This is a genomic window from Streptomyces fructofermentans, from assembly GCF_014651055.1.
GTDB lineage: Bacteria > Actinomycetota > Actinomycetes > Streptomycetales > Streptomycetaceae > Streptomyces > Streptomyces fructofermentans.
The window spans coordinates 56,996-172,338 of record NZ_BMWD01000014.1; the positions used below are offsets into that span (position 1 = coordinate 56,996).

The following is a 115,343-nucleotide window of genomic DNA, read 5'->3' on the forward strand; positions in this document are numbered from 1 at the left end:
GCAGCTTCATCCTGCGCGGCAATGTGGTCGACCTGGCCGTCGGTATCGTCATCGGGGCAGCCTTCACCGCCGTGGTGAACGGTTTCGTCGGCGCCTTCCTGACACCACTGGTCGGGCTGGCGACGGGCGCCACCGGAAACATGAACCGCAAGACCTTCACCGTGGGCGCCACGGAGTTCCCCTACGGCCCCTTCATCAACGCGGCGATCAGCTTCCTCCTCGTCGCCGGCGCCCTGTACTTCCTGGTCGTCCTGCCGATCAACAAGCTGCACGAGCGCCTGGCTCCCCACAACGACGTCCAGGCGCCGAAGCGGGACTGCCCCGAGTGCCTCAGTCCCGTCCCCGACCAGGCCCGACGCTGCGCCTCCTGCACCGTCGCCCTGCCCCCCGTACCCGCCCAGGCCGAAGAGACCACCCAGCGCACCGGGTGAACGACCGTCCACCCCTTTCAACTGGCGGCGTTTGCGCAGACGTTGCCCCTACTGTTCGATCATGCCTTTGACGTGCTCCCTGGCTTAAAGGGCAGGGATTCCGGTTTGGGTCGGTTGACCCTTCCGGGGGCTTCCTGTTTCACCGCGCTGTGCCGGGACTTTCGTCCTGGTCTTACCGGCGCTCCACGAGGCGTTTTGCGTCTCCGCCCGTCCGGCGGCGACGATTCGGCGTCCTTCAAAGAGGACGTTGCGTGCTGCGTTGTGGTCACGGTCGTGCACGGTGCCGCACGCGCTGCATGTCCACTGGCGGACGTGCAGGGGCTTGGGACCGTCCCGGAATCCGCAGGCCGAGCAGACCTGCGAGGACGGGAAAGCGCGGTCCACCTTGGTGAAGGTGCGGCCGTGGAGGGCCGCCTTGTATTCCAGCATGCCGACGAACGCCGACCATCCCGCGTCGTGCACGGACTTGGCCAGCCGGGTACGGCCGAGACCGGACACCGCGAGGTCTTCCACATACACCGCTTGGCTGTCGCGAATGATCTGTGTGGAAGCCTTGTGGTGGAAGTCCCGGCGCCGGTCCGCCACACGCGCGTGCTGGCGTGCGACCTTGATACGGGCCTTGGCCCGGTTCTTCGATCCCTTGGCCTTGCGGGACAGCTCCCGCTGAAGGCGCTTGAGTTTCTTCTCCGCCCTGCGCAGGAAGCGGGGGCTGCCGATCTTCCGTCCGTCGGACAGGACAGCGAAGGCGGACAGGCCGAGGTCGATACCGGTGTCGATGTCCACCTCGGGCAGGAGGTCCGGCTCGGTGTCCACGACGCAGCTGAGGAAGTACCGGCCACAGCTGTCCTTGGTGACGGTCAGGGACGTGGGCGCGGCCGGAAGCCGACGGGACCACGTGACCTTGAGGTTGCCGACCTTGGCCACATACACCGTGCCGTCGCCCTGGAGGCAGAAGGCATTGGTGTTGAGGCGGATCGACTGCCGGGTGTCCTTCTTCGACTTGTAGCGGGGAGGGCCGACCTTGCGGCCCTGCCGTTTGCCCTTGAGCGAGTCGAAGAAGTTCTTGTAGGCGGTGTCCAGGTCCCGCAGGGACTGTTGCAGGACGACCGCCGACACGTCGGCGAGCCAGGCGCGTTCCTCGGTGCGCTTGGCCTGGGTGATGCGAAGCCGGGACAGCTCGGCCGACTTCACGTACGGCAGTCCTGCCGCGTGTGCTTCCTTGCGGTCGCGCAGGCAGTCGTTCCACACCACGCGGGCGCACCCGAACGCACGTGTCAGCGCACGGCGCTGGGAGGCGTCCGGGTAGGCCCGGTAGTTGTAGCGGAGCTGCACACCCACGATCCTAGGACAATTGGTCTCATGGATGGGCAGAACGACTACAGGCGTGGCAGGCATGTTGTTTCGGCGATGCATGTGCACTTGGTCCTTGTGACCATGTCGAGCGGTCGCGTTCCCTCGACGAAGCGCCGACGGGGCCGCTGGTCGTGGTCGAGGCCGAGCGAATCGTGTATACCGAGCACTGGCTGCGCCGCGACGGATTCGCGCCACGTCAGTTCTGGACCCGAGCGGACACCTAGCAGGAAACTCTCGACCGGCCGCCGGGGCGCTCAGCGGGACTTGGCGGACTCCTCGGCTCGGGCCCGGCTGCCGGCGAGGCAGTGGGCGGGGGCGCCGGCGCGTTCCATTCTGTCGTCGTTCCGATCCGCAGCCGGTTGCCCGTCGAGGTCGCGCAGCTCGATCTCACGCGCCCATCGTCGCAGAGCGCCCGGGGCGGACCTTGCCCGATACGGCGCCGCCGGGGACGGTGGCGCCCGGCAGTGCGGACGGGCGGCGCCGCTCGGGCCGTCGGATGTCGTCGACCTTCGAACGGCTGCGTACCCGCACGCGCCGGGCCGGGCCCCGGGGACGGCACGCCACACGGTTGCCGGGACGCGGACGGCCTCCACTCGGCGCGGCCCATGGCGACGTGCACGGGGTGTGCGCGGGCCGTCGCGCCGAGGCGGCCCCCGGGTGAGCCGTGTCTCACCGGGGCGGCGCCGCTTGTCTATGCAACGAGTTGCATAGAAAGCTGTGGGGCATGGCGCTCGAACACGCGATCCTCGTCTCCCTGCTGGAGAAGCCCGGCTCCGGCTATGAGCTGGCCCGGCGGTTCGACCGGTCCATCGGCCGCTTCTGGACCGCCACGCACCAGCAGATCTACCGCGTTCTCAACCGCATGGAGCGCGAGGGCCTTCTCGCCGTCCGCGAGGTGCCGCAGCAGGGCCGCCCGGACAAGAAGGAGTACTCAGTCGCCGACCCCGGACGCGCGGCTCTCTCACGATGGCTCCACGAGCCGATCGAACCGGAGAGCCTTCGCCACGATCTCGCGGTGAAGATCCGCGGCACCGCCTTCGACGACCCGGCGGCACTCATCGGCGAGGTCGAGCGGCACCGGGCGGCCCACTGCGACCGGCTTGCGCACTACCTCGCCGGGGAACTGCGCGACTTCACCGGGCCCGACGCCCCGGCCCCCCTGGACGCGGGTCAGGAACTGCAGCACGTCGTGCTGCGCGGCGGCATCGCGTACGAGCGGATGACGATCGCCTGGCTCGACGACGTCCTCGCCACGCTCCACACCCTGGGCACGAAAGCCAGTGACGTGGCCGCCCCGCAGGGCAGCACGCCGGCCCCCTCGGCCTGAGCGGCCCACTTCCCCCGTCCCCGTACAGCACTCTCCGACCCCTCCTCCGGAAGGCGACCATCCATGGCCAGTTCCTTGCTGTTCAACCCGCACACCTACGACCCGACGCACTTCGACCCCGAGACGCGCAGGCTGCTGCGCGCCACCATCGACTGGTTCGAGGACCGCGGCAAGCGCCGCCTGATCGAGGACTATCGCTCCCGCGCCTGGCTCGGCGACTTCCTCGCCTTCGCCGCCAAGGAGCGCCTGTTCGCCACGTTCCTCACCCCGGCCTCGGCCGCCGCGGACGAGGACCAGCGCTGGGACACCGCGCGGATCGCCGCCCTGAACGAGATCTTCGGCTTCTACGGTCTCGACTACTGGTACGCCTGGCAGGTGACCGTCCTCGGTCTCGGCCCGGTGTGGCAGAGCGACAACACCGCGGCGCGCAGCCGCGCAGCGGACCTCCTGTCGCAGGGTGAGGTCTTCGCGTTCGGCCTGTCCGAGAAGACCCACGGCGCCGACATCTACTCCACCGACATGCTGCTGGAGCCCGACGGCGACGGCGGCTTCCGGGCCACCGGCTCCAAGTACTACATCGGCAACGGCAACGCGGCAGGCCTCGTCTCCGTGTTCGGCCGTCGTACCGACATCGACGGCCCGGACGGATACGTCTTCTTCGCGGCCGACAGCCGCCACCCGGCGTACCACCTGGTGACGAACGTCGTCGACTCGTCCAAGTTCGTCAGCGAGTTCCGCCTGGAGGAGTATCCGGTCGCGCCCGAGGACGTCCTGCACACCGGCCGCGCCGCCTTCGACGCGGCCCTCAACACCGTCAACGTCGGCAAGTTCAACCTCTGCACCGCCTCGATCGGCATCTGCGAGCACGCGATGTACGAGGCCGTCACCCATGCGCACAACCGCATCCTCTACGGCCGCCCCGTCACCGCGTTCCCGCATGTGCGCCGTGAGTTGGCCGAGGCGTACGTGCGTCTCGTGGGCATGAAGCTGTTCAGCGACCGCGCCGTCGACTACTTCCGCTCGGCCGGTCCGGAGGACCGCCGCTACCTGCTCTTCAACCCGATGACGAAGATGAAGGTGACCACGGAGGGCGAGAAGGTCGTCGACCTGATGTGGGACGTCATCGCCGCCAAGGGCTTCGAGAAGGACAACTACTTCTCCCAGGCGGCGATCGAGATCCGTGGCCTGCCCAAGCTCGAAGGCACGGTCCACGTCAACCTCGCGCTGATCCTCAAGTTCATGCGCAACCACCTGCTGGACCCGATCGACGTGCCCGCCGTGCCGACCCGGCTCGACGCGGCCGACGACGCCTTCCTCTTCCGGCAGGGACCGGCCCGCGGCCTCGGGTCGGTGCGCTTCCACGACTGGCGCCCCGCCTACGACGCGTACGCCGCGGTGGCGAACGTCGCCCGTTTCCGGGAGCAGGCCGACGCCCTGTGCGAGTTCGTCTCCACCGTCGCCCCCGACGAGGAGCAGAGCCGCGACCTCGACTTCCTCCTGTCCGTGGGGCAGTTGTTCGCGCTGGTGGTGCACGGGCAGCTGATCCTGGAGCAGGCGCGCCTGACGGACCTGGACGAGTCCGTGCTGGACGAGCTGTTCTCCGTGCTCGTCCGTGACTTCTCCGGGCACTGCGTCGAGCTGCACGGCAAGGACTCCGCCACCGAGCGGCAGCAGCAGTGGGCACTTGACGCGATCCGGCGCCCTGTCGTGGACGAGGCGCGTTCCGCGCAGGTGTGGCAGCGCGTGGAAGCGCTGTCGGGGACGTACGAGATGGCGCTCTAGCCGGCCGGCCCCACCGCGGGAAGTCCTTCCAACACCTGCCGGGGGCCTACTTCATCAACTCGTCCGGTCCGGCGTCCTGTTGCTCGCGGGGCGGCCGGGCCGGACGAGTGGTGGAGGCTGTTCCGACGTGACGGTGGTCCGTCGGGCGGGCCTGCCATGGGCGCAGCCGCGGCCACCAGCCCGGTACCGCCCGGCGGTAGGTCTCGTACTCCGCGCCGAACGTGCGACGCAGCCGCGGCTCCTCGTGCCACCGCGCGAACGCCCACATCACCATTGCGGCGAGCAGCCCGTACGCGAGCAGGATCGGGCGGCCGAGGAGCAGTGCCTGTCCGACGGTCGCCGCCGTGACCGCGACGTACATGGGGTTGCGCACATGGCGGTACAGCCCGCCCACCACCAGGTGCTCGGTGGGGGCGATCGGCGCGGGAGTCCCCAGCCCCTCCACGACGAACCGCGTGAAGGCGTGCACCAGCACCGCCGCCCCCGCCAACAGGACGACGCCGCCGAGCAGTCGGACGGGCAGCCACCAGTCTCCGGCCTGCCACCCCGTCACCCACCACGGCACGACCCCGGCCACCGTGCCCGGCACCAGCGCCATGAACACCGAACTCCCCACGGCCGCCCTCGATCTGCGCATGCGGTCAGGATGACCCCCGCGCCCCGCGCAGTAAACGGGACTGCCAACCTCCGGTCTGCGACGCCGAGTACGGGCAGGTCCTCGGTGAACACCCGGTTCGCCCGGCCGGGCGCGGGGCACAATCGTCTTCCGGTACGTGCCGGGGGGCGGGGGGAGCTGATGAGGCACGCCATGCGCTGGGTGTTGGTGGTGGCGCTCAACGTGGCAGCGTTCGCGGCGGTGTTCCTCCTCTTCTACGCCGTCGACATCGCGGCGTTCCAGAGGGTGCCAAGGACGGCTTGCGGGGTGTTCAGCGGCACCGCTGCTGCGCCGCCTTCCGGCTTGTCCGGCTGCGGTTTGCAGCAAGGTCGGAGCACCACCCCACCTCAGGCCCCAAAGGACAGCGGCGGCCCAGACGATCGCGTGTGTTGTGGCGACGGCAAGAGCTGCGGTGGCGAGAGTGAACAGCACTGCGCCGGTGACCACCAGAGCCCGTAGCCAGCGGTCGACATTGCGTCCGACGTGCCAAATGCTCACCAGGCATGCGACACCGAAACCTAGGAGAACCGCGTCGGTCGCTGCCCGAGCCCGGCGCGCTGTAGGTAGGCAGCGCTGTAGGCCTAGATGATCGTATGCCCGAGAACGAACGTCGTGACCGTGACCATGATCGCCGCGACACCCGGCACCACCAGGGTCTGCCTCAGGGGCGACTTCGCTGACTCTGGTGCGGGGCCCGAAGGCTTGGCGTCAGCCTGTTCAATGGCGGGTTGCCCCACACCGGTGACGGACACGCTGATCCAGCCGATGACGGCAAGAGCGACCAGGGAGACAGCGCCAAACGCCACCCGCCATCCCACCTGTTCACCGATCAGCGTGCCAGCCAGAACCCCCAAGGACAACGCCACAAGCGCGGCACAGTGCAAACCTTCGAGCAGGAGCAGTCTCCCAAGGCCCCGGTGCAGGGGCATGCGGTGTCGTGCGTCTCCCGCCTGCCAGCCTGATGCTCGAGAGGAAGCGTCCGGCGCAGTGACGTACTCCGTCCTGTGGGCGGGCGAGCACGGGCAGCGGTCTCCACCTCGGCGTGAACGACTTCAACCGGTTGCACCAGAGGCCACTACCCTATGGCCTGATACAAGATGCTTTCATCCGATTTGTGACATAACGTCGATCAATGACAGAGCGCTGCGCTCTGTCATCACCCGGCCCGCAGCGTCCCCAAGTGGTTAGCCAGAACGGTTGCCCGCGGACGGTGCAAGCCTCGATCGACTACAGCGGGGAGCCGTCCATGCCTGCCACCTCACAGAATGCCGAGATTCGCCCGTTCACCTTTGATTTCCCCGACGCGGATCTACAGGAAATGCGTCGGCGCATCAAGGCCACGCGCTGGCCCGAGCGGGAAACCGTCGCGGACAAATCCCAGGGCGTGCCGCTCGCCACGATGCAGGAGCTCGCGCGCTACTGGGCCGAAGACTACGACTGGCGCAAGTGCGAGGCGAGGCTCAAGAGCCTGCCGAACTTCATCACCGAGATTGACGGGCTGGATATCCACTTCATTCACGTCCGCTCCAAGCACGAGAATGCTTTGCCGCTGATCGTGACGCACGGATGGCCCGGCTCGCCCATCGAACAGCTGAAGATCATCGAGCCCCTGACCAACCCCACAGCCTACGGAGGGAAGGCTTCCGACGCCTTCGACGTGGTGATTCCGGCGATGCCCGGCTACGGCTTCTCGGGCAAGCCGACCACGAACGGCTGGGGTCCGCCGCGTATCGCCAGCGCCTGGGCAGAGCTCATGAAGCGCCTCGGCTACACGAAGTACGTCGCACAGGGCGGGGACTGGGGTGCCGTCGTCACGGATTTCATGGGTGCACAAGCCCCTGAAGGGCTGGCTGGCATCCACACCAACATGGCTGGTGTGGTTCCGGACGCCATCGACGCGGCGCTCGCAACCCACAACCCGGTGCCGACGTCCGATCTCACGGACGAGGAGAAGCGCACTGTCGAGCAACTGCAGTTCTCCTGGAACTACGTTGCCTACGCGCTCATTATGGGCTCACGCCCACAGACGCTGTACGGGCTCGCCGATTCGCCCGTCGCACTGGCAGCATTCATGCTCGACCACGACCCGAGGAGCCTGGACCTGATCGCCCGTGCCTTCGCGGGAGAAGACGAAGGCCTGACAAGGGACGACGTCCTCGACAACGTCACGCTGTTCTGGCTGACGAACTCGGGAATCTCCGCAGGACGCCTCTACTGGGAGGACCTGACAGCCGGCATTTCATTCTTCGGCGTCAAGGGTGTCTCACTCCCGGTCGCGGTGAGCGTCTTCCCCGACGAGCTCTACGCGCCTCCGCGGAGTTGGGCCGAGAGGGCGTACCCCAACCTCATCCACTACAACAAGCTCCCCAAGGGCGGCCACTTTGCGGCATGGGAGCAGCCGGAGTACTTCGTGGATGAGCTTCGTACGGGATTCCGGTCCCTGCGCTGAACGCCGTACGAGCAGCCGTCTCGCGGCATCGTCGGTGGAGCGTGGGCCAGACCTTCACGTTCAAGGGCGATTTCCCCGTCATGGAAAATGCCGTGTCGGGCACGGTTCAGATGAATGCGAACGAAGCGGAGGCGCGCAAGTTCGGCGTCGGACTCGGCTGGCCATGACGGAGCAGGGCATCGGTCTACGACCGGTGCCCTGCTCCTGCGCACGCTGCCGAAGTCGCTCCGGCCGGTTGGGTGATTCGCCGTCGTCCTGCGCGGTGAACGCATGCAGCTTGTACCGGCAATCACCGCGTTGGTGAAGCACCATTTGACAGCGAGATCAGCGGCGAAGTCTCCTAGCCAGTTCGGAATTCCTTCGAGTTCAGCGATTGGGCTCTCTGCTGGGACCAGGGCTGATCGGGGTGGGACCGGCAGCGTCGCGCCCGCCGTCTCCGCCTGGGTGGCACAGCCTGATGGGCACTCAGTCAGCCGCTCGCCGGTACAAGCAGCTGGCGGGGCGGGATCTCGGAGCCTGGCCCAGGATCACGGCTCGAAGGCGGCCTGGGCGTCCTGCACGCGCGCTGAGCATTCCCAACGTGTCTTCTTCGCCCGCCAGAGGGTCCTGCAGCTCAGGGGACGGCGGAAGGTCACCGGGGGCCTGCTCCAAAAGCGTCTACCCGAACGCAACCTCCCTCAGCACGGGTGGTCGGGTCCGGCCGGGGCACACAGGGCAGCTCGGGTCACATTGTCGGGGCCTTCTCCGGCTCGGCGAACGGCACGTCGAAGATCGCGGCGAGGAAGCGTTCGGCGTCGAGTACGGCCATGCAGCCGCTTCCGGCGGCGGTGACGGCCTGCCGGTAGGTGTGGTCCACGACGTCACCGGCGCCGAGACTCCCTTCACATTGATGCGCGTCAACGACATCACGACTTTGAGGCAGCGCTCTTCGTCGAGGTCGAACTGCCCGGCGAAGAGCTCCGTACGGGAATCGTGGCCGATGACGATGAACAGGCCCGTGACAAGGAGTTTGGACGTCTGTTCCGTCTTGAGGCTGTGCAGAGTAAGGCCGGGAGAGCTTCTGGTCGCCGCGGACAACGACCGCCGTGCTGTCCCGGGCGAAGGTGATTCTGGGGTCGGCGAAGGTGCGTTCCTCCACGACCATCGAGGCGCGCAGGCAGCCACGCCGGTGGACGACGGTGACCGACCAGTCGAACCGGGCGAGGAGGCTCGCTTCTTCCACGGCCGTGTCGCCGCCGCCAGTCGATGGTCTGGTCTTGAAAACAAAGCCGTAGCAGATGGCACACCAGGAACCGGCCGGTCCGGCGAGCGGGTCCTCGTTGGGGAGGCCGAGCTCGCCGTGCTGGGATCCTGCCGCCCCGATGACCGCTGTGGCGCGGTGCTCCGCGCCGGTCGCGCTCGTGATCGTTTTGGTGTCCCCGTAGAGGTCGGCGGCGACCAGGTGGTCAGGGATGAGTTCGTCGCCGAAGCCCTCTGCCTGGGAACGCATGTTGGCCGTGAGGTCGGGGTCCTGGATTCCGCTCTGAAACCTCGGGCAGTTCTTCACGTCGATGGTGTTGATCAGCGCGCCGCCAGCGGTAACGAACCGTCGAACACCTGCGGTTCCAGCGAAGCGCGTGCGGAATGCAGGACGGCGCCGTATCCGGCCAGCCCCGGAACCGATGGTGATCAAGTCGTCGAATTCACCCATGGGTTCCCTCGCAGACCGCCCTCTCGAGAACGGGAAGATTCCGCCATCTGCTCCGCCCCGGTGTTCCCTGCCGCCTCCTGCCCACGGGCAGCCGGGGCCCGCACCGTGCGACTCACTGCTGCTGGGCGTCGAGGAGGGCCAGACCAAGCGGAGTGGGACTGTGCAGCACGGAGTTCCGGTGGCGCAGCGAGGTGATCAGTCCGGCTTCGCGCAGTGTGGAGGCGTGCTCGCTGGCGCTGGCCGGGGCGATACCCGCTCGAGCGGCCAGTTCCTTTGTGGAGCAGTTGTGGTGCTCTGCGACGGCGGCAAGGACCGCGGTGCGGGTGCGGCCCAGCAGCGCCGACAGGCCGGCGGACCGCGCCGGGCCCGCAGCGGGAGCCGTGAGCTCGCGGCGCTGGTCGGGGCATGCCGGATAACTCACGCCGACCTGCCGGCCTTCGGTGACTACAGCGCGGGTGCAGAGCATCGACGGAATCAGCAGGAGGCCTTGTCCGTCCAGGTGGAGGTCCCGGGCGGCACCGCTCATCATGCGGATTTCCAGAACGGGTGGGTTCCACCGCATCCACTGGGGGTTGGCCTGGGTCAGCAGTTGCTCGACGCCGCCGGTGAGCAGCTGCTGCAGGCGCAGCGTGCGATCAATGGACAGGTGTTCCGTGAACTGGGCCCAGTACGGACCGAGCAGACACGCGTGGAGGTGGCTGAGCCCTGTGCAGACTTCGGCGAACAGGGAGGCGTCGTCGGCCAAGCGGCGGGCCCATGCGGGAAATGAAGGCCGGCGCCGCTCCGTTTCCATCAGGTTCGCCCTGACGCGGGCGCGGGGTGTGCCACGCACGTGGTCCACGAGGTCTTCGATGGCGCCCGTTCTGATGGGGCTGAGGAAGCCCGGCGAATGCCCCACGGCTGGCATGAGAGCCAGAGCCATGCGGGCCGGGGCGGTGAGCTGGGCGCGGGCGCGGCGGCGCCAGGCGTCGAGCCGGACGGGCTGGCTGCGGCTCTGCAGGGTGCGTGCGGCAAGTTCCAGCTCGTGCAGTGGCATCGGCGCTTCGGCCACGCGGGTACGGGCCAGGTCCTGGAGCGTGAAATGTATGCGGTAGGCCATGGCAGCCTGCGGCGGTCCTTCCGGAATGTCGTTCTTCGGGCCAGGCCGAATCACATCGAGATCGTTTTGATCAAGGGAGAAGCTGGGCCCGTCAGTCAGCCGATGTGACCCGGGGCGGACTCGTACGACGGGACGTGTGACTACGCAGGCCGGTCGCGCCCCGTGCGCACTCCCCACGGGCTGCCGTTGCGAGGGGGGTTGTTGCAGGCATGCCCAAACGCTTCATCACCTGCCGGAACGGTAGCGGTCACTGACTGGCTGCGCCTCACTCCGCCCGCCCCGCCATGTCGCCGGACGCGGTCCCCCGTACCCCCTCCCGAAGCGCCTGCGCGCAGCCGGCGGGAGCGGGCGATCGGCTCGCGGCGCAGGGCTGCCCGCGAAGCAGCGGTGGCGGCTGTCGGGCGGCCGGCCCATCACCAGCCAACAGGTCTGCCGTCGCTCGGAGTTGACGAGATGCGTTCACCTTCGATCGACGGCCTTTCAAGGAGGAACAGTGCAGCAACCCGCTGCTCGAAGAACGGGCGTGATGGCTCTGGGCATCACGGTCGCGATGCTGGGCGGTGCTCTTGCGCCCAGCGCGCTGGCGCTGCCCGCCGCCCGGCCCGCTGCCGGCAAGGCGACACCCGGCCAGGCGGCACCCGGAAAGGGCGTCCCGCCTGCCCGGACCGTCACCCTGATCACCGGCGACAAGGTGACCATAACCCCCGGCGTGAAGGGAACGCCTGCCACGGTGAGCGTGCAGCGCCGCCCGGGCGCCACCGGATCGGTGGAGACCCTCACCGATGACACCGGTACGTATGTGTTCCCCGACGACGCTGCGGCCTTTGTCGCCGACGGCCTCATCGACCGGCGGCTCTTCAACGTCACCGCCCTCGTCGCCCAGGGATACGACGACCGGCGCGCCGCCGCGCTGCCTCTGATCATCACCCGTGACACGGGCGCATCGCGGCTGAGCGCGGAGGACTTGCCGGGCGTCACCGTCAAGCGGCAACTGGCATCCGTCCGCGCCGAAGCGGTCACGGCGAAGCGCAGCAAGGCAGCAAGTCTGTGGGCCGCTCTCGTCGCGGCGCCGCACACCACGGCCCGTCGCGCGTCCGCCGGCTCACCGTCCCTGCCGGGCGGCGTCGACAGGATCTGGCTGGACGGCAAGGTCAAGGCGGCCCTTGCGGACAGCACGTCCCAGATCGGGGCGCCCAAGGTCTGGGACGAGGGCTTCACGGGCACGGGCGTCAAGGTGGCCGTACTCGATACGGGAGTCGACGTCGACCATCCCGACCTGGCCGAACGCATTGTCAGCAGCCGCAGCTTCGTGCCCGGTGAGGACATCACCGACCGGCGAGGACACGGCACCCACGTCGCCTCGATCATCGCCGGCACAGGCGACGCCTCCGAGGGCAAGGAGAAGGGCGTCGCTCCGGCCGCCGACCTGGCGATAGGCAAGGTCCTGTCCGACGGCGGCACCGGAACCGAATCCGGGATCATCGCCGGTATGGAGTGGGCCGCCAGGACCGAGCACGCCAAGATCATCAGCATGAGTCTGGGCAGCTCCACCGCCCACACCCAGACCGACCCCATGAGCAGCAGCGTCAACGCCCTCAGCAAGGAGACGGGCGCTCTGTTCGTCATCGCCGCAGGCAACTCCGGGCCCGGCCGGTACACCGTCAACTCGCCCGGAACGGCGGCGGCCGCGCTGACCGTGGGCGCGGTGGACTCCGCCGACCAGATCGCCGCGTTCTCCAGCAGCGGTCCGCGGGAAGGGGACGACGGCCTCAAGCCCGACGTGACCGCGCCCGGGGTGAATGTGCTGGCGGCCCGCTCGCAGTACGTGAGCGGAGCCGGCTTCTACACCACCAAGAGCGGCACGTCGATGGCCACGCCCCACGTCGCCGGCGCGGCCGCGCTCCTCGCGCACCAGCACCCCGAGTGGACGGGGCAGCAGCTCAAGGACGCTTTGATGAGCACCAGCACTGCGACCCCGACGCTCTCCGCCTACCGCGGCGGCTCCGGAAGGGCGGACGTCCTTGCCGCCTTCCGCGCCCAGGTCGTCGCGTCCGGTTCGGTCGACACCGGCCTGATCAAGTGGTCGCGCGACCCGCAGCCGGTCGAACGCCGCATCACCTACACCAACAGCGGCAGCAGCGCGGTGACCCTGCAGCTTTCAGTGGACCACCAGGAGAGTCCCGAGACGCTGTTCACCCTGGACGCCGACCAGGTCACCGTGCCCGCGCAGGGCAGCGCATCGGTCGGCCTCGTCGTGGACCCGCGTGGTGTGCCCGCCGCCGGCCACAGCGGGCAGGTCCTCGCACGGGACGACGCGGGCGCGGTGGCCGCACACACGGTGCTGAGCGCCACCACCGAACCCGAGCGCCACGACCTGACGCTCGTGGCGAAGGACCGCGAGGGCCGCCCCATGGCCGGCACCGCCACGCTCCGGGCCGCGCAGGGCCCCGACTTCCAGTTCTACAACGTGCCGGAGACCGGGCTGACCCTGCACCTGCCGCGCGACACCTACTCCCTGACGATGTTCAAGGATGTGCGCGGGGCCCATGGAGCGCATTCCACGGGCATGGCCCTGCTGGGCGACCCGGAGGTCGAACTGACGCAGGCCAGGACCGTCGCCTTCGACGCCTCACAGGCCCAGCAGGTGCGGGCTCTCACTCCCAGGCCGAGCATGCCGACGAACACCAGGGTCGACTACTGGCGCTCGTTCACATCCGCGCAGCCGCTGCCCGGAACCATCGGGGACTGGATCGGGAGCCGGATGATCGGCCCCGACTACGACAGCGTCTGGGCGCAGCCCACCCCCGGCAAGGTGACCCACGGAGGCTTCGCCTTCACCACACGCTGGCGATCCCCGCAGACTCCGCTCACCGTCTCCCACGGCGGACACGACCTGGATGTGCTTCCCCAGAACGGCGCCAGGCGCCTACCGGACGGCGCGACCCGTGCGGACGCTGTCTTCGCAGGCAACGGCACGCCCTCCGAGTACGCCTCCCTGCCCGCCAGGGGCAAGGCGGCCGTCGTGCGCCGCAGCACCGCCGTGAGCCCCTCTGAGCAGGCCCAGGCCGCCCAGGCCGCGGGAGTGAAACTGCTCCTCGTCGTCAACGACCGGCAGGGTCGGCAGAACAGTTGGTACGGCGACGCCGACTACGAGTCCCCCGGGCCGGTGGCGGTCGCCTCGGTGACCCGTGACGAGGGCGAGGAACTGATCACCAAGCTCTCCGCCTCACGCGGCGGTCATGTGCGCCTGAAGGTGACGGCTCATCCCGTTCCCTCGTACCTGTACGACCTGACCAGTTCCCACACCGGCGGCATACCCGAGAACCTGACTCACCGGGCCGACGCTCGGAACCTGGCTCGGGTGAACCTCAACTTCGGGCAGAACGAGAAGACCCCCGCCGCGGAGATGCGAATGGACTATCCCGCCTATGTCTTCGGCGGCGGCTGGAACTTCCTTCCCGAGCCCGTGGCACGCGGACCCCGTACCGACTGGGTCTCCACCGGCGATGGCACCAATTGGCAGCAAAAGGTGACTGTCCCCAACACCCTTACCGAGACAGCCGAACCGGTGAAATACCCCGTGGCCGGCACCCACCAGGACCAATGGCTCAGTCCCGTACTGCGCCCCCGCATGATCAGGGAGGACCTCCCGGTCCGGCAGGACGGCACCTCGCTGGCCTTCAGGGCACGCGCCTGGGGCGACAGCGGAACGGCACACGCCGGCGAGGGCTACGGCGGCGGCCTGTCGCAGCGGACCTCGCTCTACCAGGGCGACACGCTGCTCGCCGAGTCTGACGTCGACAGCGGACACGCCTGGGACCTGTCCCCTGACCGGCTGCCGTACCGGCTCGTGGTCGACGCAACCAACGACAACTCCTCGTTCAGCCCCTACTCCACCACCACACACACCGAGTGGGCCTTCACCTCCGCGGCCGCGGAGAACGACACCATCGCACTGGTTCAGCTCGACTACGCAGCCGAGTTGAACGACGAGGGCAAAGCCCGCCGAACCGCGGGCCTCGCCGTCACGCCCTCGGTCCTGGGTGCCCCGCACACCGGCATCGCCTCCGTGCGGGTGGAGGTCTCCTACGACGACGGAGGCACCTGGCACCGGCAGAACACCCTGCATCGCGACAACACCTGGAACACTCACCTGGCCGCGCCCGAATCCGCATCGTTCGTGTCGCTGCGGACCACCGCCAAGGACACGACGGGACGCTCCATCACCCAGACCGTCATCCGCGCCTACGGCCTGAAGTGACCCACGGACCGGTGCCGCCGCCGCGGCACCGGTCCTGACGCTCCACCCGACGAGGACGCGGAGGCCGCGGTGAGCACTGCACGATCCCGATGAGCGACCTCCACCACGACAGCAGCCGCGATGTCGCCGTTCCTCGACTTCCGCTCTGAACTTCGCACTCCGACGGCCGGGCGGGCAAGGCACCGGCCAGGCTGCTCTGCATGGATCCGAAGACAAAGCGAACCTTGCCTGGACTTCCGGACAATGCTGGTCGCCCTCGGATCCGGAGCCGCAGCGACTCTTGGCCTGTACTACACGCACAAGAACCACAACAGACCGAGGCACTGTTCGAGCACACCCGGGAGAAGGGCCGCGAACAGGCGGAGCTGACCCGCGAAGGACAGGTCACCGAGCGGTACGTCGAGGCGATCAAGCTTCTCGCGTCGGGCAACCTCACCGAGCGGCTCGGCGGCATCCACGCTTTCGAGCGCATCATGTGGGACTCCGAGAAGGACGACGCGACAGCCGTCGAGGTGCTCGCCGCGTTCGTCCGACGGCACAGTCCACGGAGCCCGCGACCACTTGGACCGGGCGTGGATGCTCTTCACCTCAGTCGACGGCACGAATCTGAGCGATGCCTCTCTCCAGGGTGCGTACCTGCGCAAGATCGATCTGCGCACAGCCCTCCTGAAGGCGGAGCAGCTGCTGAAATCCGAGATCTTCGGCATCACGAATCTGCCGTCAGAGATCGAGGGCGACCCGCGGATCCAGGCCCGCATCGACAGGTGCGAAGCAGCGCTCGCCGCTCGCAACGGCTTGATCCGTCCCGTGACGTGAACACACCATTCGATTCGGGCGTGGCAGCGGCCACCCCCGCCCCACCCCGTGCACCCGCCAGGCAGCAGTAGCCGCGTCAGGTGACTTAGAAGGCCCGCCACCGCTCCTCAGGAATCTAGGTCACATCGCAGATGTCCAGGTCAGATCCAGAACCCATCATGAAATGGCACCGGGGACACAGCAGCGGTCACTCACCGCGATGTCAGCCCGAGGAGGGCACACCTGCCCCCTTCACCAGGACGACACCTGCTGGACCGGTGCAGGACTTCCATTTCAGCGCTTCACAGTTCACGTATCAAGGAGACCAGCATGTCCGCAACGCCCGAGATCCGCCCGTTCACGTTCGAGGTCACTGACGCCCAGCTCGAGGACCTGCGCTCTCGTATTCAGGCAACGCGCTGGTCCGAGAAGGAGACGGTCACCGACCAGTCCCAGGGTCCGCAGCTGGCCACGGTCCAGGAGCTCGCACGCTACTGGGCGTCGGAATACGACTGGCGCAAGATCGAGGCCAAGCTGAAGTCCCTGCCGCACTTCATCACGGAGATCGACGGCCTGGACATCCACTTCATCCACGTCCGTTCCAAGCACGAGAACGCTCTGCCGCTGATCGTGACGCACGGATGGCCCGGCTCGATCATCGAGCAGCTGAAGATCATCGAGCCGCTCACCAACCCCACGGCCCACGGCGGCAGCGCGTCGGACGCCTTCGACGTCGTGATCCCCTCGATGCCCGGCTACGGGTTCTCGGGCAAGCCGACCACCACTGGCTGGGACCCGCAGCGCATCGCCCGTGCCTGGGGTGAGCTGATGAAGCGCCTGGGCTACACCAAGTACACGGCGCAGGGCGGTGACTGGGGCGCGATCGTCACGGACTTCATGGGCGCTCAGGAGCCCGAGGGCCTGGTCGGCATCCACACCAACTTCGCCGGGATCGTTCCCCCCGCGATCGACGCCGCGCTGGCCAATTTCCAGCCGCTTCCGGCCGGCACGGAGCTCAGCGAGGAAGAGCAGGCCACGGTCGACGAGCTGAGGTTCGCCTACTCGCACGTCTACTACGCGTACCTGATGGGATCCCGCCCGCAGACTCTGACCGGCTTCGCGGACTCCCCCGTCGCCCTGGCGTCCTACATGATCGACCACGATGCGGCCAGCCTGGACCTGATCACCAGGGCCTTCGCAGGCGAGGACACCGGCCTGACGCGTGACGACGTCCTCGACAACATCACGCTCTTCTGGCTGACGAACACGGGCGTATCCGCGGCCCGCCTCTACTGGGAGAACAAGAGCGCGTTCTTCGGCGTCAAGGGTGTCAAGCTGCCCGTCGCCGTCAGCGTCTTCCCCGACGAGATGTACACGGCGCCCAAGAGCTGGTCCGAGCAGGCGTACCCCAACCTGCTCCACTACAACCGGGTCGCCAAGGGCGGTCACTTCGCGGCGTGGGAGCAGCCGGAGAGCCTCGTCGACGAGATCCGCACCGGCCTTCGCTGGATGCGCTAGACGACGGTCTCCGTCCCTTCGCAACAGGCTCCGCGTCAGCTCGTGGCGGCCAAGTGGTCTGGCGACAGACCTGCTTGCCCGCCCGGGCTGAGCGGCGCCGGCGGGCACCGCATCCGAGGATGCGCCGAGCTCGTGCGGTGAAGCGGCGGGTCCTTGTGCCGTGCCCGGATGTTCCGCTCGGCAGCGTCGGGCCGGGCCCAGCGGGGTGCTGGTCGCCGGGACGAGGCGGCAGCACCGATCCAGAGGAACGGCCTGGTGATCCGTGGCTGAGTCCTTCGGCGGTCTGGTCGTGGGCCGCGATGGCGGTGTCGTTCGGCCACGGGCCCGCCGGCGGACCTTGACGTCAGGGCACACCGATGTCGTGCTGCGGCGGTGCCCGCAGCACTTCGTCCCGCACATGACGGTGCCGAAGGCCCGGCTCAACAGCCCTGGAGCCGGCCCGACCGGCCGCCGTGTCTGTGACATGCCTCCCGCGCGCCGAAGCGGCAAGGACAGACAGCTCCCCATCCGAGCCGAAAGTGACAAGTCATGACAATCAACAAGGAAAAAGCCGTGCTGGCAGGCGGCTGCTTCTGGGGCATGCAGGAACTGCTCCGGACCCTCCCGGGTGTGGTGAGCACGCGGGTCGGTTACAGCGGCGGGCACCAGATCCACGCGACGTACGAGAACCACGGGGGGCAGGCCGAGTCGATCGAGATCACATTCGACCGCGCTGTCACCGACTACCGCACCATCCTGGAGTACTTCTTCCAGATCCACGATCCGACCACGAGGAACCGGCAGGGTGGCGACGTCGGGCTCAGCTATCGCTCCGTCATCTTCTACCTCAACGAGAATCAGCGACGTGTCGCCAAGGACACCATCGCCGATGTGGACAGCTCGGGGCTGTGGCCAGGAAGGGTGGTGACCGAGGTGCTGCCGGTCGGCCCGTTCTGGGAGGCCGAACCGGAACATCAGAACTACCTCCGCCAGTACCCCACCGGCTACACCTGCCACTTCCCGCGGCCGAACTGGCGGCTGCCGAAGCGTAAGGAGTCCTGATGCGACTACTTCAAGGCCGGCATCTGATCCAGGAGGGCTCCCGGCATGCCGCGATGAGCGACCCGCCTCGCACGGTTGCCCTCGGCGCCGAGCCCGTCATCGTGGCAGTCGCGACCCCGCCCAGGGGTATTGCACCCGCCGTCGCCATGTCCGGCGTCCTGAGCGCGAAGCCCGCTGTCCGCGGGCGGCATCGGCGGCCTCGCAAGTCGGCACCGCTGAGGCTGCTTTCACTGTGCCGCCCAAGGCATCGACGACCTGCGGCACGGCTCACCACCCGGGGGCAGGACGTCGCGGGTGCCAAGCATCGCGGTCAACGGTCGCAACGTCCGCCCAAGAGCCTTGCCGTGTTCCGGGCAGGGGCACTCGGCGCACCCGGGAAGGCGTGACGTGAAACAGCAGCAACCCGGTCTTCCCTCGCAGGGGTTGCGGTTTCGGCCGCGTCGACCCGGCCGGGAAGCCACTGGCTCGCCGAGCCTCCGAGAACGCCGAATGCGCCAGTTCCTCTAACCCCTACGCGGAGAACGCTGAACTCACCGAAGCGGATCCGCACGTTCTCCGTGATGACGATCGACGATCACTGATCGCATGCAAGAAGCGCTGGATCCGCGGAACCCGGCGGTTCTACGGCTTCACGGCTGCTGCGGGCGCAGGATTCGTGCTGCTCATGATGGCGGATCTCCTGTTCAGCGCGTTCGGCGCCGGAGACGGCCTCGGAGTCAGCAGCGGTGGCCTCGGCCTCGTCTTCGGTGTTCTCGGCATCGTTCTCGGCGCCTGCTTCCTTGCTCTGGACACCGAGCAGGTGGAGGGCGGGATCGTCTGCGGTGCTCCGCGCAAGGAGTCATGGCGGGCATTACGGTTCGAACTGGCCCCATTTGCGGTTCCAGATGGCCCCATGTGGTCGTGCAGAGAGTCAGTGTTGCGGCTTGAGGCGGCCCCGGGTCCCGGTCTCGTGTGGCCCAGTCGACCCTGGTCAACCGAGAATCAGGAGTCGGCCTCTGAATCGCGCGCCCATTCCTCGCGTGGCCGTAGCTTCGCCAGGATCTGTCGGGCTTCGTTGCGGACCCCGGCGTCTGGGTCTGTCGCCAGCTCTCGGTACTGCTTGATCAGCCGGTCCGCACCTTGGGTCGTCATCCATTCGGGGTTGCAGTCCAGGGCATCACCGAGTTGGTCCACGGTGTCGTAGGTGCCCGCCTGGCTGTAAGCCAGCAGGACATGGCGCAGGCCGATGGTGTCCTTGCGTTCGAGCAATGCCTCGGCCGTTTCCTGGATGACCCATGTGTCCTGGGCGTCCAGGAGGAGGCGGTGGATGACGTCCGCCACATCCTCGATCTCGTCCGAACCCGCGAGCTGCCGCCCAGCCGCCCCGCGAACGGACCAGGCCAGCGACTCGGCATTCTGGATCGCGGTGTTCAGTTCTTGATCGTCGAGGGGTGCCATGCCCTCAGCCTGCCAGGAACCCCGGCGATCTCCGGATGATTTTCGCCGGCCTCGCTGCTGTCTGGCCCTGGTCCGGGAGGTGTCCCACCGCGTACCGTGCGAAGCACCCGGCTCGCCAACCTGGTGAACACCCTCGACCCCAAGCTCGTCGCCGCAGCCCTCGACATGGACACCGAAGGCGTCATGATCTACCTCGCCGACCACGTCGACGTCGGTCGGCTTTCCAAAGCCTTGAACAGTCCCAGACTCCACCCGCAGAAGCCTCGATGACGCGGACAACATTCATCTGGACCCCTGGCTGGGCCGGTTCTGCCGATTGCACCATCAACGATGGCCGGTCAGAAGGCAGGGCCCACGCCTCCTACATCAGCAACGCGCCCGAAGACCTGCTCAACGCGGTGACCAGAGTCGTCCTCGGTGCCCGCATGGTCAAGGCGCAATTCGAAGGCGAGCCGGGCGCTCACCGTTGGGTCTTCCACCGCTACGGCGACTTCGTGGACATCGACCTGTTGCTTCTGGAGGACGGGCGACGTCCCGACAGCGAGGGACAGGTCATCTGGGAGTCACGCCGCCAGGGAGTGGATGCGATAGCCAGGGCGGTGATCGACGGCTTCGACCGCGTCGCCCAGGACCTGGGTGAGGAGGCCTACCGCATGAGATGGCTGTCACCGTTTCCACGCACCGACCTGGAAGATCTGCGGACCGCATGGCGTGACACGTGTCCTCTCGCTGACGCCCCGCCCGCCGACGACAGTCTTGACGCACCAGTAACCCGTGAGACTTGGGCGACGTAGTCCCACACGGTCGAGTAGGCGATCTCCGCCCCGAACTCCTGCTGAAGCCTGACCAGGATCCGCTGCACGGTATGCCGCTGCTTCGGCGGAGACTCCAGGTCGTCCAGCGCGGCCACTGACCGATGGTCTTCTTGAACGGCCTCCAGCCTCGGGGCACACCGCAGTGGTGTTCGCCGTGGGAGCGGGACCGTCGAGTACAGGGCCTCTCGCACCAGCCGCCGGTGGACGCCGTACTTCCGCGCGAGCGCGCGGACCGACAGGCCCTCCCGCCACGAGTCCCGGCGGATCAGCAGGAACGGCTCTCCCTTCGAGGACACCACCCGGCATCGCCCCCTCAAGGAGACCTACGCCGAGCGTCCCAGCCCCAGGCCATGGGTGGGGCCAACTCAAGCCGGAACAACGCCCGAACGCTCCCACGCGCCCCGCCGCTGGGGCCGACTCGGGCCGAAAGAGTGGAGCCGAGTCGGACCGCAAATGCCACCCTGGCGGGCGGCGTTCGGCCTCACGTCGACGCTTGTTGGATCCACTTCGAGGCACTGCGTGTGCTTTCGATCCAGCGAAGCGAGGAGTGACGTTCGGCGTCGAGTCGCGAGACCGCGGTCGCTCTGCCCGCCGGATCCCGCGCAAAGCGGAGGCGGGTAGGGCGACATGAAGTCGGTCAGGGTCACGATGCCCGCGAGACGTTCCCTCTCGTCGCTGCCGACTGCCGACTGCTGACTGCTGACTGCTGACTGCTGACTGCTGACTGCTGACTGCCGGCGAAACGCGGTAGCGGCGCGGAACGTCGATGGCGTCCGCGGGTGTCCTACCAAGCCCGCCGAAGTGCGGCGATGGCTTCAGCCGTTGCTGCACGCGCCGCGGGCGTGGACGCCAGGGCGTTCAGCAAGACGAAGTCATGCGTGGTCGCGCTGTACCGAGTCGCGGTGACCGGCACTCCCGCGGCGCGGAGTTTCGCCGCGTACGCTTCACCCTCGTCACGCAGAACGTCCGCTTCCGCCGTGATGACGAGCGCCGGGGGCAGACCCGTGAGCTGCTCCGTGGTGGCCCTGAGCGGGCTCGCAGTAATCTCGGCACGTTGCGCCTCGTCGGCCGTGTACTGATCCCAGAACCATTGCATGGTGTCGCGTCGCGGCGGTTCGCCCTCGGCGAATTGGCGATAGGAAGGAGTGTCGAAGTTCGCGTCGGTGATGGGGCAGAACAGCACCTGCTGGACGAACGAGACGTCCCCGCGTTCCTTGGCCAGCAGAGTAAGGGCTGCGGCCATGTTGCCGCCCGCCGAGTCACCGACAAGAGCGAGTCGCGCGGGGTCGATGCCATGGTCGGCCCCCTTGTTGGCCAGCCATCGGGCCACCGCATAGCACTCCTCCAACGCGATGGGATATCGCGCTTCCGGTGCCGTCGTGTACTCCGGGAACACCAGGGCGGTTTGCGCGCCGACCGCCAGCTCACGTACCAGCCGGTCGTGTGTGTCGGCACTGCCGAAAACCCATCCAGTGCCGTGGAGGTACAGAGTGGCGGGCAGAGGGCCGGCAACTCCCCGGGGGCGCACGATGCGCACCGCGACGCTGTGTCTCGGTCCTGCGGAGACCGCGACCCAGCGGTCGTCGATCGCCGGCCGGTCCAGCGCTTCCGACTGCGCCTCCTCCAGCGCGGCACGGCCCCGTACGGGGTCTGGAACGAAGGGAGGGGATTCGGACACGGACGCCTCGAGGCCCTCGCGAACAGTCTGTTCCGGGACCGGGCCCCTCGGAGGTGAGGTGTAGTCAGGCATCGCATTCCTTGGCTGGTGTCGATCCCGCGCCCAGAGCGCGAAACTACCGCAGGTAGAGGCCCATTGCTCGACAAGGGGCCGGCCGCAACCGTGTAGTGCGGGACTTCGGTCCATGGAACTCTCCCAGCACCGGTCTGCGCATCGGTCATGTGACTGCGGGGCACCGAGTCCGGCCCACCGCGCCCGATGCGCAAGCAACACGGCCCTCGAGAAACACCGGGCAACGCATCAGAGGAGCCTGGAGCAGCGGCGTCTGCCCCCGACAACGAGACGCATTGCTGGTCGATGTTCGCACTGACAGTCGGCTGACAGATGCTGAGGACGGCACCCAGGAGTCACCGTGGGCGAAACTCCCGCATCTGGAAGGGGCGCCGCTCTGTGCCACTCGAAAATCCGAACTGCCCGGCCCGCGACCGGTCCGGTGGCAGCGACATCCGCGCTCTGCGCCTGCGTCTCGACCGGGTTGACCGGCTGTCGAATCGGTTTCCGCTCGGCGCCACGTTTCGCTACGCCAAGGCGGACCCTCTCGTCGTACTGATGGAACTGCAGCCGCCGGACGGTGGTCGGATCACCTGGGCAGTCTCACGTGACCTGCTCTTCGACGGCATGGAGGACGCAAGCGGGATGGGGGACATCCGGGTGTGGCCGTCAGTCGCCATGGGACGCCGCGTGGTGTGCATGAGGCTGGAGGCATACGGCCAGTCCTGCCTTCTCGAGATCGACCGGGACCGGCTGGAGAAATGGCTGCTGGAGACCTTCGATCTGGTTCACCCTGGCACGGAGTTCTGCCAGGTGGACTGGCAGGACAGTACAGCTGCCCTCTTCGAGGGGAAGCGGAGTCAGCCTTGACCGGGGCGCAGGCAGGCGCGGGAATCGCCTGCCTGCGCTGCTGTGTGCCGGTGGGTCGATGCCGTCAGCTGCGAGCTGATCGCCCCTTCGTCAGCCGAAGCGGCCGCTGGGATGTCTGCGGATCGCCGCGCAGACGGCGTCGGCCAGGGCGGGCACCTCGTCCAGGGTGAGGGGCGAGATGGTGATCCGGATGCCGGGGGGCGAGGCGAGCCGGAAGCGTGCGCCGGGTGCGACCGCCCAGCCGGCCTGCATGAGCCGGGTCACCGCTCCGGTCTCGTCGGGAACCTGCAACCAGACGTTCATGCTGCTGCGGCCGTAGGCTTTGACGCCACGGTCGGCCAGTTCTCGTACCAAGCCGTCTCGGCGTGCGGCGTAGGCGGCGGACACCGCCGGGATGTCCACTGCGCCGGTGCGCCAAAGGTGAGCCACGGTGTGCTGGAGCAGATGGCTGACCCAGCCGGGGCCGAGGCGATAGCGGCCCTGGACCCGGTCGACGGTGACGGGGTCACCGGTGAGAACCGCGAGGCGCAGATCGGGACCGTAGGCCTTGGCTGTCGAGCGGACGAGCATCCAGCGCCGCGTACTGCCGGTGAGCGGATGAAGTGGCAGTTCGGTCAGTCCGTGCACATGGTCGTCGTCGACAACGAGGACCTGCGGATTGTCCGAGAGGAGGGCACGCAGATCCCGGGCACGGTCGGCCGAGATCGCGGCGCCTGTGGGGTTCTGGCCGCGGTCGGTGACGATCAGCGCCCGTGCGCCCTGCCGCAGGGCCGCGGAGACGGACTGCGGCAGGGGCCCGTCGTCGTCCAGAGCGACCGGGACAAGCCTCAGTCCGAGGGCGGGGACGAGGTCGAAGACACTGCCCCAGCCGGGGTCCTCGACCGCGACCGCGTCACCGGGTCGCAGGTATGCGAGGAGCGCGCGCTCCATGGCGTCGAGAGATCCGGAGGTGAGGCCGATCGGGCCGTCGGGAACGCCGTCGGCATCGAACACGGCGCGGGCGAGGCGGCCCAGCTCGTCGTCGACGGGGGCGTGGCCGTAGAGCATGGGTTGCCGGGCGTTCCAGGCGGCAGCCTGAGCCATGGCCTCGCCGAGTGACGGCAGCAGCGCGATGTCCGGGTTGCCTGCGGAGAGATCCCGCACACCTGGTGGCACCTCCAGGCCGATCTCGTCGTGCACGGTGGTGGCGGGGCGCGACCGGACACGGCTGCCGCGACGGCCCGCGGTCTCGATGACGCCGCGGTCGCGCAGCAGGCGGTAGGCGGCAGCGACCGTGTTGGGGTTGACCCCAAGCTCGGTGGCGAGTTCCCGCAAGGGGGGCAGGGCGGCGCCTGGCGCAAGCGCGCCTTCCCCGATCGCACGCTCGACGCTCGCTGCGATCTCCGCCGCACCTCGGCCCGTAAACGTGTAGTCTCCTAGCACAAAGACATAGTATGTACTAGTTCAAAAGGATCGGCGCTATAACCTCCTTGCCCTCCTTCGGCGATGCGTCGGCAGGAACCGCACTCTCCCGACCCGCGTCGGCAGGCACGCTTCGTGCAATCGCCGGTTTGTGCCCGCGATCTTCCACGCGAAACACGTGTCCCGCCTCAGGTCGCCCCCGCGACGGCGTGCCAGGCCTGCCGCCGGCCCTTTCCACCCCGTGGGGAGCGGCTCTCTGCGCATGGTTCCCGCCTCCGGCCGCCGCACGGCGCCGGTGAGGACACCGGGCCCGCAGTCCGCCTGACCGTCACGCGAGAGGGTTCGCGCCGGCTCGTCACCGCCACTCGATCAGCCGTTGCTTCATCCCTGATCGATCACCCGGTGTCCTGCCGGCGTGCGGCCGCCAAGGTGCCGCCGCAGCCCGCAGCCTCCACGAGGTCGACAGCCGGCGCGGACCGGCAACACCGTGACGATCCCGGAGCCTTCGCCTTCCCCACAGAGCGGACGAGGTTACGCAGAGCCCGTCCTGCTCACCGCCCGGATCCGCCCTGCCCGCGGTCCCGGCAACCTTCTGGGACACAAAAGGGACCCGCGCACCCAACCGTCCTCCGTCCGTCGTCCGTCGCTGTGGTGAACAGCAACGCAAGGCTTCGACCATCTCCCGCCCCGGCCCTCTGGCCACGAACAGCAATGAGAGTTTGCAATGATCGGCAGTCACTCCCCTCCACGTGACACGGCCGGCCGCCTGATCGGTCGGGACCACGACCTTCAGCAGATCCGTGATCTGCTCAGCATCGGATCGGGAGGTGGAGCCCTCCTGCTCTCAGGAGAGGCCGGCGTCGGCAAGACGGCAGTACTGGACGCCCTGACCGAGACGGCACAAGCCGAAGGAGCCCAGGTACTGCGCGCTGCGGGTGTGGAGTTCGAGGCGAACTGCAGCTACTCAGGCCTCAATCAGGTCCTCTTCCCATTCCAGGAAGCTCTCGGCAAGCTGGAGACACCCTTCCGCGACGCTCTGCGCGTCGCGATGGGATTCGAAAGCGGACCTCCGCCGGAGCGGCTCATGGTCTCCAACGCAGTCCTGCTCCTGCTGAGCGCGGTCGCAGCCGGTGAACCCCTTCTCCTCGCTGTCGACGACCTGCCATGGCTCGATCAGGCAAGCGCGGCTGTACTGGGTTTCGTCGCACGACGGGCATCCAGCATCCGCATGAGCTTCATCGCCACCTCGCGTTCCGGTTCACAGGGCCTGCGCGACAGCGGTGTCCTGCCCGAATTCTGGCTGCAGCCACTGGACGAAGCATCAGCGGACCACTTGGTCAGTACGACATACCCGGATCTGGTCCCCAGTGCCCGTCAGCGCCTGCTGACCGTGGCACACGGCAACCCGCTGGCCCTGCTCGAGCTGCCGTACGCGCTGTCCTCAGCGCAGAGCCCGGCCGGCGGTGACGTCCCCGCCGTGCTACCGCTCAGCAAGCGACTGAAGGCGGTGTTCGGCTCACGGATTACGAGCTTGCCGCAGTCCTCCCAACGCCTCCTGCTCCTGGCCGCGCTGGAAGGCGACGGCGACCTCGGGGTACTGCAGGCGGCCTCACGGCAGGCAAATGACGGCTACGACCTCGACGACCTGGCGCCGGCCGAGCGTGACCAGCTGGTCCACATCGACGAGGGCGCACGACGACTGAGATTCCGTCACCCCCTCATCCGCGCGACGCTGGTGGAGAACTCCCTCAGCGGCGAACGCCGTGCAGTGCACGCGGCACTCGCCCACGTCCTGGTGGACCAGCCCGAACGACGGGCTTGGCATCTCGGGGAGGCAACCCTGGAGCCCGACGAGAACGTGGCCACCCTGCTGGAGGAGGCGGCCAGGATCGCCTTGCGGCGCGGTGACGCCGTGGGCGGCATGCAGACATTCATCCGCTCGGCAGATCTCAGCCCGCAGGGCCCGGACCGCACCCGCCGACGTGCGGAGGCCGCCTATGTCGGCGCCGAATCCGCAGGGGCGCTGCCCAGCGCTCAAAGGCTGCTGGACGACGCCAGGCACACCGCCCGGAACCCGGAAAGCTCTCTGCACTCGGCAGCGGCGACTGCGCTCCTCCTCCTGAACGGCGACGGTGATGTCGACACGGCCCACAGTCTCCTCGTGAACGCCGTTGAAGCAGGACCCCATACGTACGACGCCGACGACAAAACGCTCGTGGACGCTCTTCACACGCTGGCGCTCATCTGCTTCTTCGGGGCGCGCCCCGAACTGTGGCAGCCCTACGACCGAGCGCTGAAGAAGGTGACGCCCAAGGTGCCCGTGATCTTGTCGGCGCTGGGCAAGACATTCTCGGATCCGGCGCGTACCGGCGCCGCGGGGTCGCAGGACCTCGACGATCTTGTGGCAGGACTGTCCACTGTCACCGACCCCGTCCAACTCACCCGGGTCGGCACGGCAGCCCTCTATCTCGACCGCCTCGGAGATGTCCGCGAGACGTCATGGCGCGTGGTGCGCATGGGACGCGACGGCGGGCCCGCGCGCAGGTACCTGTCCGGTCTGATCCACCTCTGCCTGGACGACTATCTCACCGGGATGTGGGACGAGGCGGCGCAGCTGGCCGACGAGGGAATCCAGCTGTGCGACACCCACGGCTACACCGCCTTCGCCTGGTACTTCCTGTATGTACAGGCCATCGTCAACGCTGCGCGCGGGCTGTCGGACCAGGCAGACGCGACCGCCCAGCAGATCATCCACTGGGCGACGCGCCAGAAGGCGTACTGCGCCACGCACTACGCCCATCACGCGGCGGCCGTGGCGGCGCTGGGGCGCGCCGATTTCGCCGGAGCGTACGAGCACGCCACTGCCGTCAGTCCGATAGGGAGCCTCGCCTCACACGCGCCGCACGCCCTGTGGGTGACGATGGACCTGGTGGAGGCCGCCGTGCGAACCAACCGACAGCCGGAGGCAGCCGCCCATGTGCGAGCGATGCGGGAAGCCGACGTAGCGGCCATCTCCTCACGCCATGCCCTGCTGACGGAGGCGTGCGCCGCCCTGGCCACCCCGGACGACGAGGAGGCCCTCGCACTGTTCACGAAGGCATTGGCGGTCCAGGGCGCTGAGCGATGGCGGTTCGACTTCGCCCGCGTCCAGCTCGCGTACGGCGAGCGGTTGCGACGCATCAGGGCAACCGTGGAGTCCAGGGGGCCACTGAGCGCCGCGCTGTCCACGTTCGAACACCTTGGAGCAAGGCCCTGGGCGGAACGCGCCGAGACGGAACTGCGCGCCGCCGGCTCCGGCAAGCGCCGATCCGGGCCGTCCAAGGCGCAGGTACTGACCCCCCAGGAGCTCGAGATAGCCCGGCTGGCCGCTTCCGGACTGACCAACAAGCAGGTGGCGGAGCGTCTCTACCTCTCGCACAGGACTGTCGGCGCCCACCTCTATCAGATCTACCCGAAACTGGGCATCACGTCCCGCGCGATGCTGCGCGACGCCCTGGTTTCGTCCGTCGGAGAGTGAGTGGCGGACGAAGACCTCCGCTGCCGCCAATCCGCTTCCCCCAATTCCCTCGTTCCCCGGTCCCGTTTTCCCGGGGTTTCCCCTGGGGCGACACACACAACCGCGCCCCATGCTGTGAAGGTCACCGGTGGGGCACGCCCCTACCGGCGCGAACAGGGAGTTCTCGCACGGAGATCACTCGGTTCACGCACCGGGAGGAGCTCCGGTTCGCCCACGAGGGAGCGGGAGCCTCAAGCGCCGTAAGGGCATCGGTTCCGCTGCCTCGAACAGTGCGAGCACACGACGGCCACGGACCAGGACAACGGCCAGGCTATTGAGGACCGCTATGTCATACGCGGACAGCAGGACGCTGAAGAGCTCGAACCCTGTGCTGAAGCAGTGGGCGAGGAGGAATCCTGCTCCTGTGGTCACCGCGGTGCCGATCGCGGGACGTCCACCCGCGGGCAACGCGCCGGATGCGCCCGTGCTGAGCCTGCGCAAGGACGCGGTGCCGCAGACCGCCGGCACCGCGATGACCCTCGACGACGTCGTGATCCGAACGGCCCTCGCTCTGGGCGTGGCGGTCCTGGCAGCCGTCCTGTCGTGGGCACTGCTGCCCGTCGATTCGCAGAGCATGGGCAGGTCGTACGGAATCGCGTTCGGGGCCGCGCTGGTGGCCCTGGTCCTCGCCCTGGTCCAGTCGTTCAAACGCAAGCCGGTGCCCTCGCTGATCCTTGCGTACGCGGCGTTCGAGGGCATCTTCCTCGGCGTGATATCCAGCGCCACCTCCAACTACTTCTCCTACGGCGTGGTCGTGCAGGCGGTCGCGGGAACGATGGCTGTCTTCGCCGGTGTCCTGATCGCCTACAAGCTCCGCTGGATCCGCGTGACTCGCCGCTTCTACGGCTTCGTGCTGGCCGCGACGGTCGGCTTCCTGATCCTGCTGGCCGGCAACCTGCTCTTCTCCCTCTTCGACGACGGCGACGGCCTCGGCCTCCGCAGCGGAGGCCTCGGCATCCTGTTCGGAGTCATCGGCATCGCCCTCGGCGCCTGCTTCCTCGCCCTGAATTTCAAGGAGGTCGAGGACGGCGTGGCCAACGGCGCCCCCCGCGAGGAATCCTGGCTGGCCGCATTCGGCCTCGTCCTCACCCTCGTATGGATCTACATCGAAATGCTGAACCTGTTCACACTCATCGGCGACTGGGACCCGTAGCGGCTGGAGAATGAATTCCAGGCCCCAGTACGGAAGCGCTAGGACCACCCCTCGAAAAATCCGAACCGGGCGCGCAGAATTACAAGCGTCCCGCGAGAAATATGGAAGCGGGTTGACACAGATCATGGCCATCAATGAGGAAAGGGCCCTCCTGGCGGGCGGTTGCTTCTGGGGGATGCAGGACCTTCTCCGCAAGGTGCCGGGCGTCCTGAACACCCGCGTCGGCTACAGCGGCGGAAGTATCCCCAACGCCACATATGGTGACCACAGAGGCCACGCCGAGTCGATCGAGATCATCTTCGATCCGGCCAGAACGAGTTATCGCGAAATCCTGGAGTTCTTCTTCCAGATTCACGATCCGACCACGCGGAACCGGCAAGGAGGAGACGTCGGCTCCAGTTACCGCTCAGCCATATTCTATCTCGACGAAACACAGCGGGCCGTGGCCGAGGACGCCATCGCGGATGTCAACGCATCCGGCCTGTGGCCGGGGAAGGTGGTGACCGAGGTCGTACCTGCCGGCGCGTTCTGGGAAGCCGAACCGGAGCATCAGGACTACCTGCAGAATTTCCCTGATGGCTACACCTGCCACTTTCCTCGACCGAACTGGCGGCTACCGAAGCGTGCCGCAGCGTAGATCGTGAATTGCCGCATTTCCCCCTCTCCACAACGGCGCCGATACACGTGCCGAAATTGGGTTACTCCTGTCACGAAGGGCTGAGTCTCATGTCGTACGACATCGAGAAGCCGGATGAGCAATGGCGCGCGGAGCTGACTCCTGTCGAGTACAGGGTTCTGCGCAAGGCGGCCACGGAACCGGCGTTCACGGGTGAATACACCGACACCAAGACGAAGGGGGTCTACTCCTGCCGTGCCTGCGGCGCCGAGCTCTTCACCTCGTCGGAGAAGTTCGACTCCCGCTCCGGTTGGCCCTCCTTCTTCGACCCGAAGGACTCCGACGCGGTCGAGCTGGTCCCGGACCGGTCATTCGGCGTCATGCAGACCGAGGTCCGGTGCGCCCGGTGCGGATCGCACCTCGGCCACGTGTTCAAAGGAGAAGGGTTCCCGACCCCGACCGACGAGCGGTACTGCATCAACAGCATCTCGATGCAGCTGACACCGGACGAGAGCTGACGCAGGGGCCGCCCGTACGCTCCGCGTTCCACGAGGGCGCCAGGACGGCTCCGGGAACTAGACGGGCTCATGCGGCCGGCCGTCACCACGGTTCGCGAGGTAGCTGACGATCGTGTTGGCCACCGCCACCAAGGGCACTGCGACAACGGCCCCGCCAATGCCCGCCAGCAGACCACCGGCGGTCACCGCGAGGATGACCCCGAGCGGGTGGACTCGCACGGCCCGGCTCAGGATGAGCGGTTCAAGGATCTGCCCCTCGAGTTGTTGCACACCCAACACGATGAGGAACGCCAGCAGCGCGGTGAACACCCCCTCTGCGATGAAGGCGACGAGGACGGCCAACGCTCCGGAGACGAGCGCGCCGACCAGGGGAACGAACGCAGCGACAAAGATGACCACTGCCAGCGGTAGCGCGAGCGGAACGCCGAGGATGTGGATGCCCACGCCGATGGCGACGGCATCGATGAGGGCGATGATGACCGTGCCGTGGACGTACGCGGTGAGCGTGTGCCAGGCAAGGGGACCTGCGCCCTGGAGCGCCGGGCGGGTGGCGGCCGGGGCAAACTTGAGGCTCCATTTCCAGATGCGCGCTCCGTCGTAGAGCAGGAACAGCGTCGAGAACACCGTCAGCAGGACACCGGTCAGGAACTCCAGGATGACAGTCACACCTTGGATGCCGGCCGAGGTGAGCTCGTCGCTCATGGAACGGATGCCGTCGCTCAGCTTTTCGGTGAGGTTGTCGATCTGAGCTTCCGTGATGTGGAAGGGACTGTCGAGCAGCCAGCGCTTGAGTTCCTCAACGCCCTCCTGGAGGCGGTCGGAGAGGCTTTCCAGATTCGACATGACCTGCCAGACGATGAACCATCCGACCAGCCCGATGAGAACGAATCCGCAGAGCGCGGTCAGCAAGGTCGCGAGCCACTGGGGTACTCCATGCCGATTCAACCGGGCGACCGTGGGTTGAAGCAGCGCAGCAACGAGAATCGCGGCCGCCAAGGAGAGCACGAGCAGGCGCACGGCGCTGACAGCCTGTACCAACACCCATGCTGTGGCCGCGATGACGAGCAGGCGCCATCCGGCCTCCGCGGCAACGCGAACGCCCCACGGGACTGCCGCAGCGGGAGCGGGCCTGTCCGACGGCGCCCGTTTCACGGGTGGGGAGTCCGATTCCTTCGGCTCGTCATCTGCGGGCGTTCCCGACCCCCGCCCTTCAGCGTCCTCCTCGTCGGCACCGGGGCGCTTCGACCATTTTCGAGACCGCACGACCGCACCTGCGTTTCTCGGAAGGAGGCGCCATGGTCACAGGTGCACCACCACCTCAAGTGGGCAATGACAGATTTATACGACAATCATAAGAATGAATTGATTGCAGTACGTATCCGACACGCCTGTCCTGGAACGGCCCCTGACGGTTGGCCACCGCACCACGCATCACGGCCCCGGAGGACCCGGTCGGCGGCGGACGACGGTGAGCCTCTCATCCCGGATGAAGCCGAAGGATCACTCGCCCCGGTCCGACACCTCATCCAGAACGCGCTCCGGAGTGATCAGGCGCCGTACGAGCTGGTCGGCGACATCAGTCGGCCTCAAGTGGGTTCGTGCAGCCTGAACACGGGTGGCGATGCCATCCGGGCGGAGCGGTGCTCGATCCCAGGTGAGGACGGCAGTGATCGCCACATCCGCCAGAGCACGCAGGAGACGGGGCTCCATGCCGCTGAGGGCCGAAGGACGGCAGCTGAAAAGGTTGAGGGCGCCCAGCGCCTGGCCCCGGACGTGAAGGGGCAGGGCGTGCGCACCTTCGTACCCTGCCGCCAGCGCCAGGGGGACGAAGACAGGCCAGCGTTCCTGGTGATCTCGCAGCCCGACGGCATGGACCTGACGGCCCCTGGTGTAGGCGTCGATGCAGGGACCCTGGCGGATCTGTGCCTGCATCACCTCGGTCAGGGTGGCGCGGGCGTCCGTGGAGACGGCCGGCCGGAGTTGGCCGCGGGCATTCGCGAGCATGACACCGGCAGCATCGACGCTGGTGCGGTCGACGCAGTAGCGGGCCAACCGGTCCAGAAGCAGGACCAGGGAATCCAGACAGGCCGGAATCACTCCCAGGACACGGCCGAGGCGCTGCCGGCAGTCGGCCTCGGACACCAGGCAGCCGTCCGGACAGAGCGTGAGAATTGCGAGAGATCCCAGAAATTGCACCTGGGCCGTGTAGGGCATCATCGTGGTCTTCCCCTGATTCGGGGCGGCAGCCCTGGAAAGCGAGGCCTTGTGGGGCCACGGGGTCCGGCGCACGGCGAGTGCCGTGAACATGTCCGGCGTTCAAAGCCGCGACGACACCACAACATGCCGGGGCCCACCAGAATGGGGGCGGGGAAGACCTCAAGCGACGGAACCAGGCTGGTCCATCACTTTCACCATCTCACAGAACGCAAGGCATGAGGCGGTACGACCCAGAAAAGGCCAGAATGCGACCGTGGGGTGCGCCGGCTCGAGGGCACGCTTTCTCACTGGAGCTCCAAGGGCGGCAACGCCGCGTGGAGGTGCCTGCGAGAACTGACGCCGAGCTTGGCGAAGATGTTGCCGAGGTGCCACTCCACGGTGCGCGGACTGATGAAGAGCTGATTGGCGATCTCTGCGTTGGTGTGGCCCTTCTCGGCCTGCCTGGCGATCTGGGATTCCTGCTTCGTGAGTTCGAGGTCAGCACCGACCGTGCGCTTTCGAACGGTATCGCCCGTTACCGAGAGTTCCCTTCGAGCACGCTCGGCAAAGCAGTCGGCTCCTGCTTGGTCGAATACCTCACAGGCGGAGCGCAGGTGCGTGCGGCTCTCCTGCCGGCGGCTCTCGCGCCGGAGCCATTCGCCGTACAGCAGGCGGGCTCGGGCCAGTGGCATGACCATCCGGCAACTCCCGAGCGCTTCGATCGCCTCCTGATAGAGCGATTGAGCGGCCGGCCCATCGCTGAGCAAGGCCTGTGCGCACGCTTCCGTGCCCCGGGCCCAAGCGGTGCCACTGGCGCTGGTGCGTTCGGTGAGTTCTGCCAGCGCTCCCGCGGCGGTGGTCGGCTCCCCAGTGCGGGAGGCCGCCTCGATCAGCTCGACCAGAGCCCATCCGTATGTCCCGAGGTCCTCGTACCGGCACGCGCTCGTCGCGGCGGCCAGTGCGGCGTCGTAGCGACCGAGACCGTTGTACTGCACCGCGGCCGCGTAGTCGGCCAGGCCGAGAACCCGTCCCTCGCCCCGGGAGCCCGCTTCCTTGATGGTCGCTTCCCTGCGGTCGAGGTTCTGGACTTGCTGGGCCTTCCAACCGCCGAGCACGAGGGCAGCGTTGATCACGTCCGGGGCACCCGTGACGGCCGAGATCGCTGACACCTCGGCGATCTCCGCGGCTGCCGCATCGAACTCGCCGGAGAACACGTGGAAGCAGGCCCGGCCGTCCAGTGCCAGAGGAAGGACGGCGAGCGCGCCCTCCGCGCGGGCCTGATGGACGGCACCCGCCGTCAGGTCCTCCCACGCTTCGTCGTCCCAGACCTCCAGCGCGAGGGATTGGGCGATCGGAGCATGCGCCAACCGCAAACGGGACCCGCCCTCGAGCGCGGTCAGTGTCTGTTCCTCCCGCACGGTCCGCACGGCGTGCTTGATGGTCTGCACACTTGCGGAAGAGCCGTCGACCGTCAGACCGACCACGCTGTCCAGGAGGTCGTCGACCGTTCCGCGCTTCTGCGGCAGAGGTCCGGCACGGGCCGCGGCAGCCACCTGCTCCCGTACGGTCCCTTCGTTCAACCGTCCGGCGAAGACCAGCGCTCCGGCGGCTTCCAGAAGAGTGTCGCGTGCGGAGGCGGGGGCGAGCGGTGTCAGGCGGTTCGCCGACTCGAGCAACCGCAGGGGTGCCGCGCCGCCACGTGCCTCGGAGAACATCAGGCTGGCTCGCAGCCAGTCGAGTTGGGCGTGCTGAAGACTGTCGAGCGGGCCGGCCTCCGCGGTCGCCAGCAGGCCGTACGCGTCGTCCACCGCGCCCGCATCGACTTCGACCTGGGCGGCTGCCAGCGCGCGGGCCACGTGGCGCTCGCGGTCAGGCGTCAGTTCCGCCGAGCGATGCAGGAAGGAGGCCGACGCGGCGATGCCTCCTCGTAGTCGCGCTCGGCCCGCCGAGTCCTCCAGGTCACGGGCGACACTCTCGTCGGGCTGCGTCACGGTGTGGGCCCGGTGCCACGCTCTGCGATCGGGGGCGGTTTCGGGGTCGGTGGCTTCTGCAAGTGCTTGGTGCACCGCCTGCCGGTCGGGGACGGACATCCTGCGGTAGACGGCCGAGCGAACCATGGGGTGCTGGAAGCACACCCCGGTGTCGAACTGGATCAGTCCGGAGGATACGGCCGGCGCCGCGGCCGCCGCCGCTATGCCCTGTGATCCCGCTGCCCGGAACAGCAGGTCGACGTCCCCGGTCGGCTCAGCGGCGGCGATTTGGAGAAGCCGCCGGCTGTCCGGCGGGAGCAGCCGGAATCGCCGGTGGAAGGCGCTCTCGAGATAGCTCGTCAAGGAATGGCTGTCGGGAAGCCAGAAGCCGCCCGCAAGTTCAGTGGGCGCGAGGGTGGACGGCAGCTCCAGCAGGGCCGTCGGGTTGCCGTGTGCCTCGGCGACGATTCGGTCCCGCACCAGGGGGTCGAGCGGAACGCACACCACCGAATCGAGCAGGGCCCGGGCGTCGGGGATGCTGAGACCCTCCACAGTCAGGTCCGGCAGACCAGCCGTCCGGTCCTCCCGCAGTTCCTGCAGAGCGAAGATCAAGGCCACTGAGGTGTGTGCGAGGTGCTTGGCGACGAACGTCAGAACCTGCATCGACGTCTCATCGAGCCACTGCGCGTCATCGACGATGCAGACGAGGGGCTGGTCCTCGGTAGCCGTGGCCATCAGGCCGAGGACTGCCATGCCCACGAGGAGGCGGTTGGCCGCCTCTCCCTCTGCGAGGCCGAAAGCGATCGAGAGAGCCTCGCGCTGGGGAGCCGTGAGGTCGTGGAGTCGACTCATCATGGGCGCGCACAGCTGCTGGAGACTCGCGTACGGCAGCACCATCTCGGCCTCGATGCCCGAGACGCCCACCGTGCGGAACCCAATGGCGTGCGCCTCGACGTGGCGCAGCAGAGCGGTCTTGCCTATGCCTGCCTCACCGCGGAGGACAAGAACCGTGCCGCTTCCTGCCCGCGCCGTGTTCAGCGCCTGCTCAAGTGCGACCAATTGCTCGGACCGGCCCCGCAACGTGTTCGCTGTTCCTGCGGCGAGCTTGCCCATGGGCGATCATCCGGTCCGCTGATAAGGAAGTTCCATGATTCGGAGTCCAGGTCGTAAAACAGTCAACTGGCCAGACGTATTCCAGCCGTCGACTTAGAAAGGCTAGCCCTGGCGGATCGCCACTGCCAGATCGACGCTGACAGCAGCGACTGCGGCACGCCGTGTGACCAGGAGCCGCGCATCTCACCGGATCGCATGATTCCGAGCAGGCCACCCACGGGGTTTCCCCTGGGGCGAGCACATCCCTCTGGCACGAACCTTGATACGTCACACAAAGGCAGCAGTAACTCGCAGCAAGGAGAACCCGAATGTCTGTCATGGAAGAGACGACTTTCCAGCCGTTCACCGTTGACTTCTCCGACGAGGACATCGCCGACCTGCGTCGGCGTATCGCTGCGACGCGGTTCTCCGAAAAAGAGACAACCACGGACGTCGAGCAAGGTACACCTCTGGCGACCGCGAAGGCGGTCATGGAGTACTGGGGCAACGACTACGACTTCGGCAGGGTCCAGAGGAACGTCAACGCCTACCCGAACTTCGTGACCGAAATCGATGGCCTGGACATCCACTTCATCCACGCACGTTCGCCGCACGAGGACGCACTCCCCATCATCATCACCCACGGCTGGCCCGGCTCGGTCGTCGAGCAGCTGAAGCTCATCGACCCGCTCACCAACCCCACGAAGTACGGGGGCTCGGCATCGGACGCGTTCCATGTCGTGGTCCCGTCGATGCCCGGCTACGGCTTCTCCGGCAAGCCTGCCGAGGCCGGCTGGTCGACCGAGCGGATCGCCAAGGCCTGGGGTGTTCTGATGGAGCAACTCGGCTACTCGCGCTACGTGGCTTCGGGAGGCGACTGGGGTGCAGTCGTCACCGAACTCATGGGGGTCCAGGAGCCTCCGGGACTGGTAGGCATCCACACGAACATGGCCGGCGCGATTCCTCCTGCGATCGACGGCGCCCTCGGAACGGGCCAGCCCCTTCCGGCTGACACCCCTCCGCTCTCGGAGGAGGAGCAGAAGACGGTCGACCAACTGAAGTACGTGTACGCGCACGTCGCCTACGCACTCATGATGGCGGGCCGACCGCAGTCGCTGTCGGGCCTGGCAGACTCGCCCGTCGCCCTGGCGTCGTTCCTGCTCGACCATGACCGCGACAGCCTGATTCTGATCGGCCGGATCTTCGTCGAGGGCGCGCAGGAAGGCCTGTCGCGGGACGATATCTGCGACAACCTGACTCTGTTCTGGCTGACGAACACGGGTGTTTCCTCCGGTCGTCTCTACCGGGAGAACAAGGTCGGGTTCTTCAACACCAAGGGAGTCACCCTCCCGGCAGCCGTGAGCGTCTTCCCCGACGAGCTCTACTCCGTCCCCAGGAGCTGGGCGGAGCAGGCATTCCCGAACCTCATCCACTACAACAAGCTGCCGAAGGGCGGTCACTTCGCCGCCTGGGAGCAGCCGGAGTCCCTCGTGAGTGAGCTGCGCACGGGATTCCAGTCCCTGCGGTGAAAGGACCCGATCCCTCACGATAGGCGGGCACGGCGGCCGAGTCCTCGACGAACTCGGCCGCCTTCGGCTGCGCTACGCGTGGTCCGCGTCCGGCGGCGGGCACGTCCCCGCACCGAGCCGGGCGGAGCCGGTCCGATCCGGCGGGACAGGTGACGCAGCGTTCCGGCAGGCGTACTCCCGGACTGATGAGAACGGGTTTCCCATGGAGGGATTGACGCTGGTGGCATTGGTGGCGGGCAGCGCCACCGTGGCCGCGTTGGCGGCCCGCACGCGGATTCCGGCGCCACTTCTGCTCGTCGCTGCCGGGCTGGCTGCCGCGTACGTCCCGGGTGTTCCGACGTTCGTCCTCGACCCGCACATCGTGCTGCCGTTGGTGCTCCCACCCCTGATATATACGGCTGCTGCGGAGAGTTCCTACCTGGACCTGCGGACAAACATACGATCAATCGCCTTGCTGTCGGTCGGTTACGTACTTTTCGCGACCCTTGCTGTCGGGTACGTGGCGTACCGCCTGGTGCCCGGCCTGTCTCTGCCGGTGGCGCTGATGCTGGGTGCGATGGTCGCCCCACGCGATGCGGTGGCAGCCACAGCGATCGCTCGCAGACTCGGGCTGCCGAACCGCATCACGACCATCCTCCAGGGCGAATCCCTGGGAAACGAGGCGACCGCCATCACGGCCTACATGGTGGCGGTGATGACGGCTGTGGGTGCCAGTACCGGCTGGACGGGCGGACTGGTTCAGTTCCTGCTCGCCTCGGTGGCCGGGGTGGGGGTGGGCCTGCTGCTGATGGTGCCGATCCAACACCTGCGCAAGCGCCTGAAGGCCCCCCTCCTGCTGAACACACTCTCGTTGCTGATCCCGTTCGTCGCCTATGCGGCTGCCGAGCGGGTGCACGGATCAGGCGTGCTGGCCGTCGTGGTGGTGGCTCTGTACATCGGGCACCGCAATTGGGAGGTCGACTTCGCGACTCGGCTCCAGGAGGCCGCGGTGTGGAAGGTCGTCTCCTTCATCCTGGAGTCGGTGATCTTCGCACTGATCGGACTGCAACTTCCGGTGGTCGTCGAAGGGTTGGGTGACTACGCCGGCTCGGACGCCGCCTGGTACGCGGGCGCCGTCTTCCTGACGGTGGTCCTCTCGCGGTTCCTGTGGGTGTTCCCGGCGACCTATCTGCCGAAGCTGTCCGAACGCATCCGGAAACGGGAGGCGGACGCCGATTGGAAAGGGGCGCTGGTGGTGAGTTGGGCTGGCATGCGGGGTGTGGTCTCCCTGGCCATCGCCTTCTCCGTGCCGATATCCGTCCCTCATCGGAACCTGCTTCTCTTTCTGACCTTCACCACGGTCATCGGCACCCTGGTGGTGCAGGGCATGACGCTGCCCGCCCTGATCCGGGTTCTGAAGCTTCCGCCGAGGGATCTACGGGCTGAGACTCTTGCCGAGGCTCAGGCGCAGAGCGAGGCCTCGCACGCGGCCGAGGAGCGGCTGCGGGGCCTGCTTGAGGACTCAGCCAACAGCACCCTGCCGCTGCCGCTGGCCGACCGGCTGCGGACGGTACTGGAACAGCGCCGCAACGGGGTGTGGGAACGCCTCGGTGAGGTCAGCGAGAAGACGGGCGAATCCGTCGACGCCATCTACCGGCGCTTGGCGCGGGAGATGATCGCCACGGAGCGCAAGACCTTCGTGGGGCTGCGTGATCAGCGCCGGATCGACGACGAGATGCTGCGGACGCTCTTGCGTCGTTTGGACCAGGAGGAAGCGGCGGCCTATCGGGAGGAGTCGGCTTGATCCGCTCGGGTTCACCGCGGTCTCGTCATCGAGGTACTGGCGAGAGGCCGGGGCCACCGTCGGCATGCGGGCCGCGCTGGTCTGCCGTGCCTGATCCTGCTGGATCCATGGCCGTTGGGCGATCTCGGTCAGCGCGCCCGCCCGAGTGGCCGGCCGGTCTTGGTTGGTGGGGGCGGCCCCGGATCACCGAACGACCGTCGGTGTCTCGGGTGCCAGTTCCGCCCAGACGCTCTTGCCGTGTGTCTGGTGGCGAGTGCCCCACTGTTCGGCCAGGCTCGCAATGATGAACAGGCCTCTGCCGGTCTCATCAACAGTACGGGCGTGCCTCACCCGCGGCGTGCTGGTCGCACCGTCACTGACCTCGCAGGTCAGCAATCGCCCGTTGATGAGGCGAAGCTTCAAGGGAGGAGCACCGTAGCGGACCGCGTTGCCGACCAACTCGCTGGCGATCAGTTCCGTGTTGTAGGCCGTCTCGTCGTCCGTGCCCCAGACACGAAGCTGGTCTCGAACTGCCGCTCGGGCCACCGGCGCGGCTTCGGGGCCGGCGGGCAGGTCGCGGGTCAGTACGCGTTCCACGGGGAGCGGCTTGGTATGGGCGAGCAAGAGGAGGGCTTCGCCGCCTGCGAGCTCGTTCGCGATGTCTGCGCACACATCGGCCTGCGACCGCTTGCCGAGGCTGCCGAGAAGCGGCCGTAGCCGACCGGACGGCGCCAGAACCTCATCGGCGAGCGCGGCGGTGCCCATCACCAGTGTGCTTCCCGAGGGAAGGTCGGTGGTGGTCGCGGGGAACGGGGCGTTGCTCGTTTCGGCGAGAAACGGACCGAGAGGAACGGACAGGCTGTCTGAAGTGCCGTCAGGGAGGATGAGAACGGGCTCGGGCAGACCGGCGCGCGCGATGGTGCACGTGAGGTCGACCGGGTCGTAGATCACGATGGCGCAGGCAGCCGTGATCGGTTCGAGGTGCGGAAGATCTGCGGGTGGCATGGCGGCGTAGGCGGCCGCAAGGCGGGTCGTGGTGTCACTGAGACGGGCCAGCAGCTCGTCGGCCTGCAGATCGAGGGCTGCGAGGGTATGGATGGCGGTCCGCAGCAGCCCCATCGTGATGGCTGCGGTGATGCCCCGGCCTGTGACTTCGCCGACGATCAGCGCGGTCCGTGCGCCCGGCAGGTCGATGACGTCGTACCAGGCGCCCCCGCCTTCCGGGTCGGGAACGTGAAGGTGGGTGACATCCAAGCTGGCCTGCTTTGCCGGGTGCTCCGGAAGCAGCCTGTGCTGGACGGTCAGAGCGACGACCCACTCACGCATGTAGCGACTGGCGTTGTCTATGCAGAGGGCGGCATGTGCGCACACAGCAGACGCAACCGCCAAATCCTCCTCGTCGAAGGAATCCTGTCGCCGGTCGCGGTAGAAGGTGACGACTCCCAAGGCGCGGCCGTGCAACGACAGCGGTGCGACGATCAAGGAATTGGCACCGGACCGGTTGATGAGATCGGCCCGGGCCGCGTCGGCGGCCAGCCACGAACTGTCCTCATCCAGGCGGATGAGGCGCGGCTGAAGGTCCGACAGAACGCCTGAGAAGGGGGTTCCGGAAGGCAGGGGCCGCACGTCCCCCACCGGGATCGGTGAGACGGCCCCCTGGAAGGCTGCGTGGCGCAGCGGAGTGTCCTGCTGGGCAGGAATGAGCGGCGGCTCTTCTCCGCGGACTATGGCCTCGACCACGTCGACGACAGCCGCGCCGGCGAACGCGGGCACGATCGCGTCCACGACATCCCGGCACACCGTGCCGACTGTCGGCTGGGGCCCCACCTGCGTGCGGATCTTGTCCAAAATGGCCCGGCGCTCTTCCGACTTCTCATGCTCGGTGACGTCGGCGGTGGCCATGAGAAGGCCGATCGCCCTTCCTGCCGGGTCCTCCAATCGGAAGTAGGAAACCGAGAAGATGCGACGCCGGCACCGTCCTGGCCGGTGGGCACCTCGGACGATCCGCTTCACCACCGGTTCCCCGTGCTCCAGGACCCGTCGGGCCGTGACGCCCTCTTCCAGGGGATCCGCAAAGCTGTACACCTCGGTGAAGTGTTTGCCCACCAGGTGTTCCGCCGGCTCGTAGCAGCAACTGCTCGACATCGCGCTCCCCCGGACCACACGCAGTCGCTCGTCGAGTACGTGGAGTCCCACTGGGAACTGCGCGAAGAGAGCACTCAGAATCGCCTCGCCCCGCCGGGACGGACTGTCTGCCGCGGCAAGGACCTGCCAGAGGACCGAGTTGTCGCGCAGCACCGGTCTGACCAGCACCGAGGTGCCGTCCTGGGAGCCCTCTCGTCCCCACGGGCCCTCAGCCGCGAGTTCGGACATGAGGGTCGTCACGGGACGGCCGATGGCGTCCTCGGCGGCCCTGCCGAACAGTTCCTCGGCCGGACGCCCCCACTCGATCACGCGGCCGCTCTCATCGATCAGCGCGAAAAGGTCCATGCTGGGCATCTGAGGTCTCGTTCCTGCCGTCGGCCGGTGCACTACGCGGCCTTCTGACCTCTCTCTGCGGGGCATGGCCACGGGCAGCAGAGGTCATCGTGATCTCGGGCGAGTGCGGCGTCGAAATGGTCGCGGGGGCACCTTTCGCATGAGGGAGCCGGCCGGCCCGTGCTCGCGGCATCGGAGCAGGACCTTGTGTGACGAAGCACCGGCGCCAGGGCCCGGCGGCGCGTGGGAGGAGATGAGACGTCATTCGGGGCTGCGCCAGAGGTTGTCGAACGCGGCCCCTTCGACACTTCGCCGTCGGCGCTCGGCATCGAGTTCCAAGAGCGCGCCGTTGACAGCGGCGAGCACCGTCTCCACTGCGTAGTCCGCGATCTCCGGGGCGTCTCCATCCTGGTTGCTGTGGATACCGAGGCTCTCGGCAAGAGCGACGAGGACGGGCTCGGCGGACGCCCAGCGTTCCGCTGCCTGGCGGCGAGGAAGGGAATCGACCAGAACGGCCTGCCCGTCCCGGAGGCGGAAGCGTTTCCGGCCCTGCTGGACGACGAGCCCCTCCGCCTCGAAGGCGGCCACGTAGGTCTCGGCCAGGGAATCGCCTCTGCGCCACAGCCAGTCGCCGACCGACTCGTACGGCTCGGTCATGACGAGTGCGGCCGCAGCTTCCAGCAGCAAGCGATCCGCCGGTGTCGGCAAGTGGCCCGGCACTATGCGGCCGGCGTCCAAGCGGATGGTCGGGCTCTTCAGGAAGTCGATCACCTCGGCCCCTGCGAGCGCCAGCGACACCTCTCCCATCTGCACGGGGTGGCCGGCCTCGGCTTCGAGGGCGACGAACAGCAGGTCTCGGGGCGTGGTCATGAGGAACCTCACGTCCAATGCGTCGACAACGACGCGATGCTGAGGGACACGAAAGCAGCGGCCGGCACGGGTGCTTGGCCGCCGGCGCAACGGGCGCCCCCCACGAACCTGAGCGAGTGTCCGTATTCGAGTCTACGCAGCGTGCACGGTGCCGGCATCCTGCATGTCAGCGCAAGGCCGCCGCCGGACAGGCGAAGACCACAACCCGCGAAGCGCAGGTCGGGACAGCACCCGGGCTGACACAGCGCCCGTCCAGGACGGGGAGGATGTCAGTCTCCGGTGTCGAGTGGCGGGGCGGGGAAGGCGCCCTCCAGGTGGCGACGGGACTTGACGCCCAACTTGGCGAAGACGTTGCCGAGGTGCCACTCCACCGTCCGCGGGCTGATGAACAACTGGGCCGCGATCTCTCCGTTGGTATGGCCGTCCGCAGCCAGCCTGGCGATCTGGGCTTCCTGGCTGGTGAGGTTCCCGTCGATGCCGACGGCACGCTTGCCCGCGATCGCACCGGTGGCCGTGAGCTCCCTCAGCGCGCGCTCGGCAAAGCTGGTCGCTCCCATCACCCTGAACGCCTCGTAGGCAGAACTCAGATGAGTACGGCTCTCCTGGCGCCGGCTCTCTCGCCGCAACCACTCGCCGTAGAGCAGGCGGGCCCGGGCGAGGTACACAGCGATCCGGCATCGTTCGAGATGATCGATCGACGTCCGGTAGAGGGCTTCGGCCTCCGGCCCCTCGCTCAGAAGTGCCCGGCAGTAGGCCTCTGTGCCCAGGGCCCATGGGGTACCGCCGGCCTTCGTCCGTTCGGTGAGTTTGCCCAGCGCGGCCGCAGCGATGTCCGGGTGGCCGCTCCGGGAGGCCGCCTCGACCAGTTCGACCAGAGCCAGTCCGAAGAAGCCGAGGTCCTCGTACTGGCACGCGCACGTCGCGGCCGCCAGGGCTTCCTCAGTGCGGCCGAGGCCGTTGTAGAGCAGTGCGGTCGCGTACTCGGCCAGCCCGAGGGTGCGTCCTTCACCGCGTTCGCTGCCCTGCTTGACACTGGTCTGGATGATCTCCAATGCCTGCGGTTCCTTCTCGGTCCAGGCACCCAGCAGCAGCGCTGTCTGGCTCACGGGAAGGCTGCCCGTGGCCTCCGAGATCGCGTTTGCTTCGTCGATGAGATGGGCTGCTGTGGCGAAGTCGCCGGCGTAGGTGTGGAAGCACGCCTGGTAGTTCAGTGCCATGGGGAGGACGGCGAGCGCCCCCGCTTCCCGGGCGATCCTGACAGCGCCGATCCCCAACTCGTGCCACGCCTCGTCATCCCACAGTTCCGGTGCGAGAGGGCCGGGCGCCACCGGGCACGCCAGCCAGAGCCAGCGTTCGTCCTCTGTCGGACCGGACTTCTGTTGCTCCCGGACAGCGTCCAGTGCGTATTTGAGCAGATCTGCGCTGGCGGCGAAGCCATCGATGATCAACGAGGCGATGCCGTCCAGGAGCACATCGACGGTACGCACCATTTTCGGCGGACGCCCTGTTCGGGCGGCCTCGGCGACCTTTCGCTGCACGGGGCCTTCCGCGAGGCGGCCGGCGAAGACGACGGCGCCGAGGGCTTCCAGCAGGGTGTCACGGGCAAGGTCGGTGTCCAGGGGGACCAGCCGTTGCGCTGCTTCAAGCAGGAGGCCAGGTGCGTCGGCCCCTCGAACCCGGGCGAACACGAGGCGGGCACGCAATCGCTCGAGCCGAGCGCGTTGCAGTGGATCGAGAGGGCAGGATTCCGCGGCGGCCAGCATGTTGTGGGCCTGGTCGGATCCGCCTGCCTCAATCTCGATCTGAGCGGCGGCCAGCGCGCGCGGGGCACGGAGTACGGGATCGGGCGTCAGCTGGGCTGCCCGCTGCAGGAAGGAGGATGCTGCCGCCATGCCTCCCCTGCTTCGTACGCGGTCGGCGGAGCGTTCCAGGTCGGAGGCGACATCCTCATCGGGTTGAGCGGTGGCATGGGCGCGATGCCAGGCTCTTCGATCCGGGTCCAGGTTGGAGTCCGTGGCCTCTGCCAGCGCCCGGTGCGCCGCCCGCCGGTCGGGCTCGGATGCCTTTCGGTAGATGGCGGATCGAACCAGGGGGTGGTGGAACCGTACTTTGATGCCGAACTCGACAAGTCCTGCGGTTTCGGCCGGGGCTGCGGCGTCCCTGGGGATGCTCTGCAGAGCAGCCGCGCGCCACAACAGTCCGATGTCCGCGGTCGGTTCGGCTGCGGCAGTCAGTACAAGCTGCTTGCTGTACTGCGGAAGTGCCCGGAACTGCTGGTGGAAGGCGTCCTCGATGTAGCTCTCCAGGGGGTGGCCCGCGGAAAGCCAGAAACCACCGGCCAGCTCCGCGGGTGTCAGTGCGTTCGGCAGATGCAGGAGAGCCATCGGGTTGCCGCGGGCTTCAGCGACGATGCGATCCCTGACAACCGGGTCGAACGGGACGCGGACGGCCGATGCCAGCAGGGCGCGCGCGTCAGGTTCACTGAGCCCTTCGACGACCAGCCCCGGCAGGCCGGTCAACTGACGTCCTTCCGGCTCTCTCAGGGCAAAGAGAAGGGCAACGGGTTCGGCCATCAGTCGCCTGGCGACAAACGCCAGCACCTGCATGGAATCGTCATCGAGCCACTGGGCGTCGTCCACGCGACACAGCAGGGGATGGTCCCCCGCAGTACCGGCCAGCAGGCCCAGCACCGCCAGGCCGACCAGGAACCGGTTGGGGGCCTTGCCCTCCTTCAGCCCGAACGCGACGGACAGCGCGTCATGCTGCGGTGCGGGAAGGTCCTGGATCCGGTCCAGCAACGGTGCGCAGAACTGGTGGAGGCTGGCGAACGGCAGCCTCATCTCCGACTCGACGCCTGCGACGCCCGTGGTGCGGAATCCAACGGCCCGGACGCCTACGGCATCGAGCAGTGCGGTCTTGCCGATGCCGGCCTCGCCGCGAAGGACGAGAACACCGCTCTTGCCGGCCCTCGCTCCGTTCAATACGTCGTCCAGCAGGGCCAGCTGATCCCTTCGCCCCAGTAGCTGGGGCAGTGGTCTGACCGCGAAGTCGCCCATGACCCAATCTTCCCTGCCTGCGGTGTCAGAGGCGCGCCGACCAGGTGAGGACATCACGCGTGCCTCTCTCTTGGCCTCCGCCTCAGGAGGTGTTCGCCAGGCACAGGAACCAGCGCATCTCCAGAAAAGTGACCAAAGTTGCACATTATCATGATTTAGGATTTTTCGACCTTCATCCCACATGAAGGGTTGCCAACCGAATGACGCGCGTAGTTTGACTGCAGCCCGCACCGGGAGCCGGATCCCGTACCTGCACCCCGGTGGATTCCCCTGGGGCGACGCACACACCGCCTGAAGCAACCTGGACTGGTTGCCGACGCGGTCCCCAGCGGCGGCAGTAGGGAGATCCGCCTATGCCTGCGAAATCCGAAAGCTGAGCCACCGACCGTTCACGGTCAAGTCTTCCGAGGCGGGCGTCGCCAATCGGCGCAGGGGCATCGAGGCGGCACTGCCCAGTACAGCGGAACTTCACCGAAAGACGGCACCGCCCCGCACTCCGCACCACACGCGTTGATCGTACGAGCTGTCGAAGTACGCGATTTTCTCGGTGTGCCGGATGGCGGGGCACGTCACGGCCCATGGTGTGGAGCCGTCGTCGGAGCTCGCCCTGGGCGGAGACCGGCCGCGCGCAGGTCGTACGTCCCCAGGGTCGGCCGGGTCCCGAGCGCCCCCGGGGGTTTCCCGGGGGCGACATGGATCGGAGTGACCCATCGTGGACGGGGCAGCACCATGTCGCCGACAAAGGGGACGCGTGAAATGAATGTGCTTGAGCGTGCACACATGCCCTCGCTCGACGGGGCGACCCAGTGGTTCAACTCCGAGCCGCTTCATTCCCGCGAGTTGCGCGGGCATCCCGTGCTCGTACATTTCTGGACGCTGACCTGCATCAACTGGTTGCGCACCCAGCCCTACCTCCGCGCATGGTCGCAGGCCTACCGGGATGACGGGCTGATCATCATCGGAGTCCACACACCGGAGTTCTCGTTCGAGCACGGCATCGACCACGTGGAGCGGGCGCTCGCGGCCCGGGGCATCACCTACCCCGTCGCCGTGGACAACGACTACAAGATCTGGCAGGCCTTCGGCAACCAGTACTGGCCGGCGCTCTACTTGATCGACGCCGACGGCAAGGTCCGCGACCACCAGTTCGGCGAGGGGCACTACCCCGAATCCGAGCGCGTCATCCAGCAACTGCTGGGCATCGAACGCCGGCTCGTCCCGGCCGAGGGACGCGGGGTGGAGGCCGAGGCCGACTGGGCCCACCTCCGGACGCCGGAGACCTACCTCGGCTTCATCCGCACGGAGAACTTCGAAGCACCCGGCGGCTTCGTTCTCAACACCCCGCGCGCCTACGAAATGCCTGAGCACCTGAATCCGAACCACTGGGCTCTCGCCGGCACGTGGACAATCAGGAGGGAGCATGTCCTGCTCGACCAGGCCGACGGCGGCATCGCCTGCCGTTTCCAGGCCCGGGACGCTCACCTCGTGCTGGCCAGGGAGGCCTCCGAGCCCATCAAGTTCCGCGTGACCCTCAACGGCAAAGCGCCCGGCCGATCACATGGCACAGACGTCGACGCGGACGGTGAGGGCCTGCTTGACGAGAGCCGCCTCTACCAGTTGGTCCGCACCCACGGCAGGGTGCAGGCTCAAACGCTCCAGGTCACGTTCGACGAACCTGGCGCCCAGGCATACGCCTTCACCTTCGGCTAGTTCGAACGGCGAAGTGGTCGCAGTCCCGTACGGACCTCTTCGACGAACAGCTCCGGCTGTTCCCAAGCCGGGAAGTGCCCACCCGCGGGAAGCCTGTTGTAGTGCATGAGGTTGGGGTACGCCTTCTCCGCCCAACTCTTCGGCGGCTCGTAGAGCTCACGGGGAAAGACACTCACTGCGACCGGCAGGGTGACGCCTTTGGCCCCGAAGAACGACGTGGTGTTCTCCGCATAGAGACGGGCGGCGGAAATCACCGTGTTCGTCATCCAGAAAAACGTGATGTTGTCGAGTACATCGTCTCGTGTCAGACGGTCTCCATCTCCGCCGAACGCCCGAGGTATCAGTTCCAGACCGGGCTCGAGCATGAAGGAAGCCAGGCCGACAGGAGAATCCGCGAGAGCCGTCAGTGATTGAGGCAGTGATGCCATCAGGTACGCGTAGTGGACGTGTGCGTACATGGAGGTGAGTTGTTCGACGGCCCGCTGCTCCTCCTCCGTGAAATCGCTGCCGGCAGGTACCGGCCTGCCCGTGGCGAGCGCCTGGTCGATCTCGGGCGGAACCGCTCCGGCCATGTTCGTGTGGAACCCGGCCAGGCCCGGAGGCGCCTCCACTCCCATCAACTCCGTGATGATCGCTCCCCAGTCGCCGCCCTGGGCCGCGTAGCGCGTGTATCCGAGGCGCTCCATCAGTCGGGCCCAGGCACGCGCGATGCGCTCTGGTCCCCAGCCGGTGGTGGTCGGCTTGCCCGAGAAGCCGAAGCCGGGCAGGGACGGCATTACGACGTCGAAGGCGTCCGCGGCGTCCGCGCCGTATGCCGTGGGGTTGGTCAGAGGATCGATGATCGCCAGCTGCTGGATGATCGAGCCGGGCCAGCCGTGGGTCATGATGAGCGGCAGGGCATTCTCATGCTTCGAGCGGACGTGGATGAAGTGGATGTCAAGTCCGTCGATCTCGGTGATGAAGTGCGGCTGAGCGCGCAGTTTGGCTTCGGCCCTGCGCCAGTCGTAGTCCGCCCCCCAGTAGCGGGCAAGCTCCTGAATCGTGGCGAGCTGCGTACCCTGCGACGGATCGTCCACCGTCTCCTTGTCGGGCCAGCGAGTCCCTTGAATACGTGCACGCAGGTCATCGATTTCCTCTTCTGGAAAGGAGAACGAGAACGGACGTATTTCTGTCTTCTGGCGGTTTGCAGGCATGTGGGATTCTCCCATTGGCTCCGGGGTCGCACGGCTTTCTTCCTCACCGTGACACGAAGTCGCCTGCCTTGGCCCCGTAGTTCCCCCCGGCACGCGTACGGCCAGGGGTGGGGCCCGCCCTGGCGGCCAGTGGGCCGACGTACCTGCGGCGGCCCACTCAACGGATCACCCACGAGCAGCAGAAGACGGTCCGCGAGCGTACGCTTGAAACCGCGTTTCGCAGACCCGGCACCGACCACTCGCGTTGAGCAGCCGACGTGACATGCCATCCCTGGATTTCTGTCCTGCTGGTTGCCGGGGGCCAAATGCCACGCATCCGATGAGATTCGGCACAGGAGGCCGCTATGGGTATCGCAGCCCTCAACGGAACAGAGGAATCAGACGAAGCGGCAGCCATGGACATGAATCTGGAGGTCGTCACGATACCGGTGACCGACGTCGACCGTGCGTTTCGCTTCTATCAGAGTCTGGGATGGCGGCTTGACGCGGACTATGAGGCAAAACCGGGCGGATACCGGATCGTTCAATTCACGCCTCCTGGCTCGGGGTGCTCAATCCAATTCGGTCGCGAGGTAACACCCGCAGCAGCTGGATCTGCCCAGAACACCTACTTGGTTGTGCGCGACATAGCCACAACCCGGGCTTGGCTGACGAGCAAAGGTGTCGAGGTGAGCGAGATCTTCCACCGCGTCTACGACACCGGCGACCAAGTGCAGGTGGAAGGCCCCGACCCGCACAGTCCCAGCTACCACTCGTTCGCGACGTTCAGCGACCCGGACGGAAACGGCTGGCTGCTCCAACAGGTGCAAGTACGCGAAACCGGACGGTGATCGAACCCGCAGGAACCACTCCGCACGACCATGGACGGCGCGCACGCATCAATCCTGAGAGAGCACGGGACGTGCGCCGGGTGTGGCGCCGCGACCAGTGCACGGCTACGTAATCGAAAACGGATCTCCTTGGTAGGAGGATCGCGCATGAGCAGCGTGATGCGACCGCTCCTCAATGGAGCCGCTGCCGGGGCTGTGGGCACGACAGCGCTCAACATTGCAGGCTATACAGACATTGTGCTCAGGGGTCGGCCCGTCAGCACAACACCAGAGGTGACAGCACGCACGATTGCCGAGAAGCTGCATGTCCGCATTCCCGGTCACGGCGAGATTCTGGAAAACCGGATCGCCGGACTCGGACCCCTGACAGGATTCGCCGTCGGACTGGGAATGGGTGTGGCACTGTCGGCGGCTCAGGCGGCCGGTTGGCACCCGTCCACGACATCCCGCTATGTCACCGCTTCCGTCGGCGCACTCATCGCGACAAACGCACCGATTGCGCTCCTCGGCATCTCGGATCCACGAACGTGGTCCGTCGCGGACTGGATCTCCGACATCGTCCCGCATGTCCTCTACGCGGCGGTCACCGTCAGCGTCCTGGACAAGCTGAACGCGGCCGACACGAGGTGAGGTGCCCCGGGCCTGCCTCTCATGGGAAAGCTGCGGCCGGCTCAGGACAGTGTGACCGCGTCCGCGGAGCGGCCGGACTCCTCAGGTCCGGCCGCCCAGGGCTCGTGGGTCAGACCAGTTGCTCGTGGGTCAGACCAGTCGCTTGCGGGTCCAGATGAAGATGAACCCGGCGACAGCGGCAGTCATCCCGAGAAGGATCGACGACCCGAGCCACTGCATGCCGCTCATCTGCGACATCGGCAGGTAGTCGACCGACCACCCCACGATGTCGGCCTTCTCCAGGCAGACCGCACGGGCCTCCTTCGAAGCCGCATGCACGCAGGTACTCGTACCGAGCGTGTCCCCCGCGCCGGTGACGTAGGACTGATCGAGCTGCAACGACCCGGACGGCACCTTCGGGAAGGACGAGCCGTCCACGCCCTTGTCCGTCGTCCGCGTGACGACCTGGCCGAGGTTCAACCGGTTCATGGCCCAGACCACTTGGACGACCACGCCGAACACGAAGGTGACCACCATGGCGAGGAGTGTGCGGCGCAGCACCATACCGATCGCGACACCCCCCACGACGGTGAACAGCGTGAGTGCGACCGGCACCAAGCCGGTGTTGTCGAACGCGGCACCGGCGGTCCAGTCCAGAATGTTGTTCTCGTCCTTGACCGGGGCCCACCACCAGCCGAAGACGAGGGAGATCGCGGTCATGCATACGACGACAACCACTGTGCTGATGCCGAGCTTCGCGGCCAGCCACTTGTTGGGGCTGACGGTCTGCGAGGTGACCAGTTTGGCCGTACCGCTCTCGAGATCGCCGGCGAGCAGCGGAGCACCGAGGAAGACGCCGAGTACAAGGGGTATGAAGCCGAGGCCCAGGCCGACCTTGTTGAACATGGCGCTGTAAGTGCCCGCTCCCTGCACCCAGTCGGCGGACAACTCACCGGGCCAGCCATGGATGGTGAGGAAGTCGATGAGGTCGGCCCGCTGGATGGTCATCCACAACACCGAGAAGGCGGCGCCGGCCAGGATGGTCCAGTAGGCGGCGCGATGCTGTCGCCAGGTGAGCCAGACAACGCCCGTGAGCCGCGGGCCCCGGGAACGCTTGGGGGCCGTTGCGGGTGCAGCGGTCCGGTTCATGTCGATCGGTGTACTCGTCACGTTGCTCATGCCGCTTCCGTCTCGGAGCCGTGGAGACGGCCAGGGACCTGGGCTCCGGGACTGATCAGCGCCGGCGCGTCGGGGCAGCGCAGGTAGGACAGAAGAAGCTCCTCCAAGTGCGGCGTGTGACTCTGCCACCGGTCACTCACCGGACCGTCGGGGCGGATGAGGGCGCTGGCCTGGCGACCGCTGGTGCGGTACTCGATGACGGTATGACGGGCGAGGTCCGCCGGGACCTCCGGAGATGGGTTCCGGCCCTGCCCAGGGGCGTTGTCCACACCTTGCAGCAGCATGTGGGCGCTGAGTATCTCGTCCACGTCACCGGCCATGCGCAGTCCGCCCGTGGAGATGACCAGGAGGAAGTCGCAGACGTCGCCCAGCTCGCTGAGCATGTGGGACGACATCAGCACGGTGGTGCCGCGCTCGGCGGCCGCGGCCAGCAAGGTACCCATGAGTTCGTGCCGCACCAGCGGATCCAGGTCCGACATCGGTTCGTCGAGCATGAGCAGGTCGGGGCGCTTGCCGAAGGCGAGGGCGAAAGCGACACGAGTCCGCTGCCCTCCTGAAAGCGTGCCGATCTTCGCGTGCATCGGTACGTCCCCCGCACGGACGATGCTCTCGGCGGCCTGCTGGTCCCAGCCGGGGTTCAGTTCGCGGCCCAACCGCAGGGTCTCGGCCACCGTGAAGCGGCGGAACAGCGGCTTCTCCTGGGCAAGGAAGGCCGTGCGCCTGCCGGCCTCCGCGGACTCCGGTGCTGCGCCGAACACCTTCAAGGAGCCGTTCGTCGGCTCCAGCAAGTTGGCGGCCATCGCCATGAGCGTGGTCTTTCCCGCCCCATTGGGTCCCACCAGCCCGCAGATCCTGCCCGCCGGCAGACGGAAGGAGCACTCCCGCAAGGCCCAGCCCCGGCGGTACCTCTTGCTGACGCCGTAGGCCTCGATGGCCGACTCCTCGGGTGGTCCCCCGAGGTCCATGGCGTTCCTGGCGTCACTCACTGATGCTCCTTGGTTCCTGACTGTTCACAATTCCCACGGCCCCGGCAGCGGCGTACTGCTTCTCCAGGACCGACGCGACCAGCGCGCTCACGTCGTCCCGTTCCAGGCCCGCTTCGCGCGCCCGTGCCATCCACCCCTCGAGCTCGCCACGCAACTGGGAGTCGGCACCCGCCTGAGGGCGCGCCAGTGACCTGCGCACGAAAGTCCCCAGGCCGGCTCTCAGCTCGACCAGGCCTTCGCGTTCCAGCTCCCGGTAGGCCTTGAACGTGGTGTTCGGGTTGATCGCGCAGGCCTCGGCCACTTCCTTGGCGGTTGGCAACCGGTCTCCGGGCGTGAGGACGCCCAGCCGCAGAGCCTGCTTGGTCTGCTGGACGATCTGCTGGTACGCGGCGATCCCGTTCCGTCTGTCGATGCGGAACTCCACGGCCTCAAACCCTTTCATCACTTCACTAGCAGAATGACGATGATGATGAAGGGCGGACCGCGACCTGTCAAACGAGCCCACCTGCAGTTTCCGCGCAAATGCGCACAAAATAAGCAATCGCCGACAGGCCCGGGAACTTGCCTGCGGGCGGCCCGTCCGGGCCGACTGCGCCACCAGGGCGACGGCGGCCAGGGCGACGGCTTCCTCCGGCGGGTCCGCCGCCCCGACCATCCTGGAACCGGACGGTCCGACGACGAGGTGGCACCCACGGGGGAGATACCCGGTGAACGGGACATCACGGGGCCGACCGCCGGTGCGGCTCGGCATGCGCGGCACGCACCGGCCTGGTGTCCACGTCCTGGCGATGGAACAGCCGAGGGGCCGACGGCCCCGGCGGAGTCCGCGGGGCCGAACCCACCGACGGCGCAACCGACTTCATCCCCCGCACGCTCGGTGACTCCGTCGACGACGACGACCGGCCTCGGGTCGCCGCCTCAGCAGCAACCCTTCTCCGCCGCCGCTTCCACTCCCCCCACGGCTTCCAGGCGGCAGAAGCAGGACGCCTCGATCGGTACGTCGGCCAGCGCGGTGGCGATCTTCAGTTGCTGGGCCACGATCTGTGCCTCCCCCGTCCTGCCCAGCCGGACGAGGCACTCGTGGAACCCGTGCAGGGCCCAGACGTTGCCGGGATGCTGCGAGGGGCGGGGCAGCGTGTCGTCGAGTCCCAGGTCGGCCCGGTAGACCGCTTCCGCCTCGGTGACCCGCCCTTGTTCGAGGAGCAGGGCCCCGTAGGCGTGCCGGGTGGGCTGCATCCAGCCCCAGGGTTCGTCGTAGGGAAGGCTGTCGTCGAGCTCGATCGACCGCTCCAGTGCGGCGAACGCGGCGTCGAAGTCGCCCTTGCGGTAGTCCAGTTCGCCGTCGAGCATGGCCGACGCGATGGCGAGAATGTCGGCGCACGTGTTGTTGAACAGCATCCGCGTCTCCGGGACCCTGCTCACCGCCCGGCGGAACAGCTCGCGTTCGGCCTCCGCCTCGGTGATCCGACCGGTGGCCGAGAGGGCGACACCGCGCGCGTAGTGGACCATCGCGGTCGTCACGCAGTACAGCACCGGGTCTGCGGGCAGCGGCAGTTCGAGGATGTCGGCCCAGCGCCCGAACCGGATCAGCACATGGACGCGCATGGCGAGGAAGCCCTCCAGCCAGTCCGCCATGGGCGGGCTCTGCACGCGCAGCAGTTCCTCCGGGACGGACGCCTCCAGGTCCGCGGCGGCGTCGAGGGCGGTCCGCGCCTGGCCGAGGAACATCGCGCCGTAGATCTTGAAGTGGTGGTTGTGCGAGCGGTACAGGGTGTAGAAGTTCATCGCGCCGTCCCGCGCGCGGACCTTCTCGTCGGCGGCGATCGCCGTGCTGTTGTCCGACACCACCCGCCGGTAGTCCCCGCACAGCACGTCCAGGTGCGTGGGCATGTGCTGGAGGTGTCCCGCGTCCGGGACCAGGCCGCGCAGCCGGTCCGCGACGGGCAGGGCCTCCTCCGGTGCCGGGGACATCTCCATCAGGTGGATGTACAGGTGCAGGACGCCCGGGTGAGCGTTCCCGCCCTCGGTGGCCAGCGCCCGGTCCAGCACGGCCCGGGCCTCGACGGTGCGCGCTCCCTCGGCGGGCTCGCCGGTACGCAGGTCCCACAGCTGCCAGGGCGTGAGGTTCATCAGCGCGTCCGCGTACAGGGTGGCCACGTCCAGGTCGTCGGGCGCGAGTTCGTGGACGGTTCGCATGCTGTCGGCGTAGGGCGCGTTCCACACCGCGCAGTCCTCCACGGCCTCCCCCTGCGGGTACCGGGCCCGCAGCGCGCCGATCAGGGCCTGCTCGACGGGCGTGGCCCCGCCGGCCTTCTCGTGCGCCCTCTCCACCGCGGCGTGGGTGCGCTCGACAGTCCGCGTCAGTTCCTCACCGTCGAAGAACTCCCACGGCTTGTTGTAGTTGGGGCCGAGCGCGTAGGCGATGCCCCAGTGGGCCATGGCGCAGTCGGGGTCCGCCTCGGCGGCGGCCTCGAAGCACCTCACGGCCTCCTCGTGGTGGAAGGCGTAGGACCAGACCAGCCCGCGGTCGAACCAGGTCTGGGCCTCCGCGGACGACGTCGTCACGGTACGGCGGTGGGTGCCGAGGTCGTAGTGGTACATCCGTGTCTCCCGCGTCCGCGGCCGACCGGACGGCAAGCGCGGACCGGTGCGCCCGGGCGGCCGGTTCCTCGCGCCGTCCCCGGCACGTGCTGGCCCCGCCGCGGCCCGCGCCCCGGGGGGATTCGTACGGTCGAGGCTAGAGGTGTTCGCGCACGCCGAGTAGCACGCCCCGGGTCCGCCGCCGCGTGTCGGACCCCGGCCGGAAGGCACCTGCGGACACGACGTCCGCGGGCCGCAGCCGAGAGCGCGGGGAGGTCCGCCGGCAGCCTCGCGACGGGCCCCGGACGGCGGACGCGCGGCGGATGGCGCCGGGCGGCCGGTCACCGGGGGCTTGCGGCACAAGGCGGCGAGTGGCGAACGGAACGCCCGCCCCGGCCTGGGTCGGCGGGGCGGGCGTCACGTCGGGCGTCAGGTCACGGAGTGATGCGCCACTGCTGGATGTAGCCCACGTCGATCGCCGCGAGGTCCCGCACCCGCAGCTTCCACGTGCCGTCGACGGGCTGCGCGGAGGCGTCCACGGTGAAGGTCTGGTCGACGTTGTCGGCGGAGCCGCCGCTGCGGTTCAGCAGCGAGTAGACGGTGCCGTCGGGGCCCACCAGGTCGACGGTCAGATCACCCCGGTAGGTGTGGACGATGTTGACGTACACCTCGGTGGTCGCCGAGGCGTTGCCCGGCCGGCCCGTGATGGTGACGGGCGACTCGACGGCGGCACCGACGTCGGGGATGTCGACGCGTGTCGAGTTGGCGTAGACGTACGCCACCCGCCAGTCGAAGGTCTCCGAGGCGGTGACGCCCGTGCTGTCGGTCACCGTGACGGTCACCTCGCCGGTGCCCGTGGTGGTCGGGACACCGGTGACGCGTCCGCTGTCGCTGATCGAGAGGCCCTCGGGCAGGCCGGTGGCCTCGTAGGTCAGGGTCGCGTCCGCGTTGGTGGTGTACGCGTCGACCTGGAGGGACACCTCCTGGCCCACGCCGGAGGTCTGGTCGGCTATCGGGGCGATGTTGACGCCCAGCGCGATGCGGTCGCCGACGTTGACGCCCGCCCAGGCGGCTGCGACGGCGAGGTAGGTCTCGCTGTACGCGCCGAAGAGGTCGGACGCGGCCTGGAGGGTCGCGACCCTGGCACCGGCGTAGTTGGTGGACGACGTCATGTACGTCGTCAGCGCCCGGTACCAGATGGCGCCCGCGTTCTCGATCCCGATGCCCGCGACCGGCACGCCGTCGTGGGTGGGGCTGTCGTAGTCCACGCCGTTGACGGTCTTCGCCCCGCTGCCCTCGGAGAGCAGGTAGAAGAAGTGGTTCGCGGGACCCGAGGAGTAGTGGACGTCGATGCCGCCCAGGGAGGCGTCCCAGTAGTCGCGGGAGGCGCCGTCCTTGGAGGGCTTGTCCATGTACCGCAGCGGAGTTCCGTTGCCGCGGATGTCGATCTTCTCGCCGACGAGGTAGTCGGGCACGTCGGCGGAGAGCCCGGAGTGGAACTCCACGGCGGCCGCGAAGATGTCGGACGTCGCCTCGTTGAGGCCTCCCGACTCTCCGGCGTACGTGAGGTTCGCGGTGGCGCTGGTGACGCCGTGGGTCATCTCGTGGGCCGCCACGTCCAGCGACGTCAGCGGCTTGTTGTTGCCGGCGCCGTCGCCGTACGTCATGCAGAAGCAGGAGTCCTGCCAGAAGGCGTTGACGTACGCGTTGCCGTAGTGGGCCCGGCTGTAGGCGGCCACGCCGTCGTTGCGGATGCCGTTGCGTCCGTAGACGTCCTTGTAGTAGTCCCAGGTGGCCGCGGCGCCGAAGGCGACGTCCACTCCGGCGGTCTGCCGGTTGCCGGGAGTTCCGTCACCCCAGACATCGTTGTCATCCGTGAACAGTGTGCCGGTGCCGGAGCTGCCCTGGTTCAGGTCGAAGGTGCGGTGCCCCGCACGGTCGCCGTCGACGAGCTGGTACGAGGAGCCGGACGCCGTGCTGCCGACGTCGACCGTGCCGCTGTACTGGCCGTGGCCCGTTCCCGTGTGCACGCGCTCGTATTGTGTGGCGACCTTGCCGGAGGCCGCGTCGGTGATGACGTGCAGTTCGCTGGGGGTGCCGTCCTCCTGCAACCCCTCCACGACGGACTCCCACGCCAGGACGGGCCTGGGACCTGCCGCCCAGACGACGAGCCGCGGCGCGCCCTCGACCTCGGTGCGCTCCACGTCGGCCGCCCTGCCCACCGCGAGGGCCTTGGCGGCCGCACGGTCAGCGGTGATCTTCGGCGTGGTGGTGGGGACCTCGATCGTCGCGCGGGTGGCCTTGGACACGGTGGTCCGGCCGTTCTTCACATGGACGACGAGGTCGCCGCCGAAGACGGGAAGTCCCGCGTAGGTGCGCTCGTACCGGGTGTGCCTGGTGCCGTCGGCGTCCTTGACCACGTCCTTGGCGACGAGCTTCTCCCGTGCGCCGAGGTCGAGTTGCTTCGCCGTGGAGCCTGCCGCGGCGGTGGCGCTCTTGAGGAGCGCGACGCGCTGGGCGGGCGACAGCGCGGGCTGGGCGGCACCTGCGCGCGGCGTGGCGACGATCTTCGAGGGGCCGGGCTCGACGGGTGCGGCGGACGCCGGTCCCGCCGTCACTCCGAGGGCGAGCAGTGAGCTCGCGGTCGTGAGCGCCAGGGCCGCGGCGCGTCTGCGCCGGCCGGCTGAGCGAGAGTGCACGGACAAGGGCTTCTCCTTCTGCGGCAGCCGGCCGTGGTGGGGCCGGCGACGAGCGGACCGGCGGGGTGCGGCCGGTCCGGAGCGGGAGCGGGCACGGAGGTGCGCGGCACGGGGCGGCGCACGGAGGAGCCCGCGATATCGGCGGCGCGTGAGACATGAGGGCGCGGTGACGCGCGAGTGGGGGGTGGGGGTACTGGGGGGTGTGAACGAACAGTGAATGTTCGACAGCAGAGTGACATCAGACTCATGGGCTTGTCATGGAAGTGACAACACAACGGCTTGAATTGACCATTGCATGCTGGGAGTTCGTCGCCGTCTGCACATCATTTCGGCCGCCTTCCGCGGCGGGCCCGCCGCCCTCCCGCGTCGGACACCGCACCGGCCCCTTCGTCCCCACCCGCCGCGGAACCCGGCCCTCCGGCCTCCGTGGCCCACCACGGAGGCCGGTACGCCCTCTCCCGGGCCGTCGTCCCCTCCGTCTCGCCGGTCTCCGGTCTCGGGCCTCGGTTCTCCGTCCACCGCCGGCGCGGGAAAGGACGACTGAAGGTCTTCCGCGCGATGCCGGACAGGGGTCGCGCGAAAACCGCCGCTCCCGGGCCCGGCCGCAACCTCGCCCCCCCTCGCGCCCTCCTCGAGGGCGACCGGACCAGGACGTTCCACCGGCCCGCCGACCCGAACCGCAGGCGCCCCAACTCACCCTCCGGACCCGCCCTTCACGCCGATCACAGCGACAACGCTCCTGGTCAGCGCCGCGTACAGGGTCCGACCAGGCACTTGAGGGGAAAGCCCTCGCGCGCTCGGCCCGCCGAATAGCGTGCGAAGGGCCGAGCCGCTCCCCCCACCTCCGCGCGGTCCATGTTCGTCGGGCCCGAACCCCGCCAGGAGACCCGGAATGTCCTACGACGACTCCGTCGCGTACCCAGTTCACCCCCACCACGGACGCCACTGTTCACCGGACCGCTCCCTCCTCGACCCGGCGCTCCCCGGCGAACGATTACCGGCTGCGGATCGGCCCCCCTCGTGGACCGGGCGCCACCGCGATCTGCGCATCCTGCGCCGGGCGTACCGCCGTCAGCGCCGCTGGACCACACTGATCCCGCTCAGCTACTTCTCCGCGTTCCTCGCCCTCTCGGCCGTCGGCCCCGGGTTCATGACGGAACCCCTCGTCGGCGGCCTGTCGACGGGCCTCGTGCTCGCCCTCTCCCAACTCCCCGCCGCATGGCTCGCCGTGGCCCTCTACGAGCGCACCGCGTACCGCCATGTCGATCCCCTGGCACGCCGCGTGAACCGGCACTCCCCGTGGACCGGCGGCGCGCGGGAGCGGGAGCGATGACGGAGTTCAGCGGCTCCACGCAGACCTGGTCCCTCGTCGCCTTCTCCATCGCCGTCACGATCACCCTGCTGCTGTGCGTCCTGACCGGACCCGGCTCGGACGACCTCGACGACTTCTACACCGGCTACCGGTCGCTGTCCCCGGTGCGCAACGGCCTCGCCATCGCGGGCGACTACATCTCCGCCGCGACCGTACTCACCATCGGCGGCGTCATCGCACTGTGCGGCTACGACGGCCTCGTCCTCGCGGTCAGCACCCTGCTGTCCCTGCTCCTCCTGATGTTCCTGCTGGCCGAACCGCTGCGTAACACCGGCAGGTTCACCATGGCCGACGCCCTGGCCCGGCGCATGCCCGGACGGGCGGTGCGGATCACCGCGTGCGTGGTGACCATCGCCGCGCTGGTCCCGATGATGCTCGTACAACTCGCCAGCACCGGGCAGTTGCTGGCCTTCATCCTCGGGTTCTCCGACCCCTCCATGAAAACGGGCTGCATCGGCGCGGTGGGCGCCCTGATGATCACGTACGCGGCCATCGGCGGGATGAAGGGGACCGCGCTGATCCAGATCCTGAAGATGGTCGTGCTCCTCGGCTCGGGAGCGGTCGTGTCCGTACTCATCCTCCGGACCTTCGACTGGAACCTGGGGACCCTGTTCAATACGGCCGCGAGGCGCAGCGGCGCGGGGCCGGACTTCCTGCACGGCGGGCTGCAGTTCGCGGGGGGACCGCATCCCGAGATCGACATGGTCAGCACGCAGTTCGCGATCGTGCTGGGGGGCGCCTGCCTTCCGCACGTGACCATGCGGATGTTCACCGCGAGCAGCGCGCGCCAGGTGCGGCGTTCGATGTCCTGGGCGGTGTCGTCGGTGGCGCTGTTCGTACTGGTGGCCACCGTCATCGCGATCGGCGCCACGGCACTGGTCGGCCGTGAGGGGATCACCGCCGCCGACCCCCGCGGGCACACCGCCTACCTGCTGGGGTCCCGGGCCGCGTTCGGGATGGACATCTCACGGGCGGAGACGTTGATCTTCACCACCGTGACCGCCGCCATCTTCCTCACACTGCTGGCCTCGGTGGCCGGAATGACACTCGCCTGCGCCAACTCGCTGGCGCACGACGTGTTCGCCAGCCGGGCCAAAGGGCTGTCACCGGTGCGCGAGACAGCGCTGGCCCGGGTCTGCGCCCTGCTCGTCGGCGGCCCGGTGGTCCTGCTCGCCGCCCTCATCCAGCACCGCAGCCTGCAGCCGCTGGCCACCATGTCCTTCTGCGTCGGCGCATCGGCCCTCGCCCCGGCTCTGGTGTACAGCCTCTTCTGGCGCCGCTTCACCCGCGCCGGGCTGCTGAGCACCCTGATCGGCGGGTCCCTGGCGGTCCTGCTGCTGATGCCCGGCACCAGTCTGGTCTCCGGGTCCCCGACGGCCGCGTTCCCGGAGGCCGACTTCAACTGGTTCCCGTTCACGACGACCGGCCTCGTGTCGATCCCCTTCGGCTTCGCCTGCGGCTGGCTCGGCACCATGCTCTCGGGCCGGCGCAGGGCCGAGCGCGCGCGCAGCCGGTACGAGGCGATCGAGAGCCTGATCCTGGCGGGGCCGCGGCAAAGGGGCAGATGACCCTCGGGGCCGACGGCGGCCCGTGTGTCGGACGGACGACGGGCCGGCCGCTCCGACGGGTCGACTGGGTCGGCCGGGCGGCGGGCGGTTGGCTGCGCCGGCCGGCCGGGCGGACGATTGCCTGCGCGGGCCGTCCGGCCGGGCGGGAGTCCGCGTGGGATCGGGAGCCTGCGTGAGCTCGGGAGCCGGCACCGGGACTTGGGCTGTTCATCGATTCGTCCGTTGGTCGCTGCGTGGCTTCATCCAGTCGGCCGTTCACCGACGGGACGGTGTGACGACGTGACAGCCAACGGGCGCACCACACGTCCCATCCGCCACATCTCGCCCCGAGGTTGCCGTGTTTCAGACGCCCCGCACCTGCCCGTCGCCCGTCGCCCGCTCGGGCCAACTGGCGCGTCCGGCAGGGAGAGGGCATTCGCGGCCTGCACGCCGTCCGATGCGATCGCGCCAAGGCCAAGCGACGAACCGGCCCCCGCCCCGTCATATCCGTGATCAAATCGATGCGCCACCATGCGTCGATTCGAACGTGAATGACCATGGAGAGTCACACTCTGGTGGACTTGTGCTTGAATGGTGAACATATCGGCCAGGCGGCTTGAAAGAGCCCTTGGCCGATCGTGGCCTCACCCGTCTTCGCAGTGGACGGGACGACGTGCGCGAGGTCGCGCACGTCGGGTCGCGCAGGCGGCGCAGGGGCGGAAGCCGGGCCCAACCGGCCCACCGTTCCGGTCCGTTCCACCCTCGCCGGTGGCGCGGCCCGTGCCGCCGTACGGCTCTCCGACCGAGGGTCGGCCCACTGCGCGCCGCGTTCCGGTCGGCAGGTCCCAAGGGGGGAGTTCTGCCCACGACCGCGCGCGGGTCCGCCGCCGGCGTTCGCCGAGCTGCTGCCTGATCAGGGGGGAAGTGTCATGAGCGACACAGTGTCCAATTTCCACTACGGAGCCGTCACGCCGATCGCGGCGTATCTGATGGCATGCCTCGGCGCGGCCCTCGGTCTGCGCTGCACGACCCGATCGATGCTCCGGCGCGCGCCCGGCGCCAGGCGCGCCGGATGGCTGACGCTCGGCGCGGTGTCCATCGGCTGCGGCATCTGGACGATGCACTTCATCGCGATGATGGGCTTCACCATCCAGGGCTCACTCATGACGTACGACCCCGCGCTCACCGTGCTGAGCCTGGTCGTCGCCATCGCGGTCGTCGCGGTCGGCATCTTCCTGGTGGGCTACCGGGGAGCGAGCCCCGCCACGCTGGGCACCGCGGGCGCGGTCACCGGCCTCGGCGTCGCCGCGATGCACTACATGGGCATGGCCGCGATGAGCGGCCACGGAAGCATCGACTACGACCCGCTCTACGTGGGTCTGAGCATCCTGATCGCCGTGGTCGCCGCGACCGCGGCGCTGTGGGCGGCCGTGTCGGTCCACGGGCTCTGGGCCTCGGTCGGCGCGAGCGCGATCATGGGCGTCGCCGTGACGGGCATGCACTACACGGGCATGACCGCGGTCACCGTCCACGTCACCGACGCCGTCGCGAACAACCAGTCCTCGGCGAGCCTGCTGTCGTTCCTGCTGACCATGGTCGCGGGTCCCGTGGTCGTCCTGATCATCGTCTCCGTGATCGTGATGTTCGACCCCGAGGTCGTCCTCGGCGACAACGACTGGAACAACGCGCAGCCGATCCGGCCCGCCCAGTTCCCCGACGCCGCTGCCGCCCCCGTGCCCGACGCGGAGCACGCACGCCCGCCGAGCGCCTGGTAGGCGACGGGCACGGCGTCTCCGCACCACCCCGCGTACCCCCAACGGGCGGCGCCCGGCAGCCCAGCTGTCCGGACGCCGCCCGTTGCCGTGCGCCTGTTGTTCGGTGGCCCATGGCTGTGGGTCACCGCTCAGATCTCGAAGAGGACCTCCTCCTGTGGCGGGATCGGAGGGTCAAGGACGTCACGAAGGCGGGCGATGTCCCGGCGCCACCTCGAGCCGTTCGCGGCTTCGGCCCACAGCTCGGCGAGTTCGGACGCATCGGAGACCACTCGGTCCAGGGCGTCGACGGCGAGCGTGCGAAGGGCTGCCGGAAGCTCCGGCAGCGGCTTCGACGGGCCGTGGTTCGAACACGCCGGCTCGCCGTCGGAGTGCTGGGCGACCACCAGGGCAACCGCGGCCACCGCCCGCTCCCCGTCGGGTGTGTCCAGGTGGTCCGCAGGTCTGGCGGCGCGTTCGAGTGCACCGCGGACCATGGACGCTCGTTCTTCCGAGGTCGCGTCATCCAGGTCGCCCCCGAAGTCGGCCGCGGTGTCGTTGTCGAAGGGGCCGATGTCCCAGGTGCCCATGTCTCTCCTCGCGCGACCGTCCGAGGATCGTCTCACCGGCCACTGACAGCGAGGTCGGGAGGCAGGCAGCACGCGCTCGCGCAGGAGCGTGAAGCCGCCACCTCCGTACAGCAGGCCGTCGGCTGACGGGATCCGGCGACGCGGTCACCGCGGCCGACACCTACATCGGATATCCGACCGTGGCGATGTCCGCAGCCAGATCTTCGAGCCGGGCGTCCGGGTTCAGGGCCGAGACGACCGCCTCTGTCAGCGGCTTGAGGTCATACACATGCCGGATCGCCTCCACGGGCGGGTCCACCTCGTAGTACCCCTCGGCGAACTCCCGATAGGCCTCGGCCCTGTCCTCCGCCAACAACCCGAACAACCACAGAGCACCATCGGCGTCACCGTCGCTCCCATCCGGGACCTGGACGTCTCCGCACCTCCACGCCGAGTCGCCGTGCTCGCGCCACAGACAGACGGTGGCCCGAGGGACACCGTTGTGGTCCTGGAACGCGGGCTCCCGCGCGAACGGACGGAAAGCCTCGGGAAGCGAGTCGAACAACCCGGGCCACGGCGCAGGCGGCGAAGCCCGGGACGCAGCGATCGGCGACTCATGGCTGTTCGCCTGCGCATAGACCCCAGCGCCGGAGAAGACGACGGCGTAGTCGTTCCCGGAGCCGTCCCGCATGGAGGCCATCTCCTCACCCGGCGCCCACCGAACGTCGTACGAGTAGTGACGCCACTGCCACTCCGGGCTCAGGACGGCGTCCAGCATCGCGAGCGCCTTCGAGCGGGCGCGCACGGCCTCGGGCGCCGGGAGCCGCTGGATCACTTCGTGGACACTCATGAGGCGATACAACCGGAGGCCACTGACAATGGCCCCGATCACCCCGGTGCTACCGCTCACCGGCAACATTCCCCGGCCGGCCGGCCGACCCGCCGGCCACCGCTCTCCGATGCCGTCGACAAGCGCTCCCAGTCCTCGGAGCGGGCAGCCACGCCGTCAGCGTCCACGCGCCGGGTGGAGCGCGGTGAACTCCCGTGCCAGCAGGCCCAGGACGACGAGGTCGTGGTGGCGGCCCGCGGCGAACACGTGCTCGCGCAGCCGCCCCTCCTCGACGAAGCCGAGACGGCGGTGGAGTGCGAGGGAGCCCTCGTTGTACGCGAGGACACTGGCCTGGCACTTGTGGAAGCGCCGCTCGGTGAACATGAACCGCAGCAGCAGGACGACGGCCTCGGCCGCATAGCCCCTGCGCCGGTGCTCCGCCCCGATCGTCACGCCGTGCTCGAACCGGCCCGCGCGCGGGTCGGCGTGCTGCGAGCTGACCGCGCCCACGGCCTCCCCCGTGTCGACGGCCTCGACGACCAACCGGAAGGAGTCCGCGCCGGGTCCCTGGGCGGAGTGCTCGGTGGCCCAGGCGCGGAAACTCTCCGCGGAGCGGGGCACGTCGAGAAGGTCCCCGAGACCCTCCTCGTCCTCGGCGAAGCGGCGGAAGGCCGTCCAGTCGTCGGGCTCGATCGCGCGCAGCCGTACTCGCGGCCCTGTCCAGAACGAAGTCATCCGCCATTGGATCAAGCGGAGCCACCAGGCGTCCAGGTCAGCCGGCTCCCAGTCGGGCCAGGGCCCGCAGCGCGGCGCCCCGGCCCCGGTTCGGGACCGTCCACAGCGTCTGCCCGCGCACGCCCCACCGCTCCAGCAGGGCGTTGGCCGCCAGGAATCCACTGGTCGCCGCCCGTTCCATCAGGGCGACCGGCAGGTCCGTACGCACGAGGTCGCCGGCCAGGACCAGGCCCGGGTCCGGGGTGCGGACGGTCGGTCGGCCCGGGTGGCCGCCGACGGGGAACAACGGGCAGTCGGCCCGCCATTCGTGCCGTTCGTCCACGACGCGCGCCGCCCGGGTCTCCGGCCACACGCGGTGCAGCTGGCCGAGCAGGCGCTTCTGCTCGACGTCACGCGTCGCGTTCTCCGGCAGGGCGTAGGCGTGCAGTTCGACCACAGACCCTCCGGTGCGCGCCGACCAGCGGGCGGCCTCGCCCTCCCAGCGCTCCAGGACACTGACGTTGTCGAGGGTGCCGTAGCCGCTGGTGCCCAGGAACCCGGGCCGGTCACCGGCCACCGGCCGGTCCAGCCACAGCCGGGAGACCAGGAACGGCGGTGCCGTGCGCAGCCGTGAAACCCGCTCCCGCCAGGGCTCGTCGGCCAGCCGCGGGGACCGTCCAACGACGTGGCGCAGGCCGCCGGTGTCCAGGGCCAGGACCACTGCGTCGTGACGGCTCTCGGTGTCCGCGGTCGCCACGACGAATCCGCCGTCCGGCAGTGGTGTCACCTCCTCGACGGCGGTCGAGGTGCGCAACCGGACACCGTGGCCCGCGAGGTAGGCGGCGAGCGGGTCCCACAGGGCGGCGGCGAACGGCTCCGCGGGCACGTCGAACAGCAGGCCCTCGGAGGATCCGAGGAAGTAGATGTGGAACATCAAGACCATCTCCGCCGCGGAGAGTTCCTCAGGGTCGGCGAAGAAACTGCGGGAGAAGACCTCGAAGGCGAGGTGGTGGGCGGCCTCGGGAAAGCGGATCGACTCCAGGAACTCGCGGGCGCTGATGCCGTCCAGGCTCCGGTACACGTCGGGCACCCGGACGTCGAGCAGGGGCAGCGCGGCGACCGGGTTCATCCGCAGCAGGTCGCGGGCCCCGAACGCGGGACTCAGGGCGACGAATCCGAGCGCGCTCCACGGCGGTGTCCGCGGGACCCGGCGGAAGCTGTCGCGCAGGCCGCCGCTGTGCTGGAGCGGATAGTCGGGAAGGCCGGTGAGCCGCTCGAACCGGGGATCGGTCCGCCGCAACAGACCCCGCAGGTTGTAGTACTGGCGGAAGAACGCGTGGAACCCGCGGCTCATCGTCGCCGTCGTGCCGTCCCGAAGCTCCACGGGCCAGCCGGCCACGCGTCCGCCGAGGACCGGCTCGCGCTCGTAGAGCGTGACGTGCACGCCGCGTTCCGCCAGCGCGGTGGCCGCGGCGAGTCCGGCGATGCCCCCGCCCACGACGGCCGTGCTCGGCGCGGGTCCACCGATGCGCCCGGCACCGGGCGCGGCGGGGACGACCAGCGTCCGCCGGTCCCGGCCCGGCCGCGCCCACCCCACCCGGCTCACCGCCGGCCTCCCGTGCGCCAGGTCCGGGTCACCATGGCCTTCGTACGCCCCGCACGGCTCACGATCGACCTCCCGTACGCCCCACGCGGCTCACCGTCCATGTCCCGTATCCCGCACACTCCTCGCGGCTCATCTTCCGTCTCCCGTATCCCGCACACTCCTCGCGGCTCACCGTCCGTCTCCCGTACGCCACGCGCGGGTTCACCGCAGGCCGGTCGGGGCCGTGTGCTGGCGGGTGGCGACGAACGTGTGCGTGATGCCTGTCTGCCAGCCGGGCAGCGGGAGGACCCGTACCCGGTCGAATCCGGCAGCTCGGAGGCGGGCGGCGAACTCCCCCGCCGTGTCGAACTCGACGACGCTGCGCCGCAGATGACGGTAGAGCCGGCCGTCCCCGAGTGCGGTGGCCACGGGCAGCACGGCACCGCCGCACACGGCGTTCCACACCGCCCGGTGTCCGGCCCGGCCGCTCAGGGTGTACTCGTGCACGGCCAGGCGACCGCCCGGTGCCAGCAGGTTGCGGACGGTCGCGAGGACACCGTCGGGGTCGGCGGCGTTGCGGAAGAGGTAGGCGGCGAACACCGCGTCGAAGTGCCCGTCCACCCCGGCCTCGGCCAGGCGTTCCGCCGGTGCGTGCACGAAGGTCACTCCGGGCCGCCAGGGCTTGGCGGCGGCTCTCTCGAGCATCCCGGCGGAGGCGTCCACGGCGGTGATCGCGGCGCCCGGCAGGACCCTGGCGAGGGCCGCCGTGGAGGCTCCCGTTCCGCAGCCCAGGTCCAGCACCCGCAGGCCGGCGCCGTCGTGCGGCAGCCCGAGACGGCGGGCGGAACGGCGCAGATGCGAGTGGTAGCCGGGGTTGGCGGCGACCAGGGTGTCGTAGCTGCGGGCCGCGTGGTCGAACGCCGTGGCCAGCTCTTTGTCGCGCAGCAGGGTCATACGGTCTCCTCGGGCACGAAGTGCGGGTTTCGCCAGGCGGCCCGGGGTCGCGCAGGGGTCACGCGCTCTCCTCGGACAGGGCGGTGCGGTACGGGTGGGCGGGAACGGCCGGGCAGAGGCCGTCGGTGCCGGACGGGCAGGACGGGCTGGACGGGCGGCACCGGACCGGACGCACGTGGCCGTGGACGGGCCCGGGGAAGCCTCGTCATGATCCGGGGAAGGGCCGGCGGGGCAGGTGCGGCAGCTCCGCGGCGGAGCGGAGCATCGGCAGGACCGGGGTGCGCAGGCCGATGGCGAAGTCCTCGTGGAGGTGCGTGCGGCCGTCGAGGAACCGGAGCAGCCGGTCCATCGGCACCCGGGAGAAGAGCCGGGCGAAGAAGACCGCACCGTCGACCCGGCCGCTGTCCAGGGCCCGCAGCAGCACCGCGTCCATCACACGCGAGCGGAGGGAGTGGGCGGGCGGCGGTACGGGGCGTCGTCCGGCGCGCAGGGCGTGCGCCACGGCCCGCGTCTGGCGCTGCACCGCGGCGAAGGTGTAGCCGGTCGACGGCCGGGTGGCCCCGCCCGCCGCGCCGATCCGGAAGACGGAGGGCCCGGTCTGCCGGGCGAACGGCGCGTCGGTCATCGGGATCACCCCGGTCTCCGTGGACACGACCTCCAGGCCGCGCAGTCCCAGCACGTCCTCGGTGTAGTGGCGCAGCGCCGCCTCGTACTCCTGCCGTGAGAGGACCCGGGGCGAGAACTCCGTGTACTCCACCAGTGCCTGGCTGCGCCCGGTCGGCAGCACGTATCCGAACGACAGGCCCCGTTCGGGCTGCGGCGTGCGGAAGTCCATGAGGTCCACCGCACCCGGGGCGAAGACGGGGCGGTCGCTGCGGACGAACCAGCCGTGGAAGTGCTGGAGCAGTGTGGTGCGGGCGGCCGGGAGGCTGCCGAGGGGCCGTGAGTCGAACACCCAGCGGGCGCTCACCCCCACCGGACGGCCCTCCGCGGTACGGCAGGCGACCTGGGCGCCCCGGGAGGTGCTCTCCACCGTGTCGACCACCGCCTCCAGGCGGCGCACGTGCCGGCTGGGCGCGAGGTCGTGGGCGACGAGTGCCTCGAAGTCCTCGGACCTGATCATCTTGTAACGCAGCGGGCTGATGTCGCCCTCGATCGGGCCGCCCGAGGGGGAGTGCACGCGCAGGCGCTGCCAGGACGCGGTGACGGCGGCGTCGTACCGGCCGCGGACCGGCTCCCAGAAGCACCAGGTGCGGCTCGGCGGGCGCAGCGGTCCGGGTGGCGCGTCGACGAGGACGACCGACGGCCCACGTGCCGCCGTCCCGGGACGTGCCAGCCGGTGGGCCAGCGACAACCCCGCGGCTCCGGCGCCCACGATGGCGACGTCCGCCTCCAGCACGACCGCTTCACTCCCCTCCGTCGGACCCGTACGAACTCTGCCGAGAGCATTCCGCTTCGGGTGCCCCTACGGATGCGGGCCACGCCGAAGGAGGGGACGGAAACGACGGGGATGCCCGGCGGGCCGAGGAAGCCGGAGGAGGCCGAGGCCGTGAAGCCGGGGAAGCGGGAGGGAGCCCGGAAAGGGGGGCGTGTGTCACCCGCGCCGCCCGCGCCCCGGACGCGTCACCCGCGTCACCCGCGCCGCCCGCGCACCGGACGCCGGAACGGCCTGATCGCCGCGCGCAGGAGGCGGCACAGGAATCTGACTGGTGCCAGGCGCAGGGCGAGCCCGACGGCACGGCGGTGAACACCGGGCGCGGACGTACGGGGTGGCGGCTCGGCGTGCGCGGGCGGCTCGGGTGCGTCGGGTGCCGCGTGCGTGGGCGTCACGGGAGGCGCCGCCGGGCCACGGGGCAGGTTCGGCCGAGTGGCGTCGGGCGGTGACGGGGCCGGGGCGGGTGGCCGGTGCGCGGGAGGTGGAGCGGCGTCGGCCCGTACCTCGCTGCTGATCGCCTCCCACACGCGCGGCGCCGGAGGCACGAGTGCCTCGTACGGGTACGTGGAACGTCCGGCGGCGACCACCCGCTCGAAGGCCGCGAGGCGGCTCCGGCAGGCCGCGCAGGCCCTGAGATGGCGGACTGCCTCGGCGGACCACGGGGTGCGCGCCCCGTCGAGGGCGTGCTGCGCGAGGTCGGCGGGCGACAGGTGCGGCGCGGGCTGCGGCACGGTCATGGTTCACCTCTCCGCTTCCTGGCGCCGGTGTCGGCCTGCCGATCACCTCTTCGGAAGCAGAGAGTCCTTTCGGATGCAGCGAGCCGAAAAGGACCCCTTCGAGGACCTGGCGACGACAGTGCATCGATTGTGCAACGTAGTCACCGAAAGTCACTCTGGACGCCGTCCGCCAGGAGGCACCGGCCGAGCCGGTGCAGTCCGCGCCGCGCGTGGCTCTTGACCGTGCCGAGCGGCCAGCCGGTGACCTCGGCCACCTGCGTCTGGGTCAGGTCGTCGTAGAAGGCCAGACTCAGCACGCGGCGCTGCGGGTCGGGGAGCCGCGCGAGTTCGGCGCCGACCAGGACGCGGTCGAGGACGGCTTCCGGCCGGTCCGCCTCTCGCGGCGCGCGGACGGACATCGCCGCTCCGGCGGCCGCCACCAGCTCGGCCCGCCGGGTCCGCGCGGAGAGCGCGTCGGCGATCTTGCGCCGGGTGATGCCGACCAGCCAGGCCGACAGAGTGCCTCGTTCGGGCACGAACCCGTCCCGCCCGCGCCAGGCGGCGAGGAACACGATCTGGGTCACGTCCTCGGCCTCCGAGGCGTCGCCGAGCGAGCGCCGTGCGAGCGTGTGCACCAGGGACCCCCACCGGTGGTAGGCGGCGGCCAGGCACGCCTCGTCGCCGCCCGCGAACCCCGCGGCGAGGTCCTCGTCGGCGAGGGACTCTGCGGCCGGGGCCCACAACGGGACGTCGGCGGGGGCCTGCGCGGTGGTCTGCTGTGCGGTCATGGTGACTGCTCCTCGTAGGTGCGGACCGTCGCTGCCCCGGGGCGGCCGACCGGTGTTGCGGTCCGGCCCGTGCCCCGGGAGGGGCTGTACGCTCCGGTCGCTCAGAGCGAATCCGGCCCCTTCACTTTGCGGAGCACGGCACCTGTGAAACAACTCGCATCGAGTCTGCATCGAAAAGCGCGAAGCGTCTTCTCCGTCCTTCGGCCCTGGGCGCATCCGTGTCCCCGGCCGAGAAGGAATGCGTAGGGACAGGGCCACCTCCGATCACGACGAGAGGAACCGGAATGCGCCCCAGCGAGGCGACGGACCATCCGGCGGGCGAACCACCGCCGGGCGTCCACCACTCCCCGGCGCGGGCCCGGGCGGCGGACCGGCCGCCCGGCGCCGACCCCGGCGACCCGCGCGCGATCGACGCGGACGTGGCGGGTGCCGTGGGCCGCGTCCTGGACCGCCTGCTGGCCGAGAGGGTCGCCACGGCGCGCGGACTCGACCCCGGGTTCGCCCGTGACCTCGCCGAGCGAGTCGCCCGCTTCACGCTCGACGGCGGCAGGCGCAGCAGGTCCCGCTTCGTCTGGTGGGCATTGCGGGCCTGCGGCGGCCCGGACGCGGCACGGGCGGACGCCGCCCTGCACCTCGGTGCGGCCCTCGAACTCATCCAGACCTGCGCCCTGGTCCACGACGACGTGATGGACGGCTCTCGGCTGCGGCGGGGCAGGCCCTCGCTCCACGCGGACATCGCCGCGCAGTACGGGGGCGCGGCCCCGGACCCGCGGACCGCGCGGTTCGGGGAGTCCGCCGGCATACTCGCCGGCGACCTCGCGCTCGCGTGGGCGGACGACATGGTCACCGACACCTGCGTGGACCGCCTGGACGCGGACACCTCGCGCCGGGTGCGCGAGATCTGGCGCGCGATGCGCACGGAGATGGTGGCCGGGCAGTACCTCGACGTCCGGGGCCGGCTCGCCCCGGCGCCCTCACCGGCCCACGCGATGCGCGCCGCCTGCCTCAAGAGCGCCCTGTACTCCGTCGAGCGGCCGCTCGCGCTCGGCGCGGCCTTGGCCCGCGCGGACGCGGCGACCACCCGCGAGCTGTGCGCGGCCGGGCGCTGCGCCGGAATCGCGTTCCAGCTCCGCGACGACCTCCAGGACGTGTTCGGGGACCCCCGTCGGACCGGCAAGCCCGGCGGGGGCGACATCCGCGCGGGCAAGCCCACCTATCTCGTCGCCGTGGCCGAAGCCCGTGCCGAGGGTGCCGGGGACCGGACGGCCGCGACGGTGCTGCGGCGCTCGCTGGGCCGCGCCGACCTGTCGGAGAGGGACCAGGCGGAGGTGCGGGACGTCCTGGTCGGCACCGGCGCACGCGCCGCCGTGGAGGCCAGGATCGACACGCTGGTCCTCCGGGGTACGCGGCACCTCGACTCGGCCTCGCTGGCGCCCGAGGGCCGGGACGCTCTGCTGGCCCTGCTGCGCACCGTGGCCGGCGCTCCCCCGGTGCCCCGTCCGGCCGACGGCCCGCCGCCCGGCAGCGGTGACGGCGCACCCGTACCGCTGCTGCTCTCCGTCGTCTCCGAAGGAGCCGCACAGTGACCAGGACACTTCCCGGGCGCACGGACCACGTGGTGGTCGTGGGGGCCGGCCTCTCCGGCCTCTCGGCCGCCCTGCACCTGCTCGGCGCGGGCCGGCGGGTCACCGTCGTCGAGCGCGACCCGCTGCCCGGCGGACGGGCCGGGCGGCTGGAGCGCGGCGGATACCGCATCGACACCGGCCCCACCGTGCTGACCATGCCCCACCTGGCGGACGAGGCCTTCGCGGCCGTCGGCGAAAGCCTGCGCGACCGGGTCGAGCTGATCCCCCTTCACCCCGCCTACCGGGCCCGGTTCGCCGACGGCAGCAGCCTCGACGTGCACACCGGCGCCGAAGCGATGGAGGCCGAGGTCGAACGCTTCGCGGGGGCCCGCGAGGCGGCCGGCTACCGGCGGCTGCGGCGCTGGCTGGAGAAGCTCTACCGGGCCCAGATGCGCCACTTCATCGACACCAACTTCGACTCCCCCTTCCAGCTCCTCACGCCCGACCTGGCCCGCCTCGCGGCACTCGGCGGATTCGGCAGGCTCGACGCGCGCATCGGCCGCCATGTGCGCGACGAACGCCTGCGCCGGGTGTTCTCCTTCCAGTCCCTGTACGCGGGCGTGCCCCCGGCCCGGGCCCTGGCCGCCTATGCCGTGATCGCCTACATGGACACCGTCGCGGGCGTCCACTTCCCCCGCGGAGGCATGCACGCGCTGCCGCAGGCGATGGCGGACGCCGCCACCGACGCGGGCGCCGAACTGCGCCTCGGCGAGGACGTCGTCCGGCTGGAGCGCTCGGGCGACCGCGTCACGGCCGTCGTCACCGCGCACGGACGCATCCCCTGCGACGCCGTCGTCCTCACCCCGGACCTGCACGTCAGCTACCGCCTCCTCGGGCACGTCCCGCTACGGCCGCGGCCCCTCAGGAACTCGCCCTCGGCGGTGGTCCTGCACGCCGGCACGGACCGCACCTGGCCGGGCCTCGCCCACCACACGCTGTCCTTCGGCGCGGCCTGGCACGGGACCTTCGACGAACTCACCCGCACCGGCAGCCTGATGAGCGACCCGTCGCTGCTGATCACCCGGCCCACCACCACGGACCCGGACCTCGCGCCGCCCGGCCGCCATCTGCACTACATCCTGGCGCCCTGCCCGAACACGGACATCGGGCCGCGGGCCGCCCAATGGGGCGACCTGGCACCCGGCTACCGGGACAGCCTGCTGACGGAACTGGAGCGGCGCGGACTCGACGGCATCGGTTCCGCCATCGAGGAGCAGTGCCTGGTCACCCCGGCGGACTGGCAGGCGAGGGGACACGCCGCCGGTACGCCCTTCTCGGTGGCGCACACCTTCGCGCAGACCGGCCCGTTCCGCCCCCGCAACCTGGTGCGCGGCACGGAGAACGCCGTGCTCGCCGGATGCGGCACCACCCCGGGCGTCGGCGTGCCGACGGTCCTGCTGTCCGGCAAGCTGGCCGCAGCCCGGGTCACCGGACGCACCGGACCCTCCGCCCGCCGGAGACGCGTCCCCCGTACCGCGAGCGAAGGGACGCCCTCATGACCGACCGCGAACTCGACGCGGCCCGCATCACCGACCCCACGCTCCGCGCGGCCTACACGCGCTGCCGCCGGCTCAACGCCCGGCACGGCCGGACGTACTTCCTGGCCACGCGCCTGCTGCCGGTCGAGCGCCGGCCGGCCGTGCACGCGCTGTACGGGTTCGCCCGCTGGGCGGACGACATCGTCGACGGCCTCGATCCGCTGCTCACCACCGCCCGGCGCGCGGCGGCCCTCGCCGCCCTCAGGGCCGAGCTGGAGCGCGGGCTGCGGGACGGCCGCAGCGGCGAGCCGGTGGTCCGCGCCCTCGCCGACACCGCCCGGCGGTACGCGATCGACCACCAGCACTTCGACGACTTCATGGCGTCCATGCACAGCGACCTGGACGTCACCGACTACGCAACCTACGAGGACCTGTGCGCGTACACGCACGGCTCCGCGGCGGTGATCGGGCTCCAGATGCTCCCGGTCCTCGGCACGGTGGTCCCGCGCGAGGAGGCGGCGCCGCACGCCGCCGCCCTGGGCGTCGCCTTCCAGCTCACCAACTTCCTGCGGGACGTCGGCGAGGACCTGGACCGCGGCCGCGTCTACCTGCCGGCCGACCTGCTGCGCGCCCACGACGTCGACCGTGAACTGCTGCACTGGAGCAGGGAGTCCGGCCGCCGCGACGCCCGGGTCACGCGCGCGCTGCGGGCGTTCGAGGACCTCACGCGCGGCGTCTACCGCGAGGCGGCGCCCGGGCTCGCCATGCTCGACCCCGTCTCCCGGCCCTGCATCCGCACGGCGTTCGTGCTCTACGGCGGAATCCTCGACGCGGTCGCCGACGACGGGTACGCGGTGCTCCACCGCCGGTCCGTCGTGCCGCGCCGACGCCGGGCCGCGGTCGCTCTCGACGGTCTGGTCCGCGTCACCGCCGCCCGGCTGGAGGCCCGGCGCGCCGCTCCCGCCGGCCGGCGGCCGCCACCCCGGGCGACGACGGCGCAACCCGTCCGACCCGTGCCGGAGCCGGTATGCGAGGAGGTCGCGTGAACCCCCGACCCGGCCGCCCCGCGGGGCGGTTCCCCCTGTCGCTGCGCAGGAGGCCGGTCCCCTGGGAACGCCAGCGGCCGACCTGGCGCGAGGCCCGCCCTGGTGTGATCGCCGCGGCCCTCAAGCGCGCGCAGGCCCGTCCCTCGGGCAACTGGTTCGTCGTGGGCGCCACGCTCGACGTACGCGGTGACCGCCCGCTGGCCCGGACGGTCGCCGGACAGGAGATCGTCGTCTGGCGCGACGCGCGGGGCCGGCTCGTCGGCGGCCCCGGCGTCTGCCCGCACCTCGGCGCACCGCTCGCGAAGAGCCCCGTACGCTGCGGGACGCTCGTGTGCCACTGGCACGGACTCGCCCTGAACGGCACGGCCTTCGCCGGCTGGGAGCCGCTGCCCGTGCACGACGACGGGGTCCTGGTGTGGGTGCGGCTGGACGAGGCGGGCGGTGAACGACCGCTGCCCGCGCCGCTCGTGCCCGAACGACCCGCCCCGGAGCGGTCCGTGTCGGCCGTCTACACCGGAATCGGCGTCTGCGAGCCCGAGGACGTCGTCGCCAACCGCCTCGATCCATGGCACGGCGCGTGGTTCCACCCGTACTCGTTCGTCGACCTGACGGTCGTCGACGTACCCGGTGCGAGGGCCTCCGGCACGACCGGCGGTACCGCCGGGAAGGAGGACATCGCCGAGGAGGGCGCGCACGACGGCTCGGCCGAGGGCGGGGACGGTTTCGCGGTCGACGTGTCCTTCAAGGTCGCCGGACGGCTGGTGGTCCCCGTGCGGGCCGTCTTCACCGCCCCCGGGCCGCGCACGGTCGTCATGCGCATCGTGGAGGGCGAGGGGGAGGGCTCCGTCGTCGAGACCCATGCGACGCCCCTCGGCCCCGACGACCGCGGCCGGCCCCGCACCGCCGTCGTCGAGGCCGTCGTGGCCGTCTCCGAACGCCGCGGCTTCGCGGTGGCCCGGGCGGTGGCGCCGGCGCTGCGCCCCCTCGTCCGCGCCGCCGCGGGACGGCTGTGGCGCGACGACCTCGCGTACGCGGAGCGCCGTCGGCATCTGCGCTCCACCGGCCGCTTCCCCGGCTGACCGCGCTCCCGGGCAGCTCCTCGGGCAGCTCGTACGAAACCGGTGCCTCCGAAAGCCCCCGCGGAGCCGAAGTGGGGGTGGGACGCGAGCCCGGTCCCGCCCGGCGGACGAGGGCGGGGCCGGGCCACGCCCGCACCCCGGCGGCCGAACCACAGGAGGACACGACGCCGATGAGACCGACCGGACCCCGCGTCGGCGAGCTGCGTGAACGCCTCGGCAGCGCGCTCTTCGCCCGGGTCGCGGGACCCGACGGCCCGCGCAACCGGGCCCGCATCCACGGGACGCCAGGACCCCGGTGGTTCGGGCCCGATCGTCCCGTCCGCAGGGTGCACGGCGACGCGTCGATGTTCATCGGCGGCCTGTCGGCCCTCCTGCTCCAGTCCCTCCACCCGCTCGCCATGGCCGCCGTGGCCGCCCACTCGGGCTTCCGGGGCGACCCGTGGGGCAGGCTCCAGCGCACCAGCACCTTCCTGGCGACCACCACCTACGGCACCGCCGACAGCGCCCGGCTGGCCTGCGACCAGGTACGGGCCGTCCACGCGCGGGTGCACGGCGTGACCCCCTCGGGCGAGGCCTACCGCGCGTCCGATCCGCACCTGCTCGGCTGGGTCCACGTCGCCGAGGTCGACAGCTTCCTGCGCGCCCACCAGCGTTACGGGCTCCGCCCCCTGACGGACGACGAGTGCGACGGCTACGTGGCGGACACGGCACGCATCGCCATCGAGCTGGGCGTCCCCGATCCACCGCTCAGCACGGCCGAACTCGCCCACCGGCTCGGCGCGTACCGTCCGGAACTGCGGGCCACCCGCGAGGCGAAGGAGGCCGGGCGCTTCCTGCTGCTGCATCCGCCCGTACCGCTGCTCGCCCGCCTCCCCTACGGCGTGCTCGCCGCGAACGCGGTGTCCCTGCTGCCGGACTGGGCGGCTGCCGAACTCCGGCTGCCGAGGCTGCCATTGGTCGAGGGAGTGTGCGTACGGCCGCTCGGTTCGGCCGTGACCTCGGCGGTCCGCTGGGCGATGGCCCCGTCGCGGCCCCCGACGTCCGCCCCGACGGGCTGAGAGGGAGTGCCCGGGGTGTCCTGCCGTGACCGTGCCCGGCACGGGCCCACCGTGCCGCGAACAAGTGGCGTTCCGCGAGGAGGGGCCCGGAACCGGTCGCACCGGGAGCCAACCCGCCGCGTCCGACCGGTGTCGAAGTGAGGCTGATCCAGTGCTGAGCCATCTGCCCGAATCCCGGGACGAGTTCGTGGGACGCCACCACGAACTGGCCGCTGTCGCGCAGGCGTTGCGGCAGCACCGTCTGGTGACGCTGACGGGCGGCGGAGGCGTGGGGAAGAGCCGGCTCGCCCTGCGCGCCGCCGAACAGGTGCTGCGCGAGGGCAGCCGGGGCGTCGCCTGGGCCGACCTCTGGCCGCTGTCGAACCCCCGTCTCCTCGTCGCCACCGTGGCGGACGCCCTCGACTTCGCCGACCACTCGTCGACGGTTCCGGTCGACGCCCTGTGCGCCTGGTTGGTGGACAAGGACGTCGTCCTGGTGCTGGACTCCTGCGAGCACCTCACGGAAGCCTGCCGGTCGCTGCTCGACCGGCTGCTCGGCGAGTGCCCCGGGCTGACCGTCCTCGCGACGAGCCGGGAACCGCTCGGGGTCCAGGGCGAGCACCGGGCGGTCGTGGACCCGCTGCCGACCGCCACGGACGCCGTCGAGCTGTTCCGCCACCGCGCGGCCGGGTCTGGGCCGGGCGGCCCGTGGGACCCGGCGACCACGGCCCGCCTGTGCGAGTGGCTCGAGGGAGTCCCCCTCGCCCTGGAACTGGTGGCGGGTCAGCTCGCCCACCGCACGCTCGACGAGGTCGCGCACGACCTGCGCTCACGCCTGGACATCACCGCGCCGGAGCGCACCTCCGGCCCGCCCAGGCACCGGGCCCTGCGCACCACCATCGGCTGGAGCCACGAGCTGTGCGAGCCCGCGGAGCGCCTGCTGTGGGCCCGGCTCTCCGTGTTCCGGGGCGCGGTGGACGCGGACACGGTACGCGCGGTCTGCGCCGGTGGGGCGCTGCACGAGAAGGATGTCGAGCCGGCGCTCACGGGGCTGGAGCGCGGCTCCGTCGTGTCCCGTATCGGAGACCGCTTCCGGATGCTCGACACCGTGCGGGAGTACGGCCTCATGTGGCTGGACGAACTGGGCGAGACCGAGTCGCTGTCCGAGCGGCACGCCCGGCACTTCCTGGAGCGCGGCCATGAGGCGCGCGAGGGCTGGCTGGGACCCGCGCAGATCGACGGGTACCGCTGGGTCGCCGCCGCCCACGCAGACCTGTGCGCCGCGCTCGACCACTTCCTGAGCACGTCCCCCGGCAGGGCGCTCGACCTGTCCGGCCGGCTCGCCCTCTTCTGGACCTGCTGCGGTCGTCTGCGCGAGGCGACGGCCTACCTGGAGGAGTCGCTGACGCTGTCCGAGGAGCAGGGCCCGGTCAGGACCCGGGCCCTGTGGGCCCTGGGCGTCGCCCGGGTGCTCAGCGGGGAGCATGTGGCGGCCCAGCGCCTCGCCCTGGCGTGCGAGCGTCAGGCCGTGCACCAGGAGGACCCGGAGGGCGTGCTGCACGCCGCGTACCTCCTGGGACTGGTCCATCTGCTGCGCGGCGGGCCGATGGCCGCGCGGTTCGTGGTCGACGGGGCCCTGGAGAGTGCCGGGGGCGAGCCCTTCGGCTCCGCGGGCCGTGTGCTGTGCCGGCTGGTGCGCGTCTTCGCCCTGACCGCGCAGGGGCTGCGCGAGGCGGCCCGTCGCGAGGCCGGGGAGCTGCGCGCGGACTGCGTGGCGCGCGGCGAGTGGTGGACGCGCTCGTACGCCGACTACCAGCTGGCGCTGATCTCACTGTTCGAGGACCGTGCGGGGGAAGCCGCCGGGCACGCCCGGTCGATGCTGGACGGCAAGCGCCGCATCGGCGACAGCTTCGGCATCGCCCTCGGCCTGGACCTGCTCGCCTCGGCACTCGCCGCCCAGGGCGCGGGCGAACCCGCTGTCGCCGCGTACGCGGCCGGGGAGAACTATTGGGACGCCGTGGGCCATCCGCAGCGCGGCACGCCGGAGCTGGGACCGGTGCGCCGGCAGTACGAGTCGACCGCCCGCTCCCTGCTCGGGGACGACGGTTACGACAGGGCCCTGCACAGGTCCGTGCTGCGAGACCCCGAGTCCGTCCTGCGGGAACTCCTCGACAGCTCGCCTCCCGGTTCCTGAACTCCGGGACACCGGATCCCGTCCGGGGGGCCGAGGCCACTGGTCCGTTGGCGGCGTCGGCGTCGCCCCTGAGGCACGGACTCGGTCCGCGCGCCCTCCCCGGGACCACCCGCTCATCCCCGGCGGGGCAGCGCACCGGACGTCAGGGGGCCGGGACCACTCTCCGCGTCGGGTCCCGGAGGGCTCGGCGCGACGGCTACCGGACCACTCGCGGTGACGTGTGCCCGACCGCCCGACGGAACCGGCCCCGGGGGGAGAGCCGCCGCGCCGGAGCCCTGTGCGGAAGCGGACGTGCCCAGGCCGGGCGCCTGCCTCCGGGCCGCGAGGGACTCGCGGGCCGCCTCGCGCGGGTGGCGCCGGCGCCAGTACGGGTTGTCGTGCGACAGCTTGCTGGAGACCCGCCCGTACATGCCGAAGGTCAGCACGACCAGGCCCATCACGAAGCTGAAGACGACATTGGTCATCCCGAAGTCCAGGACGTTCGCGGCCCTGTCCAGGATGAAGAGGTGGGCGAAGCCACTCAGCACGAACAGGGTTCCCACGACCATGTTGAGCGTCGAGGCGAAGTTGCCGCCGACCACCGCACCGCCGAGCAGCGCCAGACCGACCACGACGGAGATCAGGCTGAGGACCCCGTTGGTCGACAGGCCCGCGATGCTGTCGCCCCCGGTGTCGAAGGGGGACAGCCGGTCGGCGAACCCCAGCGTGCCGAAGACCAGCAGGACGAGTCCGCAGAACGCCGCTCCGTAGCGGTACACCGTGGCCAGCTCGTGGTCGACGGGAAGTTCGTCGCGCAGCCGCATGGCTGAAGTCCTTTCCTGGCAGGGACCGGCCGGCTCCCACCGGCAGGGCGGCCTCACCGGCCGCCATGGCCCCTATTCGCCGCAAACAGGACATACGGTTGCACCGGGCCCGGAGAAGCGGTCCCTCGGCCCGCATCGACCGCGGCCCGTGGGCACCCGCCCCCGAGCGGCTGCATCCGTGGCCCGCGCCCACGCGGAAGGATCAGTGCACCGGGTGTCCGCCACCCGGCTCCGGAACATTCCCCGAATCGAGGCGAGCCACCTGTGACCATCTCCCCCCTGCCGGCGCCGGGGGACGCCCGGTGGAAGTGAGCGCACACGCCGACACGGAGTCCACCGACGTGGGTGTGACCACGGGCTTCCTGGCGCGCAAGCTGGGCGTCTCGCCCACCACTCTGCGTTCCTGGGACCGCCGGTACGGGCTGGGCCCCGCCGTGCGACCCGACGGACGGCACCGCCGCTGGTCGCACGGCGACGTCGAGATGGTCCAGGAGATGTGCCGGCTCACCGCCTCGGGCGTCCCGCCCGCCGAGGCCGCCCGGGCGGCCAAGGAACACGCCCGCACGGCGGACACCGCAGCCCCCGGTCCGACTCCGGGGCCCGCGCCCACGGCGGCCCCGGCTCCGGCCGACGAGCACTCCCCCGCCGCGCGTGCCCGGGCCGCCGTGTCCGCGACCGCGCAGGTCTCCCACTCGGGTACGGGGCTGCCGCTCGGCGACGTGCGCCAGGAGTGCCGGGGCCTCGCCCGCGCCGCCGTACGGCTGGACGCGGCGGCGGTGCAGCGGCAGCTCACGGCCGTGCTGGAGGCCTACGGGCCCGCCGTGGCCTGGGAGGAGGTGATGATGCCGACCCTGCGTGCGGTGGGCCGCAAGTGGGAAACCTCGGGCGACCGGTACGTGGAGGTCGAGCACCTGCTGTCCTGGCACATCGCCGCCACGCTGCGGCACTCGTACGTGCGCGCGTCGTCGTCGGCGGCCCGGCCGGACTCCTCGCCCGTCCTGCTCGCGTGCCTTCCGGGCGAGCAGCACACGCTGCCCATCGAGGCCCTCACGGCGGTCCTGGCGGAACGGGGCGTGCCGGCGCTGATGCTCGGCGGGGCCGTCCCCGCCGAGGCCCTGCTGGCCTCGGTGCGGCGCACCGGGCCGTCCGCCGTGGTGCTGTGGTCCCAGTCCCGGTCGACGGCGAGCCTGGCCCTGGCCCGCCACGTCGCCGCGACGCGCTGGGGGATGCGGGGCGCGCGGACGCGGAGCGCGGTGCTGCTGTGCGGTCCCGGCTGGGGCCGGTCCGGCGAGGCGGGCCTCCTGCGTCCCACCGGCCTGCGGGACGCGCTGCGGATGCTTCCCGCGCGCTGAGCACGGCGCGCCGCCGGAGCAGGGCGCGCCGAGCCCCGGGAACGCGTGCCGCCGTCAGTCGGAGGTCTCCGGATAGAGCGCCTGCGCGATGCGGTGGTGCAGGTCGTGCTGGGCCTCGCCCGGCGGGGTGGGCGCCGCCTCCACGACCGACTGGGCGAGGGTGCGCAGTTTGACGTTGGTCTGCTGGGAGTGTCGGCGCAGGACCCGGAACGCCACGTCCTGGTTGACGCCGTACAGGCCCATGAGCACGCCACGGGCCAGGTCGATGTCCGCCTGGGAGGCGCGTGCCCGCTCGATGTCGCCGGAGGCGGTCCGCCGGCTCTCCTCGCTGACCGCGGCCGTCACGTCGACCGAGAAGCCCCGTACGGCGACGACCTCGCCGTCCTTGGTCCGTCCGTCGCCCACCAGGACGGCGTGCCGCTCGTCACCCTGTGCCGTCCGCACCCGGTGGTAGTACCCGAACGGGTTGCCGGTGCGCCTCCCGCGCTCCAGCGCCTGCTCCACTCCGCCACGGTCGTCGGGGTGCACGTGCTTGAACAGAAGGGCACCCGTCGGCGTGACCTCGTCGACCTCGTAACCGAGGAGCCCGAACATCTCCTCGGACCACCACCACGTGTCCTCCGGGACCCGGTACAGGAAGACCCCGGTCAGACCGTCCTGCTCGTCCTGCTCGTCATTCGGCAGGTCCTGCTCGTCCAGCACCGCGACGACTCCCTTCTGCGGAGAGGGCCGCGTGGGGCGGGCGCCCGGCGCGTCCTCCCTCTCCCTCGAAGTCTCGCACCTCCGCCCCCGGAGCAGCGCGGGAACCTCGGCAGGGGGCCGTCCCGGCGGCCGCGCGGCTCCCGGACGGACCGGCGCATCGCGTCTCCGGGGTGCAGGTGCAGGCCGTCGTGGCGCATTCTGACTGTGTCAGCCCCTCCGGCGGCGCAGGGACTAGGTGGGACGGATGACTGGGAGTGCCGAGCACCGACCCGGGACGTCCGGACGCCTGGACACGCTGCTCACCGACGTCATCAGGGAGGCGCTCAGCGCGGCCGGCGGCTTCGCGGGCGGCGTGTACATGCGTTCGAGTACGCCGGGCCTGCTGCGGCTCGCCGTGCTGTCCGGACTGCCGGGGCGGCTGTTCCGTCCCTGGTCGCGGCTGCACGTGGACCGCCGGTTCCCCGTCGCCGACGCCTACCGGCTCGGCGTCCAGGTGGTGCTCCCCGACGCCGCGGAGACGATGAGCCGCTACCCCCAGTTCGCGACGGGCCTGCCCTTCCAGTTCGGCTCCCTGCACGCGCCCGTGGCCGGGGAGCGGACGACCTACGGCGTGCTGACCGTCCTGCGCCCCGCCGTTTCGGACGCCACCGACGTGCTGCCGGACCGCGACCGGCTCGCCCAGTTGGCCGAGAACCTGGGATCCGCCCTGGAGGACCTCGAAGCGTCCGGCGGGACGGTCGCCTGGGACGGCGAGCCGCTGTGCGTACGGCCTCCCGCCCCGGGCTCGACGGCGGGCCGCATCGGCCGGTTCACCTGGAATCCCGCGACGGACGAGGTGACCACGGACCACCGTCTGCACGCCGTGCTCGGTGTGGCGCCGGGACAGCCCACAACGACGTCGGCCGAGCTGGCGGGTTCTGTGACCGCCGCCGACGCCCACCACGTGCTGACCGCCCTGCGGGAGACCGCGGCGGGCAGGCCGCCGCCCCTTCCGCTGCACGTGCGCTCCGTCGACGGCGCCCCTCGGCTCGTCGAGCTGTGGACGCCGTTCGACGCGTCCGTGCCGCGCGGCGCCCATCCGGTGCACGGGCTTGTACTCGATCCGGACATCGGCTCGGTGGCGGACGCCGGAGCGGACCTGCTGCCGGAGGGCGTGTTCTGCCTGGACCGGCTCGGCCTGATCGTCTACTCCAATCCGACGGCCGCGCATCTGCTGGGCCGGTCGATCACGGAGATGCTGGGCCGCTCCCTGTGGGAGGCGCTGCCGTGGCTGGACCGGCCCGGCTACGAGGACCACCTGCGCAAGGCACTGCTGTCGCCCGACCCGGTGCACTTCCACGTCGTACGGCCGCTCGGGCAGGACGACCGGGGGACCGCGGCGCCGCCCGTCGGTGACAGCCTCATGCTCTCCGTGTACCCCGGTCCCGGCCTGCTGACGTGCAAGGTCGTTCCCACGAACCGGGCGGCGGACACCTCGGCCGGCGCCCCGCTCCCGTACGGGCGGACACCGCACGAGGCGCCCGCGGCGAGCGGCGCGCACGCCGCCGAAGGGGCCGCCGGGGGCGCCGGTTCGATGGCGCCGCTGTACCGGCCCATCGTGCTCGCCATCGCGCTGACCGAGGCGGTCACGGCCCACCAGGTGTCCGCGGTGGTGATGCAGGAGCTGCTGCCGGCCTTCGGCGGCGGCCGGCTCGCGATCTACCTGCTCCAGGAGCAGCATCTGTACCTCGCCTGGGAGACGGGCTTCCCCAAGGGGTTCCTCGACCCGTTCGAGGGGGTGGGACTGGACGTCCGGCTGCCCGGGGTGGAGACGCTCACGAAGGGCCAGCCGCTGTTCTTCGAGTCGATGGACCAGCTCGCGGCGGAGTACCCCGGCATCCCCCTGGACACGACACAGGGCGCCCGGGCCTTCCTTCCGCTCATCGCGTCGGGCCGCCCGGTCGGCTCGTGCATCCTCGGCTTCGACCTCCCGCGCAGGTTCAGCACCGAGGAGCGCATGGTCCTCTCGTCGCTGGCCGGGCTGATCGCCCACGCCATGGAGAAGGCGCACCGCTACGACAACGAGGCCGCGCTCGCCCGCGGGCTCCAGCAGGCCCTCCTCCCCCGGCGGCTGTCGGCCCACCCCCGGGTGGAGACCGCGGGGCGCTACCTCGCGGGCACGCAGGGCATGGACGTGGGGGGCGACTGGTACGACGTCGTGGAGTCCGGGGACGGTCTCGCGCTGGTCATCGGCGACGTGCAGGGGCACGGTGTCCAGGCCGCCGCCACGATGGGTCAACTGCGCAGTGCCGTAAGGGCCTTCGCGCTCGGCGACCATCCCCCCGACGAGGTGATGAGTGGCACCAACCATCTGCTGATCGACCTCGACCCCGGGCAGTTCGCCAGTTGCTGCTACATCCGGCTGGATCCCGTGACCGGGCTGGCCCGGGTCGCCCGGGCGGGGCATCCGCCGCCGATCATCCGCTACCCGGACGGGCGCACCCACGTCCTGGACATCCCGGGCGGGGTGGTGCTCGGTGTGGACCCGAACGCCGACTACCCCGTGACGGACCTGGAGATGGAGCCCGGCGCGATCCTCGCGCTGTACACGGACGGTCTGGTCGAGCGGCCCGGCGCCGACATCGACGACGGCATCACCGCGCTGCGGGTCGCGCTGGCGGCGGCGGGCGCCCCGGCCACGCACCCGGGCGGCCGGTCCCTGGCCGGGATCGCGGACCGGCTCACCGCCCGCGCGCGGCACGACGCCGACCGTCCCGACGACATCGCACTCCTGCTCACGACGCGCCGGCAGACGCCCCGCACGCCCTGAGCACGCCCGCCCGGCCCCGCACGGCACGACGGCTTCCCGCGGACCCGGGCGACGGCCCGGGGTTCACGCCCGCGGAGGCCCGGGCAGCGGGCGGCCGAGGCGGACGGGAACGCCCGGGGAGTACAGCACGCTGGCGGGCTCCCCGGCCGGGGCCGGCAGTCCGGCCGAGGCGATGAGGTTCTCCTCGCACGCGACGAGCGTCGCCCGGTGCAGCGGCCAGCGCGGATGGTCGTTGGGCAGGAAGCGGGTGTGGCCGGGGTACGGGTTGTGCATGCCCCACCGGGCGGTCAGGAAGTGCTCCAGTTCCGTCGGCTCGGCGATGCGCTCCCCCGGCCTCACGACGAGCCTGCTGTACGCGCCGCGCGGCCCCGGCAGCCGTCGCACGCTGGAGTAGCCGACCGTGTCCCCGCCGTTCCGTACGGACATCCGCGACCACACGTACGGCAGCCGGAAGCCGAGGCGGCCCATGAGCACCGGCAGCAGCCTGGAGGCGTCCATCGAGCGGAACACCACCCCCCGGCGCCCGTGCGCGTCCACGGAGTACAGGCGCACGTTGGTCTCCGGGAACGAGCCGAGGTAGGGCACCCCGGGCAGGCGCAGCCAGCCGACCCGGCGCATCCGGAACGCGACCAGGCCGACGTAGGTGACCCCGTCGACGGTGTCGGGGACCGTGCCTGCCGGCAGGAGCCCGCTCACGGCCGCCGGGTCCACGGCCCAGTGCACGAAGGCCAGGTCCAGCCACTCCTGGGTGAGCAGGGGGCGGCGGAGCGCGACGGGAGCGTCGGGCGTGATCGGCTCCGGCACGGACGGAATGGTCGGCACGTCAGCCAGCATCGCAGGGCACCGGCCCGGATGGGACGGGATCATGGTCCCTGTGACGCGTTCCTCCGAGGGTGGCGGCCGCCTCACCTCCGGCCGGACAGCATCGAACCCGGCCTCGCCGGGGTCCTCGTCGGACACCGGCGGCCGGATGCCGGGGGCGCCGGTCAGACGTCGGTGGGCAGGCCGCTCACTTCGGCGATCCCGCGCAGCTCCTCGTCCTGGCGGTGCCGTTCGCAGATGAAGTCGGCGATCTCGCGGCACCTGACCGGGTCGGCCGCGGTGCCCGAGTCCGTGACGACCCTGACGGGCCCCGCGTCTTCGGTCTCGATCTCGACGATCTGGTTGTCCAGGCGCCCGGTGACGGCGACCGCCACGACGAGGGACGCCTCGTCGCGGATCTCCTGGGGCACGTTCTCGCCCTCGGCGCCTTCCAGGCTCAGTTCGATCGGCCCTGCTCGCTGCTCCTCGATCGCTTCGAGCACGGGTTCGACCATCCGCAGCAGCAGAGCGTAGTGCGGTGGCGTCATGCGGGCCCGCAGCAGATCGAGGTAGAGGTCCACGGGCCGACCTTCCGGCGCATTCTCTGATTCGCTCATGGGACTCGGCTTCCCCAATGTCGGCGACGTGATCGCATCTGTGTCCAGAATGGTCGATCTCATCGCCCGGCGCCCCTCGACGACGGCCGCGGGGCCGCCGCCGGAGGGCCACGACCGGTGCGGCGCCCGGCCTGCGGCCCCACGGCGAAATGTCGGGCCCGGTGCCCGATCCGGTTACGCGCCGCGCCTGATCCTGGCGGCCTTGCGCGCCTCGGCCGTCTGGCGGGCCTCGGCCGTACGGCGCGACTCCCCGCCCGTACGACCCGGCCGGCTGCCCATGCCCCGGAAGGGGGCACCGCCGCGCTGGGGGCGGTCCGCGACCGGTGCGGCCCCGGAGATCGGCACTCCGGAGGGCGCCTGGGCCCCGGTGATCCGGCTCAGCTCGGCCTCGCCGGAGCGGACCTGGGTGACCTGCGGCCTGATCCGGGCGTCGGACATCAGCCGGGTCATGTCGCGGCGCTGGTTGGGCAGGACCAGCGTGACGACGCTGCCGGACTCGCCGGCGCGCGCCGTACGGCCGCCGCGGTGGAGGTAGTCCTTGTGGTCGCCGGGCGGGTCGACGTTGACGACGAGGTCGAGGTCGTCGATGTGGATGCCGCGGGCCGCGACGTTGGTCGCGACCAGCACGGTGACGTCGCCGGTCTTGAACTGCGCCAGGGTCCGGGTGCGCTGCGGCTGCGACTTGCCGCCGTGCAGGGCCGCGGCCCGCACGCCGCTGCCCAGCAGGTGCCGGGTGAACTGGTCGACGGCGTGCTTGGTGTCGAGGAACATCAGCACGCGCCCGTCGCGGGCCGCGATCTCGGTCGCGGTGGCGTACTTGTCGGCGCTGTGCACGTAGAGGACGTGGTGCTCCATCGTGGTGACCGTGCCCGCCGACGGGTCGACCGAGTGGACGACCGGGTCGGAGAGGTAGCGGCGGACCAGCAGGTCGATGTTGCGGTCCAGCGTGGCCGAGAACAGCATGCGCTGGCCGCCCGGCCGGACCTGGTCGAGAAGCTCGGTGACCTGGGGCATGAAGCCCATGTCGGCCATCTGGTCCGCCTCGTCCAGCACTGTGATGTCGACCCGGTCGAGGCTGCAGTCCTTGCGCTCGACGAGGTCCATGAGACGGCCCGGGGTCGCGACGACGACCTCGGCTCCGGAGCGCAGTGCGCCCGCCTGCCGGCCGATCGACATACCGCCGACGACGGTGGCGGTGCGCAGCTTGAGCAGGCGGGCGAACGGCGTGAGCGCGTCGGTGACCTGCTGGGCCAGCTCGCGGGTGGGCACGAGGACCAGCGCGAGCGGCTTGCGGGGCTCGGCGCGGCGCCCGGCCGTGCGGACGAGCAGCGCGAGGCCGAAGGCGAGGGTCTTGCCCGAGCCGGTGCGTCCCCGGCCGAGGACGTCACGGCCCGCGAGCGTGTTCGGCAGCGTGGCGGCCTGGATGGGGAACGGCTCGTTCATGCCGAGGGAGGCGAGCTTCTCCAGCAGCGCGGCGGGCAGGTCCAGGTCGCCGAACGCGGCGACCGGGGGCAGTGCGGGGGTGAGGGTCTCCGGCGGGCTGAATTCACCCTGCGGGGCGGTGGGGCGGCGGCCCGGGCCACCCGAACGGGCGGTGGGCCGTCCCTGCCCCTGCGAGCGGGAGCGGCCGCCCCGGTCGGAGGCGGCGAAACCGTCCTTGCGGGACCTGGAGAAACGATCGTTCGTGCGAGCTGACCGGTTCATGAAGAACCTTCCTCGATATGGCACGTATCGAGGAATTCCCGGCGCGTGTGAGCCGAACGAATTGCAAGAACGAGCCGAATACCAGACGTGACGCGATGGTCCGCGCCGAGTGGCACGGCCGACGGCCGATCACGGCCGACGGGAAATCACCCGTGGTGGGGTGCGAGGGGCGAAATGACGCGGGTCCGGGGACCCGCGGCGCCCGGCCGGGGACGGTCCCCGGGAAAAGCAGCAAGCTGGGGCCCCACTGTCCAGTGGGACCCCAGCTGCCTCTGCGCTGCGACGTCAGGCGGGAGTGATGTTCTCCGCCTGCGGGCCCTTCTGGCCCTGAGTGACGTCGAAGTTCACCTTCTGACCCTCGTGGAGCTCACGGAAGCCCTGCGAGGCGATGTTCGAGTAGTGGGCGAAGACGTCCGGGCCGCCACCCTCCTGCTCGATGAAGCCGAAGCCCTTTTCCGAGTTGAACCACTTGACGGTTCCAGTAGCCATGTCCATATCCCCTTCGGGGCAGTGTGCCGGGGATTCACACCGTGTGAACCCCTATGTTGCCGCAATGAAACCGTCCGGAAAGAGCACCGGAAATGCAAAAGTGCCCGACGAGAACTTTCTCGCCCGAGGCACTTGAAGTTTGCGGGAACCACAACTGCAACTGGATCAAGGTTATCACGGGACCCCCGTCCGGCAAGGGGGCGCACGGGCGGCGCGGCTGTTTTCGACCGCGGATCACCGGCGCGCGCGAGGGGCCGCGCGCCGGGCGCCGGGACGCCGCGGGCGGTCGCCCGCACCGCCGGCCGCGGCAGCTCCGGCCGACTCTCCTCCCCTCATCGCCACCGTCCCCGCCCCGTCCGCGGTTCGACGACCGACGGACGCCGGTCCCCGGGCGCCGGACCGCGGGCGCCGGACTCCGGGGCGGGGCGTGGAGGTCGGTGCAGGCCTCTGGAAACTGACGACTCGTCAGGTTACGCTCCGCGCATGATTTCCACCGTGGTCTGGGGCACAGGAAATGTGGGCCGCGCGGCGATACGCGCCGTCGACGCCCACCCCGCACTCGATCTCACGGCCGTGCTCGTCCACAGCCCCGAGAAGGTGGGCCGGGACGCCGGCGACCTGGCAGGACTCGGCCACGGCCTCGGAGTCGCGGCGACCGACGACGCCGCGGCGGTGCTGGCCGCCGCACCGCAGGCTGTCGTGTACGCGGCGTCGGGCGACATCCGGCCCGACGAGGCGCTGGCGGACACGGGAGCCGCCATCAGGGCCGGCGCCGTGGTCGTCACCCCCTCGCTCTACCCCCTCTACGACCAGCGCAACGCCCCGCCCGAGTTCCGCGACCCGATCCTCGCCGCCATCGCGGAGGGCGGCGGGTCCCTGTTCGTCTCCGGCGTCGATCCGGGCTGGGGCAACGACGTCCTGCCACTGCTGGTGAGCGGGCTGGGCTCGGTCGTCGACGCGGTTCGCTGCCAGGAGATCTTCGACTACTCCACGTACGACCAGGAGAAGTCGGTGCGGTACCTCGTCGGCATGGGGCAGCCGATGGACTACGAGCCCCTGATGCTCGCCCCGTCGATCCCCACCATGGTCTGGGGAGGACAGATACGCCTCATGGCCCGCGCGCTCGGCGTCGAACTCGACGAGATCCGCGAGACCCTGGCGCGGCGGGCGCTCGACACCACGGTGAGCACCCGGACGATGGGCGAGTTCGAGGCCGGCACCCAGGGGGCGGTGCGCTTCGAGGTCCAGGGGTTCGTGGCGGGCGAACCGCGCATCGTCATCGAGCACGTCACCCGCATCCACCCGTCGTGCGCGCCGGACTGGCCGGCGCCTCCCAACGGTGACGGCGCGCACCGCGTGATCATCGAGGGCCGTCCGCGCATCGAGGTCACCGTCGAGGCGACCGACGAGGGCGAGAACCGGTCCGCGGGCGGCAACGCCACCGCGGTCGGCCGCCTGGTCGGCGCGATCGACTGGCTCGTGGACGCGGAGCCGGGCCTGTACGACGCGCTCGACGTCCCGCTGCGCCCGGCGGTCGGGCGGCTCGGCAGGAAGTGACGCCGAGGGCGGCGCGAGGGCCCGCCCGCTCCCCCGGCCGAGGCCAAGGACGGACACGAAGGAGTCCCGGATGAACATCGACATTCCCGAGGGCAGGAACGCGATCGAGTACGTGTGGGGCGAGATGGTCCCGGGCATCGGGCCGGCCGCCGCGAACTTCTCCCTGTCCGTCTACTCCCACACCACCCTGGGGCTGCGCGAGTTCGAGGCCGCCCGGCTGCGGATCGCGCAGATCAACGGCTGCCTCTTCTGCCTCGACTGGCGGACCGACCGGGACGGGGACAAGGTCGAGGACGGGTTCGCCGACGCGGTGGCCGCGTGGCGCACCACCGAGGTCTTCGACGAGCGCACCCGGCTGGCCGCGGAGTACGCGGAGCGCTACACCCTGGACCACCACGGCCTCGACGAGGAGTTCTGGGACCGGATGCGGGCGCGGTTCAGCCAGGCCGAGATCGTGGAGCTGACCATGAGCCTGGGTTCGTGGCTGGCGTTCGGACGGCTGAACCGGGTCCTCGGGCTGGACGCCATGTGCGTGCTGCCGGGCCACTGAGACGTGCCGGGGCCGACCGGCGGCGCCGGTCGGCCCCGGTGTCGAGGCGCGCGCTAGAGGTCGGTCGCGATGATCGTCTCGATGTTCCGTTCGGCGAGTGCCGTGATGGTGACGAACGGGTTGACGCTGGCGTTGCCGGGGATCAGCGCGCCGTCGATGACGTACAGGCCCGGGTGTCCGTGCAGGCGGCCGTAGTTGTCGGTCGCCTTGTTGAGCACCGCGCCTCCCAGCGGGTGGTACGTGAGGTGGTCGCCCCAGATCTTGTACGTGCCGAAGAGGTCGGTCCGGTAGATCGTCCCCTCCTTCGCGTTGATCTTGTCGAAGATCGTCTTGGCCATGTCGATCGACGGCTGCTTCCAGGCCGTCTGCCAGTTCAGGTCGACCTTCCCGGCGGCGGCGTTCCAGGTGAACTGCGCCCGGTGCGGGTTCTTGGTGATGGACAGGTAGAACGAGGCGAAGGTCTCGATGCCGGTGGGCAGCGGGGCCACCTCGGCGAACGCGCCGCCCGCGGCCCAGTTGTCGATGCCGGAGCACGGGATGGACGACTGCACGGCTCCGGTGGGGTCCCACAGGTGGTTGGCGCGGCCGCACATGACGTTGCCGTTCTCACCCCAGCCCTTGCCGACCTCGCTGTTGAGGTTGGGGAGCGCCCCGGTGGCCTTGAGCTTGACCAGGAGCTTGCTGGTGCCGACGCTGCCGGCCGCGAAGAAGACCCGGTCGGCGGTGACGGTCTTGGTCGTGGTCGTGTTTCCGCCGGTGTCGAGCTGGTCGATGACGACGGTGTAGCCGCCGCCGGCCGCCGGTGCCACCGAGGTGACCTTGTGCAGGGGTGAGACGGAGACCCGTCCGGTCGCCGCGGCCCGGGCGAGGTAGGTCTTCTGCAGGGACTTCTTGCCGTGGTTGTTGCCGTAGAGGATCTCGCCGTCGAGTGCGGACTTCGGGACGGTTCCGGCGGCCTCCTGCTCCATGTAGTCCCAGTCGTAGACGTCCGGGACGAAGACGAACGGGAAGCCGGAGCGCTGGGCGTGCTTGCGGCCCACCCTGGCGTACTGGTAGCAGGCGGCCGTCTCGAACCAGTCGGGGTCGACCGTGCCGACCCCCAGTCCCGCGTTGGCGCGCGGGTAGTAGACGTCGTACATCTCGGCGGCGGCGACCGAGGGCAGGACCGCGGCGAAGTTCTCCCGCTTGGGGGTGACGGCCATTCCCCCGTTGACCAGTGAACCGCCGCCGACGCCGCGGCCCTGGTAGACGATGATGCCGCCCATCTCCTCGGCGTCGAGGATGCCGGTGTAGCGCGGCACGTCCTTGTCCAGCGGGAACCCCAGGAAGTTGCTCAGCGGCTGCTTGGTCCTCGTGCGCAGCCAGTACGACCGGTAGTCGGGTGTCCTCGTGTTGGCGAAGATCTTGCCGTCCGACCCGGGGGTGTCCCAGGCCATGCCCATCTCGACCATGTGCACGTCGACGCCCGCCTGGGCCAGGCGCAGGGCGGCCACCGCCCCGCCGTATCCGGTGCCGATCACCAGTGCTCGGACACGCGCCCCGGGCTGGATGACCGCCGCGGCGGCGGCATGGGCCGGGACACTGTGCCCGACGACCGCAGCCGCTCCAAAAATAGAACCTGTTCCAACAATGAATCTTCGACGCGACACACCCCTCGGGCCCGTTTCACGCGCGGAATCTCCACTCATGCGCGGCTCCTCACTCTCCATAGAGTGAAACGGGTTCTACTGGGACCCTCATGAGAAGTCACGACATACCTATAGGTAACTTTTAAACGATCAGATAGTCGACATCCCGCACAGGACGGCCCCGCCCGGGGACCCCGGTAGGACTCCGGCGGGGCCCCTGTGTTCGACCGCGGCCGCCCCCGGCCAGCCGGGTTCCGGGACCCGCGGAGCCCGGACCCCGGGTCACTCACGCGGGTCCGGCGGGACCATACTGGGGACGAATCATCCCCCCACTCGCAGATTGCCCCATGTCGAACTCCCCCACCGCCCATCCATCGGTCCCCGACACGGTGTGGCTGGCCCGCGGCCCCGGCGGCGGACCGTCCGCCGCGGACGACGTCCGGCGCACACTTCGGCGCCTCGAAGCCGACGGGGTCGTCCACAGCCATCTGGACCTGCCCGCCCACGACGACACCGCGGACCACGTCTTCGAGGCCCGCTGGCAGGTCCGCGGCACCGTGACCGTACGGGCCCGGCTCGCCCTCACCACCCCGCAGGACCCCGGAACAGGACAGGAATGGCTGCTGGCCGCGGAGGCCGAGCAGCGCTGGGACGACGCGTGGCCGTCCCCCGTCACCATGTTCTGGCCCGACACGCCGGACGCCGCCTGGGACCGCGATCCGCTCACGGAACTGCGCGTGCGAGGCATCAACCCCCTCCCCGCCGACGAGAAGGACATACGCCGCGTGCTCGGACGCGGCGCCCGCGACCCCTGGCACATCCACGTCGTCGTCCACGAGGCGATGACGCCCGACGAACGGGGCCTGCGCCCCCTGGCGGAGCATCTGCCGCCGGGCCTGAGGCACCGCGTCGTGGAGCACCGCGCCGCCCCCCAGCAGTTGCGCCCCGTCAACTGGGCCCTGCGGGAGTTCGGCGTGCAGGTGCCGCGCGGCGGCGCGGTGGTGCTGCCCGGGTCGCCCGCGCCGTCCGGTCACGACCCGGAGGATTACTCCGTACGGAGTGTCTTTCTGGACGGCTCGGCGCCCGCGGACCTCATCGACCGGGTGAGCGCGTTCGACGCGCTGCCCCGGCCGCTGCCACCGGGCGCGGCCGACGCCCTCACCGCGCTGCGGGAGCACTGGCACCTGGTCACCGTCGAGGAGGACCTCGAACACCAGCGCCGGCTCGTGACGCTGTACTCCGAGGCCCTGGAGGCCATGACCACGTCACGGGACCTCTACCGGGAGGCCGCCGAACGGGCCCACGAGGCCCTGACCGCCCTGCAGGAGTCGGCCGTCGTTCCCGCGCCCGGGCGGCGCGAGCCCGGCGCGCCGGTGTCCTCGCCGCTCAAGCAGCTGACCCGGACGTTCGAACGGCTCAAGGGCACGGCCAGATGACCGTGCCCTCGTCCGGGGGCGCCTCGCGGGACCGCCCGCGGGGGTGGGGGGTCCGAATGCCGGGCGGGCACGTCTGCCCGCCCCGCGTCCGGACCCCCCGCGCTCAGGCGCCAGGCACGGTGTCCACGAAGGTGGTGCCGGCCGACCGGTAGGCGCCGACCTTCGCGGCGACCTGCGCGGGTGTCAGGACCTGGTCCTTGACGTGCAGGACGTAGTCGACCTGCTGGTCGTAGGCCCGCGGTGTCGTACTGGTCTGTCCCGCCAGGTCGATCAGCCACTGGTTGAAGTTGATCGACATCGGGCGCTCGGGCAGGTACGCGGCGTCGTGGGTGCCGAACAGCTGCCCGTCCAGGTAGTACTTGATGCTGCTGTTGTCGATGGTCAGCACCAGGTCGTGCCAGCCGCTGTGGCTCTGGCGGGACTCGGTGTGCTGGTTGACGGCCTGCCACGGGTCCGGGTTGTAGGTCTCCCAGGACGTCGTGTAGAGGATGTTCGACGGCTCGCCCCAGCCGCCGTTCGGCAGGTACTCGAAGTCGTACTCGGCGTAGTCGTCCGCCATCGGGGCCTTGAGGTCGTTGATGGTGAAGAACGTCTGGACGAGGCGGTCACCGTCCGGCCCGAAGCGGGGCGCGTCGCTGAACTTCACCCGCGCGGCATAGGTGCCGTTCTTGAACTTCGTCGCCTTGGTGAGGACTTCGGTCTGCTCGGTCGTCGCCGCGGTGCCGGCGGTCGAGGTCTCCAGGTTCATGACGGAGTTGCCGCCGGTGCTGGAGAAGGTGACGTTCTCGGGCGCCCAGGTGGCTCCGGGGACACCCGGCCCGCCGGAGTTGGAGCGCACGCTCCAGCCGTTGGCCGAGATCCTCGGGTCGGTGTGGTTGCTGTAGTTGAAGTCGTCGAAGAGCGAGGCGCCGTTGGCCGGCGGGTCGGTCGGCGGGTCCGTCGGGTCCGTCGGGTCGTTGCCCGCCGGAGCGGTGCCCCACAGTGTCCTGCCCGCCACCTGGGCCGTGATCTTCGACCAGTTCCCGTACGCCGTCTGCCCGGCCCCGAACGAGTAGTCGTCGCTCTGCTTCAGCGTCTGCCACGACGACTGGTGGAAGCGCAGTTGCATGTCGCCGGTGTCGGCGCCCGGGGCGAGCGATCCCGCGCCGGAGGTGAAGCCGATCTCCAGGTAGCGGTCGGCGGTCGCGGTCGGCTGCGCCAACGTGCCGAACGTACCGGTGATGTTGGCGCAGCCCTTCACGGCCCACGAACAGGCGAAGCGGTAACTCGCCCCGCCCGAGTCGGCCTTGAAGTAGTAGCGGAGCTTCACGGTGCTCAACTGCACCGCGCTGTCACCGGTGTTCTTGACCTTCAGCCAGGGTTCCGACTGGTCGGCGGTGGCTCCCGACGCGCTGGTCCGGTACTGCACGCTCACTGCCTCGCCTGCCGCGCTGGCGGTGCCCGGCAGTGCCGCGAGTCCGGCCGCTCCCACGGCCACGACCACTGCGGTCGCCGCTGCGGTACGCAGCCGTTGCTTGACGGATGTCATCGTTGTTCCTCTCCGGAACGGTGGGGGATTCCTGGGGGGATCACACGGATGGTGCTGCCGCGGTGGTGCGTCGCGGGGTTCAGGGACGGCGGCGGACGCCGAGCGCGTCGAGGCGTTCCAGGTGCCCGTCCAGCCGTTCATTGAAGTCGGTCCAGCCGGTCGCGCCGCTCCAGCCGCGGTCCGCGAGGGCGCACAGCCTCGGGTACGTGAGGTACTCGATGCGCTCGGGGGTCGTGACGAACTCCGTCCACAACTGCGCCTGGCTGCCGAGCACCCGCCCGGCCTCCTCGGGGGCGCAGCCCTCGGGCACCGGTTCGTGGGCGTGCACGGCGCGCAGGTCGACGACGGCTCCCGGCTGGGCGAGGGGTTCGTGCGGTGCGGCGGACTGGGCGTAGTCGAGGTAGGTGGCCCGGTGGTGGGCGCTGACCACGTCGTGGCCCCGGCGGGCGGCGGCGAGGGTGTGGGACGGGTCGCGCCAGGTCATCACGGTGAAGGAGAGCGGGAGTTCGGTACCTGTCTCGGCCCAGCCGACGGGCCGGCGGCCCCGCTGGACCAGGAATTCGCCGATGGCGCCGAGGAACCAGCCGTGCAGGGCCTCGGGGCCGGACAGTCCCTGGGCGCGGGCCCGTGCGCGGGCCGCGGCACTGCGGCTCCACTCGGTGGTGGGGCACTCCTCGCCGCCGATGTGGACGTACGGGGAGGGGAAAACGTCCATGACCTCGTCCAGGACCGTGCGGCAGAAGTCCAGGACCTCCTCGTGGACGCCGAGGACGGTGTCGCACACGCCCCATTGCGTCCAGACGTCGAGTTCGCGCCCCGGGTCGTTGCCCAGCTCCGGGTAGGCGGCCAGGGCGGCCCGCACATGCCCCGGCATCTCGATCTCCGGCATGACGGTCACGCCGCGGGCGGCCGCGTACGCGACGAGGTCGACGAGTTCGGCCCGGGTGTAGGAACCGCCGTGCGGGCGGTCGTCGTAGGTGTCGCTGCCCGCGGGTCCCGTCATGGACCGGGCGCGGTGCCCGCCGATCTCGGTGAGCTTGGGGTAGGCGGCCACCGGCATCCGCCAGCCCTGGTCGTCGGTGAGGTGCAGATGGAAGAGGTTGATCTTGTGCAGGGCGAGCAGGTCCACGTACCGGCGCAGGTAGGACACGGGCTGGAAGTGCCGGGCGACGTCGAGCATCGCGCCGCGCCACGGGTGCCGCGGCACGTCCGTGATCTCGGCGCAGGGCAGCAGCCAGGCGGTGCCGCGCCGGGGTTCCGCGGCCAGGGCCTCCACCGGCAGGAGCTGCCGGATGGTCTGGATGCCGTTGAGCAGCCCGCCCGGGCGGGCGGCGCGCAGCAGCACTCCGTGGGCGCCGATGGTGAGCCCGTACCCCTCGTCGCCGAGGCCGCCGAGGTGCGGGTCGAGCGCGAGGACGAACTCCCCGTCGGGGGCGGGCCGCAGGCGCAGTCCGGTGGCGGGGGCGAGCAGGGTGCGCAGCAGGTCGGCGGCCGGCTCCGCGCCGGGGCTGATCCGCAGGGTGGTGGTCGGGTCGAGGGTGAAGTGCCCCGGCCTGAGCGCGGCCCTGGTCGGGCGGGGGACGAGATGGGGCTCGGGATGCTGTGCGGGCACGGGTCGGCCTCCCGGACGAAGTCGCGGTGCGGGCGGGTGGGGGTCAGCCCTTGACGGCGCCGGCGGCGAAGCCGGAGGTGACGTGGCGCTGCAGGAGCAGGAACACCACGAGCGCCGGGACGGCGAAGAGCGTGGAGGCGGCCATGGTGGCGCCCCAGTCGGTGCCGAAGACGTTCTGGAAGGAGGACAGCCACACGGGCAGGGTGCGGTTGTCCTGCTGCTTGATGATCAGGAAGTTGGCGTACGTGAACTCGTTCCAGGCCGTGATGTAGCCGAACAGCGAGGTGGCCATCAGCCCGGGGGCGAGGAGCGGGAAGGCGACGTGCCGGAACGCGCCGAGCCGGGTGCAGCCGTCCACCTGGGCGGACTCCTCCAGCTCCGGCGGGATGGTGCCGATGAAGCCGCGAAGCACCACGATGGTGAACGGCAGCGTCATCATGAAGTAGACGAGGGTCAGCGTCGGCAGCCGGTCGAGCATGTGGGTGTCCCGGGAGATGATGTAGACCGGGATGATCAGTGACTCCCAGGGCGCCATCTGCGCGATGAAGACCATCAGCATGAACTGGCGCCGCCCCCTCCAGCGCATCCGGGCCACCGCGAAGGCCGCGCCCAGCGCGACAAGGAGGGAGAGCAGCACGGCGGTGAGCGTGACGAGGATGCTGTTGCGCCAGAACAGGCCGAAGCCGTCCGCGTCGACCGCGGCGCGGAAGTGGTCCAGGGTCCAGGTCCGCGGCAGCAGGGCGGGGTTGTCCGACTGGATGTCGCGGCCCGGCTTGAAGGCCGTGGTGGCCATCCAGTAGACGGGGAACAGGCAGACGACGACCGTGATCACGGCGGCCGCGTTCAGCGGGAGGCGGCGGATTCGGGGGCGGGTCGTGGTCATGAGGCCTCGTCCTCCTGGCGGAACATCTGACGGAAGTAGAGGACGAGTACGCCCGACATCAACAGGACGGTGACCAGGGAGGCCGCCGAGCCGAGGTCGTAGCGCTGGCTCGACAGCGCCATCTGCACGGCGTACACGGGGAGGATGGTGGTGGCGTCCCCCGGCCCGCCGTTGGTGGTCACCCAGATCTGCACGAACGCCTTGAAGGTCCAGATGACTTCGAGCGAGAGGACGAGCATGAAGATGGGCCGCACGACGGGGAACGTGATGGAGCGGAAGATGCGCGGCCCCGACGCCCCGTCCAGGCGCGCGGACTCGTACAGCTCGGTGGGTACGGTGGTCAGCGCCGAGTACAGGGTGATCGCCGCGAACGGTACGGACTGCCACACGACGAGGACCACCAGGATCGTGAAGGCGGCCGGCCCGTGCGCGAACCAGGGGTAGCGGTCGAAGGAGCTGAACCCCAGTTCCTTGAGGGCCCAGTTGACGATGCCGAACTCCGAGTGGAACAGCCACTGGAAGACGGTGGTGGCCGCGATGACGGGCATCGCCCAGGTGAGTACGAGAGCGCTGAGCACGGCGGTGCGCCCGAACCGGCCCAGCCGTTCGATCATCAGCGCGACCAGTGTGGACAGCGTCATGATGAGGACGACGTTGACCGCCATGAAGAAGAACGTGCGGCCCACGACCTCCCAGAAGCGCGGGTCGGAGAGCAGCGTGCGGTAGTTGTCGAACCCGACGAACTTCGGGTCGCCGAGGATGAGTTCGCGCAGCCCGAAGTCCTGGAACGAGATCAGGACGGTCCGGGCCAGCGGGTAGACGAGCAGGTAGAGCATCCCGAGGACGGCCGGCGCGATCAGGAGGTACGGCCACGGGCCGCGTCCGTCGGCCCGCCGGGTGTGCCGCGGGCGGTGCGGCTCCCGCGCCGCGGGGCCGGTGGAGCGCCGCTTCGGCCGGGTGGTGAGGGGGCGGTTCGCGGTCCGCTCGTGGGTGGCCGGCACGGCACTCTCCCTTCCGGTACGTGGGTGGTGTCCCCCGGTGGCCCGGGGGACGGACGGGGTCAGGAGCCGGACTTCATGGCCGTGGTGATGGCCTCGGACGCGGTGGCGGCCTGGTCGGCGGCGTCTCCTCCGGTGAGGACGGCCGTCATGTAGTCCTTGATGGGGTTCTTCGCCTCCACGGCGGCCCATCCGGGGGTGTTGGGCGTCGCCCGGCCGACGGCGGCACCGACCGCCATGGCCGCGGCGCCCGGGTCCGCGGCGACCGCGTCGGCCAGCGTGGTCTTGTTGGGGACGTAGCTCATGGCTACGGCGAGCTTCTTCTGCCAGGCGTCACCGGTCAGTTCCTTGATGAAGGTGTAGGCGGCGTCCTGCTTCGTGGAGACCATGGGGACGACGAGGTCGGACCCGCCGGTGAAGACGGCTCCGGGTGTGTCGGCGGTCTTGCCCGGGATCGGGAAGAACCCGAGTTTGCCCTTGAGTTCGGGGTTGTTCTCGACGACGACCTGGGCTCCGCCCGGCGTCGAGATCACCTGCGCGACCTGCCCCTTGGCCATGACCTCGGCCTGGGGCGGTTCGGCCTCGTCGGAGTCCCTCGGGCCCTTGCCGAGTGCCTGGAGCCGCTGGTAGAACTCCATGCCGCGCAGGGCCTCGGGGCTGTCGAGAGCCCCCTTCCAGGTGCCGCCCGACTCGGTCGCGAGCTCGCCGCCCTCGTCCCAGACGAAGCCGGCGAGGGCGTACCACATCTGGCCGGGCAGGTAGATGCCCTGGGTTCCGCCCTTGTTGAGTTTCTTGGTGGCGTCGATCCACTGGTCCCGGGTCTTGATCGCGGCCGGGTCGACACCCGCCTTGTCGAAGAGGTCGGTGCGGTAGATGACGACGCGGTTGGCTGCGTAGTACGGGATGCCGTACTGCTTGCCCTGGTAGGCGCCGGGTTCGGCCAGGCCCTTCAGCCAGTCCTTGCCGCCGAGGTCGGCGACCTTGTCGCTGAAGTCGAGCAGTCCGCCGCTCTGGGCGTACTGGGCGACCTGGGTGTTGCCCGTCTCGATGACGTCGGGCGCGTCGTTGCTGGCGAGGGCCGCGGTCACCTTCTGGCCGATGCCGTCCCATTCCTGGACCTGGACCTTGACGTCGATGTCCGGGTGGTCGGCCTCGAAGCCTGCGACGAACTCCTTCTGGAACTCCGCCGACACGCTGTCGCGCATCAGCCACACGTCGATCGTGGTCCGTCCGCCGGACGAACCGTCGCCGGACGAGTCGGAGGAGTCGCTGCAGGCACTGAGGCCGGCGGTCATCACGAGCACGGACACACCGGCAAGCAAGCGGAGCTTCACGGGTTCACCTCTGGAAGACATGACCAAACCACCTGACCAGTGAAGCCCACTGGACAGCTCACCTCTTGGTGGTGAACGAAGGTGGCATAGACCAATGTGGGCGTCAACCCATCCCGCACAGCGGGTTTTCGGCGGGCGCACCCCCGAGATATCGACATGCTTCGAGGACATGACCGGATAGACTGCCTTGACCAGCAGGCCAGACAGCCGAAAGAGTCGTACGTGGTCACACCACAGGTCAGGTAACAGGTCAACTGGTCAGACGAGATCCGCAAGAGGGGACACAGCATGGACGCCGACGCACCAGGTGCGGTGCTCAAGCGGGAGCGGGTTCGCGACTTCATCCTCGAACTCATCGAGTCGCAGCACCCCGGGGACGCGATCCCCTCCGAGCGCGCGCTCTGCGCCCGACTGGGCGTCTCCCGACCGACGTTGCGTGCCGCGGTCGACGAACTCGTCGCCGCGGGACTCCTGGTGAGGGAGCACGGCCGCGGCATGTTCGTGGCCCCCGAGAAGATCACCCAGGAACTCGTCTCCGGACAGCAGAGCCTGAGCCTCCCACCCGCCTCCGGCGTCTGGTCGAGCCGGCTCCTGGAGTTCACCACCATCCAGGCGGGAGCACGCGTCGGCCGCAAGCTGCGCATCTCCCCGGGCGCCGCCATCGTGTACGTCGCGCGCCTGCGCCTGGTCGACGGCGCCCCCATGGCCATCGAGCACCTGCACATCAGGGCCGACCTGGTACCCGGCCTGTCGGCCCAGGAACTGGAGGCCGGCGACCTGTACGAGCACCTGCGCGAACGCCACGGGGTGCATGTCCAGGAGGCCGTACAGGCCATCGAACCCACGGTCGTCACCCGCGCCGAGGCCGAACTCCTGGACGTCCCGGAACTCTCCCCCGCCCTGCTCTTCGAACGGCTCACCTCGGACACCACGGGCCGGCCCGTCGAGTACGTGCACTCGCTCTACCGCGGCGACCGGTACCGCATCGTCTCCCGCCTCGCCCTCGGCCCCTCCGCCGCGGTCCCGCCCGACCGCCTGGGACACCACCCCGGCATCCCGCCCGGGGACTTCGCCGACCGCGACCGCATCGCCTCCTCCACGAGCGGCGACATCCAGTCGGCCTACTGACGCGCGACGGCCGGGCACGCGCCGGCGGGCGGCCGGGGCACGGCCACCGCGGCCGCACGCGCCGGATAGGGTCCCTGACATGGAAAGAATCCTCGTGGTGGGCGCGACGGGCGCGGGCAAGACGACACTCGCCCGCGCCGTGGGCGAGCGCCTCGGGCTGCCCCACCACGAGATGGACGCGCTCTACTACACCGGCCCCGGCTGGGCCGTGGACGACGGCTTCGTCGACACCGTCACGCGCTTCTCCGACGAACCCCGCTGGATCGTCGACTCCATCGGCTCCTCCGAGGTCCGCGATCTGCTCTGGGAGCGGGCCGACGGCGTTCTCTGGCTCGACTACCCCAGGCGGGTCGTGATGCCGCGCGTGCTGCGGCGCTCCCTGCGCCGTACGGTCGCCCGCGAACGCGTCTTCGGCGGCAACCGGGAGACCTGGTCGGGCTGGCTGAGCCGCGAGCACCCGGCCTGGTGGTCGTGGTCCCAGCACGCGAGCCGCCGCGACGAGATCGAGCGGCGCACCCGGGACCCCCGGTTCACCCCGCTCCGCACCCTCCGCTTCGACCACCCCCACCGCGCCGCGGCCTGGCTGGCGTCCCTCTGACACCGCACCGCGAGGTTCGACCCCGCGGCCGACGCTCCGGGCCTCGGCGCCACGCGGTCCCGACGCGGAAGCGCCGGCCGCCGACCGCGACCGACTCAGGTGGTGACGAACCACCGCAAGAGGTACGTTCGCAAGGAGGGCCGGACAGAGGGCCGGACATACGGTCGCCCGACATGGCGACCGGCGGACCGCCCTGCCATCCTCTCCGCGGGCGAGGTGCTCCAATGAAGGTCGAAGGTTCCGTCGCGTTCGTCACGGGCGCCAACCGTGGACTCGGAGAACAGTTCGTCAAGGCCCTGTTCGAGGCCGGCGCGGCCAAGGTCTACGCCGGCGCACGCGATCCGGCGAAGGTCACGGCGCCGGGAGCCGTTCCCGTGGCCGTGGACATCACCGACCACGACTCCGTCCGCGCGGCGGCCGAAGTGGCCCAGGACGTCACTCTCCTGATCAACAACGCCGGCTCCACCACCCGCGCGGGCATCCTCACGGCCGAACTGGAGTCGTTCCGGCTGGAGTTCGAGACCCATGTCATCGGCACCCTCGCCATGAGCAGGGCGTTCGCCCCCGCCCTCGGCCGCAACGGCGGAGGCGCCATCGTCAACGTCCTGTCCGTACTGTCCTGGCTGTCCATCCCGGTCAGCGCCGGGTACGCCGCGGCCAAGGCCGCCGAGTGGTCGGTGACCAACGCCCTGCGGGTGGCTCTCGCCGAGCAGGGAACCCAGGTCACGGCACTCCACGTCAGCTACCTCGCCACCGAGATGGCCGCGAGCGTGCAGGGCCCCAAGGCCGATCCCGCCGAGGTGGCCCGCGCGACGCTGGACGGGGTCGCCTCCGGGCAGCACGAGGTGCTCGCCGACGAGGTCAGCAAGCAGGTCCGGGCCGCCCTGCCCGGGGGGCCGGACGCGTTGTATCCGCAGTTGCGCGGAGGCACGACACTCGTCTGACGCGCGAGGGCAACTCCCGTACGGAGGCGGCCGCGGCCGCCTCCGCGCCGCAGCCACCCCATGAGGTCCCCATGACAGGCACACAGGCCAACCAACCCAACCTGAACGGCCAGACCGTGGTCGTCATCGGCGCCAGCTCGGGGATCGGGCTGGCGACCGCGCGCCGTGTACGCGCCGACGGCGGCCAGGTCGTCATGGTCGGACGCAATCCGGAACGGCTCGAACGGGCGGCGGCCGAGATCGAGCCGCTCAGCACCGCGGCCTTCGACGCGGGCGACACCGACCGCGTCCGGCAGTTCTTCGACGACCTGCCCGACACCGTCGACCACGTCATCTCGACGGCGGGTTCACCGTCCTACGAGACCTTGGCGGACGTGGACGTCGCCGAGGCGAGCCGTCACATCGGTGAACGCCTCGCCATGACACTCGGAATCGCCAAGTACAGCCGGGGCAAGGTCCGGGACGGCGGAACTCTGCTGTTCATCGGCGGCACGGGCGGCCGGCGCCCCGGCGTCGGCAGGTCGCTCACCGCGGCCCTCACCGCGGCGCTTCCCGCCCTCACGGCCAACCTCGCGCTCGAACTCGCGCCGATCCGGATGAACCTGATCGCCGCCGGGTTCGTCGACTCGCCCCTCTCCGCGACACTGCTGGGCGACCGACTCGAGGCGCGACGCGAGGAGCTGCGTACGACGCTGCCCATCCGGCGGGTCGTCGGTCCCGACGACATCGCCGCCCTGGCCGTGCACATCATGTGCAATGAGGTGCTGACGGGCGCGACGTACGACATCGACGGGGGCCAGCAACTGCTGCCGGGCTGACGCCTCTCTCTGACGCCCCGCCTCAGAAGGCCGCTCGGGCCGACCTGGTGCCAGGTCGGCCCGAGCGGCGCTGCGGTTCCGGTGGTCGGCGTCATACGGCCGGTCCGAGCGGTCGGTCCGAGGGACCCAGATGCCGGCCGAGGTCGAGTTCGACGCCGTCCGGCTGCTGGAGTCCGCCGTCGAAGAGCCGCTTGACACGGTGGACGTTCTCCTCCCGGCCGGAGGTGCGGAAGAAGGCCCCCAGCGCGCTCCCGAACTCCTCCACCGACGGCTCGGTGACCTCGTCGACCAGTTGCTTGGTCCCCCGCACGGCTGCCTTGTCGAAGCCGGCGACCCTCCGGGCGAAGTCGTCGACGAACGCTTCCAGTTCCGATGCCGGCAGGACGCGGTTGACATAGCCGTACGCGGCCGCGAGGTCCGCCGGGACGTCGTCGGCGCCCAGCAGGACCTCCAGGGCCCGCCCCCGGCCCATCAGGCGGGACAGCCGGCCGGTGGGATTGCCTCCGGGCACCGATCCGATGCCGACCTCGAAATGACCGAGGACAGCGCCCGGGCCGGCGAAGCGGATGTCGGTCGCAAGGGCGAACTCACTGCCCGCGCCCCGGGCGCGGCCGTCGATCTCGCTGATGGTGAGGGCGGGCACCCTCGCGAGCCGGTACACGTTGTCGGCGTAGGGGTGCAGTCCGGACGCGGCGGGCTTCATGGCGGCCACCCGGGCCTTGTCCGCCAGGAGGTCCCAATGGGCCATGAAGAAGTCGGGGTTGGCGCTGCGGAAGACGACCACGGTGAGACCGGGGTCCTGCTCGATGCGTGTGATCAGCGCCGCGAGCTGCTCGATGGTGTCCGGGTCGACCAGGTTGATCGCACCGTTGGAAAAGGTCACCCTCCAATAGGTCGGACTGACCTGCTGCACGCTGAACTGCTCGTCGACGCTCATGAAATCGGTCCCGTCGTCACGGTGGTTGTGGTGCCGCATCGGCGTCCGCCGTCCGCGACAGGGCGCGGTCCCATCAGGCGCGATCCGCTTCGGCGACCGGCGGTGGTGACGCCCTGCTGTGCGGCGGACGAACGCCCGAACGCCCGGGTCCCGTCCCACGACCGGCACGCCGGCACCCGGCGCCCGGCCGGACGGGCGCCGCACGGATCAAGCGTAGACCCGCGTTCGGTCGCCCCGCATGTGGGCGCTCGGCCGTCGCGCGGGCGACGGACGGCCCGGCTGCCGCTCACCCCGGGCGGCCCGCAGGGTGCCGTGGATTTGCCGGACTTGCCGCAAGCCCAATCGGTCGCATCCACCGCCACGCCGAGGAAGGGGTCTTCTTCGGACTGCGGGGTCGAGCGGTCGGGCCTTGGACACGGGCCATGGCCGATGCGTCCTCGGTGCGGACGGTGGCGCCCAGGTTGCACTCGTTGTGGAACCGATCCGCGCCTCCGGCAAGGTGACTCCCGCAGCGGCCGGGACTAGCTCGCCGACACCTTCACGTCGTCCGACTCGACGTCCGTCGCGTACGCGATCGACAGTCCGGGCACCTCCTGGGCGACGCGTGCGACCACGGCCCGGTGCCAGCTTGCCGGGTAGCCCGACTCGGGGTGCGCCGCGCGGTACTCGGCGTCGTCCCGGTACGTGACGATCCCCGGCTCCGGGAGGTCGCCCAGACTGTCGACCGCCTTGTCGACGAACTCGCCCGTGAGTCGCTCCAGGTCCCGCAGGGCTGTGCGGACGCTGTGCGGGACAGGGCGCGCACCCTGCTCCCAGGCGTCCACCGTGCCCGCGGGAACGCCGACGTGTTCGGCCAGCCAGGAACCGGTGAGGCCCAGGAACTCGCACACCACCATGAATTCGGCGGATGTCATCGTGCGGCCCTCGTCGAGCGGACCGTTGGCGGAATTCTCGGCCATGGCTTCCCTTCTCGCGCTGAACTCTGAACTGCTTCCGGATCTACGGGAGACGGTCCCGACATGGTGTCATTCCCCGGACGGGCCGGCGCAGTCCGGCGTGAGGCGGCGGATTGCCGGAGGAGGGCTGCGGGAAGTCCGGTGCGGGCAGCGGGGATTGGCCGTGGGCCGGGCACATCCGTCATTACGACTTCGCGAGAACGGTTTCGACCCCGTCGAGCATCCGGCCCAGCAGGTGGAGCGCCCGAGCCCGTACAGGTGCCCCGCGCGCGGTGCCCCTCCAACGCGCTTGCGTGAACGACTCGACGGCGTCGAGGGTCCCGGTGTCGTCGCAGGCCGCCAGCACCAGGACGAACCGTACGTAGTCGCCGATGTCCGTGCCTAGGGGATGGTGGTCGGCGAAGCCCTGGAGGCGTGGTGTCAGGGCGGGCAGGGTCCGGGCCGTGGGGTGGACCACCGCGAGCGCGGCGAGCGCCAGGCGGACCGCCGGGCACTCGTCCGCCCAGCGGGCGAGCAGGTCCGCAGTCCGGCACCGGACGGCTTCCCCGGCCCGGTACTCGCTGTCGGGATCGGCGTGCGGCGGGGTGTCCGGCCAGCACTGGGCGCGGTGGCGCTCGGTGACGGTGGCCACGGCGAACAGGAGGCCGACCACCTGGAAGCGTTGGCGTGGTGGCACCCGGTCGTCCACGGCAAGGGCCGCGAGCAGCGGGACGGCTCCCGCGGTGTACGGGTCGCACGTGTCCTGGTGGAGGACCTCCGAGTAGAAGTCGCCGAGGAAGCGGCCGTCGTCGTGCCAGTACGGGTCGGCCGAGGGCGCGAAGAGCAGGGCCGCCTGGGGCGGTCGCGGGATCGGCACGCGGTCGGCGACGACATCGCGGTAGACCAGCCGGACCGGCGGACCGAAGACCCGGCCGGTCCGCCAGGCTTCCTGAAGGTCGGCGCCGCCCCCGTCGTCCGGGGTCGCGTACGGGGACGGGGTGGATGTCATGGCCGTCGCAGCCTAGAACCTGGGCATCCGGACGGGACCGGCGGGGCCGACGGACCTCGCCACAACTCCGGCTGCCCCCGGCGCTCTTGCCGCTGTAGGGGCGCTCGCCGCCAAGTCCGGTGTCCGACAGATCACATCCGGTCCGAATGAGTCGCAAAGCGATGATCTCCGTATATGTGGATCAGCGCCGGTTCGACGCCGCGCCGGATCCGGGTCCGCTTCCGCCTCCGGGGCACGCGGCATACCGCGGTCAGGTGCGCGGGCGGCATCGGGGCCGAGGCGGGACCGAGGTCCACCGGAGCCCTGTCGACAGGTCGGCGCGTGCGACGAGCCCGCGGGGGCGGCGATCCCCCGCGTACGGCCTCGCGGGAACCGTGAACGAGCAAGGAGCAGAGCATGGCAGGCAGTACGGGGACATCCACGTGCGGGGCGCTCACCGGGAAGGAGCTTGCCGTCGGCCCGTCGGGGGACCACCGGAGCGGTACAGCCCTCGCCGCGTCGAGGCCGCCGGTCCGCACCGCCGGCCTCGCGCAGCCTTCCGAGGCGGCCGGCGACGGCCCGGTGTTCGTCGACACCACCGGGCGTCGGCGGCGCTGGCTGCGCACGCTGGGCTGGGTGGTCGCGTTCTCGTGCGTGGGGTTCGCCGCCACGGTGACGGCGGTCCTGGCCCTCGGGAACGCCGCCGCGCCCTGGATCTCGCTGCCGGGCGGTGACAAGAAGGCCCGTACCTCCCGCGAGGTCCCCGCGGTCACGGACCTCCCCGCGCCGACGGTGGGTCCGTCCCCGGGCGCGCAGAGGGTGGATCCGGTCTCCCCGTCGGGTGCCCGGAACCTGACGGTCGACGGCGGGGAGCCCAGCAGAAACGTTTCTGAAGCTTCCGCCACGCCGTCCGGCACCCCCGGGAGCGGCCGGCCCCGCACCCCCGCGGAGACAACTCCCGCCTCCAAGGGCACGGAGGGCGGCACGCCCGCGACGACGTCGCCGGGTACCGCGACGGCCACCCCGTCCCCCTCGTCCACTCCCGGCGGCGACGGGTCGGACGAGGACGGCGAGGGCGGCGGAGCCGTCGAGGGCGGCTCCGGCGGCGGGGATGCCACCGCGTCGCCGACGCCCGGCGCCGGTGGCGACGCGATCGTCGCGGGCGGGCCCTCGGACACCCTTCTCCGCGGCCTGTCCCTGCTGACCCCGGCCCTCTGACACGGGCGGACCCGGAGCGGGGTGCGGCCACGGGTCGCCCCCGGCGGAGGACGGCACCCACCGACCGGCGCCCGCTCAGGCGAGCGGCACCCCGTCGACCGGCCGGGCGCCCCGCCCCCGGGTGGCCCGAACCCGCCGCGACGGGCGCCCGGTTCAGGCCCCGTCGCCGCGGTGTACGGGGCGTTCCATGCAGATCAGCCGCCCCCGGTCGTCCCACGACGGTACGACCGCGAAGCCGAGGCGTTCGTAGAGCGCGACGGCTCCCTCGCGCCAGGCCCATACGGACAGGCCGACCCTGTCGATCCCGGCTCCGGGTGCTTCGGCGAGGGCGTGCGCGACGAGTCCGGAAGCGACGCCGCGCCCTCGTACGGTGGGCTCGGTCCAGAGCCTCTTGAGCTCCGAGCGCCCGTCGACGGGCGCGGTCACGACGAGGCAGCCGGTGAAGGTGCCACCGAGTCGGGCCATGAGCACCAGGTCGTCCCGGAACGCATCGGCCGGGTCCAGGATCTCCGCGCGGTACCGGTGCGGAAGGTCGTCCACGGACGCGACGGCGACGCCCTTCTCCGCCTCGGTCGCCAGGTGGTACGCCGCCAGGAGCCGCGCCAGACCGCGCTCGGGGACGCCGGCCCCGCCGGAGCCGGGCCGGAAGGCGTGGATGTCGATCGTGCCGGTCATCCCGTCAGCATCACACGCCCCAGCGGGGCCTGGTGACAGCGGTCCAGTACGTCCCCGCAGCGGCACCGCGCATGGCGGTGACCCTCCTGCGCCACATGCGCCTCGTTCGCCTGGTACGCCGCACGGGTCTCCTGCTCATCCTGTGCGCCTCGCCGACCCCGTACGTCGCGCAAGGCTGCGTGTGCCACGCCTGCCTCGGCGTGCCGACCGGCGAGCCCGCGGCCCCGACCGCAGGCCCGGCGGGCCTGTGCCCGCCACGCCCTGCCCGAGGTCTCGCGGGTCCGCGGTGTCACCGGTGCGCGGCGGACCGGCGCGCGTTCAAGCTCTGACCGAACGGGTCCGGTCGCCGGGCATCCTCAACACCCGTCCGCACGGCAGTCGTTCAAGCGGGATGCGGGCGAACGGCGCCTGGATGCGCGCTCCCGGTCGTCTTCAACTTCTGACACCCTCACGTCCGTCCGCCGCACCGCCGAAGGGACGTCCCAGCAGCTCAACGGGCATGCGGGTCGCGCGAGTTGCCCGGGTCCCCGCGAAGGCTCGTGAAGAAGACGCGTCCAAGGGGTTGCCGACCGATTGCCTCATGACTTAAATCAACGCCTGAAGTAAGTAGTGCGGTCAACCATTCGCCCTCCTCCCCCACCGGCGCCGTCCGGTTCTTCAGTACGCCCTCGCGCAGGAGCCCCGTCAGGGGGGCACCCCGCCCGTGAGCGACCCGGACGCCCCGTCCCGCATCATCCGAACGGAGTGCACGCATGAGACTCAGATCCTTGGGGATCGCCTTCGCCGCCATCGCGGCGCTGGTCGCCATCCCCGCCCAGGCGCCGGCCGCGGCGGCCGAGACGCCACTGTCCCAGGGCAAGTTCGCCACCTCGTCCTCCGACGAGAACGCCGGAACCCCCGCGTCCAGCGCGGTCGACGGCAACACCGGCACCCGGTGGTCGTCGGCGGCCGCCGACACGCAGTGGCTCCAGGTGGACCTCGGCGCGTCGGCCACCGTCACCCGGGTCGTCCTCAACTGGGAGGCCGCATACGGCAAGGACTACCGCATCCAGGTCTCGGACAACGGAAGCTCCTGGTCCGACATCAGGACCGTGACCGGCGGCGACGGCGGCACGGACACCCTCGACGTCTCCGGCCAGGGCCGGTACGTCCGGATGTACGGCACCGCCCGGGGCACCCAGTACGGCTACTCGCTTTGGGAGTTCCAGGTGTTCGGCGACGGCGGCGGAACGTCCCCGACGTGCGGCACGGCCAACGCGGCCAAGGACAGGCCCGCCACGGCATCCTCCACGGAGAACGGCGGCACGCCCGCAGCGAGCGCGTTCGACGGGAACACCGGCACCCGCTGGTCCAGCCAGGCGTCCGACCCCCAGTGGGTGCGGGTGGACCTGGGCTCGGTCCAGGACATCTGCCGCGTCGACCTCAACTGGGAGGCCGCGTACGGCAGGGAGTTCACCCTCCAGGCCTCGGCGAACGGCCAGGACTGGACGACCCTCAAGACCGTCACCAACGGCACCGGCGGCACGGCCTCGTACGAGGTGAGCGGCTCGGGACGGTACGTACGGGTCCACGGCACGGCACGCGGCACCGCGTACGGCTACTCCCTGTGGGAGGTCGCGGTGCACACGGGCTCCGGCGGCACCCCGCCCGTCGAGGGGGGCGGTGACCTCGGCCCCAACGTCATCGTCGTCGACCCCAGCACACCCAACCTCCAGGCCAGGTTCGACCAGGTCTTCGCCCAGCAGGAGTCGAGCCAGTTCGGCTCCGGCCGGTACCAGTTCCTGCTCAAGCCCGGTACGTACAACGGCATCAACGCCCAACTGGGCTTCTACACCTCGATCTCCGGGCTGGGGCTCAACCCTGACGACACGAAGATCAACGGTGACATCACCGTGGACGCGGGCTGGTTCAACGGCAACGCCACGCAGAACTTCTGGCGCTCCGCCGAGAACCTGTCGATCAAGCCCGTGAACGGCACCAACCGCTGGGCCGTCGCACAGGCCGCGCCGTTCCGGCGGATCCACGTCGAGGGCGGCCTCAACCTCGCCCCGGCGGGCTACGGATGGGCATCCGGCGGCTACATCGCCGACTCCAAGATCGACGGCACGGTCGGGCCGTACTCCCAGCAGCAGTGGTACACCCGGGAGAGTTCGGTCGGCGGCTGGACCAACGGCGTCTGGAACATGACGTTCTCAGGCGTGCAGGGCGCCCCCGCGACGAACTTCGACACCGGTCCGTACACCACGCTGGAGACGACCCCGGTCTCCCGCGAGAAGCCCTTCCTCTACCTGGACGGCAACGACTACAAGGTCTTCGTCCCCGGTAAGCGCACCAACGCGCGCGGCGTCTCCTGGCCCGCCAACGCCGGCGGCACCTCGCTCCCGCTGGACCAGTTCTACGTGGTCAAGCCCGGCGCGACCGCCACGACCATCAACGCGGCCCTCTCCCAGGGCCTCAACCTGCTCTTCACGCCCGGCGTGTACCACCTCGACCGGACCATCGAGGTGACGCGCGCCAACACCGTGGTCCTCGGGCTGGGACTGGCGACCCTCATTCCGGACAACGGCGTCGACGCCATGCACGTGGCGGACGTCGACGGCGTCAAGCTCGCGAGCTTCCTGATCGACGCGGGCGCCGCCAAGTCCGACACCCTCCTCCGACTCGGCCCGGCTTCCGGCTCGGCCGACCACGCCGCCAACCCGACGAGCATGCAGGACGTGTTCGTCCGCGTCGGCGGTGCCGGCCCCGGCCTGGCCGCCAACTCCGTCGTCGTCAACAGCGACGACGTGCTCATCGACCACACCTGGATCTGGCGCGCCGACCACGGCGAGGGAGTCGGCTGGGAGACGAACAGGGCCGACTACGGACTGGTGGTCAACGGCGACGACGTACTCGCCACCGGGTTGTTCGTGGAGCACTTCAACAAGTACGACGTGCTGTGGAACGGCGAACGCGGCCGCACCGTGTTCTTCCAGAACGAGAAGGCGTACGACGCGCCCAACCCGGCCGCGATCACGCACGACGGCATCGTCGGTTACGCGGGCTACAAGGTCGCGGACAGCGTCGACGTCCATGAGGCGTGGGGCCTGGGCAGTTACTGCAACTACACCTCGGACCCGTCGATCGTCCAGCAGCACGGCTTCCAAGTACCGGTCAAGGCGGGCATCAAGATGCACGACATCCTGGTGATCTCGCTGGGCGGCAAGGGGCAGTACGCCCATGTCGTCAACAACACCGGTGCCCCGACCTCGGGAACGGACACCGTGCCGTCCAAGATCACCCAGTTCCCGTGACGCGCGCGGAGTCGAGGTGACCTGAGAGCGTGCGGCCCGCCCCAGCGGCGGGCCGCACGTGCGTACCGCGCGCCGTCGGCGGCCCTACCGCCCGAGGTCCCTTGCCACCTCGCGGGCCGCGCGTGCTCCCGAGGCCAGAGCTCCCTGGACGGACCCGGTGGCGCGGTGGTCCCCGCACACGTAGCGCCCGGGAGTGACACGCGAGGTACGGCTCAGCGGCAGCGGGGGCGCCATCACGGGCAGGGCGTCGGGAATCGTGCGCACGGTCAGCAGGTCCCAGCCGCCGGTGTCGGACCCGTACACCTCCGCGAGCGCCGTACGGATCTCCCCCTCCCGACCCGGCCGGTCCTCGCCGAGCACCGAGGTGGCGACGAGGGAGGTCCCCGCGGGCGCGTAGCCGGGCACCACCTCGCTGAGCACGCACGTGTTCAGGAATCGACGCCGCGCGTCGGTGAGCAGGGTGGGTTCGGCGAGCGGGGAGCGCGTCGCGGCATGGTAGTAGGTCGTCGTCACGCGATAGCCGGGCACGTCGAGTCCGGGGAGGAGCGTCGCGGCCGGTACCGGGCCCGTCGCGACCACGACCGCACGGGCCGGGAGTTCGGTGCCCGTGGCCAGTTCGACACCGTCGTCGGTCAGCGCCGCCACGGGGGTGTCGAGGCTCACGGTCGCCCCGGGCAGGGCCCCGGCGAGCAGACGCGGTACCGCCCCGATGCCCTCTCCGGGCAGGCAGAGCGTACCGCGCAGCATGCTGCGCCAGACCAGGTGGAAGAACCGTCCGGACGTCTCCAGTTCGTCCTCGAGGAAGACGCCGGAGAGGAAGGGGCGGAAGAAGCGCTCGACGAACTCCTCGGAGAACCCCGCCGACGCGAGCGCCGTGCGGGTGGTGCGGTCCTCGCCGTGCTTGAGCACGCGTACGGGCGCCAGCATGTCCCGTGCCGACAGGGCGGCCAGCGCGACGAGGTCGCGGGTGCCCGCCAGCCGCCCCGGACGCAGGTCGGGCAGGCTGCGAGGGTTGCGGGTCGGGTCGCTGAAGCGCAGCGGACCGTCGTCCGTGTGCACCAGGACCCCCGGGGTGAAGGGCCTCAGCCGCAGTTCGCGCAGCGGCAGCCTGCGGCGCGCCTGCGGATAGGAGGTGTTGAACACCTGGAAACCGCGGTCGACGACGAACCCCTCGTGGCGGTCGGAGCGCATGCGCCCGCCGACCGCGTCGGAGGACTCCAGGACCTTGACGTCGAGCCCGGCCCCCAGGAGGTCGCGGGCGCAGGCCAGGCCGGCGAGTCCGCCGCCGACCACCAGGACATCGGGGACGCCGCGGGTGGCGGCCATGGCACTCTCCTTCGTTCGGCGCGTCCTTCCGGGAGCCGCGGCCACGGCGGTCCGCGGCACGCGCGGACCGCCGCGCATCGTCGTGCGCGGTCCCACGACGCATCTTCCCGCCGCGGTGCCCCCACGGACGCAGGGCGCGCGGAAGTGGGACCGTCGCGGCGGCCCGCGGGGCGCGGGGCGACCACCGCGCGCGGTCACCCTGGCGCAGTCACCAGGACCCGCACCGTCCTTGAGCGGGAGCGCGAGCGGAAGCGGGAGGTCGGGTCGGGTCGGGTCGGGTCGGGTCACCATCCCCTGACGCCCGCTTCGGCAGCCGGCTCCGCCCGGCCCCGGTGCGCCGGGCCCGCCGGTCGTGGCTGTCGCCACGGGGCTGATCCGCTACGTGCCCGGCGCCCGGTACCGGATCTGCTCCGCCTTGCGCAGGGCGTCCAAGGTCTCGTCGACGGTCAGGAGAACGGTCGTCTCGAAGGAGCTGAGTGCTCCGCCCCCGCTGATCGCCAGGGCAACCGCGGCCATGGACACGTCGTCGGGAGCCTCCCACAGGTTGTAGCCGTCGTGCGTGCCGAAGGCGTACCAGAAGCCGTGGAGCCTTCCGCCGACGGACTCGATGTAGGACTGTGCGGCCTTCGCGCGGTCCTCCGGGTGGCCGATCAGCCTCGCCCACGTCTCCGGCGTGTAGCTGAACCTCGACAGGTAGAGCGGCATCATGTCTCCCTTTCGTCCCTCAAGGGATGCCCCACCGGGCAGCAGACGCGACGGGAACCGCCTGCCTGCCCCCCGAACGGCCGGAGGTGCTGACAGGCGCGGCTGGACACCCCGGCACCCCGGCGCCCGGTCAGGCGGAGGCGAAGGCCTCCTCGGGGGCGTCGTCGAGGACGAACCCGTTGTCAAGGCGCACGCGGACCGTGACGAGGAGCATCCGTCGCTGGTGGACGTCCCAATGCTCCTCCAAGGCCCCCACCTGCTCCTCCAGTTGGGTTCTGCTCGCCCGCGGCATCTGGTGGCCGAAGTCGTCGAGAAGCGACTTGAGACGCAGGTACTCACGGACCTCGTGGCTCTGCTGCCGATGGTGCTCCACCACCTGCTCGACAGTGCCCTCGATGCCCGCGGCCAGGGCCAGGGAAGCGGTGAAGGCACCCGTCTCCTCCGAGGGCTCACCGGCGAGGGTCACCGACTCCCCCACTCGGAGATCCATGGCCAGCCGCACCCGTTGGCCCACGTTCAGCGTCATCGGTCCTTCGTCCTCCCAGTCGTCGCCGGCGCCCGGCTCCACATGTCGCCGCCAGGCATACCGGACAGGGAGCATGATCCCACCCTCACCTCCGACCACTCCCGCCTCCGGCCACGACAGGATCGAAAAGGGCTTCCGCCGCGACTCGGGCCTGGCCATAATCCGGTCATGACCGGGAACACCTCACGTGCATACCAGGAGCGCTACGGCTGGGACCTCAGGACCACCGGAGTCGTGTCGCTCTCGGCCGTCTTCACCGCTGTCCTGCTGCTCCCGAACATTCCCTTGATCGCGCGAATACTGGGCCTGCCCCTGTTCGGCGCGGGCGGGCTGTTCATGGCGTACATGGCACAGAGCCGCAAGGTCGCGTTCCGGGTGGACGAGACGGGTGTACTCCTCGGCGGAAACCCCGCCCGGTACGGGGCGACCACCGCCCACGTGCCCTGGAACGACATCAAGGGCCTCGTCCTGTGGCGCCAGGTCGCGGGCGGTGCCTCCGTGTCCTACGTCGGGGTCGCCCGCAGGAAGGGCGCGCCGGCCCTGCCCGGAGACGGCCCGAACGCGCGTGCCGCCCTGAAGCGTCTCGTTCCGGTTCCCGCCGATACGGCCATCGCGTCCCGGGCGATGACCGGATGGCGCGTCGACAAGGACCGACTGGCCGCTGCCGTGGCCCATTTCGCGCCTGGCACCCCTGTGCATGACGACCGCTAGGCGAAGCCGATCCTGGGCACGTCGGCCGGCGCCGGGAAGCCTTGGGGCGGCGGGTGCCGTCGCCTCGCGGCCGGCGTGCCGCCGCCCTCGCCCGAGGATCGCGGCACGCCATGCACGCGTGACGGCTGAAGCCCCTCCGCGACGACCGGTGCGTATGTCGGAGGTGGTCCAGGTTGGCTGACGTGGCTGGGCCGGTGCGGAGTTATCGGTATGTCGGACCGCTGGAGCTGAAGGCCGCGGTCCGTCCTGGTGGCGGTGGGTGTCGGATCGCCTCGGCGGGTGACTTCGACGGGTGGATCGGGGAGCAGCCGGCGGCGGAGCTGGCCGAACCGTTCACCTTCGTGGTCGATACGGACCGTGTGCTCCGGCTGGCGCCGCGGCGGAGCGAGCACGTGGCCTGTGCCGGCGGAGGCACGGTCCTGGGGGCCGGCGAGATCAGCTTCACGCGGGACGCGGACCGGTGGGCCGTAAGTGAGGTCAGCAACCAGTCCACCGGATACTGCCCGGACGTCAGCTCCTGGGTGGAGGTCGCCCGCGCGCTGGACGCCGTAGGACTTGAGCGGCCTTCCAGCTTCACCCACGAAGTGGTGTTCCGGCGGTGCCTCGACTGCCAGGAGCACAACATCGTGCGTGAGGACGACTTCGTCTGCGTCTTCTGCGGCAGCGATCTCCCCGCGGTGTGGAACGTCGATCCCACCGGGACTCGGATGGGACCGCCGGCTCCCTGATACGCCTTGCCCGCGCAGCACTTCAGCTCTTGGTGAGGAGCGCGTCGATGATCCCGTGGTGCCGGGCGGCCGTCAGATCGTGAGTCGAGTCGGGCAGCGCTGCTGCGACCACAGCAGACGTCCGAACGGATCGGCGAGGACCTGCGTGCTCGTGCCATGGCTCTGGAGATTCCCGACGTAGTACAGCGTGGTCGGCACCTCGCAGCGGCACGAATCACGGGGGCACTACATGGCTGCCATGGGGGCGGCTGCTCCCGCCCGGACTTCGTGGCGCTCGCGGAGTCCTTCGGCGTCCCCGGCGTACGCGCTACCCCGCACTCCCTGGCCGACGACCTCGCCAAGTCCGCTGCTACGCCCGGCCCTTCAGTCGTCGCGCTGCCTGCGGTGCTGCGGATGTTCGCGCCGACGCACCTGGACCGAGGCCGTGAGGCGACCCGTGCACCTCGGCCGAAGCCGGCTCGCCCCGGCCGGACATGACGGTGGGGCGGCACCAGGCCGCCCCACCGAACCCCCGTTGCCCGATCGCCGCTCAGCGCAGGAGCGCGCCGAAGTGGGCGCCCGTGGCGGGCGCCGAGAGGTCGCCGGCGCCGAACGCGAGGGACGACGTGGCCGTGAGACCGGTCGCCGTGCCGCGCAGCACCCAGACCGCCCCGTTCCAACTGTTCTCGGCCAGGGAACCGGCCGCGAGGTCGGCGTGGCCGTCACCGTCGACGTCCAGCAGCGCGCTGCTCGCACCGAACTGGTCGTCGTTCTCGGCGACTCCGGGTACCCCGGCGGTGTCCTGGTGGAAGGTCTGCGTACCGGCGCCCGTGACACCGGAGGCGCTGCCGGGGACCAGGGCGACGGACCCCGCGTCGGTGATGTCGCCGATGTCCTCGCCCGGGATGCCGAGCGCGATGTCGCCGAAGCCGTCACCGTTGACGTCCGCCACCGAGACCGTGGAGCCGATCCCGTCGCCCTCCTCCTCCACGCCGGGGAAGCCGGGCAGGTCCTGGTCGAAGGTCTGCACGCGCTGGTCGGACAGGCCGGAGGCCGACCCGAACGCGATCTGGACCT

Annotated in this window: 92 protein-coding genes and 5 pseudogenes (2 of these 97 running past the window's edge); 48 read left to right on the forward strand and 49 right to left on the reverse strand. The window is 70.3% G+C overall.

Going from position 1 to position 115,343, the window contains the following annotated elements; all coding sequences use genetic code 11:
• Positions 1-431 carry the 3' portion of a large conductance mechanosensitive channel protein MscL gene (mscL, locus tag IE265_RS20185; protein WP_190037037.1) on the forward strand. 13 nt of this gene lie to the left of the window's left edge, so only the last 431 of its 444 coding nucleotides appear in the window; its start codon lies beyond the left edge, outside the window; the stop codon is at positions 429-431.
• Positions 432-515: 84 nt separating this feature from the next.
• Here mscL and IE265_RS20190 read toward each other — a convergent pair whose 3' ends face one another.
• The gene (locus tag IE265_RS20190; protein WP_190037143.1) at positions 516-1,763 is read right to left on the reverse strand and encodes an RNA-guided endonuclease InsQ/TnpB family protein; all 1,248 of its coding nucleotides are present in this window, start codon (positions 1,761-1,763) and stop codon (positions 516-518) included.
• Positions 1,764-1,790: 27 nt separating this feature from the next.
• Here IE265_RS20190 and IE265_RS39495 point away from each other — a divergent pair.
• The 4 genes and pseudogenes from IE265_RS39495 to IE265_RS20200 form a co-directional block, all read left to right on the forward strand.
• A pseudogene (locus IE265_RS39495) lies at positions 1,791-1,865 on the forward strand (IS200/IS605 family transposase); the annotation flags it as partial.
• Positions 1,862-2,008 (forward strand): annotated as a pseudogene (locus IE265_RS38460) (pyridoxamine 5'-phosphate oxidase family protein); the annotation flags it as partial. The pseudogenes IE265_RS39495 and IE265_RS38460, both read left to right, overlap by 4 nt.
• Positions 2,009-2,508: 500 nt before the next feature.
• On the forward strand, positions 2,509-3,111 hold the full coding sequence (locus IE265_RS20195; protein WP_190037038.1) for a PadR family transcriptional regulator: 603 nt from the start codon (positions 2,509-2,511) through the stop codon (positions 3,109-3,111).
• A 63-nt stretch (positions 3,112-3,174) separates the two neighbouring features.
• A complete protein-coding gene (locus IE265_RS20200) occupies positions 3,175-4,893 on the forward strand; it encodes an acyl-CoA dehydrogenase family protein (protein ID WP_190037039.1) in 1,719 nt (572 codons plus the stop codon).
• 46 nt (positions 4,894-4,939) lie between these two features.
• Here the strand turns inward: IE265_RS20200 and IE265_RS20205 are convergent, their stop codons facing one another.
• Positions 4,940-5,530, reverse strand: a complete 591-nt coding sequence (locus tag IE265_RS20205; RefSeq protein ID WP_190037040.1) for a methyltransferase family protein — start codon at positions 5,528-5,530, stop codon at positions 4,940-4,942.
• A gap of 171 nt (positions 5,531-5,701) precedes the next feature.
• Between IE265_RS20205 and IE265_RS38465 the strand changes: the two genes are divergently transcribed.
• On the forward strand, positions 5,702-6,007 hold the full coding sequence (locus IE265_RS38465) for a hypothetical protein (RefSeq protein ID WP_229916317.1): 306 nt from the start codon (positions 5,702-5,704) through the stop codon (positions 6,005-6,007).
• A 122-nt stretch (positions 6,008-6,129) separates the two neighbouring features.
• Here the strand turns inward: IE265_RS38465 and IE265_RS38470 are convergent, their stop codons facing one another.
• Positions 6,130-6,414 (reverse strand): hypothetical protein, encoded by a 285-nt coding sequence (locus IE265_RS38470; protein WP_229916318.1) that lies wholly within the window; start codon positions 6,412-6,414, stop codon positions 6,130-6,132.
• 314 nt (positions 6,415-6,728) lie between these two features.
• On the opposite strand from IE265_RS38470, the gene IE265_RS20215 reads away from it, so the two are divergent.
• Both IE265_RS20215 and IE265_RS38980 read left to right on the forward strand, forming a co-directional pair.
• The gene (locus IE265_RS20215; protein WP_229916320.1) at positions 6,729-7,997 is read left to right on the forward strand and encodes an epoxide hydrolase family protein; all 1,269 of its coding nucleotides are present in this window, start codon (positions 6,729-6,731) and stop codon (positions 7,995-7,997) included.
• 41 nt (positions 7,998-8,038) lie between these two features.
• Entirely contained in the window at positions 8,039-8,164 is a 126-nt protein-coding gene (locus IE265_RS38980; RefSeq protein WP_268255803.1) for a hypothetical protein, read from the forward strand.
• Positions 8,165-8,721: 557 nt separating this feature from the next.
• Here IE265_RS38980 and IE265_RS20220 read toward each other — a convergent pair.
• Positions 8,722-9,687, reverse strand: a pseudogene (locus tag IE265_RS20220) (FAD-dependent oxidoreductase).
• A gap of 112 nt (positions 9,688-9,799) precedes the next feature.
• Positions 9,800-10,786 carry a winged helix-turn-helix domain-containing protein gene (locus tag IE265_RS20225; protein ID WP_190037041.1) on the reverse strand — a complete coding sequence of 329 codons (987 nt, stop codon included), beginning with the start codon at positions 10,784-10,786 and terminating at the stop codon, positions 9,800-9,802.
• Positions 10,787-11,312: 526 nt separating this feature from the next.
• Here IE265_RS20225 and IE265_RS20230 point away from each other — a divergent pair.
• Entirely contained in the window at positions 11,313-15,047 is a 3,735-nt protein-coding gene (locus IE265_RS20230) for a S8 family serine peptidase (RefSeq protein WP_229916321.1), read from the forward strand.
• Positions 15,048-15,337: 290 nt separating this feature from the next.
• Here IE265_RS20230 and IE265_RS20235 read toward each other — a convergent pair whose 3' ends face one another.
• Positions 15,338-15,634, reverse strand: coding sequence for a hypothetical protein (locus IE265_RS20235; RefSeq protein ID WP_190037042.1), 297 nt, complete (start codon positions 15,632-15,634; stop codon positions 15,338-15,340).
• On the opposite strand from IE265_RS20235, the gene IE265_RS20240 reads away from it, so the two are divergent.
• The 4 genes and pseudogenes from IE265_RS20240 to IE265_RS20255 all read left to right on the forward strand — a co-directional run.
• Complete coding sequence (locus IE265_RS20240) at positions 15,624-15,863, forward strand: pentapeptide repeat-containing protein (RefSeq protein WP_190037043.1); 240 nt, start codon at positions 15,624-15,626, stop codon at positions 15,861-15,863. The two genes, IE265_RS20235 and IE265_RS20240, sit on opposite strands and share 11 nt — an antisense overlap.
• A gap of 309 nt (positions 15,864-16,172) precedes the next feature.
• Positions 16,173-17,360, forward strand: coding sequence for an epoxide hydrolase family protein (locus IE265_RS20245; RefSeq protein WP_190037044.1), 1,188 nt, complete (start codon positions 16,173-16,175; stop codon positions 17,358-17,360).
• Positions 17,361-17,888: 528 nt separating this feature from the next.
• Entirely contained in the window at positions 17,889-18,401 is a 513-nt protein-coding gene (gene msrA / locus IE265_RS20250) for a peptide-methionine (S)-S-oxide reductase MsrA (protein ID WP_190037045.1), read from the forward strand.
• Between the two features lie 577 nt (positions 18,402-18,978).
• Positions 18,979-19,251: pseudogene (locus IE265_RS20255) on the forward strand (Bax inhibitor-1/YccA family membrane protein); the annotation flags it as partial.
• Between the two features lie 131 nt (positions 19,252-19,382).
• On the opposite strand, the gene IE265_RS20260 reads toward IE265_RS20255, so the two are convergent.
• Positions 19,383-19,838 carry a hypothetical protein gene (locus IE265_RS20260; RefSeq protein WP_190037046.1) on the reverse strand — a complete coding sequence of 152 codons (456 nt, stop codon included), beginning with the start codon at positions 19,836-19,838 and terminating at the stop codon, positions 19,383-19,385.
• 96 nt (positions 19,839-19,934) lie between these two features.
• On the opposite strand from IE265_RS20260, the gene IE265_RS20265 reads away from it, so the two are divergent.
• Both IE265_RS20265 and IE265_RS20270 read left to right on the forward strand, forming a co-directional pair.
• The gene (locus IE265_RS20265) at positions 19,935-20,108 is read left to right on the forward strand and encodes a hypothetical protein (RefSeq protein WP_229916323.1); all 174 of its coding nucleotides are present in this window, start codon (positions 19,935-19,937) and stop codon (positions 20,106-20,108) included.
• Positions 20,105-20,632 carry a hypothetical protein gene (locus IE265_RS20270; RefSeq protein WP_190037047.1) on the forward strand — a complete coding sequence of 176 codons (528 nt, stop codon included), beginning with the start codon at positions 20,105-20,107 and terminating at the stop codon, positions 20,630-20,632. The genes IE265_RS20265 and IE265_RS20270 overlap by 4 nt, the downstream gene beginning before the upstream one ends.
• A gap of 805 nt (positions 20,633-21,437) precedes the next feature.
• Here the strand turns inward: IE265_RS20270 and IE265_RS20275 are convergent.
• Entirely contained in the window at positions 21,438-22,403 is a 966-nt protein-coding gene (locus tag IE265_RS20275; RefSeq protein WP_190037048.1) for an alpha/beta hydrolase, read from the reverse strand.
• A 378-nt stretch (positions 22,404-22,781) separates the two neighbouring features.
• Here IE265_RS20275 and IE265_RS20280 point away from each other — a divergent pair, with 378 nt between their 5' ends.
• A complete protein-coding gene (locus IE265_RS20280; RefSeq protein WP_190037049.1) occupies positions 22,782-23,252 on the forward strand; it encodes an SsgA family sporulation/cell division regulator in 471 nt (156 codons plus the stop codon).
• Between the two features lie 90 nt (positions 23,253-23,342).
• On the opposite strand, the gene IE265_RS20285 is transcribed toward IE265_RS20280, so the two are convergent.
• The gene (locus tag IE265_RS20285) at positions 23,343-24,674 is read right to left on the reverse strand and encodes an aminotransferase class I/II-fold pyridoxal phosphate-dependent enzyme (RefSeq protein WP_190037050.1); all 1,332 of its coding nucleotides are present in this window, start codon (positions 24,672-24,674) and stop codon (positions 23,343-23,345) included.
• Between the two features lie 703 nt (positions 24,675-25,377).
• On the opposite strand from IE265_RS20285, the gene IE265_RS20290 reads away from it, so the two are divergent.
• The 4 genes from IE265_RS20290 (at position 25,378) to msrB (ending at position 30,496) form a co-directional block, all read left to right on the forward strand.
• On the forward strand, positions 25,378-28,170 hold the full coding sequence (locus IE265_RS20290; RefSeq protein WP_190037051.1) for an ATP-binding protein: 2,793 nt from the start codon (positions 25,378-25,380) through the stop codon (positions 28,168-28,170).
• A gap of 349 nt (positions 28,171-28,519) precedes the next feature.
• Complete coding sequence (locus IE265_RS20295; RefSeq protein WP_190037146.1) at positions 28,520-29,362, forward strand: Bax inhibitor-1/YccA family protein; 843 nt, start codon at positions 28,520-28,522, stop codon at positions 29,360-29,362.
• A 124-nt stretch (positions 29,363-29,486) separates the two neighbouring features.
• Complete coding sequence (gene msrA / locus IE265_RS20300; protein ID WP_190037052.1) at positions 29,487-29,999, forward strand: peptide-methionine (S)-S-oxide reductase MsrA; 513 nt, start codon at positions 29,487-29,489, stop codon at positions 29,997-29,999.
• An 89-nt stretch (positions 30,000-30,088) separates the two neighbouring features.
• Positions 30,089-30,496, forward strand: a complete 408-nt coding sequence (gene msrB, locus IE265_RS20305; RefSeq protein ID WP_190037053.1) for a peptide-methionine (R)-S-oxide reductase MsrB — start codon at positions 30,089-30,091, stop codon at positions 30,494-30,496.
• A 57-nt stretch (positions 30,497-30,553) separates the two neighbouring features.
• Here msrB and IE265_RS20310 read toward each other — a convergent pair whose 3' ends face one another.
• The 3 genes from IE265_RS20310 to IE265_RS20320 form a co-directional block, all read right to left on the reverse strand.
• Positions 30,554-31,759 carry an AI-2E family transporter gene (locus IE265_RS20310; protein ID WP_190037054.1) on the reverse strand — a complete coding sequence of 402 codons (1,206 nt, stop codon included), beginning with the start codon at positions 31,757-31,759 and terminating at the stop codon, positions 30,554-30,556.
• Between the two features lie 237 nt (positions 31,760-31,996).
• Positions 31,997-32,803, reverse strand: a complete 807-nt coding sequence (locus IE265_RS20315) for a GAF domain-containing protein (RefSeq protein ID WP_190037055.1) — start codon at positions 32,801-32,803, stop codon at positions 31,997-31,999.
• Between the two features lie 194 nt (positions 32,804-32,997).
• Positions 32,998-35,775 carry a helix-turn-helix transcriptional regulator gene (locus tag IE265_RS20320; protein WP_190037056.1) on the reverse strand — a complete coding sequence of 926 codons (2,778 nt, stop codon included), beginning with the start codon at positions 35,773-35,775 and terminating at the stop codon, positions 32,998-33,000.
• 308 nt (positions 35,776-36,083) lie between these two features.
• On the opposite strand from IE265_RS20320, the gene IE265_RS20325 reads away from it, so the two are divergent.
• Both IE265_RS20325 and IE265_RS20330 read left to right on the forward strand, forming a co-directional pair.
• Positions 36,084-37,283 (forward strand): epoxide hydrolase family protein, encoded by a 1,200-nt coding sequence (locus tag IE265_RS20325; protein ID WP_190037057.1) that lies wholly within the window; start codon positions 36,084-36,086, stop codon positions 37,281-37,283.
• A gap of 202 nt (positions 37,284-37,485) precedes the next feature.
• On the forward strand, positions 37,486-39,066 hold the full coding sequence (locus IE265_RS20330) for a Na+/H+ antiporter (protein ID WP_190037058.1): 1,581 nt from the start codon (positions 37,486-37,488) through the stop codon (positions 39,064-39,066).
• A gap of 183 nt (positions 39,067-39,249) precedes the next feature.
• On the opposite strand, the gene IE265_RS20335 is transcribed toward IE265_RS20330, so the two are convergent.
• From IE265_RS20335 to IE265_RS20345, 3 genes are all read right to left on the reverse strand, one after another.
• Positions 39,250-41,544, reverse strand: a complete 2,295-nt coding sequence (locus tag IE265_RS20335) for a SpoIIE family protein phosphatase (RefSeq protein WP_190037059.1) — start codon at positions 41,542-41,544, stop codon at positions 39,250-39,252.
• A 240-nt stretch (positions 41,545-41,784) separates the two neighbouring features.
• Positions 41,785-42,393: a GPP34 family phosphoprotein gene (locus tag IE265_RS20340; protein WP_190037060.1), complete on the reverse strand. Its 609-nt coding sequence runs from the start codon at positions 42,391-42,393 to the stop codon at positions 41,785-41,787.
• A 269-nt stretch (positions 42,394-42,662) separates the two neighbouring features.
• Positions 42,663-45,449, reverse strand: a complete 2,787-nt coding sequence (locus IE265_RS20345; protein WP_190037061.1) for a helix-turn-helix transcriptional regulator — start codon at positions 45,447-45,449, stop codon at positions 42,663-42,665.
• A 780-nt stretch (positions 45,450-46,229) separates the two neighbouring features.
• Between IE265_RS20345 and IE265_RS20350 the strand changes: the two genes are divergently transcribed.
• Entirely contained in the window at positions 46,230-47,159 is a 930-nt protein-coding gene (locus IE265_RS20350; RefSeq protein WP_229916324.1) for a redoxin family protein, read from the forward strand.
• On the opposite strand, the gene IE265_RS20355 is transcribed toward IE265_RS20350, so the two are convergent.
• Complete coding sequence (locus IE265_RS20355) at positions 47,156-48,352, reverse strand: epoxide hydrolase family protein (RefSeq protein ID WP_190037063.1); 1,197 nt, start codon at positions 48,350-48,352, stop codon at positions 47,156-47,158. The genes IE265_RS20350 and IE265_RS20355 overlap by 4 nt on opposite strands.
• A 344-nt stretch (positions 48,353-48,696) precedes the next feature.
• Here IE265_RS20355 and IE265_RS20360 point away from each other — a divergent pair, with 344 nt between their 5' ends.
• Positions 48,697-49,182 carry a VOC family protein gene (locus IE265_RS20360; protein WP_190037064.1) on the forward strand — a complete coding sequence of 162 codons (486 nt, stop codon included), beginning with the start codon at positions 48,697-48,699 and terminating at the stop codon, positions 49,180-49,182.
• A 147-nt stretch (positions 49,183-49,329) separates the two neighbouring features.
• Positions 49,330-49,812 carry a hypothetical protein gene (locus tag IE265_RS20365; RefSeq protein WP_190037065.1) on the forward strand — a complete coding sequence of 161 codons (483 nt, stop codon included), beginning with the start codon at positions 49,330-49,332 and terminating at the stop codon, positions 49,810-49,812.
• A gap of 129 nt (positions 49,813-49,941) precedes the next feature.
• Here the strand turns inward: IE265_RS20365 and IE265_RS20370 are convergent, their stop codons facing one another.
• The 5 genes from IE265_RS20370 to IE265_RS20390 form a co-directional block, all read right to left on the reverse strand.
• Positions 49,942-50,970 (reverse strand): ABC-2 membrane transporter-related protein, encoded by a 1,029-nt coding sequence (locus tag IE265_RS20370; protein WP_190037066.1) that lies wholly within the window; start codon positions 50,968-50,970, stop codon positions 49,942-49,944.
• Positions 50,967-51,935 (reverse strand): ABC transporter ATP-binding protein, encoded by a 969-nt coding sequence (locus tag IE265_RS20375; protein WP_190037147.1) that lies wholly within the window; start codon positions 51,933-51,935, stop codon positions 50,967-50,969. Before IE265_RS20375 ends, IE265_RS20370 begins: the two co-directional genes overlap by 4 nt.
• A gap of 13 nt (positions 51,936-51,948) precedes the next feature.
• On the reverse strand, positions 51,949-52,398 hold the full coding sequence (locus IE265_RS20380; RefSeq protein ID WP_190037067.1) for a GntR family transcriptional regulator: 450 nt from the start codon (positions 52,396-52,398) through the stop codon (positions 51,949-51,951).
• 476 nt (positions 52,399-52,874) lie between these two features.
• Positions 52,875-54,557 (reverse strand): tetratricopeptide repeat protein, encoded by a 1,683-nt coding sequence (locus tag IE265_RS20385; protein WP_190037068.1) that lies wholly within the window; start codon positions 54,555-54,557, stop codon positions 52,875-52,877.
• Between the two features lie 413 nt (positions 54,558-54,970).
• Entirely contained in the window at positions 54,971-57,241 is a 2,271-nt protein-coding gene (locus IE265_RS20390; RefSeq protein ID WP_190037069.1) for a M4 family metallopeptidase, read from the reverse strand.
• Positions 57,242-58,127: 886 nt separating this feature from the next.
• Here IE265_RS20390 and IE265_RS20395 point away from each other — a divergent pair.
• From IE265_RS20395 to IE265_RS20405, 3 genes are all read left to right on the forward strand, one after another.
• Positions 58,128-58,568, forward strand: coding sequence for a DUF485 domain-containing protein (locus IE265_RS20395; protein WP_190037070.1), 441 nt, complete (start codon positions 58,128-58,130; stop codon positions 58,566-58,568).
• A complete protein-coding gene (locus IE265_RS20400) occupies positions 58,565-60,175 on the forward strand; it encodes a sodium/solute symporter (protein WP_190037071.1) in 1,611 nt (536 codons plus the stop codon). The genes IE265_RS20395 and IE265_RS20400 overlap by 4 nt, the downstream gene beginning before the upstream one ends.
• Positions 60,176-61,083: 908 nt before the next feature.
• Entirely contained in the window at positions 61,084-61,929 is an 846-nt protein-coding gene (locus IE265_RS20405; protein WP_190037072.1) for an MHYT domain-containing protein, read from the forward strand.
• Positions 61,930-62,057: 128 nt separating this feature from the next.
• On the opposite strand, the gene IE265_RS20410 is transcribed toward IE265_RS20405, so the two are convergent.
• The 8 genes from IE265_RS20410 to IE265_RS20445 form a co-directional block, all read right to left on the reverse strand.
• The gene (locus IE265_RS20410) at positions 62,058-62,495 is read right to left on the reverse strand and encodes a DUF4259 domain-containing protein (protein WP_190037073.1); all 438 of its coding nucleotides are present in this window, start codon (positions 62,493-62,495) and stop codon (positions 62,058-62,060) included.
• Positions 62,496-62,655: 160 nt separating this feature from the next.
• Entirely contained in the window at positions 62,656-63,324 is a 669-nt protein-coding gene (locus tag IE265_RS20415) for a hypothetical protein (RefSeq protein ID WP_190037074.1), read from the reverse strand.
• A gap of 156 nt (positions 63,325-63,480) precedes the next feature.
• Positions 63,481-64,038, reverse strand: coding sequence for a GNAT family N-acetyltransferase (locus IE265_RS20420; RefSeq protein ID WP_190037075.1), 558 nt, complete (start codon positions 64,036-64,038; stop codon positions 63,481-63,483).
• A gap of 37 nt (positions 64,039-64,075) precedes the next feature.
• Positions 64,076-65,614, reverse strand: a complete 1,539-nt coding sequence (locus IE265_RS20425; protein ID WP_190037148.1) for an FAD-dependent oxidoreductase — start codon at positions 65,612-65,614, stop codon at positions 64,076-64,078.
• A 210-nt stretch (positions 65,615-65,824) separates the two neighbouring features.
• Entirely contained in the window at positions 65,825-66,556 is a 732-nt protein-coding gene (locus IE265_RS20430) for a methyltransferase domain-containing protein (protein WP_190037076.1), read from the reverse strand.
• Between the two features lie 205 nt (positions 66,557-66,761).
• On the reverse strand, positions 66,762-67,955 hold the full coding sequence (locus IE265_RS20435) for a lycopene cyclase family protein (RefSeq protein ID WP_190037077.1): 1,194 nt from the start codon (positions 67,953-67,955) through the stop codon (positions 66,762-66,764).
• A 233-nt stretch (positions 67,956-68,188) separates the two neighbouring features.
• Entirely contained in the window at positions 68,189-68,728 is a 540-nt protein-coding gene (locus tag IE265_RS20440; protein ID WP_190037078.1) for an anti-sigma factor, read from the reverse strand.
• Between the two features lie 140 nt (positions 68,729-68,868).
• Positions 68,869-69,495: a sigma-70 family RNA polymerase sigma factor gene (locus tag IE265_RS20445; RefSeq protein WP_190037079.1), complete on the reverse strand. Its 627-nt coding sequence runs from the start codon at positions 69,493-69,495 to the stop codon at positions 68,869-68,871.
• Between the two features lie 284 nt (positions 69,496-69,779).
• Between IE265_RS20445 and IE265_RS20450 the strand changes: the two genes are divergently transcribed.
• The 6 genes from IE265_RS20450 to IE265_RS20475 all read left to right on the forward strand — a co-directional run bounded on the left by IE265_RS20450 (position 69,780) and on the right by IE265_RS20475 (position 77,954).
• On the forward strand, positions 69,780-71,081 hold the full coding sequence (locus IE265_RS20450) for a polyprenyl synthetase family protein (protein ID WP_190037080.1): 1,302 nt from the start codon (positions 69,780-69,782) through the stop codon (positions 71,079-71,081).
• Entirely contained in the window at positions 71,078-72,619 is a 1,542-nt protein-coding gene (locus tag IE265_RS20455) for a phytoene desaturase (protein WP_190037081.1), read from the forward strand. Before IE265_RS20450 ends, IE265_RS20455 begins: the two co-directional genes overlap by 4 nt.
• The gene (locus tag IE265_RS20460; RefSeq protein ID WP_190037082.1) at positions 72,616-73,644 is read left to right on the forward strand and encodes a phytoene/squalene synthase family protein; all 1,029 of its coding nucleotides are present in this window, start codon (positions 72,616-72,618) and stop codon (positions 73,642-73,644) included. Before IE265_RS20455 ends, IE265_RS20460 begins: the two co-directional genes overlap by 4 nt.
• Complete coding sequence (locus IE265_RS20465; protein ID WP_190037083.1) at positions 73,626-74,723, forward strand: Rieske (2Fe-2S) protein; 1,098 nt, start codon at positions 73,626-73,628, stop codon at positions 74,721-74,723. The genes IE265_RS20460 and IE265_RS20465 overlap by 19 nt, the downstream gene beginning before the upstream one ends.
• Before the next feature lie 170 nt (positions 74,724-74,893).
• Positions 74,894-75,781 carry an oxygenase MpaB family protein gene (locus IE265_RS20470; protein ID WP_190037084.1) on the forward strand — a complete coding sequence of 296 codons (888 nt, stop codon included), beginning with the start codon at positions 74,894-74,896 and terminating at the stop codon, positions 75,779-75,781.
• Positions 75,782-75,932: 151 nt separating this feature from the next.
• The gene (locus IE265_RS20475) at positions 75,933-77,954 is read left to right on the forward strand and encodes an ATP-binding protein (protein WP_190037085.1); all 2,022 of its coding nucleotides are present in this window, start codon (positions 75,933-75,935) and stop codon (positions 77,952-77,954) included.
• A gap of 113 nt (positions 77,955-78,067) precedes the next feature.
• Here the strand turns inward: IE265_RS20475 and IE265_RS20480 are convergent, their stop codons facing one another.
• A complete protein-coding gene (locus IE265_RS20480; protein ID WP_190037086.1) occupies positions 78,068-78,757 on the reverse strand; it encodes a DUF4383 domain-containing protein in 690 nt (229 codons plus the stop codon).
• Between the two features lie 308 nt (positions 78,758-79,065).
• On the opposite strand from IE265_RS20480, the gene IE265_RS20485 reads away from it, so the two are divergent.
• A complete protein-coding gene (locus IE265_RS20485) occupies positions 79,066-80,109 on the forward strand; it encodes a MerR family transcriptional regulator (protein WP_229916327.1) in 1,044 nt (347 codons plus the stop codon).
• Between the two features lie 54 nt (positions 80,110-80,163).
• Here IE265_RS20485 and IE265_RS20490 read toward each other — a convergent pair whose 3' ends face one another.
• Entirely contained in the window at positions 80,164-80,811 is a 648-nt protein-coding gene (locus IE265_RS20490) for a PAS and ANTAR domain-containing protein (protein ID WP_190037088.1), read from the reverse strand.
• 244 nt (positions 80,812-81,055) lie between these two features.
• Between IE265_RS20490 and IE265_RS20495 the strand changes: the two genes are divergently transcribed.
• A complete protein-coding gene (locus IE265_RS20495) occupies positions 81,056-83,620 on the forward strand; it encodes a SpoIIE family protein phosphatase (protein ID WP_190037089.1) in 2,565 nt (854 codons plus the stop codon).
• 63 nt (positions 83,621-83,683) lie between these two features.
• Here the strand turns inward: IE265_RS20495 and IE265_RS20500 are convergent, their stop codons facing one another.
• From IE265_RS20500 to IE265_RS20515, 4 genes are all read right to left on the reverse strand, one after another.
• Positions 83,684-84,454 (reverse strand): YqjF family protein, encoded by a 771-nt coding sequence (locus IE265_RS20500; protein WP_190037090.1) that lies wholly within the window; start codon positions 84,452-84,454, stop codon positions 83,684-83,686.
• A 152-nt stretch (positions 84,455-84,606) separates the two neighbouring features.
• The gene (locus IE265_RS20505; RefSeq protein WP_190037091.1) at positions 84,607-85,038 is read right to left on the reverse strand and encodes a hypothetical protein; all 432 of its coding nucleotides are present in this window, start codon (positions 85,036-85,038) and stop codon (positions 84,607-84,609) included.
• 174 nt (positions 85,039-85,212) lie between these two features.
• A complete protein-coding gene (locus tag IE265_RS20510; RefSeq protein ID WP_190037092.1) occupies positions 85,213-86,742 on the reverse strand; it encodes a DEAD/DEAH box helicase in 1,530 nt (509 codons plus the stop codon).
• A gap of 285 nt (positions 86,743-87,027) precedes the next feature.
• A complete protein-coding gene (locus IE265_RS20515; RefSeq protein ID WP_190037093.1) occupies positions 87,028-87,231 on the reverse strand; it encodes a cold-shock protein in 204 nt (67 codons plus the stop codon).
• A gap of 483 nt (positions 87,232-87,714) precedes the next feature.
• Here IE265_RS20515 and IE265_RS20520 point away from each other — a divergent pair, with 483 nt between their 5' ends.
• On the forward strand, positions 87,715-88,788 hold the full coding sequence (locus IE265_RS20520; protein ID WP_190037094.1) for an NAD(P)H-dependent amine dehydrogenase family protein: 1,074 nt from the start codon (positions 87,715-87,717) through the stop codon (positions 88,786-88,788).
• A gap of 70 nt (positions 88,789-88,858) precedes the next feature.
• Positions 88,859-89,338 (forward strand): carboxymuconolactone decarboxylase family protein, encoded by a 480-nt coding sequence (locus tag IE265_RS20525; protein ID WP_190037095.1) that lies wholly within the window; start codon positions 88,859-88,861, stop codon positions 89,336-89,338.
• A gap of 53 nt (positions 89,339-89,391) precedes the next feature.
• Here IE265_RS20525 and IE265_RS20530 read toward each other — a convergent pair whose 3' ends face one another.
• Positions 89,392-91,026 (reverse strand): GMC oxidoreductase, encoded by a 1,635-nt coding sequence (locus IE265_RS20530; RefSeq protein WP_190037096.1) that lies wholly within the window; start codon positions 91,024-91,026, stop codon positions 89,392-89,394.
• Between the two features lie 287 nt (positions 91,027-91,313).
• Here IE265_RS20530 and IE265_RS20535 point away from each other — a divergent pair, with 287 nt between their 5' ends.
• Positions 91,314-92,402, forward strand: coding sequence for a hypothetical protein (locus IE265_RS20535; protein ID WP_190037097.1), 1,089 nt, complete (start codon positions 91,314-91,316; stop codon positions 92,400-92,402).
• A gap of 103 nt (positions 92,403-92,505) precedes the next feature.
• Here the strand turns inward: IE265_RS20535 and IE265_RS20540 are convergent, their stop codons facing one another.
• The 5 genes from IE265_RS20540 to IE265_RS20560 all read right to left on the reverse strand — a co-directional run bounded on the left by IE265_RS20540 (position 92,506) and on the right by IE265_RS20560 (position 98,757).
• The gene (locus tag IE265_RS20540) at positions 92,506-93,930 is read right to left on the reverse strand and encodes a cellulose binding domain-containing protein (protein WP_190037098.1); all 1,425 of its coding nucleotides are present in this window, start codon (positions 93,928-93,930) and stop codon (positions 92,506-92,508) included.
• 79 nt (positions 93,931-94,009) lie between these two features.
• On the reverse strand, positions 94,010-95,542 hold the full coding sequence (locus IE265_RS20545) for a beta-N-acetylhexosaminidase (protein ID WP_190037099.1): 1,533 nt from the start codon (positions 95,540-95,542) through the stop codon (positions 94,010-94,012).
• A gap of 43 nt (positions 95,543-95,585) precedes the next feature.
• Positions 95,586-96,425, reverse strand: coding sequence for a carbohydrate ABC transporter permease (locus IE265_RS20550; RefSeq protein ID WP_190037100.1), 840 nt, complete (start codon positions 96,423-96,425; stop codon positions 95,586-95,588).
• Positions 96,422-97,426: a carbohydrate ABC transporter permease gene (locus tag IE265_RS20555; RefSeq protein WP_229916329.1), complete on the reverse strand. Its 1,005-nt coding sequence runs from the start codon at positions 97,424-97,426 to the stop codon at positions 96,422-96,424. Before IE265_RS20555 ends, IE265_RS20550 begins: the two co-directional genes overlap by 4 nt.
• Positions 97,427-97,485: 59 nt before the next feature.
• The gene (locus IE265_RS20560) at positions 97,486-98,757 is read right to left on the reverse strand and encodes an extracellular solute-binding protein (protein WP_190037101.1); all 1,272 of its coding nucleotides are present in this window, start codon (positions 98,755-98,757) and stop codon (positions 97,486-97,488) included.
• A gap of 288 nt (positions 98,758-99,045) precedes the next feature.
• Between IE265_RS20560 and IE265_RS20565 the strand changes: the two genes are divergently transcribed.
• From IE265_RS20565 to IE265_RS20580, 4 genes are all read left to right on the forward strand, one after another.
• A complete protein-coding gene (locus IE265_RS20565) occupies positions 99,046-99,885 on the forward strand; it encodes a GntR family transcriptional regulator (RefSeq protein WP_190037102.1) in 840 nt (279 codons plus the stop codon).
• Between the two features lie 79 nt (positions 99,886-99,964).
• Entirely contained in the window at positions 99,965-100,483 is a 519-nt protein-coding gene (locus IE265_RS20570; protein ID WP_190037103.1) for a P-loop NTPase family protein, read from the forward strand.
• A 224-nt stretch (positions 100,484-100,707) separates the two neighbouring features.
• Entirely contained in the window at positions 100,708-101,427 is a 720-nt protein-coding gene (locus IE265_RS20575; RefSeq protein ID WP_190037104.1) for an SDR family oxidoreductase, read from the forward strand.
• A 71-nt stretch (positions 101,428-101,498) separates the two neighbouring features.
• Positions 101,499-102,245, forward strand: coding sequence for an SDR family oxidoreductase (locus IE265_RS20580; protein ID WP_190037105.1), 747 nt, complete (start codon positions 101,499-101,501; stop codon positions 102,243-102,245).
• A gap of 91 nt (positions 102,246-102,336) precedes the next feature.
• Here IE265_RS20580 and IE265_RS20585 read toward each other — a convergent pair whose 3' ends face one another.
• The 3 genes from IE265_RS20585 to IE265_RS20595 form a co-directional block, all read right to left on the reverse strand.
• Positions 102,337-103,182, reverse strand: coding sequence for an enoyl-CoA hydratase/isomerase family protein (locus IE265_RS20585; RefSeq protein WP_190037106.1), 846 nt, complete (start codon positions 103,180-103,182; stop codon positions 102,337-102,339).
• Positions 103,183-103,703: 521 nt separating this feature from the next.
• On the reverse strand, positions 103,704-104,141 hold the full coding sequence (locus IE265_RS20590; protein WP_190037107.1) for a helix-turn-helix domain-containing protein: 438 nt from the start codon (positions 104,139-104,141) through the stop codon (positions 103,704-103,706).
• A gap of 181 nt (positions 104,142-104,322) precedes the next feature.
• Positions 104,323-105,126 carry a hypothetical protein gene (locus IE265_RS20595; RefSeq protein ID WP_190037108.1) on the reverse strand — a complete coding sequence of 268 codons (804 nt, stop codon included), beginning with the start codon at positions 105,124-105,126 and terminating at the stop codon, positions 104,323-104,325.
• Between the two features lie 396 nt (positions 105,127-105,522).
• Here IE265_RS20595 and IE265_RS20600 point away from each other — a divergent pair, with 396 nt between their 5' ends.
• Complete coding sequence (locus IE265_RS20600; RefSeq protein WP_190037109.1) at positions 105,523-106,323, forward strand: hypothetical protein; 801 nt, start codon at positions 105,523-105,525, stop codon at positions 106,321-106,323.
• A 153-nt stretch (positions 106,324-106,476) separates the two neighbouring features.
• On the opposite strand, the gene IE265_RS20605 is transcribed toward IE265_RS20600, so the two are convergent.
• Entirely contained in the window at positions 106,477-106,998 is a 522-nt protein-coding gene (locus IE265_RS20605) for a GNAT family N-acetyltransferase (protein WP_190037110.1), read from the reverse strand.
• Positions 106,999-107,750: 752 nt separating this feature from the next.
• Here IE265_RS20605 and IE265_RS20610 point away from each other — a divergent pair.
• Complete coding sequence (locus IE265_RS20610) at positions 107,751-110,291, forward strand: discoidin domain-containing protein (RefSeq protein ID WP_190037111.1); 2,541 nt, start codon at positions 107,751-107,753, stop codon at positions 110,289-110,291.
• Positions 110,292-110,375: 84 nt separating this feature from the next.
• Here the strand turns inward: IE265_RS20610 and IE265_RS20615 are convergent, their stop codons facing one another.
• The 3 genes from IE265_RS20615 to IE265_RS20625 form a co-directional block, all read right to left on the reverse strand.
• The gene (locus IE265_RS20615; protein ID WP_190037112.1) at positions 110,376-111,617 is read right to left on the reverse strand and encodes an NAD(P)/FAD-dependent oxidoreductase; all 1,242 of its coding nucleotides are present in this window, start codon (positions 111,615-111,617) and stop codon (positions 110,376-110,378) included.
• A 378-nt stretch (positions 111,618-111,995) separates the two neighbouring features.
• A complete protein-coding gene (locus IE265_RS20620; RefSeq protein ID WP_190037150.1) occupies positions 111,996-112,322 on the reverse strand; it encodes a GYD domain-containing protein in 327 nt (108 codons plus the stop codon).
• A gap of 130 nt (positions 112,323-112,452) precedes the next feature.
• Entirely contained in the window at positions 112,453-112,923 is a 471-nt protein-coding gene (locus IE265_RS20625; RefSeq protein ID WP_229916333.1) for a hypothetical protein, read from the reverse strand.
• A gap of 93 nt (positions 112,924-113,016) precedes the next feature.
• On the opposite strand from IE265_RS20625, the gene IE265_RS20630 reads away from it, so the two are divergent.
• The 3 genes and pseudogenes from IE265_RS20630 to IE265_RS38480 form a co-directional block, all read left to right on the forward strand.
• Positions 113,017-113,559 carry a hypothetical protein gene (locus IE265_RS20630; protein ID WP_190037113.1) on the forward strand — a complete coding sequence of 181 codons (543 nt, stop codon included), beginning with the start codon at positions 113,017-113,019 and terminating at the stop codon, positions 113,557-113,559.
• A 182-nt stretch (positions 113,560-113,741) separates the two neighbouring features.
• Positions 113,742-114,287 carry a hypothetical protein gene (locus IE265_RS20635; protein WP_190037152.1) on the forward strand — a complete coding sequence of 182 codons (546 nt, stop codon included), beginning with the start codon at positions 113,742-113,744 and terminating at the stop codon, positions 114,285-114,287.
• Positions 114,288-114,539: 252 nt separating this feature from the next.
• Positions 114,540-114,764 (forward strand): annotated as a pseudogene (locus IE265_RS38480) (hypothetical protein); the annotation flags it as partial.
• A 52-nt stretch (positions 114,765-114,816) separates the two neighbouring features.
• Here IE265_RS38480 and IE265_RS20640 read toward each other — a convergent pair.
• On the reverse strand, positions 114,817-115,343 hold the 3' end of the coding sequence (locus tag IE265_RS20640; RefSeq protein WP_190037114.1) for an FG-GAP and VCBS repeat-containing protein. It continues 961 nt past the right edge of the window; only the last 527 of its 1,488 coding nucleotides appear in the window; the start codon falls outside the window, past its right edge — the gene reads right to left on this strand; its stop codon occupies positions 114,817-114,819.

What these genes read in the sequence shown, in the direction of transcription:
- IE265_RS20195 (WP_190037038.1), top strand. Translation starts at nt 2,509, where the DNA reads ATGGCGCTCGAACACGCGATCCTCGTCTCCCTGCTGGAGAAGCCCGGC.
- IE265_RS20200 (WP_190037039.1), top strand. Translation starts at nt 3,175, where the DNA reads ATGGCCAGTTCCTTGCTGTTCAACCCGCACACCTACGACCCGACGCAC.
- IE265_RS20205 (WP_190037040.1), bottom strand. Translation starts at nt 5,530, where the DNA reads ATGCGCAGATCGAGGGCGGCCGTGGGGAGTTCGGTGTTCATGGCGCTG.
- IE265_RS38465 (WP_229916317.1), top strand. Translation starts at nt 5,702, where the DNA reads ATGCGCTGGGTGTTGGTGGTGGCGCTCAACGTGGCAGCGTTCGCGGCG.
- IE265_RS20225 (WP_190037041.1), bottom strand. Translation starts at nt 10,786, where the DNA reads ATGGCCTACCGCATACATTTCACGCTCCAGGACCTGGCCCGTACCCGC.
- IE265_RS20230 (WP_229916321.1), top strand. Translation starts at nt 11,313, where the DNA reads ATGGCTCTGGGCATCACGGTCGCGATGCTGGGCGGTGCTCTTGCGCCC.
- IE265_RS20240 (WP_190037043.1), top strand. Translation starts at nt 15,624, where the DNA reads ATGCTCTTCACCTCAGTCGACGGCACGAATCTGAGCGATGCCTCTCTC.
- IE265_RS20245 (WP_190037044.1), top strand. Translation starts at nt 16,173, where the DNA reads ATGTCCGCAACGCCCGAGATCCGCCCGTTCACGTTCGAGGTCACTGAC.
- msrA (WP_190037045.1), top strand. Translation starts at nt 17,889, where the DNA reads ATGACAATCAACAAGGAAAAAGCCGTGCTGGCAGGCGGCTGCTTCTGG.
- IE265_RS20260 (WP_190037046.1), bottom strand. Translation starts at nt 19,838, where the DNA reads ATGGCACCCCTCGACGATCAAGAACTGAACACCGCGATCCAGAATGCC.
- IE265_RS20270 (WP_190037047.1), top strand. Translation starts at nt 20,105, where the DNA reads ATGACGCGGACAACATTCATCTGGACCCCTGGCTGGGCCGGTTCTGCC.
- IE265_RS20275 (WP_190037048.1), bottom strand. Translation starts at nt 22,403, where the DNA reads ATGCCTGACTACACCTCACCTCCGAGGGGCCCGGTCCCGGAACAGACT.
- IE265_RS20290 (WP_190037051.1), top strand. Translation starts at nt 25,378, where the DNA reads ATGATCGGCAGTCACTCCCCTCCACGTGACACGGCCGGCCGCCTGATC.
- msrA (WP_190037052.1), top strand. Translation starts at nt 29,487, where the DNA reads ATGGCCATCAATGAGGAAAGGGCCCTCCTGGCGGGCGGTTGCTTCTGG.
- msrB (WP_190037053.1), top strand. Translation starts at nt 30,089, where the DNA reads ATGTCGTACGACATCGAGAAGCCGGATGAGCAATGGCGCGCGGAGCTG.
- IE265_RS20315 (WP_190037055.1), bottom strand. Translation starts at nt 32,803, where the DNA reads ATGTTCACGGCACTCGCCGTGCGCCGGACCCCGTGGCCCCACAAGGCC.
- IE265_RS20320 (WP_190037056.1), bottom strand. Translation starts at nt 35,775, where the DNA reads ATGGGCAAGCTCGCCGCAGGAACAGCGAACACGTTGCGGGGCCGGTCC.
- IE265_RS20325 (WP_190037057.1), top strand. Translation starts at nt 36,084, where the DNA reads ATGTCTGTCATGGAAGAGACGACTTTCCAGCCGTTCACCGTTGACTTC.
- IE265_RS20330 (WP_190037058.1), top strand. Translation starts at nt 37,486, where the DNA reads ATGGAGGGATTGACGCTGGTGGCATTGGTGGCGGGCAGCGCCACCGTG.
- IE265_RS20335 (WP_190037059.1), bottom strand. Translation starts at nt 41,544, where the DNA reads ATGCCCAGCATGGACCTTTTCGCGCTGATCGATGAGAGCGGCCGCGTG.
- IE265_RS20340 (WP_190037060.1), bottom strand. Translation starts at nt 42,393, where the DNA reads ATGACCACGCCCCGAGACCTGCTGTTCGTCGCCCTCGAAGCCGAGGCC.
- IE265_RS20345 (WP_190037061.1), bottom strand. Translation starts at nt 45,449, where the DNA reads ATGGGCGACTTCGCGGTCAGACCACTGCCCCAGCTACTGGGGCGAAGG.
- IE265_RS20350 (WP_229916324.1), top strand. Translation starts at nt 46,230, where the DNA reads ATGCCCTCGCTCGACGGGGCGACCCAGTGGTTCAACTCCGAGCCGCTT.
- IE265_RS20355 (WP_190037063.1), bottom strand. Translation starts at nt 48,352, where the DNA reads ATGCCTGCAAACCGCCAGAAGACAGAAATACGTCCGTTCTCGTTCTCC.
- IE265_RS20360 (WP_190037064.1), top strand. Translation starts at nt 48,697, where the DNA reads ATGGGTATCGCAGCCCTCAACGGAACAGAGGAATCAGACGAAGCGGCA.
- IE265_RS20365 (WP_190037065.1), top strand. Translation starts at nt 49,330, where the DNA reads ATGAGCAGCGTGATGCGACCGCTCCTCAATGGAGCCGCTGCCGGGGCT.
- IE265_RS20370 (WP_190037066.1), bottom strand. Translation starts at nt 50,970, where the DNA reads ATGAGCAACGTGACGAGTACACCGATCGACATGAACCGGACCGCTGCA.
- IE265_RS20375 (WP_190037147.1), bottom strand. Translation starts at nt 51,935, where the DNA reads ATGGACCTCGGGGGACCACCCGAGGAGTCGGCCATCGAGGCCTACGGC.
- IE265_RS20380 (WP_190037067.1), bottom strand. Translation starts at nt 52,398, where the DNA reads ATGAAAGGGTTTGAGGCCGTGGAGTTCCGCATCGACAGACGGAACGGG.
- IE265_RS20385 (WP_190037068.1), bottom strand. Translation starts at nt 54,557, where the DNA reads ATGTACCACTACGACCTCGGCACCCACCGCCGTACCGTGACGACGTCG.
- IE265_RS20395 (WP_190037070.1), top strand. Translation starts at nt 58,128, where the DNA reads ATGTCCTACGACGACTCCGTCGCGTACCCAGTTCACCCCCACCACGGA.
- IE265_RS20400 (WP_190037071.1), top strand. Translation starts at nt 58,565, where the DNA reads ATGACGGAGTTCAGCGGCTCCACGCAGACCTGGTCCCTCGTCGCCTTC.
- IE265_RS20405 (WP_190037072.1), top strand. Translation starts at nt 61,084, where the DNA reads ATGAGCGACACAGTGTCCAATTTCCACTACGGAGCCGTCACGCCGATC.
- IE265_RS20410 (WP_190037073.1), bottom strand. Translation starts at nt 62,495, where the DNA reads ATGGGCACCTGGGACATCGGCCCCTTCGACAACGACACCGCGGCCGAC.
- IE265_RS20415 (WP_190037074.1), bottom strand. Translation starts at nt 63,324, where the DNA reads ATGAGTGTCCACGAAGTGATCCAGCGGCTCCCGGCGCCCGAGGCCGTG.
- IE265_RS20420 (WP_190037075.1), bottom strand. Translation starts at nt 64,038, where the DNA reads ATGACTTCGTTCTGGACAGGGCCGCGAGTACGGCTGCGCGCGATCGAG.
- IE265_RS20430 (WP_190037076.1), bottom strand. Translation starts at nt 66,556, where the DNA reads ATGACCCTGCTGCGCGACAAAGAGCTGGCCACGGCGTTCGACCACGCG.
- IE265_RS20440 (WP_190037078.1), bottom strand. Translation starts at nt 68,728, where the DNA reads ATGACCGTGCCGCAGCCCGCGCCGCACCTGTCGCCCGCCGACCTCGCG.
- IE265_RS20445 (WP_190037079.1), bottom strand. Translation starts at nt 69,495, where the DNA reads ATGACCGCACAGCAGACCACCGCGCAGGCCCCCGCCGACGTCCCGTTG.
- IE265_RS20450 (WP_190037080.1), top strand. Translation starts at nt 69,780, where the DNA reads ATGCGCCCCAGCGAGGCGACGGACCATCCGGCGGGCGAACCACCGCCG.
- IE265_RS20460 (WP_190037082.1), top strand. Translation starts at nt 72,616, where the DNA reads ATGACCGACCGCGAACTCGACGCGGCCCGCATCACCGACCCCACGCTC.
- IE265_RS20465 (WP_190037083.1), top strand. Translation starts at nt 73,626, where the DNA reads ATGCGAGGAGGTCGCGTGAACCCCCGACCCGGCCGCCCCGCGGGGCGG.
- IE265_RS20470 (WP_190037084.1), top strand. Translation starts at nt 74,894, where the DNA reads ATGAGACCGACCGGACCCCGCGTCGGCGAGCTGCGTGAACGCCTCGGC.
- IE265_RS20480 (WP_190037086.1), bottom strand. Translation starts at nt 78,757, where the DNA reads ATGCGGCTGCGCGACGAACTTCCCGTCGACCACGAGCTGGCCACGGTG.
- IE265_RS20495 (WP_190037089.1), top strand. Translation starts at nt 81,056, where the DNA reads ATGACTGGGAGTGCCGAGCACCGACCCGGGACGTCCGGACGCCTGGAC.
- IE265_RS20500 (WP_190037090.1), bottom strand. Translation starts at nt 84,454, where the DNA reads ATGCTGGCTGACGTGCCGACCATTCCGTCCGTGCCGGAGCCGATCACG.
- IE265_RS20505 (WP_190037091.1), bottom strand. Translation starts at nt 85,038, where the DNA reads ATGAGCGAATCAGAGAATGCGCCGGAAGGTCGGCCCGTGGACCTCTAC.
- IE265_RS20510 (WP_190037092.1), bottom strand. Translation starts at nt 86,742, where the DNA reads ATGAACCGGTCAGCTCGCACGAACGATCGTTTCTCCAGGTCCCGCAAG.
- IE265_RS20515 (WP_190037093.1), bottom strand. Translation starts at nt 87,231, where the DNA reads ATGGCTACTGGAACCGTCAAGTGGTTCAACTCGGAAAAGGGCTTCGGC.
- IE265_RS20520 (WP_190037094.1), top strand. Translation starts at nt 87,715, where the DNA reads ATGATTTCCACCGTGGTCTGGGGCACAGGAAATGTGGGCCGCGCGGCG.
- IE265_RS20525 (WP_190037095.1), top strand. Translation starts at nt 88,859, where the DNA reads ATGAACATCGACATTCCCGAGGGCAGGAACGCGATCGAGTACGTGTGG.
- IE265_RS20530 (WP_190037096.1), bottom strand. Translation starts at nt 91,026, where the DNA reads ATGAGTGGAGATTCCGCGCGTGAAACGGGCCCGAGGGGTGTGTCGCGT.
- IE265_RS20535 (WP_190037097.1), top strand. Translation starts at nt 91,314, where the DNA reads ATGTCGAACTCCCCCACCGCCCATCCATCGGTCCCCGACACGGTGTGG.
- IE265_RS20540 (WP_190037098.1), bottom strand. Translation starts at nt 93,930, where the DNA reads ATGACATCCGTCAAGCAACGGCTGCGTACCGCAGCGGCGACCGCAGTG.
- IE265_RS20550 (WP_190037100.1), bottom strand. Translation starts at nt 96,425, where the DNA reads ATGACCACGACCCGCCCCCGAATCCGCCGCCTCCCGCTGAACGCGGCC.
- IE265_RS20565 (WP_190037102.1), top strand. Translation starts at nt 99,046, where the DNA reads ATGGACGCCGACGCACCAGGTGCGGTGCTCAAGCGGGAGCGGGTTCGC.
- IE265_RS20570 (WP_190037103.1), top strand. Translation starts at nt 99,965, where the DNA reads ATGGAAAGAATCCTCGTGGTGGGCGCGACGGGCGCGGGCAAGACGACA.
- IE265_RS20575 (WP_190037104.1), top strand. Translation starts at nt 100,708, where the DNA reads ATGAAGGTCGAAGGTTCCGTCGCGTTCGTCACGGGCGCCAACCGTGGA.
- IE265_RS20580 (WP_190037105.1), top strand. Translation starts at nt 101,499, where the DNA reads ATGACAGGCACACAGGCCAACCAACCCAACCTGAACGGCCAGACCGTG.
- IE265_RS20585 (WP_190037106.1), bottom strand. Translation starts at nt 103,182, where the DNA reads ATGAGCGTCGACGAGCAGTTCAGCGTGCAGCAGGTCAGTCCGACCTAT.
- IE265_RS20590 (WP_190037107.1), bottom strand. Translation starts at nt 104,141, where the DNA reads ATGGCCGAGAATTCCGCCAACGGTCCGCTCGACGAGGGCCGCACGATG.
- IE265_RS20595 (WP_190037108.1), bottom strand. Translation starts at nt 105,126, where the DNA reads ATGACATCCACCCCGTCCCCGTACGCGACCCCGGACGACGGGGGCGGC.
- IE265_RS20600 (WP_190037109.1), top strand. Translation starts at nt 105,523, where the DNA reads ATGGCAGGCAGTACGGGGACATCCACGTGCGGGGCGCTCACCGGGAAG.
- IE265_RS20605 (WP_190037110.1), bottom strand. Translation starts at nt 106,998, where the DNA reads ATGACCGGCACGATCGACATCCACGCCTTCCGGCCCGGCTCCGGCGGG.
- IE265_RS20610 (WP_190037111.1), top strand. Translation starts at nt 107,751, where the DNA reads ATGAGACTCAGATCCTTGGGGATCGCCTTCGCCGCCATCGCGGCGCTG.
- IE265_RS20615 (WP_190037112.1), bottom strand. Translation starts at nt 111,617, where the DNA reads ATGGCCGCCACCCGCGGCGTCCCCGATGTCCTGGTGGTCGGCGGCGGA.
- IE265_RS20620 (WP_190037150.1), bottom strand. Translation starts at nt 112,322, where the DNA reads ATGCCGCTCTACCTGTCGAGGTTCAGCTACACGCCGGAGACGTGGGCG.
- IE265_RS20625 (WP_229916333.1), bottom strand. Translation starts at nt 112,923, where the DNA reads ATGCTCCCTGTCCGGTATGCCTGGCGGCGACATGTGGAGCCGGGCGCC.
- IE265_RS20630 (WP_190037113.1), top strand. Translation starts at nt 113,017, where the DNA reads ATGACCGGGAACACCTCACGTGCATACCAGGAGCGCTACGGCTGGGAC.